112 protein-coding genes, 2 tRNA genes, 1 rRNA gene and 12 pseudogenes (2 of these 127 only partly in view) are annotated in these 114,908 nt (G+C 50.3%); 71 read left to right on the forward strand and 56 right to left on the reverse strand.

The window, feature by feature from the left end; all coding sequences use genetic code 11:
- Together ESM_RS01000000125420 and siiEA are read left to right on the forward strand one after the other, a co-directional pair.
- Positions 1-1,040 (forward strand): annotated as a pseudogene (locus ESM_RS01000000125420) (TolC family outer membrane protein); it begins 316 nt to the left of the window's first position.
- A 195-nt stretch (positions 1,041-1,235) separates the two neighbouring features.
- Positions 1,236-9,995 (forward strand): annotated as a pseudogene (gene siiEA, locus ESM_RS01000000125425) (BapA-related adhesin SiiEA); the annotation flags it as partial.
- Between the two features lie 29 nt (positions 9,996-10,024).
- Here the strand turns inward: siiEA and ESM_RS0120245 are convergent.
- From ESM_RS0120245 to ESM_RS0120265, 4 genes are all read right to left on the reverse strand, one after another.
- Complete coding sequence (locus ESM_RS0120245) at positions 10,025-11,494, reverse strand: retron St85 family RNA-directed DNA polymerase (protein ID WP_000393066.1); 1,470 nt, start codon at positions 11,492-11,494, stop codon at positions 10,025-10,027.
- Between the two features lies 1 nt (position 11,495).
- Positions 11,496-12,206: a hypothetical protein gene (locus ESM_RS0120250; RefSeq protein WP_010379987.1), complete on the reverse strand. Its 711-nt coding sequence runs from the start codon at positions 12,204-12,206 to the stop codon at positions 11,496-11,498.
- 154 nt (positions 12,207-12,360) lie between these two features.
- Entirely contained in the window at positions 12,361-13,527 is a 1,167-nt protein-coding gene (locus ESM_RS0120260) for a tyrosine-type recombinase/integrase (RefSeq protein WP_001218971.1), read from the reverse strand.
- A gap of 162 nt (positions 13,528-13,689) precedes the next feature.
- Positions 13,690-13,784 (reverse strand) — tRNA-Sec (locus ESM_RS0120265).
- Between the two features lie 292 nt (positions 13,785-14,076).
- Here ESM_RS0120265 and ESM_RS0120270 point away from each other — a divergent pair.
- A complete protein-coding gene (locus ESM_RS0120270; RefSeq protein WP_000834449.1) occupies positions 14,077-15,459 on the forward strand; it encodes a glycoside-pentoside-hexuronide family transporter in 1,383 nt (460 codons plus the stop codon).
- 9 nt (positions 15,460-15,468) lie between these two features.
- Complete coding sequence (gene yicI, locus ESM_RS0120275; protein ID WP_000702925.1) at positions 15,469-17,787, forward strand: alpha-xylosidase; 2,319 nt, start codon at positions 15,469-15,471, stop codon at positions 17,785-17,787.
- 51 nt (positions 17,788-17,838) lie between these two features.
- Here the strand turns inward: yicI and ESM_RS0120280 are convergent, their stop codons facing one another.
- A complete protein-coding gene (locus tag ESM_RS0120280) occupies positions 17,839-19,548 on the reverse strand; it encodes an AsmA family protein (RefSeq protein ID WP_010379991.1) in 1,710 nt (569 codons plus the stop codon).
- Between the two features lie 120 nt (positions 19,549-19,668).
- On the reverse strand, positions 19,669-21,060 hold the full coding sequence (xanP, locus tag ESM_RS0120285; RefSeq protein WP_001517446.1) for a xanthine/proton symporter XanP: 1,392 nt from the start codon (positions 21,058-21,060) through the stop codon (positions 19,669-19,671).
- A gap of 278 nt (positions 21,061-21,338) precedes the next feature.
- Here xanP and gltS point away from each other — a divergent pair, with 278 nt between their 5' ends.
- Complete coding sequence (gltS, locus tag ESM_RS0120290) at positions 21,339-22,544, forward strand: sodium/glutamate symporter (protein ID WP_000468834.1); 1,206 nt, start codon at positions 21,339-21,341, stop codon at positions 22,542-22,544.
- 33 nt (positions 22,545-22,577) lie between these two features.
- Here gltS and recG read toward each other — a convergent pair whose 3' ends face one another.
- From recG to gmk, 5 genes are read right to left on the reverse strand one after another with little or no spacing between them, the layout of a single operon-like run.
- Positions 22,578-24,659, reverse strand: coding sequence for an ATP-dependent DNA helicase RecG (recG, locus tag ESM_RS0120295; protein ID WP_000678465.1), 2,082 nt, complete (start codon positions 24,657-24,659; stop codon positions 22,578-22,580).
- Positions 24,660-24,664: 5 nt separating this feature from the next.
- Entirely contained in the window at positions 24,665-25,354 is a 690-nt protein-coding gene (gene trmH / locus ESM_RS0120300; protein ID WP_001070171.1) for a tRNA (guanosine(18)-2'-O)-methyltransferase TrmH, read from the reverse strand.
- A 6-nt stretch (positions 25,355-25,360) separates the two neighbouring features.
- The gene (spoT, locus tag ESM_RS0120305; protein ID WP_000280466.1) at positions 25,361-27,469 is read right to left on the reverse strand and encodes a bifunctional GTP diphosphokinase/guanosine-3',5'-bis pyrophosphate 3'-pyrophosphohydrolase; all 2,109 of its coding nucleotides are present in this window, start codon (positions 27,467-27,469) and stop codon (positions 25,361-25,363) included.
- A gap of 18 nt (positions 27,470-27,487) precedes the next feature.
- Positions 27,488-27,763 carry a DNA-directed RNA polymerase subunit omega gene (gene rpoZ / locus ESM_RS0120310; protein ID WP_000135058.1) on the reverse strand — a complete coding sequence of 92 codons (276 nt, stop codon included), beginning with the start codon at positions 27,761-27,763 and terminating at the stop codon, positions 27,488-27,490.
- A 54-nt stretch (positions 27,764-27,817) separates the two neighbouring features.
- A complete protein-coding gene (gene gmk, locus ESM_RS0120315; RefSeq protein WP_001517448.1) occupies positions 27,818-28,441 on the reverse strand; it encodes a guanylate kinase in 624 nt (207 codons plus the stop codon).
- A gap of 257 nt (positions 28,442-28,698) precedes the next feature.
- Here gmk and ligB point away from each other — a divergent pair, with 257 nt between their 5' ends.
- The gene (gene ligB / locus ESM_RS0120320) at positions 28,699-30,384 is read left to right on the forward strand and encodes an NAD-dependent DNA ligase LigB (protein WP_000870023.1); all 1,686 of its coding nucleotides are present in this window, start codon (positions 28,699-28,701) and stop codon (positions 30,382-30,384) included.
- On the opposite strand, the gene ESM_RS0120325 is transcribed toward ligB, so the two are convergent.
- Positions 30,381-30,998 (reverse strand): trimeric intracellular cation channel family protein, encoded by a 618-nt coding sequence (locus tag ESM_RS0120325; RefSeq protein ID WP_001517449.1) that lies wholly within the window; start codon positions 30,996-30,998, stop codon positions 30,381-30,383. The genes ligB and ESM_RS0120325 overlap by 4 nt on opposite strands.
- 222 nt (positions 30,999-31,220) lie before the next feature.
- Positions 31,221-31,520 (reverse strand): F1845 fimbrial adhesin operon transcriptional regulator DaaA, encoded by a 300-nt coding sequence (gene daaA / locus ESM_RS0120330; protein ID WP_001088798.1) that lies wholly within the window; start codon positions 31,518-31,520, stop codon positions 31,221-31,223.
- Positions 31,521-32,083: 563 nt separating this feature from the next.
- On the opposite strand from daaA, the gene ESM_RS0120340 reads away from it, so the two are divergent.
- Positions 32,084-32,290 carry a FaeA/PapI family transcriptional regulator gene (locus tag ESM_RS0120340; RefSeq protein ID WP_001036023.1) on the forward strand — a complete coding sequence of 69 codons (207 nt, stop codon included), beginning with the start codon at positions 32,084-32,086 and terminating at the stop codon, positions 32,288-32,290.
- A 174-nt stretch (positions 32,291-32,464) separates the two neighbouring features.
- Here the strand turns inward: ESM_RS0120340 and ESM_RS01000000125435 are convergent.
- The 6 genes and pseudogenes from ESM_RS01000000125435 to ESM_RS1000000127235 form a co-directional block, all read right to left on the reverse strand.
- Positions 32,465-32,740 (reverse strand): annotated as a pseudogene (locus tag ESM_RS01000000125435) (type II toxin-antitoxin system PemK/MazF family toxin); the annotation flags it as partial.
- Positions 32,741-32,828: 88 nt separating this feature from the next.
- Positions 32,829-33,107, reverse strand: coding sequence for a type II toxin-antitoxin system toxin YacB (gene yacB, locus ESM_RS0120350; protein WP_001384452.1), 279 nt, complete (start codon positions 33,105-33,107; stop codon positions 32,829-32,831).
- Positions 33,107-33,376 (reverse strand): type II toxin-antitoxin system antitoxin YacA, encoded by a 270-nt coding sequence (gene yacA, locus ESM_RS0120355; protein ID WP_000079926.1) that lies wholly within the window; start codon positions 33,374-33,376, stop codon positions 33,107-33,109. Before yacA ends, yacB begins: the two co-directional genes overlap by 1 nt.
- Before the next feature lie 912 nt (positions 33,377-34,288).
- Positions 34,289-35,146, reverse strand: coding sequence for an incFII family plasmid replication initiator RepA (gene repA, locus ESM_RS0120360; RefSeq protein ID WP_000130961.1), 858 nt, complete (start codon positions 35,144-35,146; stop codon positions 34,289-34,291).
- The gene (gene tap / locus ESM_RS01000000125445; RefSeq protein WP_001365705.1) at positions 35,139-35,213 is read right to left on the reverse strand and encodes a RepA leader peptide Tap; all 75 of its coding nucleotides are present in this window, start codon (positions 35,211-35,213) and stop codon (positions 35,139-35,141) included. Before tap ends, repA begins: the two co-directional genes overlap by 8 nt.
- A 40-nt stretch (positions 35,214-35,253) precedes the next feature.
- Positions 35,254-35,553: an adhesin biosynthesis transcription regulatory family protein gene (locus tag ESM_RS1000000127235; protein WP_010380008.1), complete on the reverse strand. Its 300-nt coding sequence runs from the start codon at positions 35,551-35,553 to the stop codon at positions 35,254-35,256.
- A 1,225-nt stretch (positions 35,554-36,778) separates the two neighbouring features.
- Between ESM_RS1000000127235 and ESM_RS0120370 the strand changes: the two genes are divergently transcribed.
- Entirely contained in the window at positions 36,779-37,696 is a 918-nt protein-coding gene (locus tag ESM_RS0120370) for a hypothetical protein (RefSeq protein ID WP_000789097.1), read from the forward strand.
- Between the two features lie 281 nt (positions 37,697-37,977).
- Here the strand turns inward: ESM_RS0120370 and ESM_RS0120375 are convergent.
- From ESM_RS0120375 to ESM_RS1000000127240, 3 pseudogenes are all read right to left on the reverse strand, one after another.
- Positions 37,978-38,754, reverse strand: a pseudogene (locus ESM_RS0120375) (Tn3 family transposase); the annotation flags it as partial.
- Positions 38,755-38,856 (reverse strand): annotated as a pseudogene (locus ESM_RS1000000129705) (hypothetical protein); the annotation flags it as partial. It abuts the pseudogene before it with no gap.
- Positions 38,853-39,118, reverse strand: a pseudogene (locus ESM_RS1000000127240) (helix-turn-helix transcriptional regulator). The pseudogenes ESM_RS1000000127240 and ESM_RS1000000129705, both read right to left, overlap by 4 nt.
- A 552-nt stretch (positions 39,119-39,670) precedes the next feature.
- Here ESM_RS1000000127240 and ESM_RS01000000125460 point away from each other — a divergent pair.
- Positions 39,671-39,964 (forward strand): annotated as a pseudogene (locus tag ESM_RS01000000125460) (hypothetical protein); the annotation flags it as partial.
- Here the strand turns inward: ESM_RS01000000125460 and ESM_RS1000000128855 are convergent.
- Positions 39,959-40,207 (reverse strand): annotated as a pseudogene (locus ESM_RS1000000128855) (hypothetical protein); the annotation flags it as partial. The pseudogenes ESM_RS01000000125460 and ESM_RS1000000128855 sit on opposite strands and share 6 nt — an antisense overlap.
- Between ESM_RS1000000128855 and ESM_RS0120390 the strand changes: the two are divergent.
- Positions 40,167-40,382, forward strand: coding sequence for a hypothetical protein (locus ESM_RS0120390; RefSeq protein ID WP_024257706.1), 216 nt, complete (start codon positions 40,167-40,169; stop codon positions 40,380-40,382). The pseudogene ESM_RS1000000128855 and the gene ESM_RS0120390 overlap by 41 nt on opposite strands.
- A gap of 49 nt (positions 40,383-40,431) precedes the next feature.
- Here ESM_RS0120390 and ESM_RS0120395 read toward each other — a convergent pair whose 3' ends face one another.
- The 5 genes and pseudogenes from ESM_RS0120395 to ESM_RS1000000129225 all read right to left on the reverse strand — a co-directional run.
- On the reverse strand, positions 40,432-40,734 hold the full coding sequence (locus ESM_RS0120395; protein ID WP_000228045.1) for a hypothetical protein: 303 nt from the start codon (positions 40,732-40,734) through the stop codon (positions 40,432-40,434).
- Positions 40,735-41,071: 337 nt separating this feature from the next.
- Positions 41,072-41,233 (reverse strand): annotated as a pseudogene (locus tag ESM_RS1000000129710) (RHS repeat-associated core domain-containing protein); the annotation flags it as partial.
- Positions 41,234-41,256: 23 nt separating this feature from the next.
- Positions 41,257-41,745, reverse strand: coding sequence for an SMI1/KNR4 family protein (locus tag ESM_RS0120405; protein ID WP_000997835.1), 489 nt, complete (start codon positions 41,743-41,745; stop codon positions 41,257-41,259).
- Between the two features lie 9 nt (positions 41,746-41,754).
- A complete protein-coding gene (locus tag ESM_RS1000000129220) occupies positions 41,755-42,159 on the reverse strand; it encodes a sugar-binding protein (RefSeq protein ID WP_029329887.1) in 405 nt (134 codons plus the stop codon).
- A pseudogene (locus tag ESM_RS1000000129225) lies at positions 42,138-42,297 on the reverse strand (RHS repeat-associated core domain-containing protein); the annotation flags it as partial. The gene ESM_RS1000000129220 and the pseudogene ESM_RS1000000129225, both read right to left, overlap by 22 nt.
- Positions 42,298-42,443: 146 nt before the next feature.
- Here ESM_RS1000000129225 and ESM_RS0120415 point away from each other — a divergent pair.
- From ESM_RS0120415 to bfr, 3 genes are all read left to right on the forward strand, one after another.
- Positions 42,444-43,985, forward strand: a 16S ribosomal RNA gene (locus ESM_RS0120415).
- 237 nt (positions 43,986-44,222) lie between these two features.
- Positions 44,223-44,417: a bacterioferritin-associated ferredoxin gene (gene bfd, locus ESM_RS0120420; RefSeq protein WP_000289090.1), complete on the forward strand. Its 195-nt coding sequence runs from the start codon at positions 44,223-44,225 to the stop codon at positions 44,415-44,417.
- A gap of 72 nt (positions 44,418-44,489) precedes the next feature.
- Positions 44,490-44,966, forward strand: coding sequence for a bacterioferritin (bfr, locus tag ESM_RS0120425; protein ID WP_000675514.1), 477 nt, complete (start codon positions 44,490-44,492; stop codon positions 44,964-44,966).
- Here bfr and ESM_RS0120430 read toward each other — a convergent pair.
- Entirely contained in the window at positions 44,963-45,430 is a 468-nt protein-coding gene (locus tag ESM_RS0120430) for a prepilin peptidase (protein ID WP_000340140.1), read from the reverse strand. The two genes, bfr and ESM_RS0120430, sit on opposite strands and share 4 nt — an antisense overlap.
- Before the next feature lie 378 nt (positions 45,431-45,808).
- Here ESM_RS0120430 and rpsJ point away from each other — a divergent pair, with 378 nt between their 5' ends.
- The 31 genes from rpsJ (at position 45,809) to arfA (ending at position 60,651) form a co-directional block, all read left to right on the forward strand.
- Positions 45,809-46,120, forward strand: coding sequence for a 30S ribosomal protein S10 (gene rpsJ / locus ESM_RS0120440; RefSeq protein WP_001181004.1), 312 nt, complete (start codon positions 45,809-45,811; stop codon positions 46,118-46,120).
- 32 nt (positions 46,121-46,152) lie between these two features.
- Complete coding sequence (gene rplC, locus ESM_RS0120445; RefSeq protein WP_000579833.1) at positions 46,153-46,782, forward strand: 50S ribosomal protein L3; 630 nt, start codon at positions 46,153-46,155, stop codon at positions 46,780-46,782.
- A 10-nt stretch (positions 46,783-46,792) separates the two neighbouring features.
- Complete coding sequence (gene rplD, locus ESM_RS0120450; protein ID WP_000424395.1) at positions 46,793-47,398, forward strand: 50S ribosomal protein L4; 606 nt, start codon at positions 46,793-46,795, stop codon at positions 47,396-47,398.
- Positions 47,395-47,697: a 50S ribosomal protein L23 gene (gene rplW, locus ESM_RS0120455; protein WP_000617544.1), complete on the forward strand. Its 303-nt coding sequence runs from the start codon at positions 47,395-47,397 to the stop codon at positions 47,695-47,697. Before rplD ends, rplW begins: the two co-directional genes overlap by 4 nt.
- A 17-nt stretch (positions 47,698-47,714) precedes the next feature.
- Positions 47,715-48,536 carry a 50S ribosomal protein L2 gene (gene rplB, locus ESM_RS0120460; RefSeq protein ID WP_000301864.1) on the forward strand — a complete coding sequence of 274 codons (822 nt, stop codon included), beginning with the start codon at positions 47,715-47,717 and terminating at the stop codon, positions 48,534-48,536.
- A 16-nt stretch (positions 48,537-48,552) separates the two neighbouring features.
- Positions 48,553-48,831 (forward strand): 30S ribosomal protein S19, encoded by a 279-nt coding sequence (rpsS, locus tag ESM_RS0120465; RefSeq protein ID WP_001138117.1) that lies wholly within the window; start codon positions 48,553-48,555, stop codon positions 48,829-48,831.
- A gap of 14 nt (positions 48,832-48,845) precedes the next feature.
- Positions 48,846-49,178, forward strand: coding sequence for a 50S ribosomal protein L22 (gene rplV, locus ESM_RS0120470; RefSeq protein ID WP_000447529.1), 333 nt, complete (start codon positions 48,846-48,848; stop codon positions 49,176-49,178).
- Between the two features lie 17 nt (positions 49,179-49,195).
- Positions 49,196-49,897, forward strand: coding sequence for a 30S ribosomal protein S3 (gene rpsC / locus ESM_RS0120475; RefSeq protein ID WP_000529945.1), 702 nt, complete (start codon positions 49,196-49,198; stop codon positions 49,895-49,897).
- Positions 49,898-49,909: 12 nt separating this feature from the next.
- Positions 49,910-50,320 (forward strand): 50S ribosomal protein L16, encoded by a 411-nt coding sequence (gene rplP, locus ESM_RS0120480; RefSeq protein WP_000941212.1) that lies wholly within the window; start codon positions 49,910-49,912, stop codon positions 50,318-50,320.
- Positions 50,320-50,511 (forward strand): 50S ribosomal protein L29, encoded by a 192-nt coding sequence (gene rpmC, locus ESM_RS0120485; protein WP_000644742.1) that lies wholly within the window; start codon positions 50,320-50,322, stop codon positions 50,509-50,511. The genes rplP and rpmC overlap by 1 nt, the downstream gene beginning before the upstream one ends.
- Positions 50,511-50,765 (forward strand): 30S ribosomal protein S17, encoded by a 255-nt coding sequence (gene rpsQ / locus ESM_RS0120490; protein ID WP_000130100.1) that lies wholly within the window; start codon positions 50,511-50,513, stop codon positions 50,763-50,765. The genes rpmC and rpsQ overlap by 1 nt, the downstream gene beginning before the upstream one ends.
- 164 nt (positions 50,766-50,929) lie before the next feature.
- Positions 50,930-51,301, forward strand: coding sequence for a 50S ribosomal protein L14 (rplN, locus tag ESM_RS0120495; protein WP_000613955.1), 372 nt, complete (start codon positions 50,930-50,932; stop codon positions 51,299-51,301).
- 10 nt (positions 51,302-51,311) lie between these two features.
- Positions 51,312-51,626 carry a 50S ribosomal protein L24 gene (gene rplX, locus ESM_RS0120500; RefSeq protein ID WP_000729185.1) on the forward strand — a complete coding sequence of 105 codons (315 nt, stop codon included), beginning with the start codon at positions 51,312-51,314 and terminating at the stop codon, positions 51,624-51,626.
- A gap of 14 nt (positions 51,627-51,640) precedes the next feature.
- Positions 51,641-52,180 (forward strand): 50S ribosomal protein L5, encoded by a 540-nt coding sequence (gene rplE / locus ESM_RS0120505; RefSeq protein ID WP_001096200.1) that lies wholly within the window; start codon positions 51,641-51,643, stop codon positions 52,178-52,180.
- A gap of 14 nt (positions 52,181-52,194) precedes the next feature.
- The gene (gene rpsN, locus ESM_RS0120510; protein WP_001118930.1) at positions 52,195-52,500 is read left to right on the forward strand and encodes a 30S ribosomal protein S14; all 306 of its coding nucleotides are present in this window, start codon (positions 52,195-52,197) and stop codon (positions 52,498-52,500) included.
- A gap of 33 nt (positions 52,501-52,533) precedes the next feature.
- A complete protein-coding gene (gene rpsH, locus ESM_RS0120515; RefSeq protein WP_000062611.1) occupies positions 52,534-52,926 on the forward strand; it encodes a 30S ribosomal protein S8 in 393 nt (130 codons plus the stop codon).
- A 12-nt stretch (positions 52,927-52,938) separates the two neighbouring features.
- On the forward strand, positions 52,939-53,472 hold the full coding sequence (rplF, locus tag ESM_RS0120520; RefSeq protein WP_000091945.1) for a 50S ribosomal protein L6: 534 nt from the start codon (positions 52,939-52,941) through the stop codon (positions 53,470-53,472).
- A 9-nt stretch (positions 53,473-53,481) separates the two neighbouring features.
- The gene (rplR, locus tag ESM_RS0120525; protein WP_000358960.1) at positions 53,482-53,835 is read left to right on the forward strand and encodes a 50S ribosomal protein L18; all 354 of its coding nucleotides are present in this window, start codon (positions 53,482-53,484) and stop codon (positions 53,833-53,835) included.
- A 14-nt stretch (positions 53,836-53,849) separates the two neighbouring features.
- Positions 53,850-54,353, forward strand: coding sequence for a 30S ribosomal protein S5 (rpsE, locus tag ESM_RS0120530; RefSeq protein WP_000940122.1), 504 nt, complete (start codon positions 53,850-53,852; stop codon positions 54,351-54,353).
- Positions 54,354-54,356: 3 nt separating this feature from the next.
- Positions 54,357-54,536 carry a 50S ribosomal protein L30 gene (gene rpmD / locus ESM_RS0120535; protein ID WP_001140433.1) on the forward strand — a complete coding sequence of 60 codons (180 nt, stop codon included), beginning with the start codon at positions 54,357-54,359 and terminating at the stop codon, positions 54,534-54,536.
- Positions 54,537-54,539: 3 nt separating this feature from the next.
- Positions 54,540-54,974: a 50S ribosomal protein L15 gene (rplO, locus tag ESM_RS0120540; protein WP_001238917.1), complete on the forward strand. Its 435-nt coding sequence runs from the start codon at positions 54,540-54,542 to the stop codon at positions 54,972-54,974.
- 7 nt (positions 54,975-54,981) lie between these two features.
- Positions 54,982-56,313, forward strand: a complete 1,332-nt coding sequence (gene secY / locus ESM_RS0120545) for a preprotein translocase subunit SecY (RefSeq protein ID WP_001118854.1) — start codon at positions 54,982-54,984, stop codon at positions 56,311-56,313.
- 31 nt (positions 56,314-56,344) lie between these two features.
- On the forward strand, positions 56,345-56,461 hold the full coding sequence (gene rpmJ / locus ESM_RS0120550) for a 50S ribosomal protein L36 (RefSeq protein WP_000868187.1): 117 nt from the start codon (positions 56,345-56,347) through the stop codon (positions 56,459-56,461).
- A 146-nt stretch (positions 56,462-56,607) separates the two neighbouring features.
- Entirely contained in the window at positions 56,608-56,964 is a 357-nt protein-coding gene (gene rpsM / locus ESM_RS0120555) for a 30S ribosomal protein S13 (RefSeq protein WP_000090775.1), read from the forward strand.
- A 16-nt stretch (positions 56,965-56,980) separates the two neighbouring features.
- Positions 56,981-57,370: a 30S ribosomal protein S11 gene (rpsK, locus tag ESM_RS0120560; protein WP_001029684.1), complete on the forward strand. Its 390-nt coding sequence runs from the start codon at positions 56,981-56,983 to the stop codon at positions 57,368-57,370.
- A gap of 33 nt (positions 57,371-57,403) precedes the next feature.
- The gene (gene rpsD / locus ESM_RS0120565; RefSeq protein WP_000135224.1) at positions 57,404-58,024 is read left to right on the forward strand and encodes a 30S ribosomal protein S4; all 621 of its coding nucleotides are present in this window, start codon (positions 57,404-57,406) and stop codon (positions 58,022-58,024) included.
- 25 nt (positions 58,025-58,049) lie between these two features.
- The gene (locus ESM_RS0120570; RefSeq protein ID WP_001162094.1) at positions 58,050-59,039 is read left to right on the forward strand and encodes a DNA-directed RNA polymerase subunit alpha; all 990 of its coding nucleotides are present in this window, start codon (positions 58,050-58,052) and stop codon (positions 59,037-59,039) included.
- Positions 59,040-59,079: 40 nt separating this feature from the next.
- A complete protein-coding gene (gene rplQ / locus ESM_RS0120575; RefSeq protein ID WP_001216372.1) occupies positions 59,080-59,466 on the forward strand; it encodes a 50S ribosomal protein L17 in 387 nt (128 codons plus the stop codon).
- Between the two features lie 106 nt (positions 59,467-59,572).
- Positions 59,573-59,941, forward strand: coding sequence for a DUF1992 domain-containing protein (locus ESM_RS0120580; RefSeq protein WP_000266523.1), 369 nt, complete (start codon positions 59,573-59,575; stop codon positions 59,939-59,941).
- Positions 59,942-59,951: 10 nt separating this feature from the next.
- On the forward strand, positions 59,952-60,377 hold the full coding sequence (gene zntR, locus ESM_RS0120585) for a Zn(2+)-responsive transcriptional regulator (protein ID WP_000285595.1): 426 nt from the start codon (positions 59,952-59,954) through the stop codon (positions 60,375-60,377).
- Between the two features lie 55 nt (positions 60,378-60,432).
- Positions 60,433-60,651, forward strand: a complete 219-nt coding sequence (arfA, locus tag ESM_RS0120590; protein WP_000092705.1) for an alternative ribosome-rescue factor ArfA — start codon at positions 60,433-60,435, stop codon at positions 60,649-60,651.
- Here the strand turns inward: arfA and mscL are convergent.
- The 5 genes from mscL to def form a co-directional block, all read right to left on the reverse strand.
- Positions 60,648-61,058: a large-conductance mechanosensitive channel protein MscL gene (gene mscL / locus ESM_RS0120595; RefSeq protein WP_000022446.1), complete on the reverse strand. Its 411-nt coding sequence runs from the start codon at positions 61,056-61,058 to the stop codon at positions 60,648-60,650. The genes arfA and mscL overlap by 4 nt on opposite strands.
- 129 nt (positions 61,059-61,187) lie before the next feature.
- Entirely contained in the window at positions 61,188-62,564 is a 1,377-nt protein-coding gene (gene trkA, locus ESM_RS0120600) for a Trk system potassium transporter TrkA (RefSeq protein ID WP_000691382.1), read from the reverse strand.
- A gap of 21 nt (positions 62,565-62,585) precedes the next feature.
- Positions 62,586-63,875 (reverse strand): 16S rRNA (cytosine(967)-C(5))-methyltransferase RsmB, encoded by a 1,290-nt coding sequence (gene rsmB, locus ESM_RS0120605; protein WP_000744787.1) that lies wholly within the window; start codon positions 63,873-63,875, stop codon positions 62,586-62,588.
- A gap of 51 nt (positions 63,876-63,926) precedes the next feature.
- Positions 63,927-64,874 carry a methionyl-tRNA formyltransferase gene (gene fmt / locus ESM_RS0120610; RefSeq protein ID WP_000004467.1) on the reverse strand — a complete coding sequence of 316 codons (948 nt, stop codon included), beginning with the start codon at positions 64,872-64,874 and terminating at the stop codon, positions 63,927-63,929.
- A 14-nt stretch (positions 64,875-64,888) separates the two neighbouring features.
- Positions 64,889-65,398: a peptide deformylase gene (gene def / locus ESM_RS0120615; RefSeq protein ID WP_000114984.1), complete on the reverse strand. Its 510-nt coding sequence runs from the start codon at positions 65,396-65,398 to the stop codon at positions 64,889-64,891.
- A 132-nt stretch (positions 65,399-65,530) separates the two neighbouring features.
- Here def and dprA point away from each other — a divergent pair, with 132 nt between their 5' ends.
- The 6 genes and pseudogenes from dprA to ESM_RS0120640 all read left to right on the forward strand — a co-directional run bounded on the left by dprA (position 65,531) and on the right by ESM_RS0120640 (position 69,323).
- Positions 65,531-66,655, forward strand: coding sequence for a DNA-protecting protein DprA (dprA, locus tag ESM_RS0120620; protein ID WP_000228572.1), 1,125 nt, complete (start codon positions 65,531-65,533; stop codon positions 66,653-66,655).
- A complete protein-coding gene (gene smg, locus ESM_RS0120625; RefSeq protein WP_000460672.1) occupies positions 66,627-67,100 on the forward strand; it encodes a DUF494 family protein Smg in 474 nt (157 codons plus the stop codon). The genes dprA and smg overlap by 29 nt, the downstream gene beginning before the upstream one ends.
- A gap of 28 nt (positions 67,101-67,128) precedes the next feature.
- A pseudogene (locus tag ESM_RS01000000125465) lies at positions 67,129-67,669 on the forward strand (topoisomerase DNA-binding C4 zinc finger domain-containing protein).
- A 4-nt stretch (positions 67,670-67,673) separates the two neighbouring features.
- Positions 67,674-68,246: an L-threonylcarbamoyladenylate synthase type 1 TsaC gene (gene tsaC / locus ESM_RS0120630; protein ID WP_001517198.1), complete on the forward strand. Its 573-nt coding sequence runs from the start codon at positions 67,674-67,676 to the stop codon at positions 68,244-68,246.
- Positions 68,247-68,250: 4 nt separating this feature from the next.
- Positions 68,251-69,069: a shikimate dehydrogenase gene (gene aroE / locus ESM_RS0120635; protein WP_001195450.1), complete on the forward strand. Its 819-nt coding sequence runs from the start codon at positions 68,251-68,253 to the stop codon at positions 69,067-69,069.
- Positions 69,066-69,323, forward strand: a complete 258-nt coding sequence (locus ESM_RS0120640; RefSeq protein WP_001070589.1) for a DUF1488 domain-containing protein — start codon at positions 69,066-69,068, stop codon at positions 69,321-69,323. Before aroE ends, ESM_RS0120640 begins: the two co-directional genes overlap by 4 nt.
- Here the strand turns inward: ESM_RS0120640 and ESM_RS0120645 are convergent.
- A complete protein-coding gene (locus ESM_RS0120645; RefSeq protein WP_001278230.1) occupies positions 69,299-69,853 on the reverse strand; it encodes a gamma carbonic anhydrase family protein in 555 nt (184 codons plus the stop codon). The genes ESM_RS0120640 and ESM_RS0120645 overlap by 25 nt on opposite strands.
- A 189-nt stretch (positions 69,854-70,042) precedes the next feature.
- On the opposite strand from ESM_RS0120645, the gene ESM_RS1000000128585 reads away from it, so the two are divergent.
- Positions 70,043-70,225 carry a hypothetical protein gene (locus tag ESM_RS1000000128585; protein WP_138922593.1) on the forward strand — a complete coding sequence of 61 codons (183 nt, stop codon included), beginning with the start codon at positions 70,043-70,045 and terminating at the stop codon, positions 70,223-70,225.
- Positions 70,226-70,543: 318 nt separating this feature from the next.
- On the opposite strand, the gene mnmH is transcribed toward ESM_RS1000000128585, so the two are convergent.
- A complete protein-coding gene (mnmH, locus tag ESM_RS0120650; RefSeq protein ID WP_001158163.1) occupies positions 70,544-71,638 on the reverse strand; it encodes a tRNA 2-selenouridine(34) synthase MnmH in 1,095 nt (364 codons plus the stop codon).
- A 68-nt stretch (positions 71,639-71,706) separates the two neighbouring features.
- Positions 71,707-72,633, reverse strand: coding sequence for an HTH-type transcriptional activator AllS (gene allS / locus ESM_RS0120655; protein WP_000460115.1), 927 nt, complete (start codon positions 72,631-72,633; stop codon positions 71,707-71,709).
- Between the two features lie 229 nt (positions 72,634-72,862).
- Between allS and allA the strand changes: the two genes are divergently transcribed.
- The 9 genes from allA (at position 72,863) to glxK (ending at position 83,472) form a co-directional block, all read left to right on the forward strand.
- A complete protein-coding gene (gene allA / locus ESM_RS0120660) occupies positions 72,863-73,345 on the forward strand; it encodes an ureidoglycolate lyase (RefSeq protein ID WP_000776381.1) in 483 nt (160 codons plus the stop codon).
- 77 nt (positions 73,346-73,422) lie between these two features.
- Positions 73,423-74,238, forward strand: coding sequence for an HTH-type transcriptional repressor AllR (gene allR, locus ESM_RS0120665; RefSeq protein WP_000141275.1), 816 nt, complete (start codon positions 73,423-73,425; stop codon positions 74,236-74,238).
- Positions 74,239-74,327: 89 nt separating this feature from the next.
- On the forward strand, positions 74,328-76,109 hold the full coding sequence (gene gcl, locus ESM_RS0120670) for a glyoxylate carboligase (RefSeq protein ID WP_001515920.1): 1,782 nt from the start codon (positions 74,328-74,330) through the stop codon (positions 76,107-76,109).
- 12 nt (positions 76,110-76,121) lie between these two features.
- Positions 76,122-76,898, forward strand: a complete 777-nt coding sequence (hyi, locus tag ESM_RS0120675; protein ID WP_000943579.1) for a hydroxypyruvate isomerase — start codon at positions 76,122-76,124, stop codon at positions 76,896-76,898.
- Between the two features lie 99 nt (positions 76,899-76,997).
- Positions 76,998-77,876 carry a 2-hydroxy-3-oxopropionate reductase gene (gene glxR / locus ESM_RS0120680; RefSeq protein WP_000765824.1) on the forward strand — a complete coding sequence of 293 codons (879 nt, stop codon included), beginning with the start codon at positions 76,998-77,000 and terminating at the stop codon, positions 77,874-77,876.
- Positions 77,877-78,072: 196 nt separating this feature from the next.
- On the forward strand, positions 78,073-79,527 hold the full coding sequence (locus ESM_RS0120685) for an allantoin transporter (RefSeq protein ID WP_000401079.1): 1,455 nt from the start codon (positions 78,073-78,075) through the stop codon (positions 79,525-79,527).
- 60 nt (positions 79,528-79,587) lie between these two features.
- A complete protein-coding gene (gene allB, locus ESM_RS0120690; protein ID WP_000006909.1) occupies positions 79,588-80,949 on the forward strand; it encodes an allantoinase AllB in 1,362 nt (453 codons plus the stop codon).
- A 54-nt stretch (positions 80,950-81,003) separates the two neighbouring features.
- Positions 81,004-82,305: a uracil/xanthine transporter gene (locus ESM_RS0120695; RefSeq protein ID WP_001515923.1), complete on the forward strand. Its 1,302-nt coding sequence runs from the start codon at positions 81,004-81,006 to the stop codon at positions 82,303-82,305.
- Positions 82,306-82,326: 21 nt separating this feature from the next.
- On the forward strand, positions 82,327-83,472 hold the full coding sequence (gene glxK / locus ESM_RS0120700) for a glycerate 3-kinase (RefSeq protein ID WP_000706339.1): 1,146 nt from the start codon (positions 82,327-82,329) through the stop codon (positions 83,470-83,472).
- A 221-nt stretch (positions 83,473-83,693) separates the two neighbouring features.
- Here glxK and allE read toward each other — a convergent pair whose 3' ends face one another.
- Genes allE through allD form a run of 3 tightly spaced genes read right to left on the reverse strand, consistent with a single transcriptional unit; the run spans position 83,694 to position 86,796 of the window.
- Positions 83,694-84,479 carry a (S)-ureidoglycine aminohydrolase gene (gene allE / locus ESM_RS0120710; RefSeq protein ID WP_000540973.1) on the reverse strand — a complete coding sequence of 262 codons (786 nt, stop codon included), beginning with the start codon at positions 84,477-84,479 and terminating at the stop codon, positions 83,694-83,696.
- A gap of 10 nt (positions 84,480-84,489) precedes the next feature.
- Positions 84,490-85,725 carry an allantoate deiminase gene (gene allC / locus ESM_RS0120715; protein WP_010380095.1) on the reverse strand — a complete coding sequence of 412 codons (1,236 nt, stop codon included), beginning with the start codon at positions 85,723-85,725 and terminating at the stop codon, positions 84,490-84,492.
- Positions 85,726-85,746: 21 nt separating this feature from the next.
- Positions 85,747-86,796 (reverse strand): ureidoglycolate dehydrogenase, encoded by a 1,050-nt coding sequence (gene allD / locus ESM_RS0120720; RefSeq protein WP_000703873.1) that lies wholly within the window; start codon positions 86,794-86,796, stop codon positions 85,747-85,749.
- Positions 86,797-87,112: 316 nt separating this feature from the next.
- Here allD and ESM_RS0120725 point away from each other — a divergent pair, with 316 nt between their 5' ends.
- From ESM_RS0120725 to ESM_RS0120740, 4 genes are read left to right on the forward strand one after another with little or no spacing between them, the layout of a single operon-like run.
- Positions 87,113-88,780, forward strand: coding sequence for an acyl-CoA synthetase FdrA (locus ESM_RS0120725; protein ID WP_000580898.1), 1,668 nt, complete (start codon positions 87,113-87,115; stop codon positions 88,778-88,780).
- A 9-nt stretch (positions 88,781-88,789) separates the two neighbouring features.
- On the forward strand, positions 88,790-90,049 hold the full coding sequence (locus ESM_RS0120730) for a DUF1116 domain-containing protein (protein ID WP_000495419.1): 1,260 nt from the start codon (positions 88,790-88,792) through the stop codon (positions 90,047-90,049).
- Positions 90,050-90,059: 10 nt separating this feature from the next.
- Positions 90,060-90,875 carry a DUF2877 domain-containing protein gene (locus ESM_RS0120735; RefSeq protein WP_001515929.1) on the forward strand — a complete coding sequence of 272 codons (816 nt, stop codon included), beginning with the start codon at positions 90,060-90,062 and terminating at the stop codon, positions 90,873-90,875.
- Entirely contained in the window at positions 90,872-91,771 is a 900-nt protein-coding gene (locus ESM_RS0120740; RefSeq protein WP_000855393.1) for a carbamate kinase, read from the forward strand. Before ESM_RS0120735 ends, ESM_RS0120740 begins: the two co-directional genes overlap by 4 nt.
- 413 nt (positions 91,772-92,184) lie before the next feature.
- Here ESM_RS0120740 and purK read toward each other — a convergent pair whose 3' ends face one another.
- From purK to ppiB, 5 genes are all read right to left on the reverse strand, one after another.
- Positions 92,185-93,252 (reverse strand): 5-(carboxyamino)imidazole ribonucleotide synthase, encoded by a 1,068-nt coding sequence (gene purK, locus ESM_RS0120745; protein WP_000815515.1) that lies wholly within the window; start codon positions 93,250-93,252, stop codon positions 92,185-92,187.
- Positions 93,249-93,758 (reverse strand): 5-(carboxyamino)imidazole ribonucleotide mutase, encoded by a 510-nt coding sequence (gene purE, locus ESM_RS0120750; RefSeq protein ID WP_001295318.1) that lies wholly within the window; start codon positions 93,756-93,758, stop codon positions 93,249-93,251. The genes purK and purE overlap by 4 nt, the downstream gene beginning before the upstream one ends.
- Before the next feature lie 95 nt (positions 93,759-93,853).
- The gene (locus tag ESM_RS0120755) at positions 93,854-94,183 is read right to left on the reverse strand and encodes a hypothetical protein (protein WP_001250482.1); all 330 of its coding nucleotides are present in this window, start codon (positions 94,181-94,183) and stop codon (positions 93,854-93,856) included.
- 111 nt (positions 94,184-94,294) lie between these two features.
- Positions 94,295-95,017 carry a UDP-2,3-diacylglucosamine diphosphatase gene (gene lpxH / locus ESM_RS0120760; protein ID WP_000212261.1) on the reverse strand — a complete coding sequence of 241 codons (723 nt, stop codon included), beginning with the start codon at positions 95,015-95,017 and terminating at the stop codon, positions 94,295-94,297.
- Positions 95,018-95,019: 2 nt separating this feature from the next.
- Positions 95,020-95,514, reverse strand: a complete 495-nt coding sequence (gene ppiB / locus ESM_RS0120765) for a peptidylprolyl isomerase B (RefSeq protein ID WP_000256002.1) — start codon at positions 95,512-95,514, stop codon at positions 95,020-95,022.
- Between the two features lie 173 nt (positions 95,515-95,687).
- On the opposite strand from ppiB, the gene cysS reads away from it, so the two are divergent.
- On the forward strand, positions 95,688-97,073 hold the full coding sequence (cysS, locus tag ESM_RS0120770; protein WP_000912352.1) for a cysteine--tRNA ligase: 1,386 nt from the start codon (positions 95,688-95,690) through the stop codon (positions 97,071-97,073).
- Positions 97,074-97,114: 41 nt separating this feature from the next.
- Here the strand turns inward: cysS and ESM_RS0120775 are convergent, their stop codons facing one another.
- The 4 genes from ESM_RS0120775 to ESM_RS1000000129450 all read right to left on the reverse strand — a co-directional run bounded on the left by ESM_RS0120775 (position 97,115) and on the right by ESM_RS1000000129450 (position 99,009).
- The gene (locus ESM_RS0120775) at positions 97,115-97,645 is read right to left on the reverse strand and encodes a metal-dependent hydrolase (RefSeq protein WP_001143525.1); all 531 of its coding nucleotides are present in this window, start codon (positions 97,643-97,645) and stop codon (positions 97,115-97,117) included.
- Positions 97,646-97,753: 108 nt separating this feature from the next.
- Positions 97,754-97,966 (reverse strand): ribosome-associated protein YbcJ, encoded by a 213-nt coding sequence (gene ybcJ / locus ESM_RS0120780; RefSeq protein ID WP_000190288.1) that lies wholly within the window; start codon positions 97,964-97,966, stop codon positions 97,754-97,756.
- Between the two features lies 1 nt (position 97,967).
- Positions 97,968-98,834, reverse strand: coding sequence for a bifunctional methylenetetrahydrofolate dehydrogenase/methenyltetrahydrofolate cyclohydrolase FolD (gene folD / locus ESM_RS0120785; protein ID WP_000729173.1), 867 nt, complete (start codon positions 98,832-98,834; stop codon positions 97,968-97,970).
- A 52-nt stretch (positions 98,835-98,886) separates the two neighbouring features.
- Positions 98,887-99,009: a hypothetical protein gene (locus ESM_RS1000000129450; protein WP_256734171.1), complete on the reverse strand. Its 123-nt coding sequence runs from the start codon at positions 99,007-99,009 to the stop codon at positions 98,887-98,889.
- Between the two features lie 95 nt (positions 99,010-99,104).
- On the opposite strand from ESM_RS1000000129450, the gene ESM_RS0120795 reads away from it, so the two are divergent.
- Positions 99,105-99,181: transfer RNA gene (locus ESM_RS0120795), tRNA-Arg, on the forward strand.
- Between the two features lie 15 nt (positions 99,182-99,196).
- Here ESM_RS0120795 and ESM_RS01000000125475 read toward each other — a convergent pair.
- Positions 99,197-99,366: pseudogene (locus ESM_RS01000000125475) on the reverse strand (integrase); the annotation flags it as partial.
- A gap of 93 nt (positions 99,367-99,459) precedes the next feature.
- Here ESM_RS01000000125475 and emrE point away from each other — a divergent pair.
- Positions 99,460-99,792 (forward strand): multidrug efflux SMR transporter EmrE, encoded by a 333-nt coding sequence (gene emrE, locus ESM_RS0120800; RefSeq protein WP_001070455.1) that lies wholly within the window; start codon positions 99,460-99,462, stop codon positions 99,790-99,792.
- Positions 99,793-100,145: 353 nt separating this feature from the next.
- Here emrE and ESM_RS0120805 read toward each other — a convergent pair whose 3' ends face one another.
- The 6 genes from ESM_RS0120805 to cusR all read right to left on the reverse strand — a co-directional run bounded on the left by ESM_RS0120805 (position 100,146) and on the right by cusR (position 109,832).
- Positions 100,146-100,823, reverse strand: a complete 678-nt coding sequence (locus ESM_RS0120805; protein WP_000987170.1) for a hypothetical protein — start codon at positions 100,821-100,823, stop codon at positions 100,146-100,148.
- Positions 100,824-101,479: 656 nt separating this feature from the next.
- Positions 101,480-102,370 carry a DUF4434 family protein gene (locus ESM_RS0120810; RefSeq protein WP_001224552.1) on the reverse strand — a complete coding sequence of 297 codons (891 nt, stop codon included), beginning with the start codon at positions 102,368-102,370 and terminating at the stop codon, positions 101,480-101,482.
- A complete protein-coding gene (nfrA, locus tag ESM_RS0120815; RefSeq protein WP_010380663.1) occupies positions 102,371-105,343 on the reverse strand; it encodes a bacteriophage adsorption protein NfrA in 2,973 nt (990 codons plus the stop codon).
- Positions 105,330-107,567: a cyclic di-3',5'-guanylate-activated glycosyltransferase NfrB gene (nfrB, locus tag ESM_RS0120820; RefSeq protein ID WP_000383933.1), complete on the reverse strand. Its 2,238-nt coding sequence runs from the start codon at positions 107,565-107,567 to the stop codon at positions 105,330-105,332. The genes nfrA and nfrB overlap by 14 nt, the downstream gene beginning before the upstream one ends.
- Positions 107,568-107,716: 149 nt before the next feature.
- Complete coding sequence (cusS, locus tag ESM_RS0120825; protein WP_001284605.1) at positions 107,717-109,159, reverse strand: Cu(+)/Ag(+) sensor histidine kinase CusS; 1,443 nt, start codon at positions 109,157-109,159, stop codon at positions 107,717-107,719.
- Positions 109,149-109,832: a copper response regulator transcription factor CusR gene (cusR, locus tag ESM_RS0120830; RefSeq protein ID WP_000770938.1), complete on the reverse strand. Its 684-nt coding sequence runs from the start codon at positions 109,830-109,832 to the stop codon at positions 109,149-109,151. The genes cusS and cusR overlap by 11 nt, the downstream gene beginning before the upstream one ends.
- Before the next feature lie 156 nt (positions 109,833-109,988).
- Here cusR and cusC point away from each other — a divergent pair, with 156 nt between their 5' ends.
- The 4 genes in view from cusC to cusA are tightly spaced (at most 24 nt apart) and all read left to right on the forward strand, a layout consistent with a single transcriptional unit that may run on beyond the window.
- Entirely contained in the window at positions 109,989-111,371 is a 1,383-nt protein-coding gene (gene cusC, locus ESM_RS0120840) for a Cu(+)/Ag(+) efflux RND transporter outer membrane channel CusC (RefSeq protein WP_000017580.1), read from the forward strand.
- A gap of 24 nt (positions 111,372-111,395) precedes the next feature.
- Complete coding sequence (gene cusF, locus ESM_RS0120845; protein ID WP_000753225.1) at positions 111,396-111,728, forward strand: Cu(+)/Ag(+) efflux RND transporter periplasmic metallochaperone CusF; 333 nt, start codon at positions 111,396-111,398, stop codon at positions 111,726-111,728.
- 15 nt (positions 111,729-111,743) lie between these two features.
- Positions 111,744-112,967 carry a Cu(+)/Ag(+) efflux RND transporter periplasmic adaptor subunit CusB gene (gene cusB / locus ESM_RS0120850; protein ID WP_000717152.1) on the forward strand — a complete coding sequence of 408 codons (1,224 nt, stop codon included), beginning with the start codon at positions 111,744-111,746 and terminating at the stop codon, positions 112,965-112,967.
- Between the two features lie 11 nt (positions 112,968-112,978).
- On the forward strand, positions 112,979-114,908 hold the 5' portion of the coding sequence (gene cusA, locus ESM_RS0120855) for a Cu(+)/Ag(+) efflux RND transporter permease subunit CusA (protein ID WP_000574009.1). The gene runs 1,208 nt beyond the window's last position; 1,930 of the gene's 3,138 nt are visible here — the first part of the coding sequence; the start codon lies at positions 112,979-112,981; the stop codon falls past the right edge of the window.

Consider the following 114,908-nt stretch of genomic DNA (forward strand, 5'->3'; position numbering starts at 1 on the left):
TGGATAACAACGTTTCTTATGGCATAACCCTGACGCAACTGGTGTATGACTTTGGTAAAACTAACAACAATATCAAACTGCAAACTGCCGCTCGTGATAGCTACCGCTTTAAATTAATGGCCACCCTGACCGATGTCGCAGAGAAAACGGCGACCGCCTATATGGAAGTTAGCCGTTATCAGGCTTTGTGTGACGCGGCGCAACGCAATATTCACTCGCTGGAAAATGTCTATAACATGGCGGCACTGCGCGCCAATGCCGGGCTGAACTCATCTTCTGATGAATTACAGGCCCAGACGCGTATTGCCGGAATGCGCTCGACGCTGGAGCAATATCAGGCACAGATGGCCAGCGCCAAAGCACAACTGGCGGTGCTGACCGGCGTACAGCCGGAGGCGATAGCCGCGCCGCCAGGCGAATTAGCCGAACAGCCAGTATCGCTAAAAAATATCGATTATCAGTCCATCCCACTGGTGCTGGCGGCAGAAAACTTACGCCAGTCGGCTCAGTACGGGGTAGAAAAAACCAAAGCGCAATACTGGCCCACGCTCAGTATTCAGGGGGGCAAAACGCGCTACTAGACCAGTGACCGTTCGTACTGGGACGACCAGTTACAGTTGAACGTCAATGCGCCGCTGTATCAGGGTGGCGCGGTTTCTGCTCAGGTGCAACAAGCCGAAGGGCAACAAAAAATCTCTGCCTCGCAGGTCGAACAGGCAAAACTGGATGTGCTGCAACGGGCGTCGGTGGCGTATGCCAACTGGACCGGTGCACGGGGTCGTGAAGAAGCAGGTTTAGCGCAATCCGAAAGCGCGCACAAAACGCGAGATGTGTACCAAAATGAATATAAATTAGGCAAACGCAGTCTGAATGATCTATTAACCGTCGAGCAAGATGTCTTTCAGGCGCAATCGGCTGAAATAAATGCCAATTATGATGGTTGGGTCGCAGCAGTTAATTATGCCGCTGCGGTTAATAACCTGATTCCATTAGCGGGAATTAAACAAGGCTTATACAACGACTTACCCGACTTGAAATAATCCTGCCATTATTAATAGTAGGGCTACATCGTTATTAAGTGATTTTACTCGTCATGCTTCAGGTTAGCATGAATTGCGGCTGCGTATCCTCTCGCTTGCCACCTTTCTGCAACTTGAATTATTTAGAGTAACCCTTTGTCTTATTAAGATAAATGGACTCGCTAAGGATGTGCGCCATTTATCAGGAATGCCATTATGAGCCTGATTATTGATGTTATTTCGCGTAAAACATCCGTCAAACAAACGCTGATTAATCCGGGCGACGTCACGGTTGTTATTTATGAGCCATCTGTGGTGCAGGTTCATGCTCAGGCATCTGCCGTCGCACGTTATGTTCGCGAAGGAAATGACCTGCTGATTTATATGCAGGATGGTACGGTTGTCCGCTGCAATGGCTATTTTTTGCAAGCGGCTAATTCAACTGAACAATCGGAGCTGGTCTTTGCCGATGGACAACAGCTTACACATGTCACTTTTGCTGATACTGCTGCGGGTGGTTTAGCCCCTGTGGAGCTGGTAGCCCATACTGCAGCCATTGAAAGTATTGCACCATTTCTTGATACCGTTGCTCAGACGAGCACCTTCCCGTGGGGATGGTTAGCGGGTGCAGCGGTAGGTGGCGGCGCGCTTGGCGCTTTGCTGGCAAGTGGTGGTGGTGATGATTCGAAAACTGAAGTGGTTAATAACCCACCGCCAGCCGAACCAGGCAATGCTACCCCGTCATTTTTAGTGACCGATAATCAGGGCGACCAGCGCGGCATTCTCGCTACCAATGACATCACCGATGACACCACGCCAACCTTTAGCGGCAGCGGACAGGCGGGGGCGACCATCCAGATCAAAGACAGCAACGGCAACACCATCGCCAGTACACAGGTAGACAGCAACGGGCACTGGAGCGTTTCTTTACCTACACAAAGTGCCGGTGAACATACCTGGTCAGTCGTGCAAATTGTCGGCAACACCATCACCGATGCCGGTTCGATAACGTTAACTATCGACAACAGTCAGGCCGCCGTACAGGTTGCCACCACCGCAGGCGATAACATTATTAACGCCAGCGAGCAGGCTGGCGGATTTACACTTTCTGGCAGCAGTAGCCATCTGGCACAGGGAACAGAACTCACCGTCACGCTTAACGGCAAAACTTACACGACTACCGTGGGGGCTAACGGCGCGTGGAGCGTGCAGGTGCCGACTGCCGATGCGCAGGCGTTAGCTGAAGGGAACCTGGCAGTACTGGTTAGTGGTAAAGATGCCACGGGCAATACGGTCACTGGTGCGCAACTATTAACAGTCGATACCCAGCCGCCGACGCTTGCCATCAATGCTATCGCTCAGGACAACATTGTCAGCGCCGCGGAACATAATGCCGCGCTGGTGTTAAGTGGTACATCGAATGCTGAAGCGGGACAAACCGTTACCCTGACAGTAAACGGTAAAAGCCATACAGCAATCGTCGGTAGCGACGGCACATGGCAGGTGACGCTGCCTGCCGCAGAAGTGCAGGCACTGACGGAGGGTAACTACGCCGTAAATGCCAGCGTCAGCGACCGGGCAGGAAACGCCACCAGCAACAGCGCAAATTTCACGGTAGACACCAGTGCGCCTGTGGTCAGCGTTAACACCGTTGCGGGTGACGATGTTCTTAACACCGCTGAACAGATTGTGGCACAGATTATTTCCGGGCGGGTCAGTGGGGCTTCACCTGGCGACACGGTCACCGTCAAATTAGGTGCCACGGTTCTGACCGGTGTGGTGCTGGCAGACGGCACCTGGAATGTCGCTCTGGATCCAGCGGTAACCCGCACGCTGGCGCGTGGGCCTAACGACCTTATTGTCACGGTTACCGATGCTGTCGGAAATACCGGTACAGCGACTCATAACATCACCCTGGCGGGCGTCGCGCCGCAGGTGGCGATAGATCCCATCAGCGGTGATAACGTACTGAATGCGCTGGAGTCTCAGCAGCCGCTAACGTTAAGCGGCACCAGCAATTTGCCCGATGGCGGCACGGTTAACGTGACGCTGAATAATGTCACTTATAGTGCGCAGGTTAACGGCGGCGTGTGGTCAGTGAGCGTGCCAGTAAGCGATGTCCTGAACCTGGCAAACACCAACTATATTGTTACCGCCAGCGCCACGGATGTGACCGGCAATACGGGAACCGCGCAAAGCAACTTACTGGTCGATACGGTGCTGCCGCAGGTGATTATCAACACCTTTGCGGGCGACAACGTGGTGAACAATGCCGAAGCGGCGGCAGATCAAACCCTGAGCGGGCGCGTAGTGGGCGCAGTGCAGGGCGATACTGTAACCATTGAGCTGGGTGGCAATACGTACACGGCGACGGTGGGGAGCAACCTCACCTGGAGTGTGAACGTTCCGGCGGCTGATTTACAGGCGCTGGGCGATGGCGCATTAACAATCAACGCCTCTGTGACGAACGGACACGGCAACACCGGTAATGGTGAACGTGATATCACCATCAGCGCCACGCTGCCGGGTCTGCGTATCAATACTATTTCCGGCGATGACGTTATTAACGCCCTCGAACAGCAGCAAGATCTGGTTATTTCTGGTAGCAGTAGTCATCTCCCCGCGGGCACCACCGTGACGGTAACGCTCGGCAACGAAACGTATCAAGGCGTGACCGATAGCAACGGCAACTGGCAGGTGGGCGTTCCGGCTGCGGACTTGCAGGCGCTCAGTGCAGGCACGGTCGTCGTGACGGCCAGTGCAACAGACCTGGCAGGTAACCCGGTCTCTATCGACCACAACGTGCTTGTTGATGCGGGTGAAGTGGCGATCGCTATCAACATCGTTTCCGGCGATGACATTATCAACGCCGCAGAAAAAGGCTCGCCGCTGACGCTGACTGGCACCACCCAGGGCGTCGAGGCCGGGCAAACTGTGGTGGTGAAATTCGCCGGGCAAACCCTGACGACCACAGTACAGAACGACGGTTCCTGGAGCCTGACCGTACCCGCCAGTACAGTCAGTAGCCTGTCAGATGGCGCAACGGAAATCACCGCAACTGTCACTAATACCAGCGGTAACACCGGCGACACCTCCCGCACGATTACCGTCGATAGCCAGGCTCCGGCCTTAAGCATCGATTCGCTGACCGCCGATAACATCATTAATGCCACTGAAAGCGGACAAGATTTGTCTATCACCGGCACCACCGACGCCCAGCCAGGGCAGACGGTAACGGTCACGCTGAATGGGCAGACCTATCAGGGCACCGTGCAGTCAGACGGCACCTGGAGTGTGACCGTTCCCGCCGCTAACGTTGACGCGCTGGCTGACGGCAACGCCACGGTCACTGCCAGCGTGAACGATGTCGCCGGTAACCCGACCAGCGTTTCACGCGTGGCACTGGTGGATGCCACGCCGCCGGTGGTGACCATTAATCCGGTGGCGACCGACAACGTCATCAACACGCCGGAACACACCCAGACGCAAATCATCAGCGGCACGGTCACTGGCGCACAGGCGGGCGATATCGTCACCGTGACGCTGAATAATGAGAATTACACCACGGTGGTGGATGCTTCCGGCAACTGGAGTCTGGGCGTTCCGGCCTCGGTGGTCAGTGGGCTGGCGGACGGCAGTTATCCTGTCAGCGTCTCGGTAACCGACAAAGCCGGAAACACGGGCAGCCAGTCACTGACCGTCACGGTCGATACCGCCGCGCCGGTGATTGGTATTAACACCATTGCTGGCGACGATGTGATTAACGCCAGCGAAAAAGGAGCCGATGTTCAAATTACCGGCACCAGCGATCAGCCTGTTAATACCGCCATCACCGTGACATTGAACGGGCAAAATTATACGGCGACGACCGACGCCTCCGGCAACTGGAGCGTGACGGTTCCGGCATCGGCGGTAACCGCATTAGGCCAGGCCAACTATACGGTGACAGCAGCGGTGACCAGCGGTATCGGCAATAGCGCCACCGCCAGCCATAACCTCCTGGTCGACAGCGCGCTGCCCGGCGTGACCATTAATCCGGTAGCAACCGACGATATCATTAACGCCGCCGAAGCGGGCGTAGCGCAAACCATCAGCGGGCAGGTGACTGGAGCTGCCGTTGGCGACACGGTAACCGTTACGCTGGGTGGCAATACCTACACCACCACCGTACAGCCTGGATTAAGCTGGAGCGTGAGCGTTCCGGCGGCGGATATCCAGGCGCTGGGTAATGGTGATTTGACGGTGAGCGCCTCAGTCACCAATGAAAACGGCAACACCGGCAGCGGTACGCGGGATATCACCGTTGACGCCAATCTGCCTGGTCTACGGGTCGATACGGTGGCGGGTGATGATGTGGTCAATATCATCGAACACGGGCAGGCGCTGGTCATCACCGGCAGCAGCTCGGGGCTGGCAGAAGGCACGCCGCTTACCGTCACGATTAATAATGTGGAATACACCACTGCGGTGCAGGCCGATGGTAGCTGGAGCGTGGGCGTCACGGCGGCGCAGGTTAGCGCCTGGCCTGCGGGGACGGTGACGGTTGCCGTGTCCGGGGAAAGTAGTGCCGGAAATCCGGTGAGCATCACTCATCCAGTGACGGTCGATCTCACTCCGGCGGCTATTTCTATCAACACCATCGCCACGGACGACGTGATTAATGCCGCAGAAAAAGGCGCTGATTTAACCCTTTCCGGCACCACCACTAACGTAGAAGCCGGACAAACGGTCACCGTGACCTTTGGCGGGAAAAATTACACTGCCAGCGTGGCGAGCGATGGTAGCTGGACTGCCACCGTACCCGCCGCTGATTTAGCGTCATTAACTGATGGTGCCGCCACCGCGCAGGCCAGCGTCAGCAACGTCAACGGCAATAGCGCCTCGGCGGTGCATAACTACAGCGTCGACAGCAGTGCGCCAACCATCATTATTAATACCGTTGCCAGCGACAATATCGTCAATGGCAGCGAAGCCGATGCGGGCGTGACGGTGAGCGGTAGCACCACCGCCGAAGCGGGGCAGATTGTTACGGTAACGCTCAATAGCCCAACCGTGCAGACGTATCAGGCAACGGTACAGGCCGATGGCACCTGGAGCATCAATATTCCGGCGGCAGATCTCGCAGCGTTGACGGATGGCAGCCATACCCTGACGGCGACGGTCAATGACAAAGCGGGCAACCCGGCGAGCACCACGCATAATCTGGCGGTGGATCTCACCGTTCCGGTACTTACCATCAACACCATTGCCGGCGATGACATTATTAACGCCGCCGAACACGGGCAGGCGCTGGTGATTTCTGGTTCCAGCACCGGTGGAGAAGCGGGGGATGTCGTCACCGTTACGCTAAACAGTAAAACCTACACCACGACGCTTGATGCCTCCGGCAACTGGAGCGTCGGCGTTCCGGCGGCGGACGTCACCGCGCTAGGCAGCGGTTCACAGACCGTAACGGCGAGCGTTACCGATGCGGCAGGCAACAGCGACAGCGAGACGCACACGGTTACCGTTAACCTTACCGCGCCGACTATTGGCATTAACACCATCGCCACCGATGACGTCATTAACGCCAGCGAAAAAGGCGCGGATCTGCAAATATCTGGCACCAGTAATCAGCCCGCAGGCACCACAATTACGCTGACGCTTAACGGGCAAAATTACACCGCGACGACAGACGCCGCAGGCAACTGGAGTACCACAGTGCCAGCCTCTGCTGTCGGCGCGCTGGGCGAAGCCAGCTACACGGTGACGGCGAACGTCACCGACAGCGCGGGTAACAGCAATTCCGCCAGTCATAATGTGCAGGTCAATACCGCGCTGCCTGGCGTCACCCTTAATCCGGTGGCGACCGACGATATTATTAACGCGGCGGAATCGGGTTCCGCCCAGACTATCAGCGGCCAGGTGACGGGCGCAGCGGCGGGCGATACCGTCACCGTAACGCTTGGCGGGAAAACCTATACCGCCACCGTGCAGGGCAATTTAAGCTGGAGCGTGGACGTTCCGGCAGCGGATATTCAGGCCATCGGTAATGGCGACCTGACGGTTAACGCCTCGGTGACCAACAGCGTGGGCAATACCGGCAGCGGTTCGCGAGATATTACTATCGACGCCAATTTGCCTGGTCTGCGCGTCGATACCGTGGCGGGCGATGATGTGGTCAATAGCATCGAGCACACTCAGGCGCTGGTGATAACCGGTAGCAGCAGCGGGCTGGCTGCGGGCGCGGCGCTGACGGTGGTGATTAACACGGTCACTTACGCTGCGACAGTATTAGCCGATGGCACGTGGAGCGTCGGTGTTCCGGCGGCAGATGTGGGCAACTGGCCTGCGGGGACGGTGAATATTACGGTTTCAGGCGCCAGTAGTGCCGGAAACCCGGTCACCATCACCCATCCGGTCACCGTCGATCTGGCGGCGGTGGCGATTTCCATTAACACCGTTTCCGGCGACGATGTGATTAACGCTGCTGAAAAAGGGGCAGATTTAACCCTTTCTGGCAGCACCTCCGGCGTGGAAGCGGGGCAAACCGTCACCGTCACCTTTGGCGGCAAAACTTATACCGCCACTGTAGCGGGCGATGGTAGCTGGACAACCAGCGTACCCGCCGCCGATCTCAACGCGTTACGCGACGGTGACGCTACGGTGCAGGCCAGCGTCAGCAACGTTAACGGCAACACGGCTTCGGCAACCCACGCCTACAGCGTCGATGCCACGGCACCCACGCTTTCCATCAATACCATTGCCACCGACGATATTCTTAACGCCGCTGAGGCGGGCAATCCGTTAACCATCAACGGCACCAGTAGCGCCGAAGCGGGTCAGACGGTAACCGTCACGCTTAATGGCGTCAGCTATATCGGCACCGTTCAGGCGGACGGAAGCTGGAGCGTCAGCGTACCGACAACAGATCTCAGCAATCTGACCGCCAGCCCGTACACCGTCAGCGCCTCGGTAAACGACAAGGCGGGTAACCCGGCGACCGCAATTCACGGTCTGGCGGTGGATCTCACTGTTCCGGTATTAACGATCAACACCGTCTCCGGCGATGACATTATTAACGCCTCCGAACACGGACAGGCGCTGGTGATCTCCGGTTCCAGCACCGGCGGGGAAGCGGGCGATGTCATCACCGTCACGTTAAACAGTAAAACCTACACCACGACGCTGGACGCTTCCGGCAACTGGAGCGTCGGCGTTCCGGCGGCAGATGTCACTGCGCTGGGCAGCGGTGCGCAAACCATCACCGCGACCATTACCGACGTGGCAGGCAACATCGATGACGCCAGCCGCACGGTTACCGTGAATCTGACCTCGCCAACCATTGGCATCAACACCATTGCTACGGATGACGTGATTAACGCCACGGAAAAAGGCGCGGATCTGCAAATCACCGGCACCAGTAATCAGCCAGCGGGCACTACGGTTACAGTGACGCTGAACGGGCAAAATTACACCGCCACCACAGATGCTTCCGGCAACTGGAGCACCACGGTGCCAGCTTCGGCGGTTAGCGCGCTGGGTGAAGCTAACTACACAGTAACCGCGAACGTCACAGACAGCGCGGGCAACACCAACTCCGCCAGCCATAGCGTGCTGGTCAACAGCGCCTTGCCTGCTGTCACCATTAACGCGGTGGCGACCGACGATATTATTAACGCTGCTGAATCCGGTAACGCGCAAACCATCAGCGGTCAGGTGACGGGCGCAGCGGCGGGAGATACTGTCACCGTCACGCTGGGCGGCAACACCTACACCGCCACGGTGCAGGCTAATTTAAGCTGGAATGTCAGCGTTCCGGCGGCAGATATTCAGGCCATCGGCAACGGCTCTCTCACCGTAAACGCCTCGGTGACTAACGGCGTCGGCAACACCGGCAGCGGTACGCGCGATATCACAATCGACGCCAATCTGCCTGGCTTACGGGTCGATACTGTGGCGGGCGACGATGTCATTAACAGCATTGAGCACAGTCAGGCACTGGTGGTAACCGGTAGCAGCACCGGGTTAACGGCAGGAACGGCGTTAACGGTCGTTATCAACAACGTCACTTATGGCGCGACGGTGTTAGCCGACGGCACATGGAACCTCGGTGTTCCGGCGGCGGATGTCAGCAACTGGCCTGCGGGTACGGTGGATATTACGGTAAGCGGCACCAACAGCGCCGGAACAACCTCCACCATTACCCATCCGGTCACCGTCGATCTGGCGGCGGTTGCCATCACCATTAACACCCTTTCCGGCGATGATGTGATCAACGCCGTCGAGAAAGGCGAAACGCTGGTGGTGAGCGGCAGCACCAGTGGCGTGGAAGCCGGGCAAACGGTGACCGTCACCTTTGGCGGCAAAAATTACACCACTACCGTGAAAGCCAACGGTAGCTGGACGGTGAACGTGTTACCTGCCGATCTCGCTGCGTTGCCGGACGGCGCGGGCAACGTGCAGGTGAGCGTCAGCAACATTAACGGCAACAGCGCCCAGGCGGATCGCGCGTACAGCGTCGATGCCACCGCGCCGCTTGTGACCATCAACACCATCGCTGGCGACGATATTCTCAACGTAAGCGAAGCTGGCGCGGGGATAACCATCAGCGGCACCACCACGGCGCAGGCCGGACAGACGCTGACCGTTACGCTGAATAACAACACTTACCAGACCACCGTTCAGGCGGATGGCACCTGGAGCGTGAACGTTCCGGCAACGGACTTAAGCGGATTAACCGCCAGCAGCTATACCGTGACTGCGACGGTGAGCGACAAAGCGGGTAACCCGGCAAGTGCCGACCATGCGCTGGCGGTGGACGTTACCGCACCTGATCTCACCATTAACACCGTTGCGGGCGATGACATCATCAACGCTATCGAACACGGGCAGGCGCTGGTCGTCAGCGGAACCAGCACGGGCGCGGCGGCGGGCGATGTGGTCACGGTTAACCTGAACGGTAAAAACTACACCACCACGCTGGACGCCTCCGGTAAACTCTTTTTTAAGTGTTTGCAGTAAAGTTAGAATATCTTTATATTTTTTTCATTAAAATGAAAGCCATAGGGTTCAAAAGATTTTAGATAATTTAAATACCCTCTTAGTTTGTTAATCGTTAATTGACTGTTATCCTGTTCTTTAAGAGCATGATCAAATGCTGAGCGAATTTTCTTTCTGTAAGTTCTAGTTGGCCTTACCGCCTCATTAACGAGAATCCCAGTGACAACTTGACGGCTATTATATGAAGATATTCGCTTTTTTTCTTTATTTAATTTAAATCCATGTGATAGTAATTTATCCTCAGCAATACTTATAAGTATCTCTAAGTTTTCTTTTTTATCACTACTGATGGATATATCATCAGAGTAACGAGTATATATACTATCAAGAGTTAAGGCTTGAAAACTCATTTCTTCGTCAAATTCGAAAAGTACTGCATTTGATATTATAGGGCTTGTAGGTGCACCTTGTGGAAGTGCATCATTATATGTAACTATACCAGAAATAGTGTTGATAACATGCTCCGGTATGTTATTTTTATAAAAACAATCCTTGACCATCTTTTTATTAATCGAACCAAAGTAATCCGAAATATCTATATTTGCGACAAACTTTTTTCTTACATGATTAATTGCATTATCTTTTATACTTACACCACTTCTGTATGAATAACAGGAAGAGTGTATTTTTAAACGGTTTAACAGATGATCTTTTAACCAATACTGTAAGGTTTTAATGAATTTCCGGGGAGCAAGGATGGGTCTAAAACCACCGGATTTTTTTTGTAAATTAAATGTGCGATAGTATCTTTGGGGAGATTTTATCATTGCAGTTATCAACCCTGGAGATATGCCAATACAAGAGGCAATAGCAGTTACTCCATCACTATTAAAAAAAACTTCGTCGAGTTTATTAAATGAATAGTAATTTAAAGAAAAACCTAATCGGCCAATAGAGTGGTGTGGCGAGCTTTTCGTTGTGGGTGGTGTGCTGGCCTCATTACTGGACATCGAACCAATATTTAATTGCTCGTAGATCCGCACCCAAGCCTGTCTTGGGCTGCTGGGCAGGGTCCCTGCAGCCCAAGACAGGCTTGGGTGCGGAACCTCTTTTGAATTGTGCCTTAACTGTAAAGACGGCGAACCACCGCCCATATTCTCTGTATCAGTTGAGGCCAGCACTCTTAATTTACTAGCAGAGTGGCAGTTGTCAAGCATAAATAGTCTAATTTTATCACGAAGCTTTTTCAGCGATGGAGTTAGTCGTTCATTTCCTTTAGGCGTTAACGAATAAAGGTTGTTACGCTTCGATACTTGATGTATATATCCATGTTGATCAAGTAATTCAAAATAATGAATCATTTTCTCAACTTCAGGTAATAAACCATTATCATTTAAAGTAGATGCAAGGTAATTTAAAACCTCATTTGGAGATGCGGGCTGAATAACGGATAGCCCCCAAACAATTAATTTATAATTAGTAGATTCTTCCATATTAATATCCTAATAAACCACCTTTTCGCTGAATTATTTTTTTGTTTTCTATCCTAGAAATTACAGATTTTAACCCATCATCATCTAGTGAGTTTAAAGAATATAACTTGCAGTTATTATCATCACAGTATTGAAAAGTTCCATTAGATAAAAAAATATCGCTATTTTTTAAGGTGTCGCTAGATATTATTATTATATCTGTACTATCGATTTTTGTAGATACTTTAAAGTAACTTATTAATGTTAGTTGTGATAATGTGACTTCATCTAATGCAAAAATTATCACAGTATCACATTTGACGGTTTTTATAAATTCCAACTCCGCAAGATGTGGATATGTTATTTGAGTTTTAGGTAGGACTGTTTTTCCTCCGCCCTCATAAACTTTAGCACCCATCCTATCTAATTTTTGTTTTATTTCTTCTATGACTTTTAAAGTTGCTTCATCATCAATTTCTTTGTTAGGATAACAAAGTAATATGTTATACTCTGCAGATACAAATTCTTCTTTTAAAGAGCTTCTTATCTCATCAATTAGAGAGTTTTTTATTGCATTTGTATCAATGTGAGGACTATTGGCATTAACAATGACTTGCGTGATAATTGTCGTATTGTTCTTACCCACGACAGTAGACTTTATGTTTTGATCAACATTTTGAGATTTATTATTTTCCATCATCTTGTTTAATATTTGTTGTGTTACCCCATCCAAAATTAAAAACCTTAGCGATCTTTTGGGTGCCGGTTTTTATTTTTTTTCTAAATATTAATGCTGTGATGGCTAATACTATAAGTGATATGGCATAAACGCCAATACCAGAGAAAACCCATTCTGCATTACTATGTAGCCACGTCATGTTTAGCTCTCAGTTCATTAATTTATCAGAATACCACTGTAGCATTATTCGCCTATTTTTCAAGTATATAGCATGATTATATGTGCCTCGAATAGTATTTTTATCTACATGGGCTAGCTGTATCTCAATCCATGCACTATCAAACCCTTGCTCGTGCAGAATTGTCGACATTGTATGCCTAAAACCGTGACCTGTAGCACGTCCTTTATAACCAAGTAACTCAATCACTTGCGATACGCTTTCTTTCGAGATCGGTTTGCTGCGGTTGTTCCTACCGGCAAAAATGTAAGGATAATTTCCGGTAATAGGTTTGAGCTGTTTAAAAAGGTCAACTACCTGAGTCGATAAAGGAACAATGTGCGGCCTACGCATTTTCATACGTTCTGCTGGTATCTCCCATATACCTTTTTCGAGGTCTACTTCTTTCCACGTAGCAAAGCGCATCTCCTGCGTTCTTACACCAGTTAGCATAACTATCTTCGTAGCATTTTTGGTGATGATGCTACCGGTATACGCTTCGAGATCCCGAATAAAATGAGGTAATTCTTCGGCAGATAGAAATGGATGATGTTTTGGCTTAGGAACGGCCAGAGCGATGGCTAAATCAGGAGCAGGATTGTATTCCGCGCGACCAGTTATGATTGCGTAACGATAAACCTCACCGCATCTCTGACGTACCTTACGTGTTTTCTCTAGTGCTCCACGTTTCTCTATTCGTCGCAATACTTCAAGTAGTTCTAATGGTTTGATTTCACTGATATGGCGTTTACCAATGAACGGGAACACATCTTGCTCAAAAGTCTTAATGATTTCTTCTCGATAGGCCACAGTCCAGCGGTCAGCTTTGTTGGTATGCCATTCTCGACATATTGCTTCGAAAGAATTTTCTGTTGATAACTTTTGGGCGAGTCTTAAAGCTTTGCGTTCCTCTACCGGGTCAATGCCATTAGCAACCTGCTTACGGGCGATATCACGCTTTTCACGTGCTTCTGCGAGGCTTACTAAATCGTAGCTGCCAAATGACATTAACCGCGCTTTCCCTGCAAACCGGAAACGGAAACGCCAGCCTTTCGAGCCATCGGGATTGATAAGCAATGACAGACCTTGTCCATCGTTCAATGTGTATGGTTTGTCTTGTGGTTTTGCACGTTTGATCTGTATATCGGTTAGAGCCATGTGTATAACTGAAAACTACGTATAAAAAATCTATACACATTACTATACATATTTTTCGCGGATTCAGGGAGATGATCTCGGACTATTACGGATAAGCTGATTATTCATCGCATTGAATATAAAGGATTTTATGGAGTGTCTCGGAACTGGCTGGATGAGGTTTGGCGGAAGATCACAGGAGTCGAACCTGCCCGGGACCGCTGGCGGCCCCAACTGGATTTGAAGTCCAGCCGCCTCACCGGAGACGACGATCTTCCGCGCCTCGATTGCTACATGGAGGCGGGGCGCATTATAGCTACTTCCTTGAGTTTCTACATCCCCTGGTTCATTTTTTTCCGGGCAATATGCGCAAAGCTTTATCTCTAACCCATTATAATTAACATAAATATCATATATTCCAATGATATATGGGTAAGTTTATCGCTACCACGATCACATAAAACAAGAATCATAAATTAATAACCAGATATCGGAATATTCACTCTGGCAGGGATGGTTTACAAAACTCTTTATCGGTCTCAGCACCCCCATAGCATCAAGGAAAAGCAGATGAAGAGTGAAGTGTTGTCCGTTAAAGAGAAAATTGGTTATGGCATGGGAGATGCCGCCAGCCACATTATCTTCGATAACGTAATGTTATATATGATGTTCTTTTACACCGATATTTTTGGTATTCCTGCCGGATTTGTCGGAACCATGTTTTTGGTCGCTCGTGCACTGGATGCGATTTCCGATCCTTGCATGGGGTTGCTGGCCGATCGAACGCGCTCTCGCTGGGGTAAATTTCGACCGTGGGTACTGTTTGGCGCACTGCCATTTGGTGTGGTCTGTGTACTGGCATATAGCACGCCAGATCTCAGTATGAACGGTAAAATGATCTATGCAGCAATTACTTATACCCTACTTACCTTACTTTATACCGTCGTCAATATCCCTTACTGCGCATTGGGTGGTGTAATTACCAATGACCCGACTCAGCGTATCTCGCTGCAATCCTGGCGTTTTGTGCTGGCGACCGCGGGAGGCATGCTCTCCACTGTGCTGATGATGCCGCTGGTTAATTTAATTGGTGGTGATAATAAACCACTCGGTTTCCAGGGCGGCATCGCGGTGCTTTCCGTGGTGGCATTTATGATGCTGGCTTTCTGTTTCTTCACCACTAAAGAACGCGTTGAAGCGCCACCTACGACGACGCCTATGCGGGAAGATTTACGTGATATCTGGCAAAACGACCAGTGGCGTATTGTCGGTATTCTCACCATTTTTAATATTCTGGCGGTGTGTGTACGTGGTGGGGCGATGATGTATTACGTCACGTGGATTCTGGGTACGCCGGAAGTGTTTGTCGCTTTTCTCACTACTTATTGCGTGGGTAACCTGATTGGTTCCGCACTGGCAAAACCACTGACCGACTGGAAATGTAAAGTCTCTGTCTTCTGGTGGACGAACGCCCTGCTGGCCGTGATTAGCCTCGCGATGTTCTTCGTTCCCATGCAGGCCAGCATCACCATGTTTGTCTTCATCTTCGTGATTGGTGTGTTGCATCAACTGGTGACACCTATCCAGTGGGTAATGATGTCCGATACCGTTGACTACGGCGAGTGGTGTAATGGTAAACGACTCACCGGGATCAGTTTTGCTGGCACGCTGTTTGTGCTCAAACTGGGGTTGGCCTTCGGAGGCGCACTTATCGGATGGATGCTGGCTTACGGTGGATATGATGCAGCAGAAAAAGCGCAGAACAGCGCCACAATTAGCATCATTATCGCGCTATTCACGATTGTTCCGGCGATCTGTTATTTGCTGAGCGCGATTGTCGCTAAACGCTACTACTCTCTCACAACGCACAATCTGAAAACCGTTATGGAACAGTTGGCTCAGGGCAAACGCCGTTGCCAGCAGCAATTCACCTCTCAAGAAGTGCAGAACTAAGGAACGGCAATGAAAATTAGCGACGGAAACTGGTTGATTCAACCTGGCCTCAATTTGATTCACCCGCTTCAGGTGTTCGAGGTTGAACAGCAGGGTAATGAAATGGTGATCTATGCTGCCCCCCGTGATGTGCGTGAACGTACCTGGCAGCTTGACACGCCTTTATTTACGCTGCGTTTTTTCTCCCCACAGGAAGGTATTGTCGGTGTACGGATTGAGCATTTTCAGGGGGCGCTGGATAACGGCCCTCATTATCCGCTCAATATTTTGCAGGACGCGAATGTCACAATCGAAAACACAGAAAGTTACGCTGAGTTTAAAAGTGGCAACTTAAGCGCGCGTGTCAGTAAAGGTGAGTTCTGGTCACTGGATTTTCTGCGTAATGGCGAACGTATTACCGGTAGCCAGGTGAAAAATAATGGCTATGTGCAGGACACTAATAATCAACGAAATTATATGTTTGAGCGGCTGGATCTTGGCGTCGGTGAAACGGTTTACGGGCTGGGAGAGCGTTTTACTGCCCTGGTGCGCAATGGTCAGACGGTAGAAACCTGGAACCGGGATGGCGGCACAAGTACTGAACAGGCGTATAAAAATATCCCGTTCTACATGACTAACCGTGGTTATGGTGTACTGGTCAATCATCCCCAATGCGTCTCTTTTGAAGTGGGATCGGAGAAAGTCTCCAAAGTGCAGTTCAGCGTGGAGAGTGAATACCTCGAATACTTTGTTATCGACGGCCCGACGCCGAAAGCGGTACTTGATCGTTATACTCGTTTTACCGGCCGTCCGGCGCTGCCGCCCGCGTGGTCCTTCGGTCTGTGGTTAACCACTTCATTTACCACTAACTACGACGAAGCGACGGTTAACAGTTTTATCGACGGTATGGCGGAACGCAATCTGCCGCTGCATGTTTTCCACTTTGACTGTTTCTGGATGAAAGCCTTCCAATGGTGCGATTTTGAGTGGGATCCGCTGACCTTTCCGGACCCGGAAGGCATGATCCGCCGCCTGAAAGCAAAAGGGCTGAAAATCTGCGTCTGGATTAACCCCTATATTGGGCAGAAATCTCCAGTCTTTAAGGAGTTACAAGAGAAAGGCTATTTACTCAAACGCCCGGACGGCTCGCTATGGCAATGGGATAAATGGCAGCCAGGGCTGGCGATTTATGACTTTACTAATCCGGATGCCTGCAAATGGTACGCCGATAAACTGAAAGGTCTGATCGCGATGGGTGTCGATTGTTTTAAGACCGACTTTGGCGAACGTATTCCAACAGACGTTCAGTGGTTTAACGGTTGTGATCCACAGAAAATGCATAACCATTATGCATACATCTACAACGAACTGGTGTGGAACGTGCTCAAGGAAACCGTCGGAGAGGAAGAAGCAGTCTTGTTTGCCCGCTCGGCTTCCGTAGGTGCGCAGAAATTTCCGGTGCACTGGGGCGGTGATTGCTACGCCAATTACGAATCAATGGCGGAAAGCCTGCGCGGAGGTTTGTCTATTGGCCTTTCTGGTTTTGGCTTCTGGAGCCACGATATCGGCGGCTTTGAGAATACCGCTCCGGCGCACGTTTACAAACGCTGGTGCGCGTTTGGTTTGCTCTCCAGCCATAGCCGTTTACATGGCAGCAAATCTTATCGTGTGCCGTGGGCCTACGATGATGAGTCCTGTGACGTGGTGCGCTTCTTCACGCAACTGAAATGCCGCATGATGCCGTATCTTTATCGTGAAGCTGCTCGTGCGAACGCGCTGGGTACGCCGATGATGCGCGCAATGGTGATGGAGTTTCCGGACGATCCGGCCTGTGATTACCTTGATCGCCAATACATGTTGGGCGGCAGCGTGATGGTCGTGCCGGTGTTCACTGAAGCTGGCGATGTGCAATTCTACTTGCCTGAAGGTCGCTGGACGCACCTGTGGCATAACGATGAAATAGACGGCAGCCGCTGGCATAAACAACAACACGGCTTTCAGAGTCTGCCGGTATATGTGCGTGATAACACCCTACTGGGGCTGGGCAACAATGAACAACGCCCCGATTATGCGTGGCACGAAGGCACGGCTTTCCAGCTCTTTAATCTGCAAGACGGGCGTGAAGCCGTCTGCGAAGTCCCAGCCGCTGATGGTTCGGTGATCTTCACCCTGAAAGCGGCACGTACTGGCAACATCATTACTGTGACTGGTACGGGAGAAGCGAAGAACTGGACGCTGTGCTTGCGCAATATCGCTAAAGTAAATGGTCTGCAAGGCGGTTCGCAGGCTGAAAGTGAGTTGGGTGTGGTGGTGACCCCGCAAGGGAATGAGCTGACAATTACGCTGTAATTTGTTGAAGAAATACCGGGTACGTCTGTGTCGTACCCGGCGAGATTGATTTTACTGTACCGGCTCCGTCGATGTAACTTCACCACTGGAAACCACGCCAGCATTCATGGTTTGGGTCACTTGTTGTTTTTCAGCATTTACGGCGTGGAGCAGTCCGTTAACCGTGGGTTTTAGCGGTGCATCGGCCTCAATATCGCCGCTGGCAGTGAGCTGAATATTGCCATCGCCCGTAATCGGTAACTCTGGCCATCCCCACTGTTGCAGAATATTCACCGGCACACCGCGTCCGTTCAGGCTGATATGAGTCTGGCGCTGCGGCGTTTGTGAGACGCTGGCAGTGGCTTCCAGAATGCCTTTCTCGGTAAACGCGCTAAGTTCGCTGATATTCACCGTGCTGCTGTTGGCGGTTAGCGCCAGCGACGGGCGGCGCACATCAACACGATTGAATGTTGCAGCGGCAGCATTCAGATTTGCCGTGCCACTCCAGACGCCCCACTTATGATCGGCTACCAGTGTCAGATTCGCGCCGTAGCCATCCAGCGCTGTGAGCTGCCACGGGAAGGCTGGGTCAATATCAATGATTAGATTGCGGCTGGCGCTGAATCTCTTCAGTTGCAGAGTGTTTAACCAGGCGGGAGTTTGCTGCATCCACAACTGTTGCCAGTTTTTAGGTAAGGTATATTCCAGTCCAACAATCGCTGCATCGTCGAGGATCAGCGTTTTTCCATCGCGCTGCCAGTTTCCTGACGTTCTGACCATCCCCCCTTCCCAGCGGCTGGTGAACTGGCGCAGTGCTACGCCTTGCGGGGAAAATTCCGCGTTTATAATCGGGTCAAATAAATGCAGCGAACCATAAATAAACTCGCTGGCGTTCATTGACAGCTTGCCTTCCTGTGTCTGCCAGTCATCTTTAATAAAGGTCATATTGCGCAAGCTGAGATCGAGATCGGTCACCGCCCAGTCCGGGCCTTGCAAGCGGGCGTCGATCACTTCCAGGCGGCCAATCTGCAATGACGGGACAGAGCGCAAGGGCGCAAAGAAGTCGGTGAGCGATTTTTCGCTTTGCAGACGGATATCCGCCAGGCGCAGATTTTCCACCTGCCAGCTACCGTCGGCGTTACGCTGCGCATTTCCGGTTAATGTCCCGCGGGCGATGTCGGCACCCAGATTAGTCAGTGTGACGCGATCGTTATCAATATTCCCTTCAATCAACACATTGGTGGCAGGAACATCATTGAGCGACAGAGAGCCAGCACTGAACTGAATTTGTGCTTTTGAGCCTAGTACTTTACCGGCTTCCGGCGACCACGGAACGACGCCGCCATTGACTCGCTGTGCGCTAAGATTCCACTCGCTATTGGGACTGTTAAATGCCATATCACGCAGTTGCAAACGATCCGCTTTAAACGGTAGCGGCGCGGTCTGGTCGGTGAGATTCAGCGTCCCGTTTTCCAGCAGGATAGTATCGACATGCCGTGGCTCGCTCAGTTGCCGACTACTTAGCGCGATATCGACACTTTTTGCAACCAGAGTGGCGGGTTGACCATCACGACCGAATGTGACGTTCTCCAGCAAGATATGAGACGGCGCGGAAAAACGGTGATCCATCGCCCCGAAGGCCAGATGATAGTCGCTATTCTCGGAAATCCATGCGCTGATATGCTCTGCTCCCCAGCGGGTTTGCAGAAGGAAATAGAGGCCAACTATCGCCACTAACAGCGTGATGAAAATGTAGAGAAGCAGCTTCCCAATAAATTTCATGGTCTTCCATCCCGTGAAATGCACATAAGGGAGTTATGCACGATTTACGCGCATTCCTCAAGGCAGGAATGGAGAAAGAGAGTGGTTACGGCGGTAAAGAATTTTACCGCCGCGAGTAAATTACTGCTTTTCTGGCGGGAAAATCAGATTCAGTACAATGGCAGTGATACCGCCAGCGGCAATCCCGGAGGAGAGCAGATTTTTCAGCCAGTCAGGGGCAAACTGCAAAATCAGTGGCTGCTGAGAAACACCCAGACCGACCGCCAGCGACAGGGCAATAATCAGAATCGCCCGACGGTTCAGTGGCTCACGAGAAACGATACGCACACCGGATGCGGCGATAGTACCAAACATCACCAGCGTAGCGCCGCCCAGAACAGGTTCGGGAATGTGTTGGACAAAACCGCTCACCGCAGGGAACAGACCCAGCACGATCAACATCAGCGCCACGACAAAACCGACATAACGGCTGGCAACACCGGTCAATTGGATCACACCGTTGTTCTGCCCGAAGCAGGAGTTCGGGAAGGTGTTAAACACCGCCGACACAAACGAGTTCAGGCCGTTTGCCAGCACGCCGCCTTTCAGACGTTTCATGTACAGTGGGCCAGAAACCGGTTGTTCGGAAACGTCGGAGGTGGCTGTGATATCGCCAATAGTTTCCAGTGAGGTGATCATAAAGACCAGCATCAGTGGTAGCAGCAGGCTCCATTCAATACCAAGTCCGTAATAGAGCGGCGTTGGCACCATAATCAGCTCTTGCGTCATCGGCTCGTTGCTTTCTGGCAACATGTCCATAAACCACGCCAGTGCATATCCTGCCGCCATTGCAATCACCAGCGAGGCTACGCGTAAGTAGGGGTTACGTTGGCGATTAAGCAGGATGATTAAAGCTAAGACCACGCCCGCCAGTAGCAGATTTTTCGGTGCACCAAAGGTGTTATCGCTCATGGCCGCATAACCGCCACCAATGGATGTTAGCCCAACCTGAATCAGTGACAGGCCAATAATCATCACCACGACGCCGGAAACCAGCGGCGTAATAATGCGGCGCGCCAGATGCAGAACGCGGGAGATAACCATTTCGGTGCAGCTTGCCAGCATCAGTGTGCCGAACAGAGCCGCCATCATCGTAGGAACATCGGCACCACCGGTCTTCAGCGCTGTTCCGCCCATAATCAGCGGAGCAACGAAGTTAAAGCTGGTGCCCTGAATAGACAACAAACCGGAGCCAACCGGACCCCAGGCTTTAATTTGAATAATTGATGCCACACCAGAGGCAAACAGCGACATACTAATAATGTGTTGCGTGTCCTGTGCTGGTAAACCCAGCGCCTGGCAGATTAACAATGCTGGCGTGATTACCGCGACAAACATCGCCAGCAGGTGCTGACAGGCGGCAAACAGAGTTTGAGCAAGCGGCGGACGATCTTCAAGACGGTAAATCAGTTCGCTGTTTTGAGTCTGCGCAACCGGTTGCGCATTTTCTGACTCGAAGGTGGAAACAGACATCGAAAACAATCCCGTGGTAGCAAAGCGGGCATTTTAGCTGACCGAAAGGCAAAAGCAAACGTTTGCCAATCATTCTTCTAAATATTTAAATGCGATAAATGCACTTTTTTATATAACTTTTGGTTGTTTTCTGCTTAAAATCCATGCCATTTTTTTATTTTCAGCTAAGAATTCGAACCGGGAAAGCATGACTCGATACTCGTCATATTTCGTCTTACTATGATTGCGCGATGAAGTATGACGAGTATGAAGAGTGGTGCGGATACAAAGGAGTAACTATGTTTCATCTCGATACTTTAGCAACGCTTGTTGCCGCAACGCTGACGTTGCTGCTCGGGCGCAAGTTGGTCCATTCCGTCTCCTTTCTGAAAAAATACACCATACCAGAACCGGTTGCCGGAGGGTTGTTGGTGGCACTGGCTCTGCTGGTGTTGAAAAAAAGCATGGGCTGGGAAGTTAATTTTGATATGTCCTTGCGCGATCCATTAATGCTGGCTTTCTTCGCCACCATTGGCCTGAACGCCAATATTGCCAGCCTGCGTGCCGGTGGACGCGTAGTGGGGATTTTCCTCATTGTGGTTGTTGGTCTGTTGGTGATGCAAAATGCCATCGGCATTGGCATGGCTAGCCTGTTAGGGCTTGATCCGCTGATGGGGCTGTTGGCGGGGTCTATTACGCTTTCTGGCGGTCACGGGACCGGCGCAGCGTGGAGTAAATTGTTCATTGAACGTTATGGCTTCACCAACGCGACGGAAGTGGCGATGGCCTGTGCGACGTTTGGTCTGGTTCTGGGTGGGCTGATTGGCGGCCCGGTGGCGCGTTACCTGGTGAAACACTCCACCACGCCGAACGGCATACCTGATGACCAGGAAGTCCCCACCGCATTTGAAAAGCCCGACGTAGGGCGCATGATCACCTCGCTGGTACTGATTGAAACTATCGCGCTGATTGCTATCTGTCTGACGGTAGGGAAAATCGTTGCGCAACTTTTGGCTGGCACTGCTTTTGAATTGCCAACCTTTGTTTGCGTGCTGTTTGTGGGCGTGATTCTGAGCAACGGCTTGTCAATGTTGGGCTTTTACCGCGTCTTTGAGCGCGCGGTATCCGTACTTGGTAACGTAAGCCTGTCGCTGTTCCTGGCGATGGCGTTGATGGGGCTGAAACTGTGGGAGCTGGCTTCGCTGGCGTTGCCGATGCTGGCGATTCTGGTCGCGCAAACCATCTTCATGGCGTTGTACGCTATCTTTGTCACCTGGCGCATGATGGGGAAAAACTACGATGCGGCGGTGCTGGCCGCGGGGCACTGTGGTTTTGGCCTTGGTGCAACGCCCACGGCAATCGCCAACATGCAGGCGATCACCGAACGCTTTGGCCCGTCGCACATGGCCTTCCTGGTGGTGCCGATGGTCGGTGCGTTCTTTATCGATATCGTCAATGCCCTGGTGATTAAGCTCTACCTGATGTTGCCGATTTTTGCGGGTTAACTGATGAAGCGGCGGTGCAAATGCCGCCGCTTTTTACGCATTCGAATAGCGTTCCGTCTCCGGCATCCAGCGTTCTATCAGGGCTTTTGCCTGCTGGGGATAACGTTCGTGAATATGGCATGCCAGGCGCTGAACTTCCGGGATCATGGCCTGATCGCGCAGCAAATCAGCCACTTTAAACTCTGCATTGCCTGTCTGGCGCGTGCCCAGCAGTTCACCAGGGCCGCGAATCTCTAAATCTTTTTGCGCAATCACAAATCCGTCGTTGCTGTCGCGTAGCACTTGCAGGCGGACTTGCGCCGTTTTGGAGAGTGGTGTTTTGTAAAGCAGAACACAGTGAGAAGCCACCGCGCCACGACCTACGCGCCCGCGCAACTGGTGTAACTGCGCCAGACCCAGACGCTCCGGATTTTCGATAATCATCAGACTGGCGTTAGGCACATCAACGCCGACTTCAATAACAGTCGTCGCAACCAGCAGGTGTAGCTCGCCTTGTTTAAACGACGCCATTACCGCTTGCTTTTCGGCAGGTTTCATCCGCCCATGAACCAGACCGACGTTCAGTTCCGGCAGCGCCAGTTTTAACTCTTCCCACGTTGCTTCGGCTGCCTGCGCTTCCAGTAATTCCGATTCTTCAATCAATGTACAAACCCAGTACGCCTGACGGCCTTCCGTTATGCAGGCGTGGCGCACGCGGTCGATAATGTCGTTACGACGCGTATCCGGGATCGCCACTGTCGTCACTGGGGTACGTCCTGGCGGCAGTTCATCAATGACCGAGGTATCGAGATCGGCATACGCGGTCATCGCCAGAGTGCGGGGAATTGGCGTGGCGGTCATGATCAACTGATGAGGATGAAAGCCCTGCTGCTGGCCTTTCTCCCATAACGCCAGACGCTGATGCACGCCAAAACGATGCTGTTCGTCGATAATCACTAGCGCCAGGCCGTTAAACTGCACCTGTTCCTGGAAGATGGCGTGAGTGCCAACAATCATCTGCACCTGACCGCTGGCGATGGCTTCCTGTTGTGCCAGCCGCGCTTTACCTTTTTGCTTACCGGCGAGCCAGCCCACTTCGATACCGAGCGGTGCAAACCAGTTGCGGAAATTATTGGCGTGCTGTTCGGCAAGCAATTCGGTTGGTGCCATCAGTGCCACTTGTTTGCCGTGAGCGATAGCACGCAGCGCAGCGAGAGCGGCAACCAGTGTTTTACCGGAACCTACATCGCCCTGTACCAGACGCATCATTGGCACATCCAGCGCCATATCGCGCTCAATCTCCGCCACCACACGCGCCTGCGCGCCCGTTGGCTTGAACGGTAAGGCAGCGAGCAGTTTGTCCTTCAGCGCGTCACTGGCGCTAAGCGGCTGAGCATGAAAACGTTGGGCACCGGCGCGTAACGCTAACATGCTGAGGTTGTGCGCCAGCAGCTCTTCCAGAATAAGACGACGCTGTGCCGGATGCCGCCCGGTTTCCAGATCGCTGAGCTGTAGTGTTGGCGGTGGACGATGCAGGGTGCGCAAGGCTTCCGGCAGCGTCATCATTCCTTGTGACAGTTCCGGCGGCAGCAGTTCTTCAATGGCGCAGGTGTCGAGCAGATCCAGCGCCTGATCGGTCAGTTTGCGCAGCGTTGCCTGTTTTACACCTTCCGTTGTTGGGTAAACCGGGGTGAGGGTTTCCTGTAACTCTGGAGTACTGAGATCGCCCTGTACGCGGTATTCCGGGTGGATCATCTCCGCACCATATTTACCGCGCTTTGCTTCGCCATAGGCCAATACGCGTCGACCTGTCGCCAGGCTATTTTTCATCGCGGCGTTAAAGTTGAAAAAGCGCATGGTGAGAATGCCGGAACCGTCGCTAATCTGACAGGTCATCATCCGGCGACCGCCGAAGGAGATATTGCAGTTCAGTACTTCGCCTTCCACCGTGGCATAAATGCCCGGCAACAGCTCACCTATGGGATAGAGATGGGTGCGATCTTCATAGCGCAGGGGAAGGTGTAACAGTAAATCCTGCACGGTATGCAGGTTGATTTTCGCCAGTTTGTTACTTTGCGCCGCGCCAACGCCCGTTAGGGAACTGAGCGGGACAGCATCTAACAGGCGACCTTTCATAGCGCTTACCCTGCGGCCTGCATGGTAGCCCACCACTCAGCATCGGCTTCAATCTCGCCTTGTTGATTGACGTGGGGGTAGGGCAGGCCTTTGCGTTTCGCGACTTTAGCCAGCACCGGATAGCCACCTTCAAACAGCAGGCGTTGTTGCTCTGCTTCCGGCAACATACTGTTTTCACGCAGATACATACCCGCGTTTTGCCGCTGACGCTGGGCTTCGTAAAGAATAAGTGCGGAGGCGACGGAGACATTAAGCGACTGCACCATGCCGATCATCGGAATGATGATGTCCTGATCTGCCAGTTCTAATGCTTCCTGCGTGATGCCCGTTTTTTCCTGTCCCATTAAAATACAGGTCGGGCGGGTGTAATCGATTTCGCGAAAATCGACGGCTTTATCAGAAAGGTGGGTTGCCAGAATCTGCATACCCTGACCTTTCAGGTGGGCGACTGCATCGCCAATGGTGCGGTGTGTTTTCACCTGTACCCAACTGTTACTACCAGCAGCAGCCGAAGCCATGGTGCGCATCCGGCTACCAGGCCAGACAGCGTGAACTTCGTGTACGCCAACGGCATCTGCGGTACGAATGATCGCAGAAACGTTATGGGGTTTGTGAACCTGTTCCATGCAGACGGTCAGGTCAGGCTGCCGCCTGGCGAGCATTTCGCAGATGCGTGCATAACGTGTTGGGTTCATAAAACATTAATTTCTGTTTCGGGTGACTTTAATTACGTCTGGCATCACGCGGATTTTGCGCATGATATTTGCCAGATGTACGCGGTCACGTGCGGTCAGACGAATAAAGGCACTGTAGACGCGACCATCTTTCTCTTCTGTATTCAGACTTTGAATATTGGAATTAGTGGTGTTGATCGCCGCTGTCAGGTTTGCCAGTGCGCCCTGATGGTTGAACATCTCAACTTTTATTTCGGTGATGAACTCCTGCGCCGTCTCTTTATCCCATTCCACAGCCATAAACTTCTCTGGCTCTTTCTGATAGCCACGGATGTTACGGCAGGATTCATGGTGGATCACCAGACCCTTACCAGGGCTGACGTGGGCGATAATCGGGTCGCCAGGAATTGGGCGGCAGCATTTCGCAAAGGTGATCAGCACGCCATCGGCACCTTTGATCGGCAGATGCCCGTGACTTTGGGTCGCTGGTGGAATAGAGGCGTCACCATGTTGCAGATTTTTCGCGACCACCACGCTCATTGCGTTACCAAGGCCAATTTCAGCCAGCAGATCGTCAAGCGTTGCCAGCTTCATGCGGTCCAGTTCGCGCTGGATATTCTCCTGCGGAATTTCATTCAGCTTGCGGCTGCCACCTAATGCATGGTTGAGCAGACGGCGACCGAGGCTTACGGAATCATCACGCTTGAGGTTTTTCAGCAACTGGCGAATTTTGGCGCGCGCTTTCGAGCTGACGACAAAGTTCAGCCATGCGGCATTCGGGCGAGCGCCCGGTGCGGTAATGATTTCAACGGTTTGACCACTGGAGAGCGGCTGCGATAGCGGGTACGGCTGACGGTCGACGCGTGCGCCCACGCAGGCGTGACCGATATCGGTATGCACTGCGTATGCGAAGTCGACAGGTGTGGCACCGGCAGGCAACTCGACAATGCGCCCTTCCGGTGTGAAAACGTAAATCTCATCCGGGAAGAGATCGGATTTAACGCTCTCGATAAATTCGAACGAACTGCCGGCGCTTTGCTGCAGCTCCAACAGGCTCTGCATCCAACGCTGGGCGCGGATTTGTGCAGTAGTGCTGGTTTCGCCGTGCTCTTTATACGCCCAGTGCGCGGCAACACCCATCTCCGCCATCTGGTCCATATCTTCGGTACGAATCTGGACTTCAACCGGAACGCCGTGCGGGCCAATCATTGAGGTGTGTAAAGACTGATAGCCGTTCGCTTTTGGGATGGCGATGTAGTCTTTCACGCGCCCCGGACGCGGCTTGTACAGGCTGTGCATCTGACCGAGCACGCGATAACAGGTATCGGCATCATGGACGATTACGCGAAAAGCATAGATGTCCATGATCGAGTGAAAACGCTGCTCTTTGAGCACCATTTTGCAGTAAATCGAATAAAGATGTTTCTCGCGACCACTGACACGGCATGGTATTCCCGCTTCCTGCAAACGCCCTTCGATTTCAGAGAGGATTTTTTGGATCATCTCTTTACGGTTGCCGCGTGCAGCTTTCACCACTTCTTTAATCACGCGGTAGCGGTTGGGGTACAGCGCTTCAAAACCCAGCTCTTCGAGTTCGGTTTTAATGTGGTGGATACCTAAACGGTGTGCCAGCGGACTGTATATTTCAAGGGTTTCACGGGCGATGCGGCGACGTTTGTCCGGGCGGAGTGAGCCCAGCGTGCGCATGTTGTGGGTACGGTCTGCGAGTTTGATGAGAATGACGCGGATATCTTGCACCATCGCCATAATCATCTTGCGAAAGTTTTCGGCCTGCGCCTCTTTCTTATCGCGGAACTTGAGTTTATCAAGTTTTGACACCCCCTCTACCAGTTCGGCTACGCTTTTGCCAAAAAGCTGTTCCATGTCCTGGTAGGTGGCGGGAGTATCTTCAATCACGTCATGAAGTAGCGCCGCCATCAGCGTTTCATAGTCGAGTTTCATCTCGGCCAGAATGCAGGCAACCGCTACCGGGTGCGTGATATAGGGTTCACCGCTTGAACGTGTTTGCCCCTCGTGAGCATCACGTGCAACGAGATACGCCTGCCGCAGACGCTTAATTTGGTCTTCCGGCAGGTAGTTTTGAATCAGTTGATTCAGGCTTTCAAACAGATACAAGGGCGACCCGCTTTGTGATTAACGACGACCTTCAGCAATAGCGGTAACGGCTTGTAATTCAGCGGCTTCCTGCTCTTGCTGTTCCTGGCGTTCGCGAACGTCGAGGATCTGGTTGTTGATCAGACCTTCTTCGATTTCGCGCAGCGCGATTACTGTAGTTTTATCGTTTTCTTCCGGTACTAGCGGATCCTTTCCGCCTACCTGCATCTGACGAGCGCGACGCGCGGCGACCAGTACCAGGTCAAAACGGTTACCAATTTTCTCTACAGCGTCCTGAACAGTTACGCGTGCCATACTTAAAAAGCTCCACAGGTGAAGAAATGACTGGGCATGATACTGAAAGAAGGTTCAGTCTGCCAACAATTTGCTGATTAAAGCGTCATGACGTTGCTTTTGGCGACTCATGCGCAAGCGTTCGGCGCGAATAATGGTCTTCAAATCGGTCAATGCGGTATCGAAGTCATCATTCACAATCAAATAATCATATTCGGCGTAATGGCTCATTTCTGCAACTGCTTGCGCCATACGCTTTGCAATGACCTCTTCGCTGTCCTGACCGCGACCGCGTAGACGGCGGTCCAGCTCGATTTTGGACGGCGGTAAAATAAAGATACTACGCGCATGCGGCATCTTCTGGCGAATTTGCTGCGCACCCTGCCAGTCGATATCAAGAAAAACATCCACACCGCTTGCCAGTACTTGCTCAATGGCCTCGCGCGAAGTGCCGTAGTAATTACCGAACACTTCCGCGTGCTCAAGGAATGCATCTCTGCTAATCATTTCTTTAAATTCATCATGATTAACAAAAAAGTAATGCTCACCGTGTACTTCACCAGGACGCGGTGCGCGCGTGGTGTGTGAAACAGAAACCTGGGTGTCATACAACGGTTGGGTTTTTAATAAAGCCTGAATCAGGCTGGATTTACCCGCGCCACTGGGGGCAGAAACAATATAAAGCGTGCCTTGAGCCATGAGTATCTTTCGTATGTGATTAGCGAAATAAAGCCTACATACGAGCTTATTATACACGGCGTGGCCATGTGACGTAGCCCTTGCTCACACTTTTTGCGCAAAGTTGTTGCGTTTTGCGTAGCTGTTTCCGCTATTCCCTGTCATTTACTGCAATCAGGACGATTCTCTGGAAGCATCATCGCACACTTCAGTTTTGCCTCTCGGCTTTGCATTCACCTCGTTGTATACCTGCCAGCCTGACAACAGCGGAGGTGACGATGAAAGTATGGATTGCAGTGTTAATGAGTGTTTTATGCTGGCAATCATCGGCGCAGGGAGTCTGCCCAGTCTGGTCGCCAGCCAGAGCGCATGAAGAAATTTCCCGCCTGCAACAGCAAATAAAACAGTGGGATGAGGATTACTGGAAAAAGGGAAAAAGTGCTGTTGAAGACGGCGTTTATGATCAACTCAGCGCCCGCCTTGCACAGTGGCAACGTTGTTTTGGTGAAGAGACAACTCGTGAAGCCATGATACTGCCTTTAATTGGAACCGTAATGCATCCAGTTGCTCATACTGGAGTGCGTAAGCTGGCGGATAAAAATGCATTGAGCCTTTGGATGCGTGAACGCAGCGATCTTTGGGTGCAGCCAAAAGTTGATGGTGTCGCGGTAACTCTGGTCTATCGTGACGGAAAACTGATTAAGGCGATCAGCCGTGGCAATGGCCTGAAAGGTGAAGACTGGACGCAGAAAGTGCGCTCGATTCCTTCTGTACCGCAATCCGTCAGCGAACCTTTAGCCAATAGCACACTGCAAGGAGAAATATTTCTCCGGAGCGAAGGCCATATCCAGCAGCAAATGGGCGGAATGAATGCGCGTGCAAAAGTTGCAGGTATGTTGATGCGCCAGGACAATAACGACACGCTAAATTCGCTGGGCGTTTTTATCTGGGCGTGGCCGGATGGACCGCAGTTAATGGCCGAGCGATTGCAGCAGCTTGCAAGCGCGGGATTTAGTCTGACGCAAGCGTACACTCACACGGTGAAAAATGCTGATGAGGTTGAGCGAGCACGTAATGAGTGGTGGAAAGCGAAATTGCCCTTCGTCACCGATGGCGTGGTTGTGCGAGCGGCTAAGGAACCCGAATCCCGCCATTGGCTACCGGGGCAGGCGGACTGGCTGGTGGCGTGGAAATATCAACCTGTGGCACAGGTTGCTGAAGTGAGTTCGATTCAGTTTGCAGTGGGCAAAAGCGGAAAAATATCGGTGGTGGCGTCACTCGCACCAGTCATGCTGGATGATAAAAAAGTTCAGCGGGTGAATATTGGTTCCGTCAGACGCTGGCAGGAGTGGGACATAGCGCCTGGCGATCAAATCCTCATAAGTCTTGCCGGTCAGGGTATTCCACGTATTGATGATGTGGTGTGGCGGACTGCGGAACGCAGAAAGCCGACACCGCCAGAAAACCGCTTTAACTCGTTGACCTGTTACTTTGCTTCTGATGTTTGTCTGGAGCAATTCATATCACGCTTAGTCTGGTTGGGGTCAAAACAGGTTTTGGGGCTGGATGGCATTGGCGAAGCTGGCTGGCGCGCACTGCATCAGACGCATCGCTTTGAGCATATCTTTTCCTGGCTTTCATTAACGCCAGAGCAATTACAGAACACGCCAGGGATAGCGAAAAGTAAAAGCGGGCAGTTATGGCATCAGTTTAATCTGGCTCGTAAGCAGCCTTTTACCCGCTGGGTGATGGCAATGGGAATACCGTTAACCCGGGGGGCGCTTAATGCCGGTGATGAACGGTCCTGGACGCAACTTTTGCAGAGAAGTGAACAACATTGGCAGCATCTGCCGGGAACCGGATCTCGTCGCGCCAGCCAGATTATTGAATGGAAGAATAATGTGCAAATCAAGACGCTAGGTAGCTGGTTGGCTACCCAGCAGATCGCAGGTTTTGTACCTTAATGACCTTCGTGGCTGTAATAAAAAACGGGTAATCCCAGTTTAAGACGCAGTGCCAGCAAGCGAGCAAAAAAGCCAAACACCAGGGTGGAGATAATCACCACATCATGGTTGGAAACATAGTGTTGCAGTGCGATATACAGCACGGCGGAAGCAAATGAAACCCCGGCATACAGTTCTTTCTGAAAGACCAGCGGGATGCGTTTACAGAACATATCGCGCAAAACACCGCCAAATACGCCGGTTGTCACCGCAGCGACAACGGCAATGACCGGGCCGTGGCCCATATCCAGCGCGACCTGTGCGCCAATGATAGAAAAGACCACCAGTCCGAGCGCATCTAACACCAGAAAGACTTTGCGCAGGTAAGGCATTACGGGAGCAACAATAGTGGTGAGTACCGCGGCGGTGGCGACGATAATCACATATTCCGGATGTTTGACCCAGCCGAGCGGATAGTGGCCCAAAAGTATATCCCGTACTGAACCGCCGCCGATTGCAGTGGCGGTCGCAATAATAATTACGCCAAATGTATCCATGCGCCGCCGTCCGGCCGCCAGCGCTCCCGTCATGGCTTCGGCAGTAATGCCAACCAAATACAAAATGTGTAACAGCATGGTTCTCTCCCTAAAAATCTGTCTGGCAGGGTAGCGATTTGTACGCATCGTCACGATTGAGATTTTTTAAGGTGAGAGGTTATTGATAATATTTAGTTATGTGAAATTGGTGTTTTCTGTAGTTTTAATGCGTTTCTCTTAGATTGTCAGAAGAAAAATGCATTAGAAATATTAGGGCGTGTTTTAAAGTAAATAAGAAGTCTTAAATTTTTCATGCAACTGTTATCCCGTATATGGAATACCGGATTCTGATATATAAAAAGGAACCAGCCTGTTTACCGCCTGATGGGTACGCTGAATACGCCCGAGAGCACCAGAGAAATATCCCTGAGAAACCTCATGTCGTTCACAGGCCTCCCTTCGGGTATAACCCAGAACCAGAAAATCCCTCAGCGCATTAAGAACCTTTTCACTGTGAACCGGAGATATTTCAGCTAATAACCAGAACTGGCTCTCTGACATTTTTCCGGGCGACAAAGTACGCCCGTGCTTCTTGCTCAGATACAGGTCACTGCTGTTCATTTACATCTATTCCAGAAACATAACCAGACAAAAAGACGACATAAATCCGGATAGCAAAAATGCATTCACATTGTTGCCGCCCTGCTTTCTGCAGAAAGCCTATCACGGTGTTTTATTCCGAAAAATATTAATTTCACGATCTTTATAACCACTTAACATACATTAAATAGAATTAAATAAGCAATATCGACAACTAACCAAGATAATGCGCTAACAAACAACATGATGACAGATAAAAAGATCGTTATATGCACGAAATCCAAAATTGCATTCCATATTAACTTTTTACGTAATTTTGGATTTCAATCAAAAAACGAATCTGAATTTTCATGAAAAAGATGAAATCAAAACCACAAGGAAACATTAAACTGCAGAATCAAATGAAAAACGGAAAAAAAAGAAAACATGCCCAATTGCTGGCCACTCAATAAAGCTACAAGCCGTCAAAACAAAGGGCAATCATTACTAATAATCAATAACAAAGAGATAAAGATGGAGGGTGGAATTCAGCGTCAGTGTGAATGCATAATAAGAAAAATTACAGTTAAGAATGTTAACAGGAAATGAATAAAAAGCAGATACTGGATTTTCTTCAGGAAATAAAGACACCATGCAGAACGACTGATATTGCCACGCGTTTTGAAATGAGTGCTTATCAGGCCCGTCATTACCTTATATGCCTTGAAAAAGAGGGAAAAATCAGTCGTACCCCTCTTCGTCGTGGTGCCCGTACTTTATGGGGAATAGCAAGGGAAACGAGAAAGCTTTAATAAAAGATCATGCATTGTTTCTGCATAAAGTGAAAACATCAGTTGCCCCATGGCATAACCACTGAACGTAAAGGCTGTACGAAACGATCTGACCGTCCGATAACCGTTTGACTTACTTCCGTACATCCCCTTGCGTAGAATGTACAGAATTGCACGTTTTCTTATGGTTGTCCCTCACCCCCATGTGAGGGTCAGAATAGTGGACAGGCGACCAAGAACTTCGCTCATGATAGTTTCCGGGACCCGTTCAAGTCGTTTGCCGCCCCGGGCTTTCATATCGATTGTCCGGGGTTGGTCGCAACGCACAACACCGGTGGTACGTATGCCGGCACCATCCAGCGACACCGCAAAGCCGGCAGTGCGGGCAAAATTGCCTCCGCTGGTTACGGGCACAACAACAGGCAGGCGGGTCACGCGATTAAAGGCCGCTGATGTAACACTGCTCTTTGGCAATCGCCTGTGCTCGTTTGGTAGCCAGCTCATCATTATTCATGGTTCTTGCATCTCCGTCAGACGTTTTTATATCCGGACAGCCCCTCTATGGCCACTTCTGTGCAGTATGCAATACACGCAGGATATACACTTTTCCCCACTGGCTGTCGACCTCATAAACCAGAACAAAATGAGGGTGAATAACCAGTTCCCGGGTACCTTCCACACGACCGTTGCGGCCTTTATACGGCTGCCCGGCCAGGCTGCTGGCTGAATAACCAATCCGTTCGTCCAGTTCAATGGCGGCCATCAGGTTCTGCTCCGCAATGTACTCACGAATGCGCTTTCTGTCCTGGCTGGCCAGCATGGTCCAGAATATCTCCATCATTTACCGGCAACCTTCCTGCTCATTTCATCCCGCCATGCAGCAGCAGAAGATTCGACCATGTCATGGGGAAGCACATCGCCGCACTCGAGTTGCTGACGTCCTGCCGCAACCTGGTCACGGAACCAGGTATTATGCTGCCGTTCAACGGTCTGGCGCATAAAATCCCGGATTAACTGAGAGCCATTACGGTCCATGCTTTTTGCAGCGGCCATAAAAGCATCTTTCAGTTCCGCGTCGATTCTTAAACTCATATTAACCTGTGCCATTTATCACCTCGTCATTACTACGTATATACACAGTATATAACGATTCAGATATCGTCACCAGAATATGCCGCGCCAGCGGCATGGAAGGCGGCACTCAGTTGTTGCATATGATACCGGAGTAAAACCGCCGAAGCCCGGCGTAAGCCGGTACGGACTGATAGATTTCACCTTACCCATCCCCAGCCCTGCTAAGCCATACCCGCTTTCAGCCATGAAATAGTTTTTGTGCGCGGTCGGAGTGGTCCCGACAAGGGTTTACCCGCAGTCGGGGCGTATCTCCGCGTTAGCGGGCCGTCAGGACCGCTTACGAGCGTGTACTCAATACTTCCAGCCAGAAGACTGACAGCGATGATAATGTAGTTACAACATTCATAATTAAAAGCGACTCTGTTCCGGCCCTTTGGGCCGGGGCGGGGCCGCTTTTCAGTTATGAGGGGGGGCTTTGTGGTTTCAGTTCTGCGCTGGACCGGGGTTTTTCCGGGGGCTGTTTTTGCATGTTGTAACTAAATTGACTCCGGTCGGGGCCCGCCGCTTGCGGTGGGAGGTGCATATCTGTCTGTCCACAGGACAGACACTGAATAGGTTTTCTTTTTAAATGAATGTAATTAGGTAGTTTAAAGGAGATATAAACTGGTGTTTAAAAGATACATTGCACCCTGTAAGGCTGTCGGCTGGCGCTTTATGACATGAACGGTTGTAACCTTATGGTGAAATCCCTTGCAGTTTAATGTGGATAAGCAAAATTCCCCGTCTGTGGGAGGTGTTTTGCATCAAAAACAGGGGGAACCGGATGCACCTGAAGGTGGATGATGAGATTGTTTTTTGTATGCAGTGCTGCTTTTTTGTTCGCTGACAAGCTTCAGGCGTGCGAATGCCTCCGGCGCGGGCCGGATTATTCTGAGGAGGTCACTTTCAGGGGGAAGCTGTGGCCAGCCGGCTGTAATTACGGTTACGTGACAGAATCATGCGCTCCTTCACACGACGCTCCACTTCGCGTTTTACCGTCTCACCATTAGCAGTAAAGCGCCCTTCCGAGATTTCACGCGTCAGCTGCCGTTTCACCAGGGTGACGATATCCTGACGTTCCCTGTTCGCATCACGACGCGCACGGGCACGTTTTATTCCACGGGACTTAAGCTCTGTCTGGTAACTGCGGAAACGCTCACGCACAAAACGCCAGGCTTTCGCTATCAGCTCATCCATACCCAGGGTATCCAGCCCCTGCTTTTTGCGCTGTTTGTTTTCCCATTCAACACGACTGCGGCGCGCAGCTGCCACTGCATCCTCAGACACATCAAGGGCAGCAAACAGAGCCGGTGTGAACGTGATGTCGGTCGGAATGTAGCACCCGATAAGCGGGTCATATTCCGTCTGGTAGGTAATCAGTCCCAGCTCTGACAGGAACGTCAGGGCCCGGGTGGCACGGGTGATGGAGAGTTTTCCTGCACCGGACTCTGTCGCCAGTCCGCACTCAATGGCCAGTGTGGTGATGGAACACTGGACGCGGTTGGCCAGCGGGTCATAGTGGAAACACAGCCCCTGCAGCAGCGCATCAATAGCCCGTCGACGCAGCACCGGTGGCATGCGCCGACGCAGACCACGGGAACGGGCATGCGCCACATGAATGGCGAAATCAAAACGGGAGGTGAAGCCCACCGCCTTTTCCATCAGTTTTTCGCAGAACTTCAGCGTTCCGGCACCTTCACGGGGAGTGAACACCGGATTCGGGTTCTTTACCTGGCGGTAATACGTTTGTTGAAGATCAGTCACACCATCCTGCACTTACAATGCGCAGAAGGAGTGAGCACAGAAAGAAGTCTTGAACTTTTCCGGGCATATAACTATACTCCCCGCATAGTAAATTTTTCATGCTGCTGTTATTCCATACAGGAAGCACCAGTTTCTGATATATAAAAAGGCGCAAGTCTACTTACTGTCATACTAACCCGCTGAAAACGCCCCAATGCACCAGAGAAATAACCCTGAGAAACCTCATGTCGTTCACAAGCCTCTTTTCGGGTATAACCCAGAACCAGAAAATCTCTCAGTGCGTTAATAACTTTCTCACTGTGAACCGGAGATATTTCAACCAATAACCAAAAATGGTGTTCTGACATTTTTCCGGGTAGTAATGCACAACCTCGCCCCTTAGTCAGATACAGGTAATTATCATTCATATCTGTCTCCGCTAAGAATATCATGAACAAATAAATTTAGATCTAATGGATATATTCTATCTAATAAACTCAAAAAACATTAATTAATTCTTATATCACCTTATTACTGCCATGCCGTTTTATGAAAATACTAACATAGCGTTTTATACTAAAAAACAGCAAAACGATCAATACGATTAAAAATAACACATCACACAAAATAAAAAACCAAAAAACACGTAAAATTCAAAATAAAAAACCAATACGCAAAAGAAAAATAGATAAAATAATCAATATTGCCACAAAATCAAACACCGAATGACAACCTATATTTTTGTATGTTTTTAGATTTCAATCAAAAAACAGATCACACATGTTCACAAAAAAGATGAAAAAGCATGAAAAGCTATAAATTAAAGATAGGCAGTCAGGAGAGAGTCAATAATAATTAAGGGTAAAAAATTATATTTTTTTCTGAAAAAATAAAGCACATTATGTATTACCGTGAACTTCTAAATTACTACCTTTCTGGTTGAAAGATTAACTAATATATGTTGCAGATGTAAAAAACATTAATATTTGTATGTTATTTTTGCACAAATTCTGAACGCCCCCAAAAAATGCACCATACTCATAAATAAAATAATTAACATAAAAACAAGCGGGGCACACACAGTATATTCATAAAGCCTCAAATCATCACACGAAATAACATTAATTATTTTTATGGCTTTACCAAAAATAACATTTTTCTTTTTATAAAGAAATCGGATGATATATGCAAACTTTACGAAAATAAATACCATAGTGTTGAATGGTCTATAATAAATCTGATAAGATCGTATAACTTTACCAAAACCTATATTTCTAATGACGATTATGCACCTAATTGATTTATTGACAATCGAGTACAGATTAGATAATTATCTGGAGGATGCTCATACACAACATAGTGATAACACATTATTATCAATAAGTTATTAGTGACGCCTATAAATCAACGACTCATTCCGATACTTGTTATGTACACTTATATAGTTATCAGATAATAGGATATGACTAAGAAGATGGATAATTCGAAATCGCATTAATAACTTATATATGTTTTCATAGCTTAACTAAAACTGTGAGGTATTAATTGGAACGTAAATATAGAGATGATCTTCTCGAAAAAGATGGACGGACTTTTTCTGCCTTAATGAACAATTCCAGTATATTCAAAGGTAGCAATCAGGACTGGACAAGGATGAAAAATATTGAAAAATTTCAGGACAGTATTGCAGGACTTCCTTATGAAGATAGGAGCATTTTTGAGAGTTTATATGATGAAGGCTATTTTTTAACAGAAATTGGTGAATTTGAATTGCCACGGATTAATGAACCTGACGTTTACCCGACTATCCAGGATTTTGTTGATAAATTTTTAAATGATATATTCCCATATATAGATGGTTACTGTATAAATAAAATTAAAGCTGCTATAAAACACGCTAATAAATTAAAAGAAGATGGATTCAGTACACCATATCAAATATCATGGATGACTGACAATGCCATGAAACATTTTGTTAACCTTAGCAAGGTTAACAATTTGATGATTACACTTGCTAATTCATCCAGTTATTATCCTTCCTCAGATAGTCCATTTCTCAGAATGGATACAATATTACAAGCAATCTGCCGTATAGGAAATGGTTTTACCCAAAATCCTCAATCATATTCTAAACTTGGTGAAGAAGAATTAAGATCAATAATTTCTGTATCACTACGTTCTATTGCTGGTATTGATGTTACTGATGAGGCAGTTAATCGAGCTGGAAAAGTTGATATTCGTATTTATGATAATAAAAGTGATAAAGTCAGACTAATTACAGAATGCAAGATATGGACCGGAGAAAGCGCTGTACTGCCGGCAATTAATCAACTTCTTAGCTATATAACGTCTGATAACTCTCATGCGTGTTTAATTTTCTTTGTAAGAAATAAAGATTTTTCTAATGTGCTGAATACAGCAGAACGAGCAATCTCATCACATATTAATTATGTATGTAAGATTGATAGCCCCAACAATCAATGGATAGAATATAGATTTAAGAAAATCGATGATAAATACCAATATCTTAATATGAATATACTATTTTTCCACATTCCTGATATAAAGTAATTTTTTACCTGTTCAAGAATGGAGTTATGATTACTGTATCATGATGAGGGATGATATTTTACACCATATCGTATTTTAAGATCTGATTCCGCGATAGACAAATTACAGACTATGCTGGGAACAAATAAGTTTGTTCCCAGTATCATTCATAGTATCTGCGAATATTTAAAGAAAATTAAATTAGCTCTTTATTAATATTTTCCAATTGTATACTTGTTTTTATGAATATTAAACAATGAGTTCCTTAGGGGGTCCGCTTGGAAAACGGAAAATATCCCACGCTAAGACTGTTTTTTGTACGATTCGATATCGACATTGCGTAATGGTCGGTACTTCCCTGTACCCAGCTTAAGATTATTACGCCAGACATAATCCCCATTAAGATTGATATGCTCCCAGCCCAACGGCGAAAGGTGAGAGAGCAGTTGGTCATTAATCGGGAGCTTTTTTCGTTTCAGGGATTCAATGGCTCTTTCTATGTATACCGTGTTCCATAACGCGATTGCCGCTGTCAGTAACGTCAGACCACTGGCCCGGTAACTCTGATTCTCCAGCCCCCTGTCCCTGATTTCACCCAGCCGGTGCATAAAAACCGCTCGCGCAAGAGCATTACGGGCTTCTCCTTTATTCAGCCCAGCTTGTACACGTCGTCGCAAACCAGGATCTCGAAACCAGTCCAGCATAAACAGTGTCCGTTCGATTCGACCAATTTCTCTCAGCGCTTTGGCCAGTCCATTCTGTTTTGGGTAACTGGCTAACTTTTTCATCATCAGCGATGCAGTGACTGTCCCCTGTTTAATCGAAGCTGCCAGGCGTAATACCTCACCCCAGTACGTTTCAATATCTTTGAGATTCAGGCTGGTTGTTGATATGACGGACTGAAGCCCTGGATATCGCTCAGCCTTTCCGTGAATAAACAGTCGCTTATCATGAAGATCCCTGATCCTCGGCGCAAAAGCAAATCCCAGCAAATGCATTAGTGCAAAAACATGCTCTGTGAAACCTGCGGTATCGGTGTAATGTTCGGTAATTTCCAGATCACTTTCATGATACAACAGGCGCCCGGCTGCCGATTTTGCGGCAGCGGAAAAACTATATCCGCAAATGCCGGAAAAAGGCAAGCCAGAAAAAGGGAGTTTTTGCAGAGCGGGCATCATCATGCGTCGTACCCCCGTTTGCGTCCGGCAATGCGCCCGGCCATCCATGCGGTGACTTCAGAGTGCAGCCAGGCCACATTTTTACCGCCAAGACTCACCTGCGGCGGAAATTCCCCCTTACGGATGAGTTCGTAGATGGTCGAGCGTGACAGGCCGCACAGGTGCATCACTTCCGGCAGACGTAAAAAACGCTCCTGGTGATGTCCGGCAGCGGCATCAGTGGCGTCACAGGGGCGGGAGACGGGGAAGAAAAAACAGCTTGCATCGGGCTACCTCGTTAATGTCCATACAGCACCGGATAAGTCCGTCCGGCTTCGGGTAGCGCTTTATTTTGTGAATATTTTCAGCAGACGCAACAGGGGGGATTTGTTCCGGCAGTCTTACAATGCTTGTGTATTTTTTGTTCATCTCCACTTAAAGTCATTTAAAGCCACTTAAAGCAATTCGTAATTTTTATAGTGAAATACAAATCGTTTTTTCTTATTCATTCCCGGCGAATTAATAAAAACAAACAGTAATAAACAGCACAAAAAGCCCATCAACGGGTGAACAGTGGTGAACAGACGGTGAACAGTCATTACTGCGATTGTTCACCCTTTAACTTACTGTATTACTTATCTTTTTTCTTATGGTGAACAGAGGTGAACAGTAAAATATAAAAAAACAAACAGTAAGCCGGTTTTTCCTGCGACCTTTTCCTGGCTTGCCGGTCTGAGGATGAGTCTCCTGTGTCAGGGCTGGCACATCTGCAATGCGTCGTGTTGTTGTCCGGTGTACGTCACAATTTTCTTAACCTGAAGTGACGAGGAGCCGGAAAATGTCTGACAACACCATCCCTGAATATCTGCAACCCGCACTGACACAACTGGAAAAGGCCAGAGCCGCCCACCTTGAGAACGCCCGACTGATGGATGAGACCGTCACGGCCATTGAACGGGCAGAGCAGGAAAAAAATGCGCTGGCGCAGGCCGACGGAAATGACGCTGATGACTGGCGCACAGCCTTTCGTGCAGCCGGTGGTGTCCTGAGCGACGAGCTGAAACAGCGCCACATTGAGCGCGTGGCACGCCGGGAGCTGGTACAGGAATATGACAATCTGGCCGTGGTCATACGCAAAACGCACCGTGTCCGCCTGCATGTGGTGCAGCCGTTCCCCCGCCTCCGTGGGAGTGAGCGTCACCTCCGTTATCTGGTCAAGACGGTTGTAGCTGAAGCTCCGTGTACTGTGCTGCGTGTCACTGCGCAACAGGCGGCCCAGCGCATCACGCTCCTGCCGCTCATTACGCACCCCGTCTTCTGTACCCTGCGTCTGGATGATGACCGGATACCCGCTCGCATTCAGCACAAAATGTCTGAGAGAAGCGGGATTTGAGATCGGCACGGGCGTTACCGTGAAGATCCCGGAAGGATGCCTGATCCTGCTTGCGGATAACAACGAAGTACAGGAACTGCGCAGGGAACTTAATCAGGTTAAACAGGCAGTTAAGGGGATGCGTGACGGGATGTTTAGTGTGCTGAACGAGAGTTAAATAATAAAAAGCCGGGAAGATTTAAAATCTTCCCGGCTTTCTTTATCATCTAAAAAGGTAATAATCCTCTAATAGGAGAAAATTTTGCAATATCAACCCCTTGTAATTTAAAGTAATTAAAAGCATCTTCTATATTGGAAAACGCACTAATTTCTTCAGTTGCATAATCTTCGAACACTTCCATTTTATTTTCTGGTATTTTGAAAAAATAGGTATTGTATTTTTCATCCTGTTTTTTAATGGCATATTGGAAAAAATAATTTTCACCATTTATTTCCTTTATCTCATCAAAACCTCTAACCTTACCATTCTCTATAGCAACAATTAATCTTTCAATAGATAAATCAACCATCTATATCTATCCTCACCATTGTCCCATCAGAACGTTTAATATTTATATGAGGCAAAGAACCATGCCCTGTGCCTTTAGGGTCATCATGACCATATACACGACCAGTATTAGAATCAATAGGGTAATCTTTCCTATAACGGACAGTACCATCTCTTTTCTTAAATTGTTCCATCTTATGTTTTTTTCTAATACCGGCGGCATCCTGCGAACCGATCCCTCTTACTTTTTGAGCATCAGGAAAGGCCTCCATCAATAAATCATGGGCTTCCTGTTTTGATTTAACTGTGACAACGGTTCCTTGAGGCCCCTCTCGCAAAGATTTCGCGTTTTTGGAACATGCAGTCAGTCCCAGCGGATCGATCCAGCTTAACGGATTCGGCGCATAAGCATATAAGTTTAACCCGCCCCTTAATCCTATCGGATCCTGGCTGATAAACCGCCCACACTCCGGCGCATAATATCTGAACAGATTATAGTGCAGCCCCGTCTCTTCATCATAAGACCATAACAATTTTAACTTAATTAATCATAAGCATCGCCGTAATTTTCATCTTTCCAATAAATATATTGACCACCTGAGCTATATAATTTATGCAATAATTCTGTAAAACTCATTGCAATAATTGGACAACTACCTACAACGCCATGTATCTCATAATTGCTATCATAACAGCGTCCATTTCTTTCTGTAGAAAAATCAATGGATAAATAATCGTTATTATCGGTCCTACAAATTAAGTACCATGAAGATGATATATCATCCTCACATGGCTCACCAACTATAAATTTATTGGCCTGTAATATTTCATTATTTTTCAAAATAGTGAAGGAAATTTCCTGTTCTTCAGAGCAGAACAATTTTATTCCATTACATATTTTGTAAAAACGAATAACATCATCAGGATATTTTAAATAATCATATGGTAACAAAGGTAAATTACCATCTGGTGGAATAACTTCACATCTGTTATCACTTTTTATCAAGTCAAGTAATTCATCAATGTCATTCATATTACCACCTTAAAAAATAACAGTATCAAACTTCCCAGAGTATATAAACTGGTTCAATGCCCGGTAATATGCTTCCCTACTGGCAACAGGAACATTTGCGGCATCAAACATTCGTTCAGTAAGATCTTTCATTTCTCTGCTACTTACTGTTGTCCAATCCACTTTCCCACCAACTCTTCTTCCGGTTTTCTGCTCTAACCAATCTCTATATACTTTTTTTGTTGCAGCATGATTAGTCTCGGATAATGCAATTGTTGGTGACTTTGAAGGATATTTCCCTCCATAAGATGGCACATTCTTAGACATCCAAATATCAAGCACACCATGATGGTTTTCTAAAGAGGAATTAATTGGTCGATAAGGAACAACATCAAACTCTTTAACTTCACCGCACTTAAGTCCAAGGGGATCTATCCACCCCAGCGGATTCGGCGCATACTGATAGAGGTTTATTCCGCCAAGCAGCCCTATCGGATCCTGACTGATAAACCTTCCACACTCCGGCGCATAATATCTGAACAGATTGTAATGCAGCCCCGTTTCTTCGTCAAAGCTGCTCTTTAACAATTTATCAGACAATCTGTGTGGGCACTCGAAGATACGGATTCTTAACGTCGCAAGACGCTAAATGAATACCAAGTCTCAAGAGTGAACACGTAATTCATTACGAAGTTTAATTCTTTGAGCATCAAACTTTTAAATTGAAGAGTTTGATCATGGCTCAGATTGAACGCTGGCGGCAGGCCTAACACATGCAAGTCGAACGGTAACAGAAAGAAGCTTGCTTCTTTGCTGACGAGTGGCGGACGGGTGAGTAATGTCTGGGAAACTGCCCGATGGAGGGGGATAACTACTGGAAACGGTAGCTAATACCGCATAATGTCGCAAGACCAAAGAGGGGGACCTTCGGGCCTCTTGCCATCGGATGTGCCCAGATGGGATTAGCTAGTAGGCGGGGTAACGGCCCACCTAGGCGACGATCTCTAGCTGGTCTGAGAGGATGACCAGCCACACTGGAACTGAGACACGGTCCAGACTCCTACGGGAGGCAGCAGTGGGGAATATTGCACAATGGGCGCAAGCCTGATGCAGCCATGCCGCGTGTATGAAGAAGGCCTTCGGGTTGTAAAGTACTTTCAGCGGGGAGGAAGGGAGTAAAGTTAATACCTTTGCTCATTGACGTTACCCGCAGAAGAAGCACCGGCTAACTCCGTGCCAGCAGCCGCGGTAATACGGAGGGTGCAAGCGTTAATCGGAATTACTGGGCGTAAAGCGCACGCAGGCGGTTTGTTAAGTCAGATGTGAAATCCCCGGGCTCAACCTGGGAACTGCATCTGATACTGGCAAGCTTGAGTCTCGTAGAGGGGGGTAGAATTCCAGGTGTAGCGGTGAAATGCGTAGAGATCTGGAGGAATACCGGTGGCGAAGGCGGCCCCCTGGACGAAGACTGACGCTCAGGTGCGAAAGCGTGGGGAGCAAACAGGATTAGATACCCTGGTAGTCCACGCCGTAAACGATGTCGACTTGGAGGTTGTGCCCTTGAGGCGTGGCTTCCGGAGCTAACGCGTTAAGTCGACCGCCTGGGGAGTACGGCCGCAAGGTTAAAACTCAAATGAATTGACGGGGGCCCGCACAAGCGGTGGAGCATGTGGTTTAATTCGATGCAACGCGAAGAACCTTACCTGGTCTTGACATCCACAGAACATTCCAGAGATGGGATGGTGCCTTCGGGAACTGTGAGACAGGTGCTGCATGGCTGTCGTCAGCTCGTGTTGTGAAATGTTGGGTTAAGTCCCGCAACGAGCGCAACCCTTATCCTTTGTTGCCAGCGGTCCGGCCGGGAACTCAAAGGAGACTGCCAGTGATAAACTGGAGGAAGGTGGGGATGACGTCAAGTCATCATGGCCCTTACGACCAGGGCTACACACGTGCTACAATGGCGCATACAAAGAGAAGCGACCTCGCGAGAGCAAGCGGACCTCATAAAGTGCGTCGTAGTCCGGATTGGAGTCTGCAACTCGACTCCATGAAGTCGGAATCGCTAGTAATCGTGGATCAGAATGCCACGGTGAATACGTTCCCGGGCCTTGTACACACCGCCCGTCACACCATGGGAGTGGGTTGCAAAAGAAGTAGGTAGCTTAACCTTCGGGAGGGCGCTTACCACTTTGTGATTCATGACTGGGGTGAAGTCGTAACAAGGTAACCGTAGGGGAACCTGCGGTTGGATCACCTCCTTACCTTAAAGAAGCGTTCTTTGAAGTGCTCACACAGATTGTCTGATAGAAAGTGAAAAACTCGTTAATTAGTTTTGAATTGAAAAGGGCGCTTCGGCGCCCTTTTTGCTGCCCGTAATTTATTCTGGAAATATTTAGTCGTAATTCTTGCTCGCTGTACCGTGGTGCAAATAAAATTGTGCTATTGTAATCATAACTATTCTCATTTACACTTTGCGCAGAATTTGAACGGGAGTAATCATGTACGTTTGTTTGTGTAATGGTGTAAGTGACAAAAAAATTCGTCAGGCGGTACGTCAATTTCATCCTCAGTCTTTTCAACAATTACGTAAGTTTATTCCTGTGGGAAATCAATGTGGTAAGTGCATTCGCGCCGCACGCGAAGTGATGCAGGATGAGTTGATGCAGATGCCCGAATTTAAAGAGATTGCCTGAAGCCCACGCTTATTTTTTGACATCCCGCTAGCCCCATCTACGCTCTAATAGTGGAAGCGGAGGGACTATAAAATGAAAGGTGATGTTAAAATCATAAATTATCTCAATAAACTATTGGGAAATGAGCTTGTCGCAATCAATCAGTATTTTCTTCATGCCCGGATGTTTAAAAACTGGGGCCTGATGCGCCTTAATGACGTCGAATACCATGAATCCATCGATGAGATGAAACACGCTGATAAATATATCGAGCGTATTTTATTCTTAGAAGGAATCCCCAATTTACAGGATCTGGGTAAGCTGGGAATAGGTGAAGATGTCGAAGAGATGCTGCAGTCCGACCTGCGTTTAGAGTTGGAAGGGGCAAAGGATCTTCGTGAGGCCATCGCCTACGCCGACAATGTCCGTGACTATGTCAGCCGCGATATGATGATCGAAATTCTTGCTGATGAAGAAGGCCATATTGACTGGCTAGAAACTGAACTTGATCTCATTGATAAAATAGGCCTACAGAATTACCTGCAATCACAAATTAAAGTTAATGATTAACTGCCCGTTAGCAGACTATCCCAGCCTACAACGAAACCCGCAGCCGCCAGAAATGGTCCGAAAGGCAGCGGGTTTTTTAATGATGCTTTTCCCCTCATGAGCACACCAATAACAACTGCTCCGCAGGCGAATGACGCAGCAAGAAAAACCAGCCGTGGCAGAAATGCCCATGTATGCCAGGCTCCGAGGGCTGCGAGAAACTTCACATCGCCATAGCCTAATCCTTCTTTATGGCGCAGTATGCGATAACCCCAGTAGATAATGGCGAATGCACCGTAACCGATAATGGCCCCCCATAACGCATCGGCTAAACCGCCAGGGTGACAAATTTGATAAAAAAGAAGCCCGGACCAGAGTAATGGGCAGGTAAACCTGTCAGGCAGCAAGCCATGTTTTGCATCATAGAAAAAAAGCAGGGACGATAAGCAAATGTATAAAATCAGAAAAGGAAAGGTGGCATCCATAAAGCATCCTCTGTAAATGGAGTATCACCTTCGAATAAGTCCAGATAATCAGCAACAAAGAATTGCCGACTTTGTTAACCTGGTTCCGGCGAAAAATTCTCTCTTCACAACCTTACATATTTGGTGGAATGTAGTTCGCAATATGCTCACTACGATTAATTTCTACGCGATGCTTGCGTCAGGCTCAGATTTACGTATAATGCGCGGGCTTGTCGTAGTTGACAGCAGGTTCAATCTGAACCTCAGTTAGCTGATTTTGGCTACCTAACAATGCTCCCAATCGGGGAGCTACGTAAGAACGGTTACACTCTCCCATCAATCGTAATGGGTCTGAGGAGTAATCATTTTCGTTTATAAAATAATTGGAGCTCTGGTCTCATGCAGAACCAAAGAATCCGTATCCGCCTGAAAGCGTTTGATCATCGTCTGATCGATCAAGCAACCGCGGAAATCGTCGAGACTGCCAAGCGCACTGGTGCGCAGGTCCGTGGTCCGATCCCGCTGCCGACACGCAAAGAGCGCTTCACTGTTCTGATCTCTCCGCACGTCAACAAAGACGCGCGTGATCAGTACGAAATCCGTACTCACTTGCGTCTGGTTGACATCGTTGAGCCAACCGAGAAAACCGTTGATGCTCTGATGCGTCTGGATCTGGCTGCCGGTGTAGACGTGCAGATCAGCCTGGGTTAATCAGGTCATTGAGCGATTGAGAGGTTGAAACAATGATTGGTTTAGTCGGTAAAAAAGTGGGTATGACCCGTATCTTCACAGAAGACGGCGTTTCTATCCCAGTAACCGTAATCGAAGTTGAAGCAAACCGCGTTACTCAGGTTAAAGACCTGGCTAACGATGGCTACCGTGCTATTCAGGTAACCACCGGTGCTAAAAAAGCTAACCGTGTGACCAAGCCTGAAGCTGGCCACTTTGCTAAAGCTGGCGTAGAAGCTGGCCGTGGTCTGTGGGAATTCCGCCTGGCTGAAGGCGAAGAGTTCACTGTAGGTCAGAGCATTAGCGTTGAACTGTTTGCTGACGTTAAAAAAGTTGACGTAACTGGCACCTCTAAAGGTAAAGGTTTCGCAGGTACCGTTAAGCGCTGGAACTTCCGTACCCAGGATGCTACTCACGGTAACTCCTTGTCTCACCGCGTACCGGGTTCTATCGGTCAGAACCAGACTCCGGGCAAAGTGTTCAAAGGCAAGAAAATGGCAGGTCAGATGGGTAACGAACGTGTAACCGTTCAGAGCCTTGACGTAGTACGCGTTGACGCTGAGCGCAACCTGCTGCTGGTGAAAGGTGCTGTCCCGGGTGCAACCGGTAGCGACCTGATCGTTAAACCAGCTGTGAAGGCGTAAGGAGATAGCAATGGAATTAGTATTGAAAGACGCGCAGAGCGCGCTGACTGTTTCCGAAACTACCTTCGGTCGTGATTTCAACGAAGCGCTGGTTCACCAGGTTGTTGTTGCTTATGCAGCCGGTGCTCGTCAGGGTACTCGTGCTCAGAAGACTCGTGCTGAAGTAACTGGTTCCGGTAAAAAACCGTGGCGCCAGAAAGGCACCGGCCGTGCGCGTTCTGGTTCTATCAAGAGCCCGATTTGGCGTTCTGGTGGCGTGACCTTCGCTGCTCGTCCGCAGGACCACAGTCAAAAAGTTAACAAGAAGATGTACCGCGGCGCGCTGAAAAGCATCCTGTCCGAACTGGTACGTCAGGATCGTCTGATCGTTGTCGAGAAGTTCTCTGTAGAAGCACCGAAAACTAAGCTGCTGGCACAGAAACTGAAAGACATGGCTCTGGAAGATGTGCTGATCATCACCGGTGAGCTGGACGAGAACCTGTTCCTGGCTGCGCGCAACCTGCACAAGGTTGACGTACGCGATGCAACTGGTATCGACCCGGTTAGCCTGATCGCCTTCGACAAAGTCGTAATGACTGCTGATGCTGTTAAGCAAGTTGAGGAGATGCTGGCATGATTCGTGAAGAACGTCTGCTGAAGGTGCTGCGTGCACCGCACGTTTCTGAAAAAGCGTCTACTGCGATGGAAAAATCTAACACCATCGTGCTCAAAGTTGCTAAAGACGCGACCAAAGCAGAAATCAAAGCTGCTGTGCAGAAACTGTTTGAAGTCGAAGTCGAAGTCGTTAACACCCTGGTTGTTAAAGGGAAAGTTAAACGTCACGGACAGCGTATCGGTCGTCGTAGCGACTGGAAAAAAGCTTACGTCACCCTGAAAGAAGGCCAGAACCTGGACTTCGTTGGCGGCGCTGAGTAAGTCGGAGGAGTAATACAATGGCAGTTGTTAAATGTAAACCGACATCTCCGGGTCGTCGCCACGTTGTTAAAGTGGTTAACCCTGAGCTGCACAAGGGCAAACCTTTTGCTCCGTTGCTGGAAAAAAACAGCAAATCCGGTGGTCGTAACAACAATGGCCGTATCACCACTCGTCATATCGGTGGTGGCCACAAGCAGGCTTACCGTATTGTTGACTTCAAACGCAACAAAGACGGTATTCCGGCAGTTGTTGAACGTCTTGAGTACGATCCGAACCGTTCCGCGAACATCGCGCTGGTTCTGTACAAAGACGGTGAGCGCCGTTACATCCTGGCCCCTAAAGGCCTGAAAGCTGGCGACCAGATTCAGTCTGGCGTTGATGCTGCAATCAAACCAGGCAACACTCTGCCGATGCGCAACATCCCGGTTGGTTCTACTGTTCACAACGTAGAAATGAAACCAGGTAAAGGCGGTCAGCTGGCACGTTCCGCTGGTACTTACGTTCAGATCGTTGCTCGCGACGGTGCTTATGTCACCCTGCGTCTGCGTTCTGGTGAAATGCGTAAAGTAGAAGCAGACTGCCGCGCTACTCTGGGCGAAGTTGGCAATGCTGAGCATATGCTGCGCGTTCTGGGTAAAGCAGGTGCTGCACGCTGGCGTGGTGTTCGTCCTACCGTTCGCGGTACGGCGATGAACCCGGTAGACCACCCACATGGTGGTGGTGAAGGTCGTAACTTTGGTAAGCACCCGGTAACTCCGTGGGGCGTTCAGACCAAAGGTAAGAAGACCCGCAGCAACAAGCGTACTGATAAATTTATCGTACGTCGCCGTAGCAAATAATTTTAGAGGATAAGCCATGCCACGTTCTCTCAAGAAAGGTCCTTTTATTGACCTGCACTTGCTGAAGAAGGTAGAGAAAGCGGTGGAAAGCGGAGACAAGAAGCCCCTGCGCACTTGGTCCCGTCGTTCAACGATCTTTCCTAACATGATCGGTTTGACCATCGCTGTCCATAATGGTCGTCAGCACGTTCCGGTATTTGTAACCGACGAAATGGTTGGTCACAAACTGGGTGAATTCGCACCGACTCGTACTTATCGCGGCCATGCTGCTGATAAAAAAGCGAAAAAGAAATAAGGTAGGAGGAAGAGATGGAAACTATCGCTAAACATCGCCATGCTCGTTCTTCTGCTCAGAAGGTTCGCCTTGTTGCTGACCTGATTCGCGGTAAGAAAGTGTCGCAGGCTCTGGATATTCTGACCTACACCAACAAGAAAGCGGCTGTACTGGTCAAGAAAGTTCTGGAATCTGCCATTGCTAACGCTGAACACAACGATGGCGCTGACATTGACGATCTGAAAGTTACGAAAATTTTCGTAGACGAAGGCCCGAGCATGAAGCGCATTATGCCGCGTGCAAAAGGTCGTGCAGATCGCATCCTGAAGCGCACCAGCCACATCACTGTGGTTGTGTCCGATCGCTGAGACTCTGGAGACTAGCAATGGGTCAGAAAGTACATCCTAATGGTATTCGCCTGGGTATTGTAAAACCATGGAACTCTACCTGGTTTGCGAACACCAAAGAATTCGCTGACAACCTGGACAGCGATTTTAAAGTACGTCAGTACCTGACTAAGGAACTGGCTAAAGCGTCCGTATCTCGTATCGTTATCGAGCGTCCGGCTAAGAGCATCCGTGTAACCATTCACACTGCTCGCCCGGGTATCGTTATCGGTAAGAAAGGTGAAGACGTAGAAAAACTGCGTAAGGTCGTAGCGGACATCGCTGGCGTTCCTGCACAGATCAACATCGCCGAAGTTCGTAAGCCTGAACTGGACGCAAAACTGGTTGCTGACAGCATCACTTCTCAGCTGGAACGTCGCGTTATGTTCCGTCGTGCTATGAAGCGTGCTGTACAGAACGCAATGCGTCTGGGCGCTAAAGGTATCAAAGTTGAAGTTAGCGGCCGTCTGGGCGGCGCGGAAATCGCACGTACCGAATGGTACCGCGAAGGTCGCGTACCGCTGCACACTCTGCGTGCTGACATCGACTACAACACCTCCGAAGCGCACACCACTTACGGTGTAATCGGCGTTAAAGTGTGGATCTTCAAAGGCGAGATCCTGGGTGGTATGGCTGCTGTTGAACAACCGGAAAAACCGGCTGCTCAGCCTAAAAAGCAGCAGCGTAAAGGCCGTAAATAAGGAGCGTCGCTGATGTTACAACCAAAGCGTACAAAATTCCGTAAAATGCACAAAGGCCGTAACCGCGGTCTGGCGCAGGGTACGGATGTTAGCTTCGGCAGCTTCGGTCTGAAAGCTGTTGGCCGTGGTCGTCTGACTGCACGTCAGATCGAAGCAGCACGTCGTGCTATGACCCGTGCAGTTAAGCGTCAAGGTAAGATCTGGATCCGTGTGTTCCCGGACAAACCGATCACTGAAAAGCCGCTGGCAGTGCGTATGGGTAAAGGTAAAGGTAACGTGGAGTATTGGGTTGCCTTGATTCAGCCGGGTAAAGTCCTGTATGAAATGGACGGTGTTCCGGAAGAGCTGGCCCGTGAAGCATTCAAGCTGGCAGCAGCGAAACTGCCGATTAAAACCACCTTTGTAACTAAGACGGTGATGTAATGAAAGCAAAAGAGCTGCGTGAGAAGAGCGTTGAAGAGCTGAACACCGAGCTGCTGAACCTGCTGCGTGAGCAGTTCAACCTGCGTATGCAGGCTGCAAGTGGCCAGCTGCAACAGTCTCACCTGTTGAAGCAAGTGCGTCGCGATGTCGCACGCGTTAAGACTTTACTGACTGAGAAGGCGGGTGCGTAATGACCGATAAAATCCGTACTCTGCAAGGTCGCGTTGTTAGCGACAAAATGGAGAAATCCATTGTTGTTGCTATCGAACGTTTTGTGAAACACCCGATCTACGGTAAATTCATCAAGCGTACGACCAAACTGCACGTACATGACGAGAACAACGAATGCGGTATCGGTGACGTGGTTGAAATCCGCGAATGCCGTCCGCTGTCCAAGACCAAATCCTGGACGCTGGTTCGCGTTGTAGAGAAAGCGGTTCTGTAATACAGTACACTTTCTCGATACGAATAAACGGCTCAGCGATGAGCCGTTTATTTTTTCTACCCTTATCGTTGAAGCGGTGTTATAATGCCGCGCCCTCGATATGGGGCTTTTTAACGGCCTGATTTTCGGGTCTCAGTAGTAGTTGACATTAGCGGAGCACTAAAATGATCCAAGAACAGACTATGCTGAACGTCGCCGACAACTCCGGTGCACGTCGCGTAATGTGTATCAAGGTTCTGGGTGGCTCGCACCGTCGCTACGCAGGCGTAGGCGACATCATCAAGATCACCATCAAAGAAGCAATTCCGCGTGGTAAGGTCAAAAAAGGTGATGTGCTGAAGGCGGTAGTGGTGCGCACCAAGAAGGGTGTTCGTCGCCCGGACGGTTCTGTCATTCGCTTCGATGGTAATGCTTGTGTTCTTCTGAACAACAACAGCGAGCAGCCTATCGGTACGCGTATTTTTGGGCCGGTAACTCGTGAGCTTCGTAGTGAGAAGTTCATGAAAATTATCTCTCTGGCACCAGAAGTACTCTAAGGAGCGAATCATGGCAGCGAAGATCCGTCGTGATGACGAAGTTATCGTGTTAACCGGTAAAGATAAAGGTAAGCGCGGTAAAGTTAAGAATGTCCTGTCTTCCGGCAAGGTCATTGTTGAAGGTATCAACCTGGTTAAGAAACACCAGAAGCCAGTTCCGGCTCTGAACCAACCGGGTGGCATCGTTGAGAAAGAAGCCGCTATTCAGGTTTCCAACGTAGCAATCTTCAATGCGGCAACCGGCAAGGCTGACCGTGTAGGCTTTAGATTCGAAGACGGTAAAAAAGTCCGTTTCTTCAAGTCTAACAGCGAAACTATCAAGTAATTTGGAGTAGTACGATGGCGAAACTGCATGATTACTACAAAGACGAAGTAGTTAAAAAACTCATGACTGAGTTTAACTACAATTCTGTCATGCAAGTCCCTCGGGTCGAGAAGATCACCCTGAACATGGGTGTTGGTGAAGCGATCGCTGACAAAAAACTGCTGGATAACGCAGCAGCAGACCTGGCAGCAATCTCCGGTCAAAAACCGCTGATCACCAAAGCACGCAAATCTGTTGCAGGCTTCAAAATCCGTCAGGGCTATCCGATCGGCTGTAAAGTAACTCTGCGTGGCGAACGCATGTGGGAGTTCTTTGAGCGCCTGATCACTATTGCTGTACCGCGTATCCGTGACTTCCGTGGCTTGTCCGCTAAGTCTTTCGACGGTCGTGGTAACTACAGCATGGGTGTCCGTGAGCAGATCATCTTCCCAGAAATCGACTATGATAAAGTCGACCGCGTTCGTGGTTTGGATATTACCATTACCACTACTGCGAAATCTGACGAAGAAGGCCGTGCTCTGCTGGCTGCCTTTGACTTCCCGTTCCGCAAGTAAGGTAGGGTTACTAAATGGCTAAGCAATCAATGAAAGCACGCGAAGTAAAACGCGTAGCTTTAGCTGATAAATACTTCGCGAAACGCGCTGAACTGAAAGCGATCATCTCTGATGTGAACGCTTCCGACGAAGATCGTTGGAATGCTGTTCTCAAGCTGCAGACTCTGCCGCGTGATTCCAGCCCGTCTCGTCAGCGTAACCGCTGCCGTCAAACAGGTCGTCCGCATGGTTTCCTGCGGAAGTTCGGGTTGAGCCGTATTAAGGTCCGTGAAGCCGCTATGCGCGGTGAAATCCCGGGTCTGAAAAAGGCTAGCTGGTAATTGTCACCAATTGAATCACGGGAGTAAAGACAGATGAGCATGCAAGATCCGATCGCGGATATGCTGACCCGTATCCGTAACGGTCAGGCCGCGAACAAAGCTGCGGTCACCATGCCTTCCTCCAAGCTGAAAGTGGCAATCGCCAACGTGCTGAAGGAAGAAGGTTTTATTGAAGATTTTAAAGTTGAAGGCGACACCAAGCCTGAACTGGAACTGACTCTTAAGTATTTCCAGGGCAAAGCTGTTGTAGAAAGCATTCAGCGTGTCAGCCGCCCAGGTCTGCGCATCTATAAACGTAAAGATGAGCTGCCGAAAGTTATGGCGGGTCTGGGTATCGCAGTTGTTTCTACCTCTAAAGGTGTTATGACTGATCGTGCAGCGCGCCAGGCTGGTCTTGGTGGCGAAATTATCTGCTACGTAGCCTAATCGGAGGAAAAAATGTCTCGTGTTGCTAAAGCACCGGTCGTTGTTCCTGCCGGCGTTGATGTAAAAATCAACGGTCAGGTTATTACGATCAAAGGTAAAAACGGCGAGCTGACTCGTACTCTCAACGATGCTGTTGAAGTTAAACATGCAGATAATACCCTGACCTTCGGTCCGCGTGATGGTTACGCAGACGGTTGGGCACAGGCTGGCACTGCGCGTGCCCTGCTGAACTCAATGGTTATCGGTGTTACCGAAGGCTTCACTAAGAAGCTGCAGCTGGTTGGTGTAGGTTATCGTGCAGCGGTTAAAGGCAATGTGATTAACCTGTCTCTGGGTTTCTCTCATCCTGTTGACCATCAGCTGCCTGCGGGTATCACTGCTGAATGTCCGACTCAGACTGAAATCGTGCTGAAAGGCGCTGATAAGCAGGTGATCGGCCAGGTTGCAGCGGATCTGCGCGCCTACCGTCGTCCTGAGCCTTATAAAGGCAAGGGTGTTCGTTACGCCGACGAAGTCGTGCGTACCAAAGAGGCTAAGAAGAAGTAAGGTAACACTATGGATAAGAAATCTGCTCGTATCCGTCGTGCGACCCGCGCACGCCGCAAGCTCCAGGAGCTGGGCGCAACTCGCCTGGTGGTACATCGTACCCCGCGTCACATTTACGCACAGGTAATTGCACCGAACGGTTCTGAAGTTCTGGTAGCTGCTTCTACTGTAGAAAAAGCTATCGCTGAACAACTGAAGTACACCGGTAACAAAGACGCGGCTGCAGCTGTGGGTAAGGCTGTCGCTGAACGCGCTCTGGAAAAAGGCATCAAAGATGTATCCTTTGACCGTTCCGGGTTCCAATATCATGGTCGTGTCCAGGCACTGGCAGATGCTGCCCGTGAAGCTGGCCTTCAGTTCTAAGGTAGAGGTGTAAGATGGCTCACATCGAAAAACAAGCTGGCGAACTGCAGGAAAAGCTGATCGCGGTAAACCGCGTATCTAAAACCGTTAAAGGTGGTCGTATTTTCTCCTTCACAGCTCTGACTGTAGTAGGCGATGGTAACGGTCGCGTTGGTTTTGGTTACGGTAAAGCGCGTGAAGTTCCAGCAGCGATCCAGAAAGCGATGGAAAAAGCCCGTCGCAATATGATTAACGTCGCGCTGAATAACGGCACTCTGCAGCACCCTGTTAAAGGTGTTCATACGGGTTCTCGCGTATTCATGCAGCCGGCTTCCGAAGGTACTGGTATCATTGCCGGTGGTGCAATGCGCGCCGTTCTGGAAGTCGCTGGAGTTCATAACGTTCTGGCTAAAGCATATGGTTCTACCAACCCGATCAACGTGGTTCGTGCAACTATTGATGGCCTGGAAAATATGAGTTCTCCAGAAATGGTCGCTGCCAAGCGTGGTAAATCCGTTGAAGAAATTCTGGGGAAATAAACCATGGCAAAGACTATTAAAATTACTCAAACCCGCAGTGCAATCGGTCGTCTGCCGAAACACAAGGCAACGCTGCTTGGCCTGGGTCTGCGTCGTATTGGTCACACCGTAGAGCGCGAGGATACTCCTGCTATTCGCGGTATGATCAACGCGGTTTCCTTCATGGTTAAAGTTGAGGAGTAAGAGATGCGTTTAAATACTCTGTCTCCGGCCGAAGGCTCCAAAAAGGCGGGTAAACGCCTGGGTCGTGGTATCGGTTCTGGCCTCGGTAAAACCGGTGGTCGTGGTCACAAAGGTCAGAAGTCTCGTTCTGGCGGTGGCGTACGTCGCGGTTTTGAGGGTGGTCAGATGCCTCTGTACCGTCGTCTGCCGAAATTCGGCTTCACTTCTCGTAAAGCAGCGATTACAGCCGAAGTTCGTCTGTCTGACCTGGCTAAAGTAGAAGGCGGTGTTGTAGACCTGAATACGCTGAAAGCGGCTAACATTATCGGTATCCAGATCGAGTTCGCGAAAGTGATCCTGGCTGGTGAAGTTACAACTCCGGTAACTGTTCGTGGCCTGCGTGTTACTAAAGGCGCTCGTGCTGCTATCGAAGCTGCTGGCGGTAAAATCGAGGAATAAGTAGCAGATGGCTAAACAACCGGGATTAGATTTTCAAAGTGCCAAAGGTGGCTTAGGCGAGCTGAAACGCAGACTGCTGTTTGTTATCGGTGCGCTGATTGTGTTCCGTATTGGCTCTTTCATTCCGATCCCTGGTATTGATGCCGCTGTACTTGCCAAACTGCTTGAGCAACAGCGAGGCACCATCATTGAAATGTTCAACATGTTCTCTGGTGGTGCTCTCAGCCGTGCTTCTATCTTTGCTCTGGGTATTATGCCGTACATTTCGGCATCAATTATTATCCAGTTGCTGACGGTGGTCCATCCAGCGCTGGCAGAAATTAAGAAAGAAGGGGAGTCTGGTCGTCGTAAGATCAGCCAGTACACCCGCTACGGTACTCTGGTGCTGGCAATATTTCAGTCGATCGGTATTGCTACCGGTCTTCCGAATATGCCTGGTATGCAAGGCCTGGTTATGAATCCGGGCTTTGCATTCTACTTCACCGCTGTTGTAAGTCTGGTCACAGGAACAATGTTCCTGATGTGGTTGGGTGAACAGATTACTGAACGTGGTATCGGCAACGGTATCTCAATCATTATCTTCGCCGGTATTGTCGCGGGACTCCCGCCAGCCATTGCCCATACTATCGAGCAAGCGCGTCAAGGCGACCTGCACTTCCTCGTGTTGCTGTTGGTTGCAGTATTAGTATTTGCAGTGACGTTCTTTGTTGTATTTGTTGAGCGTGGCCAACGCCGCATTGTGGTAAACTACGCGAAACGTCAGCAGGGTCGTCGTGTCTATGCTGCACAGAGCACACATTTACCGCTGAAAGTGAATATGGCGGGGGTAATCCCGGCAATCTTCGCTTCCAGTATTATTCTGTTCCCGGCAACCATTGCGTCATGGTTCGGGGGCGGTACTGGTTGGAACTGGCTGACAACAATTTCGCTGTATTTGCAGCCTGGGCAACCGCTTTATGTGTTACTCTATGCGTCTGCAATCATCTTCTTCTGTTTCTTCTACACGGCGTTGGTTTTCAACCCGCGTGAAACAGCAGATAACCTGAAGAAGTCCGGTGCATTTGTACCAGGAATTCGTCCGGGAGAGCAAACGGCGAAGTATATCGATAAAGTAATGACCCGCCTGACCCTGGTTGGTGCGCTGTACATTACCTTTATCTGCCTGATCCCGGAGTTCATGCGTGATGCAATGAAAGTACCGTTCTACTTCGGTGGAACATCACTGCTTATCGTTGTTGTCGTGATTATGGACTTTATGGCTCAAGTGCAAACTCTGATGATGTCCAGTCAGTATGAGTCTGCATTGAAGAAGGCGAACCTGAAAGGCTACGGCCGTTAATTGGGCGCCCGAGAAGTTACGGAGAGTAAAAATGAAAGTTCGTGCTTCCGTCAAGAAATTATGCCGTAACTGCAAAATCGTTAAGCGTGATGGTGTCATCCGTGTGATTTGCAGTGCCGAGCCGAAGCATAAACAGCGCCAAGGCTGATTTATTCGCATATTTTTCTTGCAAAGTTGGGTTGAGCTGGCTAGATTAGCCAGCCAATCTTTTGTATGTCTGTGCGTTTCCATTTGAGTATCCTGAAAACGGGCTTTTCAGCATGGAACGTACATATTAAATAGTAGGAGTGCATAGTGGCCCGTATAGCAGGCATTAACATTCCTGATCATAAGCATGCCGTAATCGCATTAACTTCGATTTATGGCGTCGGCAAGACCCGTTCCAAAGCCATCCTGGCTGCAGCGGGTATCGCTGAAGATGTTAAGATCAGTGAGCTGTCTGAAGGACAAATCGACACGCTGCGTGACGAAGTTGCCAAATTTGTCGTTGAAGGTGATCTGCGCCGTGAAATCAGCATGAGCATCAAGCGCCTGATGGATCTTGGTTGCTATCGCGGTTTGCGTCATCGTCGTGGTCTCCCGGTTCGCGGTCAGCGTACCAAGACCAACGCACGTACCCGTAAGGGTCCGCGCAAACCGATCAAGAAATAATCGGGGTGATTGAATAATGGCAAAGGCACCAATTCGTGCACGTAAACGTGTAAGAAAACAAGTCTCTGACGGCGTGGCTCATATCCATGCTTCTTTCAACAACACCATCGTGACTATCACTGATCGTCAGGGTAACGCGTTGGGTTGGGCAACTGCCGGTGGTTCCGGTTTCCGTGGTTCTCGCAAATCCACTCCGTTTGCAGCTCAGGTTGCAGCAGAGCGTTGCGCTGACGCCGTGAAAGAATACGGCATCAAGAATCTGGAAGTTATGGTTAAAGGTCCGGGTCCAGGCCGCGAATCTACTATTCGTGCTCTGAACGCCGCAGGTTTCCGCATCACTAACATTACTGATGTGACTCCGATCCCTCATAACGGTTGTCGTCCGCCGAAAAAACGTCGCGTATAACGCTTCGTTTTCCAGGTTTGTTGGAGAAAGAAAATGGCAAGATATTTGGGTCCTAAGCTCAAGCTGAGCCGTCGTGAGGGCACCGACTTATTCCTTAAGTCTGGCGTTCGCGCGATCGATACCAAGTGTAAAATTGAACAAGCTCCTGGCCAGCACGGTGCGCGTAAACCGCGTCTGTCTGACTATGGTGTGCAGTTGCGTGAAAAGCAAAAAGTTCGCCGTATCTATGGTGTGCTGGAGCGTCAGTTCCGTAACTACTATAAAGAAGCAGCACGTCTGAAAGGCAACACCGGTGAAAACCTGTTGGCTCTGCTGGAAGGTCGTCTGGACAACGTTGTATACCGTATGGGCTTCGGTGCCACTCGTGCAGAAGCACGTCAGCTGGTTAGCCACAAAGCAATTATGGTAAACGGTCGTGTTGTTAACATCGCTTCTTATCAGGTTAGTCCGAATGACGTTGTAAGCATTCGTGAGAAAGCGAAGAAGCAGTCTCGCGTGAAAGCCGCTCTGGAGCTGGCTGAGCAGCGTGAAAAGCCAACCTGGCTGGAAGTTGATGCTGGCAAGATGGAAGGTACGTTTAAGCGTAAGCCGGAGCGTTCTGATCTGTCTGCGGACATTAACGAACACCTGATCGTCGAGCTTTACTCCAAGTAAAGCTTAGTACCAAAGAGAGGACACAATGCAGGGTTCTGTGACAGAGTTTCTAAAACCGCGCCTGGTTGATATCGAGCAAGTGAGTTCGACGCACGCCAAGGTGACCCTTGAGCCTTTAGAGCGTGGCTTTGGCCATACTCTGGGTAACGCACTGCGCCGTATTCTGCTCTCATCGATGCCGGGTTGCGCGGTGACCGAGGTTGAGATTGATGGTGTACTACATGAGTACAGCACCAAAGAAGGCGTTCAGGAAGATATCCTGGAAATCCTGCTCAACCTGAAAGGGCTGGCGGTGAGAGTTCAGGGCAAAGATGAAGTTATTCTTACCTTGAATAAATCTGGCATTGGCCCTGTGACTGCAGCCGATATCACCCACGACGGTGATGTCGAAATCGTCAAGCCGCAGCACGTGATCTGCCACCTGACCGATGAGAACGCGTCTATTAGCATGCGTATCAAAGTTCAGCGCGGTCGTGGTTATGTGCCGGCTTCTACCCGAATTCATTCGGAAGAAGATGAGCGCCCAATCGGCCGTCTGCTGGTCGACGCATGCTACAGCCCTGTAGAGCGTATTGCCTACAATGTTGAAGCAGCGCGTGTAGAACAGCGTACCGACCTGGACAAGCTGGTCATCGAAATGGAAACCAACGGCACAATCGATCCTGAAGAGGCGATTCGTCGTGCGGCAACCATTCTGGCTGAACAACTGGAAGCTTTCGTTGACTTACGTGATGTACGTCAGCCGGAAGTGAAAGAAGAGAAACCAGAGTTCGATCCGATCCTGCTGCGCCCTGTTGACGATCTGGAATTGACTGTCCGCTCTGCTAACTGCCTTAAAGCAGAAGCTATCCACTATATCGGTGATCTGGTACAGCGTACCGAGGTTGAGCTTCTTAAAACGCCTAACCTTGGTAAAAAATCTCTTACTGAGATTAAAGACGTGCTGGCTTCCCGTGGACTGTCTCTGGGCATGCGCCTGGAAAACTGGCCACCGGCAAGCATCGCTGACGAGTAACCGGATCACAGGTTAAGGTTTTACTGAGAAGGATAAGGTCATGCGCCATCGTAAGAGTGGTCGTCAACTGAACCGCAACAGCAGCCATCGCCAGGCTATGTTCCGCAATATGGCAGGTTCACTGGTTCGTCATGAAATCATCAAGACGACTCTGCCTAAAGCGAAAGAGCTGCGCCGCGTAGTTGAGCCGCTGATTACTCTTGCCAAGACTGATAGCGTAGCTAATCGTCGTCTGGCATTCGCCCGTACTCGTGATAACGAGATCGTGGCAAAACTGTTTAACGAGCTGGGCCCGCGTTTCGCGAGCCGCGCCGGTGGTTACACTCGCATTCTGAAGTGTGGCTTCCGTGCAGGCGACAACGCGCCGATGGCATACATCGAGCTGGTTGATCGTTCTGAATCGAAAGCAGAAGCTGCTGCAGAGTAATCTGAAGCAACGTAAAAAAACCCGCCCCGGCGGGTTTTTTTATACCCGTCGCATCCCCACTTATCTACAATAGCTGTACTCTTTTTGTTCATCCCCTGGAGTATTTATGTGGTTACTTGACCAGTGGGCAGAGCGCCATATATCAGAAGCGCAAGCGAAAGGTGAGTTTGATAACCTACCAGGTAGCGGCGAACCATTGATACTGGATGATGATTCCCATGTGCCACCGGAATTACGTGCGGGGTATCGCTTGTTGAAGAATGCCGGTTGTTTACCGCCAGAACTTGAGCAGCGGAGGGAAGCAATTCAGCTTCTGGATATTCTTAAAAGCATTCGTCAGGACGATCCACAATATCAGGAAGTTAGCCGCAGGTTATCTTTGCTAGAGTTAAAACTGCGACAAGCAGGTTTGAGCACAGAATTTTTACATGGCGAATATGCAGGTAAGCTTCTGAATAAAATTAATGACAACTGAGAGAGCGTTTATGTATCGCATTGGTGAGCTGGCAAAATTGGCGGAAGTGACGCCTGACACTATTCGTTATTATGAAAAGCAGCAGATGATGGATCATGAAGTACGTACCGAAGGTGGTTTTCGTCTTTATACCGAAAGCGATCTCCGACGTTTGAAGTTTATTCGGCATGCCAGACAGCTCGGTTTTAGTCTTGAGTCGATCCGTGAGTTGTTGTCGATCCGTATCGATCCTGAACATCATACCTGCCAGGAATCAAAAGGCATTGTGCAGGAAAGACTACAGGAAGTGGAAGCACGAATAGCTGAGTTGCAGAGTATGCAACGTTCACTGCAACGACTTAATGATGCCTGTTGCGGAACAGCCCATAGCAGCGTTTATTGCTCAATTCTCGAAGCTCTTGAGCAAGGTGCAAGTGGTGTGAAAACAGGCTGTTGATTTATTGCACTGGCAGGATTACACTCGCGCGGTTAAATAACCAACAGGAGTTTTTATGAGTCGATATCAGCATACTAAAGGGCAGATAAAGGATAATGCGATTGAAGCATTACTGCATGATCCCTTGTTCAGACAACGAGTTGAGAAAAATAAGAAAGGGAAAGGAAGTTACATGCGTAAAGGCAAACAGGGTAACCGGAATAACTGGGAGGCCAGTGGCAAGAAAGTAAATCACTTTTTTACCACTGGCCTTCTGCTTTCAGGCATTTGTTAAGAGCGGTTATTTTGCTCTTTCAACAAATCGCGAATCTCTGTCAGTAACACTTCTTCTTTAGTTGGTGCTGGTGCCGCTGCCGGTTCTTCTTTTTTACGATTCAGTTTGTTGATTAGCTTAATCGCCATAAAGATGGCAAAGGCAACAATCAGAAAATCAAATACGTTTTGAATGAAGACACCGTAATGCATGACAACAGCGGGCACATCCCCCTGCGCATCGCGTAACGTGACAGCAAACTGTTTAAAGTCGATCCCACCAATTAACAAACCTAGCGGCGGCATGATGATATCGGCAACCAGTGAAGAGACAATCTTACCGAAGGCCGCACCGATAATGACACCCACAGCCAAATCCACCACATTCCCGCGCATCGCAAATTCGCGAAATTCTTTAATAATGCTCATCTTATTCTCCCTATGAAGCTGACATTTATAAGTCTAACAAATGTTAAGCCATTTTCCTGTCAGGAATGAATTTAATTAAACCTTGAAAAACAAAAGGAAATAATAAGGCGCCACAAGACGCCTCATGAATTACAAGAAGAAAGGGCTTGGCTGGAAGAGGCGTTCAACGTCGGTAATAAACTTTTTATCTGTCAGGAACATAATCACGTGATCGCCTTGCTCAATGCGCAAATTATCATTGGCTATCATGACATCATTTCCACGAACCACAGCACCGATAATTGTTCCCGGCGGCAGTTTAATTTCATCTATAACCCTACCGACAACACGAGAAGTACTTTCATCCCCGTGAGCAACGGCTTCAATAGCTTCAGCTACACCGCGGCGTAATGAGGAAACACCAACGATATCTGCTTTTCGTACGTGACTGAGTAGCGCAGAAATGGTTGCCTGTTGCGGTGAAATCGCAATATCGATCACGCTTCCTTGAACCAGATCCACATAAGCGCGACGCTGGATCAACACCATTACCTTTTTCGCACCCATGCGTTTAGCAAGCATGGCCGACATGATATTGGCCTCGTCATCGTTGGTGACGGCGATGAACAGATCAACTTGATCAATATGTTCTTCGGCCAACAGTTCTTGATCTGATGCATCACCAAAAAAGACGATCGTATTTTGCAATTTTTCTGCCAGCTCGGCGGCACGTTGCTGATTACGTTCGATGAGTTTGACGCTGTAATCTTTTTCCAGTCGACGCGCCAACCCGGCACCGATATTACCGCCACCAACCAACATAATGCGTTTATACGGTTTTTCCAGGCGCTGTAATTCACTCATCACTGCGCGGATATGTTGCGAAGCGGCAATAAAGAACACTTCATCGCCAGCTTCAACGATGGTTGATCCTTGTGGACGAATGGGGCGATCGTGACGGAAGATGGCCGCTACACGGGTATCGATATGTGGCATATGCTCGCGCATGGTCGAAAGCGCATTACCAATCAGCGGGCCGCCATAATAGGCTTTGACTACTGCCAGGCTGACTTTGCCTTCTGCGAAGTTCACCACCTGTAATGCGCCGGGATATTCAATCAGCCGGTAAATATTATCGATAACCAACTGCTCTGGTGCTATCAGATGATCAATTGGTACAGCGTCTGAATGAAAGAGCTTATCGGCATCCCGGACGTAATCTGGTGAACGGATGCGAGCGATACGGTTAGGGGTGTTGAAAAGCGAGTAGGCTACCTGACAGGCAACCATATTGGTTTCATCTGAACTGGTTACTGCAACCAGCATATCGGCGTCATCGGCACCGGCCTCTCGCAAGACCCGTGGGTGAGAGCCATGACCCTGAACGACTCGCAGGTCAAATTTATCCTGCAAGGTCCGCAGACGCTCACCATTGGTATCGACAACGGTAATATCGTTATTTTCGCCTACCAGGTTTTCCGCCAGCGTGCCACCAACCTGGCCGGCACCCAGAATGATAATTTTCATCAGTCGCGACCCGTTATCTCATCACTTTTTAATTAGCTTAGCGTAAAAGAAGCCGTCACCTTCTTCGGCGTCGGGCAGATTTTGTTTACCCGGTTGCTCTGGTGTTCCTGTTTCGCAAAGCATTGCATCTTCAGTGCGTTGCAGGAAGGCTTTAATCTGTTGGCTATTCTCTTCCGGTAACACCGAACAGGTGGCATAAACTAGCGTTCCACCTGATTTTAGATGCGGCCAGACGGCATCGAGGATTTCTGCCTGTAACTGAGCCAGTTCGGCAATATCGCGATCGCGACGCAGCCATTTTATATCCGGATGGCGACGAATCACACCGGTAGCGGAACAAGGTGCATCTAATAAAATGCGATCGAACTGTTGGCTACCACACCATTGTGCAGGATAGCGACCATCACCTTGTTTCACGGTTGCCTTCATACCGAGACGTTTTAAATTGTCGTAAACGCGAGAGAGGCGCTGTTCGTCAATATCAACCGCCAGAACTTGCGCTTCTGGTGCCACCTCAAGGATATGCGTTGTTTTACCGCCGGGGGCGGCGCAGAGGTCTAAAATATTCTCACCGTTTTGTGGATCCAGATAAGTTACGCAACCTTGCGCCGATGCATCCTGAACGGTGATCCATCCTTCTTCAAAACCGGGTAGTGCATGAACAGGCGTGGGTGTTTCCAGGCGTACTGCATCCAGGTAAACCGCATGTGGGAAGCCGTTCATGCCAGCTTCTTCCAGAAGTGCAATCCAGCTATCGCGGGAATGATGTGTACGGTTAACGCGTAGCCACATTGGCGGGCGTTGGTTATTGGCTTCGACGATGGATTGCCACTGCTCTGGATATGCTTTTTGCAGACGTTTTAATAGCCAGGATGGATGCAGATAGCGCGCATCACTGGCATTAAACTCAGCTAATAACTCATCTTGCTGACGTTGGAACTGGCGTAACACTCCATTAATCAACCCCTTAAGTTGTGGACGCTTAATTGCGACTGCGCCTTCAACCGTTTCGGCCAACGCGGCATGAGGTGGAATACGGGTATAAAGCAGTTGATACAAACCAACCATAATCAGGTAATGCACGGTCCGCTGTTTGCCAGTCATCGGACGGGCCATTAACTTATTAATCAGCCAGTCTAACTGTGAGAGCGTACGCAGTACGCCAAAACACAACTCCTGCAGAAGTGCTTTATCTTTATCAGAAACTTTTTGCTGGAGCGGTGGCAGAATGTTGCTTAATGATTGCCCTTGCTCAACGACTTGTTCAACGGCCTGGGCCGCCATGCTACGTAAATTACGTTGTTTTTTCATAAGTATAAAAATAAAAATGCCCGGCAATACCGGGCTTAGAAGAGTGGACTATCAGGCCAGACGGTTGCCCGGAACAAACCATTCCCGACGAGAATTCAGGAGGTCTTGTGCGCTCATCGCTTTCTTACCCGCAGGTTGTAACGAGAGCAGGTTCAGGATTCCATCACCGGTTGCAACCTGGATACCTTGTTTGTTGGCTTCAAGGATCGTTCCTGGCGCAGCTTTGGTCGCCGTATCAATGACCGACGCTTTCCAGACCTTAACAGGCTGGTCTTCAATTTCCAGCCAGCTCATCGGCCAGGGATTGAAAGCACGAATGCAGCGTTCAAGCTGCGCTGCTGAAAGCGACCAGTCAATACGCGCTTCTTCTTTACTCAACTTTTCGGCGTAAGTGACAAGTGTTTCGTCCTGAACCTCCGGTTTTGCCGTGCCGTCTGCCAGTTGTTTCAGCGTGGCGATAAGCCCTTGTGGACCAAGCCCTGCCAGTTTGTCATACAACGTACCACTAGTATCTTCTGTGGTAATCGGGCAGGAGAGCTTATAGAGCATGTCGCCAGTGTCTAAACCGACATCCATTTGCATAATCGTTACGCCGGTTTCTGCATCGCCCGCCCACAGCGAGCGTTGAATCGGGGCGGCACCGCGCCAGCGTGGCAGCAACGAACCATGAACATTGATGCAACCTAAACGCGGCATCTCCAGCACGGCTTTGGGCAGAATCAGACCATAGGCAACGACAACCATGACATCAGCCTGCAGATCAGCGACCAGTTGCTGGTTTTCTTGTGGACGCAGGGAGACGGGCTGAAAAACGGGTAGACCTTTTTCTTCAGCCAGAACTTTGACCGGGCTGGGCATTAGTTTTTTACCGCGTCCTGCCGGTCGGTCTGGTTGGGTGAATACGCCAACGACGTTATGGCCAGAAGACAACAGCGCGTCGAGATGACGCGCTGCAAAGTCAGGTGTACCCGCAAAAATAATACGTAGTGATTCTGACACGTTAGTTCTTATCCTTAAGCCCGGGCTTTCAGACGATCCAGTTTTTCAACTTTCTGACGAATACGTTGTTGTTTCAGCGGTGACAGATAATCCATAAACAGTTTGCCAACCAGGTGATCCATCTCGTGCTGAATACAGATTGCCAACAGACCGTCTGCTTCCAGTTCGAATGGTTTACCGTCGCGGTCCAGGGCGCGAATTTTAACTTTCTCTGCGCGCGGTACTAAAGCTCGTTGTTCAGGGATCGACAGGCAACCTTCTTCAATGCCTGTTTCGCCGCTTTTTTCTAAAAGCTCCGGATTGATTAATACCAACCGTTCGTCGCGGTTTTCCGAAACATCAATAACAATGATACGTTGGTGGATATCAACCTGGGTTGCTGCCAGGCCAATACCTTCCTCTGCGTACATCGTCTCGAACATATCATCGACGATACGCTGAATTTCTGCATTCACTTCTTCTACCGGTTTAGCAACTTTGCGAAGCCGCTCGTCCGGAATATGTAACACTTGCAAAACTGACATAAATCTCCAGAGATGTGTTCAGGAGTTAGAAAGATTATTTCTTCTATTCTAGACAAATCCCCCTCTGATTGACAGCATCACTGACCAATCGCAAAGATTGCTAAGGCTGCTTATGGCAAGGGGATGATAAGGATGGTCGACACAGAAATTTGGCTGCGTCTGATGAGTGTGAGTACCTTGTACGGCGATGATATGGTTCGTATTGCTCACTGGTTGGTAGAACAGCCGCATATTGATGCTGTTGTATTGCAGCAAACAGGACTTTCATTGCGGCAGGCACAACGCTTTCTTTCATTTTCGCAGAAGAGTATCGAAAGTTCACGCCGTTGGCTGGAACAACCAAACCATCATTTAATCCCTGCGGACAGCGAATTTTATCCTCCTCAACTTCTTGCGACGACAGATTACCCCGGCGCACTGTTTGTTGCTGGAGAGTTGCACGCGTTGCAATCATTTCAGCTTGCCGTAGTGGGGAGTCGGGCACATTCATGGTATGGCGAACGCTGGGGGCGGCTGTTTTGCGAGTCGCTGGCGGTGCGAGGTGTAACAATTACCAGCGGGTTGGCGCGTGGAATTGATGGAGTGGCGCATAAAGCGGCATTGCAGGTGAATGGCGTCAGTATTGCTGTACTGGGGAATGGACTCAATACCATTCATCCTCGTCGCCATGCCCGACTGGCTACCAGTCTGCTTGAACATGGCGGCGCTCTCGTCTCGGAATTTCCTCTCGATGTTCCACCTCTTGCTTATAATTTTCCGCGAAGAAATCGCATTATAAGTGGTCTAAGTAAAGGGGTACTGGTGGTGGAAGCGGCTTTGCGCAGTGGTTCACTGGTGACTGCGCGTTGTGCGCTTGAGCAGGGGCGTGAAGTTTTTGCCTTACCCGGTCCATTAGGTAGCCCCGGTAGTGAAGGGCCCCATTGGCTCATTAAACAAGGTGCGATTCTTGTGACGGAACCGGAAGAAATTCTGGAAAATTTGCAATATGGATTGCACTGGTTGCCAGATGCTCCTGAAAATTCATTTTATTCACCAGATCACGAAGATGTGGCATTGCCATTTCCTGAGCTCCTGGCTAACGTAGGAGATGAGGTAACACCTGTTGACGTCGTCGCTGAACGTGCCGGCCAACCTGTGCCAGAGGTAGTTACTCAACTACTCGAACTGGAGTTAGCAGGGTGGATCGCAGCAGTACCCGGCGGCTATGTCCGATTGAGGAGGGCATGCCATGTTCGACGTACTAATGTATTTGTTTGAAACCTATATTCACACTGAAGCCGAGTTACGTGTGGATCAAGACAAACTTGAACAGGATCTTACCGACGCAGGATTCGATCGAGAAGATATCTACAATGCCCTGCTTTGGCTGGAAAAGCTTGCGGATTATCAGGAAGGATTGGCAGAGCCGATGCAACTGGCCTCTGATCCTCTTTCCATGCGTATTTACACCCCGGAAGAGTGTGAAAGACTGGATGCCAGTTGCCGTGGGTTCCTGCTTTTCCTCGAGCAGATTCAGGTGCTCAACCTTGAAACTCGTGAAATGGTGATAGAGCGAGTGCTCGCGCTGGATACCGCGGAGTTCGACCTGGAAGATCTGAAATGGGTGATCCTGATGGTGTTGTTCAACATTCCGGGCTGCGAAAATGCGTACCAGCAAATGGAAGAATTACTCTTTGAGGTGAATGAAGGTATGCTGCATTAATCATTTCTTTAATTCAGCATAAGTTGTTATGGCAAAATCAGCACTGTTCACGGTGCGTAATAATGAGTCCTGTCCAAAGTGTGGGGCTGAATTGGTTATTCGATCCGGGAAACATGGGCCGTTTCTCGGGTGTTCACAGTATCCGGCATGTGACTATGTCCGTCCCCTGAAATCATCTGCGGACGGCCATGTTGTCAAAGTTCTGGAGGGGCAGGTTTGCCCTGTATGTGACGCAAACCTTGTGTTACGTCAGGGGCGCTTCGGTATGTTTATTGGTTGCAGTAACTACCCTGAATGCGAACATACCGAAATTATCGATAAACCGGACGAAACGACAATTACATGCCCTCAATGTCGGACGGGCCATCTGGTCCAGCGCCGCTCTCGTTATGGTAAAACGTTTCACTCCTGCGATCGCTACCCGGTGTCAATTTGCTATTAACTTCAAACCTATAGCCGGTGAGTGTCCTGAGTGTCACTATCCGCTACTCATCGAAAAGAAAACCGCGCAGGGTGTAAAACATTTCTGTGCCAGTAAACAATGTGGAAAGCCGGTTTCGGCGGAATAATAACGTGAATAATAACCTGCAAGAAGATGCTATCGCGACTGCGGTAGATGTCCTCAATGAAGAACGAGTCATCGCTTACCCAACGGAAGCCGTTTTCGGTGTCGGGTGTGATCCTGATAGTGAAACAGCAGTAATGCGACTGTTGGAGTTAAAACAGCGTCCGGTTGATAAGGGGCTGATTTTAATCGCGGCAAGTTACGAGCAGCTCAAACCTTATATTGATGACAGCATGCTGACGGACGCGCAGCGTGAAACCATTTTTTCTCGCTGGCCAGGTCCTGTCACCTTTGTCTTTCCCGCGTCTGCGGCAACGCCGCGCTGGTTGACAGGGTGCTTTGATTCGCTTGCTGTCCGAGTCACCGACCATCCGTTGGTGGTTGCTTTGTGCGAGGCTTATGGTAAACCGCTGGTTTCTACCAGTGCCAACTTGAGTGGGTTGCCGCCCTGTCGAACAGTAGAAGAAGTTCGCAGACAATTTGGTGCGGAGTTCCCGATTGTGCCAGGTGAAACGGGCGGTCGTTTAAATCCTTCAGAAATTCGCGATGCCCTGACGGGTGAACTGTTTCGACAGGGGTAACATGATGCAAACCTATGCTGTTTTTGGTAATCCGATAGCCCACAGCAAATCACCATTCATTCATCAGCAATTTGCACAGCAACTGAATATTGAACATCCCTATGGACGCGTACTGGCGCCAATCAATGATTTCATCAACACATTGAATGCTTTCTTTAGTGCTGGTGGTAAAGGTGCGAATGTGACGGTGCCTTTTAAAGAAGAAGCTTTTGCCAGAGCAGATGAACTTACTGAGCGGGCGGCGTTGGCTGGAGCGGTTAATACACTCAAGCGGTTAGAAGATGGACGCCTGCTGGGTGACAATACTGATGGCGTAGGTTTGTTAAGCGATCTGGAACGCCTGTCTTTTATCCGCCCCGGCTTGCGTATTTTGCTCATTGGCGCTGGTGGGGCATCTCGGGGTGTATTACTGCCACTTCTTTCTCTGGATTGTGCGGTGACAATCACTAACCGAACGGTTTCTCGCGCGGAAGAGTTGGCTAAATTATTTGCGCATACTGGTAGTGTTCAGGCCTTGAGCATGGACGAACTGGAGGGGCACGAGTTCGATCTCATTATTAATGCGACATCCAGTGGTATTAGTGGCGATGTTCCGGCGATTCCGGAATCACTCATTCATCCAGGAATTAGTTGTTATGACATGTTCTACCAGAAAGGGAAAACGCCTTTTCTGGTATGGTGTGAGCAGCACGGTTCAAAGCGTAATGCTGATGGTTTAGGAATGCTGGTGGCGCAGGCAGCGCATGCTTTCCTTCTTTGGCATGGTGTTCTGCCCGACGTGGAACCGGTCATTAAACAATTGCAACAGGAGCTGTCCGCGTGAATCAGGCAATCCAGTTTCCAGACAGGGAAGAGTGGAGCGAGAGTAAAAAATGCGTATGTTTTCCTGCTATTGTGAATGGTATGCAATTGACTTGTGCGATTACTGGTGAGAGTCTGGCGCATCGTTTTGCCGGAGATACGCCAGAACATTGGTTAGCGAATTTTCGTCAACATCGCTGGGATCTGGAAGAAGAAGCTGAAAGCTTGATTCAGGATCAAGGCGAAGATGATCAAGGTTGGGTTTGGTTACCCTGATCCAGATACTCGTCTTTCCATTTCACGTAGTTATTAGCTGAATAGCGTAACGCAGATTTTTCTTCATCAGTTAACGGGCGGATCTGTTTGACGGGGCTACCGAGATACAGATATCCGCTCTCCAGGCGTTTATTTTGTGGGACCAGACTACCCGCTCCAACCATCACATCATCTTCTATTACAGCGCCATCAAGTAAAATTGAGCCCATCCCAACCAGTACACGATTCCCAATGGTGCATCCATGAAGCATGACTTTATGCCCAACTGTAACATCATCCCCCACGATCAATGGATTACCTTGAGGATTGGCCGTCGATTTATGGGTCACGTGTAGGACACTGCCATCTTGTATATTCGTTCGGGTGCCAATCTGAACATAATTCACATCACCACGAATCACGACGAGCGGCCAGATCCCCACATCATCAGCCAGACGAACATCACCAATAACCACACTACTGCTGTCGATCATGACTCGTTGACCGATTTGTGGAAAAAGATCCCGGTATGGGCGTAGAGCGTCAGACATACTTACCTCAGCGAAAAATGATTTAACTATGACTTTGGGTGCTTTATTAGCCTTAAGCAAGTGTTTTGCTATGTAAAAATGCGCCATTTTGCATGCGAATGCAGCAAAAAGGCTGAAAAAACAACAAACAGAAAAAAAGATCAAAAAAGTACTTGTGCAAAAAAATGGGATCCCTATAATGCGCCTCCGTTGAGACGACAACGTGAAACACTTCACAAGATGGTCGGAACGACACGAAGCACTTGTGCCGCATCCGGTAGCCGTGCGCTGATGCTCGATGCGACGCTTTGCGCGTCTTATCAGGCCTACGGTCTACGGGCAAAATGTAGGCTGGGTGAGGCGCTTGTGCTGCATCCGGTAGCTGTGCACTGATGCTCGATGCGACGCTTTGCGCGTCTTATCAGGCCTACGGTCTACGGGCAAAATGTAGGCCGGATAAGGCGCTTGTGCTGCATCCGGTAGCCGTGCACTGATGCCTGATGCGACGCTTTGCGCGTCTTATCAGGCCTACGGTCTACGGGCGAAATGTAGGCCGGGTGAGGCACTTGTGGCGCATCCGGTAGCTGTGCGCTGATGCTCGATGCGACGCTTTGCGCGTCTTATCAGGCCTACGGTCTACGGGCGAAATGTAGGCCGGATAAGGCGTTTACGCCGCATCCGGCATGAACAACGCGCACAGAATGCCGCCCATCACTGCGCCTTCACCCACTCCATCACTTCCGCCCACTCACCGCGAAAGACAACTTTTTCCGCTTTTTTCTCAAGCTGATAGCGATACATCGGGTCGTAATACTCTTCAAGCAGCGGCACCAGCCAGGCCATATGACCGTCGGTGCTGCCGGTTGCGAGTTGCGTTGTCAGCGCCGCATCCAGCCGTGCCGCCAGTTCGTTATAGCGCTGTAATCCCAGCCGACGCTTAATTGCTGAAAGCCCATGATGCAGGTACTCGCAATACTCTTGCCAGCCCTGTTCTTCACCATATGCATGGGTAAAATCATGATGCATACGCAGGAAATACTCTTCGTTCAGGCGTTCAAGACGGATCTCAAACGGGTCTTCCACCACCGCAATCGCCGCCTGGGTCATTCGCTCGCGCAGACATTCCGGAAGGTGATTTGAACCAATCATCCGGCTTTCATCTTCCAGCACCCACAGGTGCAGATCCTGACGGGCGTCGGTTTTTAGCATTTCGGCGGCCAGCAGGTTTTCAAAACTCGCCTGGCTAAGTTGTGGTTGTAACGTGCGACCAAAAGCAGAACCACGATGGCGCGCCAGCCCTTCCAGATCAACACCGTTCGGTTGCTGTTGCACTAACAGCGTTTTGCCGCTGCCGGTACAACCGCCAATCAGCACTATCGGTTTTTTTGACAGTTCAATGGTCGCCTGAATCGCGGTCTGGCGCAGTGCCTTATAACCGCCTTCCACCAGCGGATAATCAATCCCTGCGTCATGCAGCCAGCGTTGCACAATATGTGAACGTTGACCGCCGCGGGCACAGCAGAGAATACCTTGTGGATTTTGCAGGCACGCTGCCCGCCAGGCGTCCATGCGATGCTGACGAATTTCACCCGCCACCAGTTTATGCCCCAACGCCAGCGCCGCCTCTGATCCTTGCTGTTTATAGCAGGTGCCAACGGCGGCGCGTTCATCGTTATTCATTAACGGCAGGTTGATAGCGGCGGGCATTGCGCCTTGCTCAAACTCGATGGGGGCACGAACATCAATAATGGGCGTATCAGCAATCAGCAGGGCACGATAGTCCTGTTCCGTGTATCTCTCTTGCATAGTAAAAAGTGAACCTCAAATCAGCTTGCGCGCTATTTTACGCGCCAACGCGCAAGGAAACTTGATTTTTAACTACGTGGGTTGCCGAAAATTTCTAAAAAACCGCTGATTTCCGGCCTGCGCTGGGTAAACAAGGTCACAATATCTTCCACCGCTTTGCCGCTGCCAAACTTGCGCCATGCCAGACTTAATGGCGAAGGAGGGCGCATCGTCGGGATGACCCGGCTGACCAGTTGTTGATTATCAATCATCGACTGGCAAAGTGATTTTGGCAAAAAACCAATGCCAACGCCCGCCAGATGGGCGGCGATTTTCGTTTCCATATCAGGAACAATAATTTCCTTTTGTCCCGGCAAACGCCAGGCGACGCGTTTGGTTAAGGTTCGGGCGCTGTCTTCAATATTGACCGCCGGAAAGCGCCGTAACTGCGCTTCTGTTAGCGGCTCTTCAACGTTCGCCAGCGGATGATCCGCCGCGATAACAAAGCGCCATTGCACCGAACCTAAAGGATCAAGGCTAAAAGTATTTGCCAGTGCTTCGGTCCCCGTGACGCCGATAGCCAGGGAAAAGCCTTCGTACAATAGCGAATCCCAGACACCCATATAGATTTGTCGGGAGATGTGAAACTGGGTAAAGGGATAACGTTCATTCAGCCACGCCAGCAGTTGGGCGACGGCCTGGGGGTTGTAGAGCAGGTTGTTGATGACGATATTCACCTGGCGTTCCACGCCATCATTCACCTGTTGCAGCTCGCTGGGCATACTTTCCAGCCAGCTCAGCCAGTCTCTGGCCTGACAAAGCAGATGCTCGCCTGCCGCTGTCAACGTCACGCTGCGAGTCGTGCGGAAAAACAACGCCACCCCGGTATTCTCTTCCAGAAGTTTAATGCGATAACTGATAGTCGCCGTGGTTTTACATAATCGTTCAGCCGCTTTTGAAAAACTTCCTGTTTCAGCAACAGCAATAAAAGTTCGCAAGGTTTCTGGATCAAACATCTTCAGGTATCCCATTTTAAATCAGCAAGTTGCATGATTTTCTTGTCCTTTGATTTACCTGTATTTTCACATGATAACCCTGCATGATTTGTGGACTAAATCTGGTTTTGGAAAAATATTCCAACTTTTGTATTGATGTTGTTCTCTTAAGGTTTTAGATTGCCTGTTATTGAAACCTGGCTGACCGGTCGGCGGTGGTTGAACGGAATTATGTTACAAGGACAAAAAGATGAAACTTCAGGTATTACCGTTAAGTCAGGAAGCCTTCAGTGCTTATGGCGACGTTATCGAAACGCAGCAACGGGATTTTTTCCATATAAACAATGGACTGGTGGAGCGTTATCACGATTTGGCGCTCGTTGAGATTCTTGAGCAAGACCGGACGCTTATCAGCATTAACCGCGCGCAACCGGCGAATCTGCCGCTGACCATCCACGAACTCGAACGCCATCCGTTGGGCACCCAGGCATTTATTCCGTTGAAAGGGGAAGCGTTTGTGGTGGTCGTGGCGTCAGGTGATGAAACCCCAGATCTGTCAACGCTGCGGGCGTTTATCACCAACGGTGAGCAGGGGGTGAATTACCATCGTAATGTCTGGCACCATCCGCTTTTCGCCTGGCAGCAGGTTACCGATTTTCTGACCATCGATCGCGGCGGCAGTGACAACTGTGATGTCGAAAGTATTCCTGAACAGGAACTCTGTTTTGCGTGACGCCTGGAACCGACTTGCATAAGATAAACTAATTGTTCATTGTTTATGCTCACTTGTAGGTCGGAGTTAACGTAGGTATGACGGAAGTTAGACGGCGCGGCAGGCCAGGACAGGCAGAGCCTGTGGCACAGAAGGGCGCACAGGCGTTAGAACGGGGAATTGCGATCCTGCAATATCTGGAAAAAAGTGGGGGAAGTTCATCGGTTAGCGATATTTCTCTCAATCTGGATTTGCCGCTCTCAACGACCTTTCGCTTGCTGAAGGTTTTACAGGCAGCGGATTTTGTCTATCAGGACAGTCAGTTAGGCTGGTGGCATATAGGATTAGGTGTCTTTAACGTCGGCGCGGCGTATATCCATAACCGCGATGTCCTCTCCGTTGCCGGGCCGTTTATGCGCCGCCTGATGTTGCTTTCCGGCGAGACGGTCAATGTCGCAATTCGTAACGGCAATGAAGCGGTTTTAATTGGTCAGTTAGAGTGTAAATCGATGGTCAGGATGTGCGCGCCGCTGGGCAGTCGTCTGCCGTTACATGCTTCCGGCGCAGGCAAGGCGCTGCTTTATCCGCTGGCGGAAGAGGAGCTGATGAGCATCATCCTGCAAACCGGTTTGCAGCAGTTTACGCCAACGACGCTTGTGGATATGCCCACCTTGCTGAAGGACCTGGAACAAGCGCGTGAACTGGGCTATACCGTAGATAAAGAAGAGCATGTTGTAGGCCTGAATTGCATAGCTTCAGCAATTTACGACGATGTAGGTAGTGTTGTTGCCGCTATCTCTATCTCCGGGCCTTCATCACGACTGACAGAAGATCGTTTTGTCAGCCAGGGTGAGCTGGTCAGAGACACCGCCCGCGATATTAGTACGGCGTTGGGACTGAAAGCACATCCATAGTGTCTGTCGCATCCCGCTCTGCGGAGCGGGTTTTTTTGACAAAAAATGAAAGTTGGAAAATTTTTCCAATTAATAGAAGTAGGAATAAAATGGCAAAAATGAGAGCCGTTGACGCGGCAATGTATGTGCTGGAGAAAGAAGGTATCACCACCGCCTTCGGCGTTCCGGGAGCAGCAATCAACCCTTTCTATTCAGCGATGCGTAAGCACGGCGGTATTCGTCACATCCTGGCGCGTCACGTAGAAGGTGCGTCGCACATGGCGGAAGGCTATACCCGCGCAACGGCAGGGAATATCGGCGTTTGTTTGGGGACTTCCGGGCCTGCGGGCACGGACATGATCACCGCGCTCTATTCTGCTTCTGCTGATTCCATTCCTATTTTGTGCATTACCGGTCAGGCTCCGCGCGCTCGTCTGCATAAAGAAGATTTCCAGGCGGTGGATATCGAAGCTATCGCCAAACCGGTCAGTAAAATGGCGGTTACTGTACGTGAAGCGGCGCTGGTGCCTCGTGTGCTGCAACAGGCATTTCACCTGATGCGTTCTGGTCGTCCGGGGCCGGTACTGGTGGATTTACCGTTCGACGTTCAGGTTGCGGAAATCGAGTTTGATCCTGACATGTACGAACCTCTGCCGGCCTACAAACCTGCTGCCAGCCGTATGCAGATCGAAAAAGCGGTAGAAATGTTAATTCAGGCCGAACGTCCGGTGATTGTTGCCGGGGGCGGGGTAATCAACGCCGATGCCGCGGCGCTGTTACAACAGTTTGCTGAACTGACCAGTGTTCCGGTGATCCCAACGCTGATGGGCTGGGGCTGTATTCCGGACGATCACGAACTGATGGCCGGGATGGTGGGGCTGCAAACCGCGCATCGCTACGGTAACGCAACGTTGCTGGCGTCCGACATGGTGTTTGGTATTGGTAACCGTTTTGCCAACCGTCATACCGGTTCGGTAGAGAAATACACCGAAGGGCGCAAAATCGTCCACATCGATATTGAGCCGACACAAATTGGCCGCGTGCTGTGTCCGGATCTGGGTATTGTCTCTGACGCTAAAGCGGCGCTGATGCTGCTGGTTGAAGTGGCGCAGGAGATGCAAAAAGCCGGGCGTCTGCCTTGTCGTAAAGAGTGGGTTGCAGAGTGCCAGCAGCGCAAACGCACTCTGCTGCGCAAAACCCACTTCGACAACGTGCCGGTGAAACCGCAGCGCGTGTATGAAGAGATGAACAAAGCCTTTGGACGCGATGTTTGCTATGTCACCACTATTGGTCTGTCGCAAATTGCCGCTGCACAAATGCTGCATGTCTTTAAAGACCGTCACTGGATCAACTGTGGTCAGGCAGGCCCGCTGGGCTGGACCATTCCGGCGGCGCTGGGCGTGTGTGCGGCTGATCCAGAGCGTAATGTGGTGGCGATTTCCGGTGACTTCGACTTCCAGTTCCTGATTGAAGAGTTAGCCGTTGGCGCACAGTTCAACATTCCGTACATCCATGTGCTGGTCAATAACGCCTATCTCGGTCTGATTCGCCAGTCGCAGCGTGCATTTGATATGGATTACTGCGTACAGCTCGCGTTCGAAAATATTAACTCCAGTGATGTGAACGGTTATGGCGTTGACCACGTGAAAGTAGCGGAAGGTTTAGGTTGTAAAGCCATTCGCGTCTTCAAACCGGAAGATATTGCTCCGGCCTTTGAACAGGCGAAAGCCTTAATGAATCAGTACCGTGTTCCGGTGGTAGTGGAAATTATGCTGGAGCGTGTGACTAATATTTCGATGGGCAGTGAACTGGATAACGTCATGGAATTTGAAGATATTGCGGATAACGCAGTGGACGCACCGACGGAAACCTGTTTCATGCACTATGAATAAGGGAGATAAATAATGTTACGTTTCTCTGCTAATTTATCGATGTTATTTGGCGAATATGATTTTCTCAGCCGTTTTGAGAAAGCCGCTCAGTGTGGTTTTCGCGGTGTTGAATTTATGTTTCCTTATGACTACGACATTGAAGAATTAAAACAGGTACTGGCGAGTAATAAACTTGAACATACGCTGCATAATTTACCGGCGGGTGACTGGGCGGCAGGCGAGCGGGGTATTGCCTGTATTCCAGGGCGTGAAGAAGAGTTTCGTGATGGCGTAGCAGCAGCGATTCGTTATGCCCGTGCGCTGGGTAATAAAAAAGTTAACTGTCTGGTCGGGAAAACACCAGCAGGCTTCAGCAGTGAACAGATTCACGCAACGCTTGTGGAAAATCTGCGTTATGCCGCGAATATGCTGATGAAAGAAGATATTTTATTATTGATTGAGCCAATCAACCATTTCGATATTCCTGGTTTTCATCTCACCGGAACTCAGCAGGCACTGAAACTGATTGAAGATGTTGGCTGCTGCAATGTAAAAATCCAGTATGACATTTATCATATGCAACGGATGGAAGGTGAATTAACCAATACCATAACCCAATGGGCCGATAAAATTGGTCATCTGCAAATCGCTGATAATCCACATCGCGGCGAACCAGGAACCGGAGAAATTAATTACGATTATCTCTTTACGGTAATTGAAAATTCTGACTACAACGGTTGGGTTGGGTGTGAATATAAACCCCAAACCACTACGGAAGCCGGTTTACGCTGGATGGAACCGTACCGTTAAAACGTAACGCTGTTCAGACAATGCTTTTTTAGGCCGCAACATCGGCAGGGGATCGTGTTGTCTGAATTCAGGAATGGCGACATTTAAAAGAGGTTAATTATGAAACTGGGATTTATTGGCTTAGGCATTATGGGCACCCCGATGGCCATTAATCTGGCGCGTGCCGGTCATCAATTACATGTCACAACCATTGGACCGGTTGCTGATGAATTACTGTCACTCGGTGCCGTTAATGTCGAAACCGCGCGCCAGGTAACGGACGCTGTCGACATCATTTTTATTATGGTGCCGGATACGCCGCACGTTGAAGAGGTTCTGTTTGGTGACAATGGCTGTACTAAAGCTGCGCTGAAGGGCAAAACCATTGTTGATATGAGTTCTATTTCACCGATTGAAACTAAACGTTTTGCTCGTCAGGTAAATGAACTGGGTGGTGATTATCTCGATGCGCCCGTTTCCGGCGGTGAAATTGGCGCGCGTGAAGGGACGTTGTCGATTATGGTTGGCGGTGACGAAGCGGTATTTGAACGCGTGAAACCGCTGTTTGAACTGCTCGGTAAAAATATCACCCTCGTGGGCGGTAACGGCGACGGTCAAACCTGCAAAGTGGCGAACCAGATTATCGTGGCGCTCAATATTGAAGCGGTTTCTGAAGCCCTGTTGTTTGCTTCGAAAGCCGGTGCTGATCCTGTGCGTGTGCGTCAGGCGTTGATGGGTGGCTTTGCCTCCTCGCGCATTCTGGAAGTTCACGGAGAGCGTATGATTAAACGCACCTTTAATCCGGGCTTCAAAATCGCTCTGCACCAGAAAGATCTCAACCTGGCGCTACAAAGTGCGAAAGCGCTGGCGCTGAATCTGCCAAACACCGCGACCTGCCAGGAATTATTTAATACCTGTGCAGCAAACGGCGGCAGCCAGTTGGATCACTCTGCGTTAGTGCAGGCGCTGGAATTAATGGCGAATCATAAACTGGCCTGATAAATGAGCATCATGGCTGATGAAGCTACGATGCCCGCAATAAATAATGGCCGATATCAAATAATTGATTCGGCCTGCAGTAAAAAAGAAAGCAGCCAACGATGTTGCTTCAGTATTAAATCTATTTTTTATTTTATTAGTTCCTCATAGCTAGATTAAAACAGCGTTATTCAATACGTGAAATTAAGAGGGATTTATGGAACATCAGAGAAAACTATTCCAGCAACGTGGCTATAGCGAAGATCTATTACCGAAAACGCAAAACCAGCGGACCTGGAAAACATTTAACTATTTTACCTTATGGATGGGGTCGGTACATAACGTTCCCAACTACGTAATGGTAGGTGGCTTTTTTATTCTCGGCTTGTCTACCTTTAGTATTATGCTGGCAATTATCCTTAGTGCCTTTTTTATTGCAGCGGTAATGGTATTAAACGGTGCGGCGGGCAGTAAATACGGCGTACCATTTGCCATGATCCTGCGTGCTTCTTACGGTGTACGTGGCGCACTGTTTCCCGGATTATTAAGAGGTGGTATTGCCGCTATCATGTGGTTTGGCCTGCAATGCTACGCGGGGTCACTGGCCTGCTTGATCCTGATTGGCAAAATCTGGCCGGGGTTTTTAACTCTCGGTGGTGATTTCACTCTGTTAGGACTTTCTCTACCCGGCCTGATTACCTTCTTGTTTTTTTGGCTGGTTAACGTTGGAATTGGCTTCGGTGGCGGCAAAGTTTTAAATAAATTCACCGCCATTCTTAACCCGTGCATCTATATCGTTTTCGGTGGCATGGCGATTTGGGCGATTTCGTTGGTTGGGATCGGTCCAATCCTCGACTACATCCCCAGTGGTGTACAGAAAGCAGAAAACAGTGGTTTCCTGTTCCTGGTGGTGATAAACGCGGTGGTTGCGGTCTGGGCAGCACCGGCGGTAAGCGCATCCGACTTTACGCAAAACGCCCACTCGTTTCGTGAGCAGGCGCTGGGGCAAACGCTGGGTCTGGTCGTGGCCTATATTCTGTTTGCGGTTGCTGGGGTAAGTATTATTGCCGGAGCCAGTATTCATTACGGCGCTGATACCTGGAACGTGCTGGATATTGTTCAACGTTGGGACAGCCTGTTCGCCTCATTCTTTGCGGTACTGGTTATTCTGATGACGACCATTTCGACTAACGCCACCGGTAATATTATTCCGGCCGGTTATCAGATTGCTGCTATTGCACCGACGAAACTGACCTATAAAAACGGCGTACTGATTGCCAGTATTATCAGCCTGCTGATCTGCCCGTGGAAATTAATGGAAAATCAGGACAGTATTTATCTGTTCCTCGATATTATCGGCGGAATGCTGGGGCCGGTAATTGGTGTGATGATGGCTCACTATTTCGTGGTCATGCGTGGGCAAATTAATCTTGATGAATTGTATACCGCATCCGGTGATTTTAAATACTACGATAACGGCTTTAACCTTACCGCGTTCTCAGTAACTCTGGTGGCGGTTATTTTATCTCTCGGCGGTAAATTTATTCCGCTCATGGAACCATTATCTCGAATTTCATGGTTTGTCGGCGTTATCGTCGCCTTTGCGGCTTACGCTTTATTAAAAAAACGCACAGCAATAGAAAAAACAGGAGAACAAAAAGTCACAGGTTAATTAATCCCGATATTGAACATTGAGTTAAAAAACCAATCTGTATTTTACAAGGAGTTTGTTATGTCTTTTGATTTAATTATTAAAAACGGCACTGTCATTTTAGAAAATGAAGCTCGCGTTGTAGATATCGCCGTTAAAGGCGGAAAAATTGCCGCTATCGGTCAGGAGCTGGGCGATGCAAAAGAAATTATGGATGCGTCTGGTCTGGTGGTCTCTCCGGGCATGGTTGATGCGCACACCCATATTTCTGAGCCAGGTCGCAGCCACTGGGAAGGTTATGAAACCGGCACTCGCGCAGCGGCAAAAGGCGGTATTACCACCATGATCGAAATGCCGCTCAACCAGTTGCCAGCTACCGTTGACCGCGCTTCTATTGAACTGAAGTTTGATGCCGCTAAAGGCAAGCTGACTATCGATGCGGCACAACTCGGTGGCCTGGTGTCTTACAACATCGACCGTCTGCATGAGCTGGATGAAGTGGGCGTTGTCGGCTTCAAATGCTTCGTCGCAACCTGTGGCGATCGCGGTATCGACAATGACTTCCGTGACGTCAATGACTGGCAGTTCTTCAAAGGCGCGCAGAAGCTGGGCGAACTGGGTCAGCCGGTGCTGGTGCACTGCGAAAACGCGCTGATCTGTGACGAACTGGGCGAAGAAGCGAAGCGTGAAGGCCGCGTAACCGCGCATGACTATGTCGCTTCGCGCCCGGTATTTACGGAAGTGGAAGCGATTCGCCGCGTACTGTATCTGGCAAAAGTTGCCGGTTGCCGTCTGCACGTTTGCCACATCAGCAGCCCGGAAGGTGTTGAAGAAGTGACTCGTGCGCGTCAGGAAGGTCAGGACGTTACCTGTGAATCCTGCCCGCATTACTTTGTGCTGGATACCGATCAGTTTGAAGAAATAGGCACTCTGGCGAAGTGTTCACCGCCGATCCGCGATTTGGAAAACCAGAACGGCATGTGGGAAAAACTGTTCAACGGTGAAATCGACTGCCTGGTTTCTGACCACTCTCCATGCCCTCCTGAAATGAAAGCCGGTAACATCATGAAAGCATGGGGCGGTATCGCTGGTCTGCAAAGCTGCATGGACGTGATGTTCGATGAAGCGGTACAGAAACGTGGTATGTCTCTGGCCATGTTCGGCAAATTAATGGCCACCAATGCGGCGGATATTTTCGGTTTGCAGCAAAAAGGTCGTATCGCCCCAGGAAAAGATGCCGACTTCGTCTTCATTCAGCCGAATAGCAGCTATGTTCTTACCAATGACGATTTGGAATATCGCCACAAAGTCAGCCCGTATGTTGGCCGTACCATTGGCGCGCGTATCACGAAAACCATCTTACGTGGTGATGTGATTTACGACATCGAACAGGGCTTCCCTGTTGCGCCTAAAGGTCAATTTATCCTTAAACATCAGCAGTAATCTGGCCCCTGCAATGCCCGCCGCGTGCGGGCATTCTCCGGTTAAGGTGTGTTTATGTTCAATTTTGTAGTCAGCCGCGAAAGCCTGTTATCAGGGTTTCAGTGGTTTTTCTTTATTTTTTGCAACACCGTTGTGGTTCCTCCTACGTTGCTTTCGGCTTTTCAGTTGCCGCAAAGTAGCCTGCTTACGCTCACCCAATATGCTTTTCTCTCTACCGCGCTGGCCTGCTTTGCTCAGGCATTCTGCGGTCATCGTCGCGCAATTATGGAAGGGCCGGGGGGCCTGTGGTGGGGAACCATCCTCACCATCACCCTCGGAGAAGCGTCGCGCGGTACACCGATCAACGATATCGCCACCAGTCTGGCGGTGGGAATTGCGCTCTCCGGCGTACTGACAATAATGATTGGTGTTAGTGGCTTAGGTCATCGCCTGGCGCGGTTATTTACCCCGACGGTGATGGTGCTGTTTATGCTGATGCTTGGCGCACAACTGACCAGCATCTTTTTTAAAGGTATGCTCGGGCTGCCGTTTGGCATAGCCGATCCTGATTTTAAAATTCAGTTACCGCCGTTCGCGCTCTCGGTGGCGGTAATGTGTCTGGTGCTGGCGATGATTATCTTTCTGCCGCAACGTTTTGCCCGTTACGGCTTGCTGGTCGGCACGATAACCGGGTGGTTGTTATGGCATTTTTGCTTTTCGTCCTCGCATTCGCTTTCCGGTGAGTTGCACTGGCAGTGGTTCCCGCTCGGCAGTGGTGGCACGTTGTCACCGGGAATTATTCTGACGGCGGTGATTACCGGTCTGGTTAATATCAGTAATACCTACGGTGCGATTCGCGGTACAGATGTTTTTTATCCGCAACAGGGCGCGGGGAATGCGCGTTATCGTCGCAGCTTTGTGGTGACCGGATTTATGACCCTGATAACCGTACCGTTGTCGGTAATTCCATTCTCGCCGTTTGTTTCATCAATTGGTTTATTAACCCAGACCGGCGATTACTCGCGACGCTCGTTTATTTATGGCAGCGTTATTTGTCTGCTGGTGGCGCTGATTCCTGCACTTACACGACTGTTCTGTAGTATTCCATTACCGGTGAGTAGCGCGGTTATGCTGGTTTCTTATCTACCGCTGCTCTTTTCTGCTCTGGTATTTAGCCAGCAAATAACTTTTACCGCTCGCAATATTTATCGCCTCGCATTGCCGTTATTTGTCGGCATATTTTTAATGGCATTACCGCCTGTGTATCTGCAAGATCTTCCATTAACGCTTCGTCCTCTACTCAGTAACGGCCTACTGGTCGGAATTTTACTGGCTGTTCTTATGGATAATCTAATTCCGTGGGAACGCATCGAATAATTTGTTGAAAAAGGATTAATAATGAAAATTGTCATTGCGCCAGACTCTTTTAAAGAGAGCTTAAGTGCAGAAAAATGTTGTCAGGCAATTAAAGCTGGATTTTCGACCCTCTTTCCCGATGCGCACTATATCTGTTTGCCGATAGCGGATGGTGGAGAGGGGACGGTTGATGCGATGGTTGCTGCGACGGGCGGCAAAATCGTGACGCATGAAGTCTGTGGACCGATGGGCGAAAAAGTGAATGCTTTTTATGGCATTACTGGGGATGGGAAAACGGCGGTGATCGAGATGGCGGCGGCAAGTGGCCTGATGCTGGTCGCACCTGAAAAGCGTAATCCGCTACTGGCGTCAAGTTATGGCACCGGTGAGTTAATTCGCCATGCGCTTGATAACAGCATTAGTCATATTATTCTCGGCATTGGCGGCAGCGCGACGGTAGACGGCGGCATGGGCATGGCGCAGGCACTCGGTGTGCGTTTTCTCGATGCTGATGGTCTGGTGCTGGCGGCAAATGGCGGTAATTTAGCCCGTGTGGCAAGCATTGAGATAGAGGAGCGCGATCCGCGTCTGGTGAGCTGCCATATCGAAGTCGCGTGCGATGTCGATAACCCGCTGGTAGGGGCACGCGGTGCGGCTACGGTGTTTGGCCCACAAAAGGGGGCAACGCCGGAAATGGTCGAAGAGCTGGAACAGGGGCTGCAAAATTACGCCCGTGTTTTACAACAGCAAACTGAAATTAACGTCTGCCAGATGGCAGGTGGCGGCGCAGCGGGCGGAATGGGCATTGCGGCGGCAGTGTTTCTCAATGCGGATATCAAACCGGGTATTGATATTGTGTTAAATGCGGTCAATCTTGCGCAGGCGGTGCAAGGTGCGGCGCTGGTGATCACCGGTGAGGGGCGCATTGACTCACAAACGGCAGGCGGTAAAGCGCCGCTGGGTGTGGCGTCAGTGGCGAAGAAATTAAATGTCCCGGTGATTGGGATTGCTGGCGTATTGGGTGATGGCGTGGAAGTGGTGCATCAATATGGTATCGACGCTGTTTTCAGTATACTGCCGCGGCTGGCACCTTTAGCCGAAGTGCTCGCCAGTGGTGAAACCAATCTCTTTAACAGCGCGCGGAATATTGCCTGTGCCATTAAAATAGGTCAGGGAATTAAACTCTGATTCTTACCTTAATAAAGTGGATGCGGTTCATATCGCATCCGTTCAGATTACTGACAACGTGCGTGTTGTGTATGCCGGTTCCGTCCTGGAAATCGCGAAAATTATCATGTAGGCCTGATAAGTGAAGCGCATCAGGTAATGTTGCGAAAAAAAAGCCACGGTATAAACCGTGGCGAAATCCAACATAGCTAAAATAAAAATCTCAGCGAGAGTGGTATTAATTAAATCTCAACGTCGCGGTTGCAATCTTTCGAATAAATATAACTAAACGCTTCACCGCGCCCTACGCCATAACCGGCTTGCAAGGAATATGCGCCCATAAAGATGTAATCGCCTTTTTTCACTGGGATCCAGTTATTGTCGAGGTTATAAACCCCCTGACCGGAAAGAATATAGGCACCGTGTTCCTGAACGTGGGTTTCGATATAACCGTGGCTGGCACCTGGCGCAAAAGAGAGGATATGCATGTTCATATCAAAGCCTAACTCTTTTGGCAGGAAGTCCAGCAGGATCACATCGTCCATACCTTCATAGTGAATACGTTCCAGTTCATTTGCATTGCCAGAAACCAGCCACGGCGCATGGCCTTCTACCGGAATATAACGGCGCTTATATAAGAAGATTTGGCTGTCTTCGGTCTGGGAATTAACAAACGTCATTAAGGAACCTGGCGGGCAATACAGATACCCACCTTCGCTTAAGTCAAATTTTTTCCCTTCAGCTTCGGCAGTGATATTTCCAGAAATCACATACAGGAAAGTTTCTATCCCATCGCCGCCGAAACCCTGCTGATTACCGCCGTTTTGATGCAGCGTGACCAGATAATCGACAAACGTAGCGCCCAGCTTTGGTGTAGACAGGATCGTCGAGTCACAATTTTCAAAGCCCGGAATAATATTTTTCACCAGGCCGTCTGGGGTTAACAGTGCGAAATTACCGTGTTTCACAATCGCGCGGTTAGCCAGTAAATCATCGCGGTAACCCGTGACGTTATTTAAATATCCCATTTATGACTCCTTATTTCTGCCAGGCAAGTTGATAAAGCATGAGTGCCAACGTTTTGACCCCTTCGGCAAGGTCGTTAATATTGGTGCGTTCCGCCGGGTTATGGCTGATCCCGTTAATGCTGGGAATGAAAATCATGCAGGTCGGCACGCGAGGCGCGAAAATTTGCGCGTCGTGTCCGGCACCGCTGTGCATTACCCGATAGTTCAGGGCTTCCTTCTTGCACAGCTCCGTCAGGGTGGCGACCAGTTCTTTGTTCATTGGCACGGGTTCTTCATCCATCCATAAATCGATATCAATACCGATATCCATTTCATCGCAAATCGCCCGCATGTCGTTTTCTAACCGTTGGGTGAAATCACGCAACACGGCGGCGTCAGTATGGCGACAATCAATAGTGAAAGTGGTTTTCCCCGGCACCACATTCACCGTATTCGGGCGCGGCTCCACCTTGCCAAAGGTGAGCACCAGCGGATCGCCCATCTTTTTCGCTTTTTCAACCGCTTGATTGCAAATGCGACTGAACGCGTAGACCGTATCACGACGATAGCCCATCGGCGTGGTGCCTGCATGGTTTGATTCGCCGTTCAGCGTCACCGTGTAGCGACGTTGCCCGACAATTGCATTCACGATGCCAATTGATTGACCATTACTTTCCAGCACACAACCTTGTTCAATATGCAGTTCGACAAAGGCTTTGATGTCCTCGCGTGGTGGTAGCGGCGCGTTCGGCAGGGCAAATCCGCAGGCGAGCATCGCATCAAGGAAGCTGTTGCCTTTGGCATCACAGATATTCCGCACATCGTCAGGATTCGCCAGACCGAAAATGTTTTTACTGCCCCAGAAGACATATGGGAAGCGGCTGCCTTCTTCTTCTGCCATCGCCACCACTTCGACTGTACGCAGCGGCGCGCCGTATTGCGTTTTCAGCCAGTCAATTGCCAGCCACGCCGCCAGTGCGCCGAATTGCCCGTCAAGGTTACCGCCGTTAACAACGGTATCGATATGCGAACCGCTCAGAACCACTTCCTGTGGGTATTCGGTGCCGCTCAGGCGGCCGTATAAATTCCCCACTTTGTCGAAATGTGTTTCCAGCCCGCTGACGGCCATTCTTTTTTTGAATTGTTGCTGGGTTTCCAGCCATTCCGGCGAATAAAGTAAACGGGTCATTCCACCCGTTGGGTCTGCGCCAAAAGAGGAAAGCCAGGGCAGCGTTTCTTCTATGGCCTGGCGAAAATGTGTGATCATAGGAAAGTCCTGTCTCAATTATTATTGTGCAAAGGGATTTTTCGTTTCATATGACGTGTTATAAAGCGCGTCGGAAATTAAATACTGGTAAATATCATCAACAATCTCGATACCTTCGACGGCGGCTTTGCGTTGTTTAATATCTTGATCCTGTCCGGGATAATAAACCTGGCTAAAACCGGGCGCGGGGGTAATGGCATTTAATTCGCACATGGTCTGGCTAAGATGTTGTCGGAATAATTCGCTGGAGGAGAAAAAGTCAGGATTAATTACCAGATGTAATTGCCCCAAATTACGTCCGGCGTGTAAATCGTCATACATTGAACTGACCTGACGCCCGAACGGTAAACCGAGTAACACGCCTGAAAGCAGATCAATCATCATCATCAGGCCATAACCTTTCGGTCCGGCAGCGGGCAGCAGGGCGTTAACCGAGAATGGATCGGCTGTTGGTGCTCCGTTTTTATCGACCGCCCAGGTATCCGGAATAGACATATTGCGCGAGCGCGCGTCGAGTACTTTCCCCCATGCCTGTACGGTAGTCGCCATATCAAAGGTAAGGATCTCGTCACTTTCTCCCGGCGCGGCAAAGGCCAGCGGGTTAGTACCGTAGTAAATTTCCGCCCCGCCAAATGGCACCACCATGGGATCGGACTGACACATCGAAATGCCAATTAATCCGGCGTGAGCTGCCTGCTGCACAAAATAAGAGATTGCACCGCTGTGCCCCATCCGGCTAATGCCGACCACGGCAACGCCATTTTGTTGGGCGGTTTTGATGGCATGTTCCATAGCCATTTTTGCGGCAACCTGCCCGGCGGCGTTGTCGGCATGTAAAATTGCCGAGCACGGCCCTGTCTCCTCAAGACGGAATGCCGGTTCGCGGTTAGTGCCGCCTTTTGAAATGCGTTCTGCGTAGTATTCCACGCGTACCGCGCCATGAGAGTGGATCCCTCTGGCATCGGCGTAAACCAATACTTCAGCAACGGTTGCAGCGTGCTCACGTTTTAACCCAGCCAGGCAGAGTTTATTCTCAATTAGCTGGTGGAGTGTTTCCCGACTGATTTTCATCTGTCTTCCTTTTTAACGACGGTGTGAAGCATGACTGCAATTAACATACAGGGAAAATATCTGGATTATGTGATCCAGACAGGCAAAAAAATATAGTTAGAATTTATTTGATAATCCGCCTGTTTTTAATCTGATTTTTAAAATTACGTCGCTTGTTAAAAAATAACACGTAATGCTCTGGCGGTTATTTGATTTATTTTACTAATAATCTCTGTGTGATGTTTATCACCTTATTTACCATCGGCCGACGATACCGTAGTTGACACATTAATACTGCTCGTGCAATTGCCATGGGTGCAATTTTTAAGGAGTTGTTATGATCCACGCCTTTATTAAAAAAGGGTGTTTTCAGGATTCGGTCAGTTTAATGATTATTTCACGAAAACTCAGCGAATCAGAAAATGTTGATGATGTTTCCGTAATGATGGGTACGCCCGCTAATAAAGCGTTATTAGAGACTACAGGTTTCTGGCATGACGATTTTAATAACGCTACGCCGAACGATATTTGCGTGGCAATTCGTAGCGAAGCGGCGGATGCGGGGATCGCGCAGGCGATTATGCAGCAGCTTGAAGAGGCGTTAAAGCAACTGGCGCAGGGGACGGTCAGCAGCGAGGCGTTAACGCAGGTGCGCCGCTGGGATAGCGCCTGTCAGAAATTACCCGACGCTAATCTGGCGCTGATTTCAGTGGCGGGTGAGTACGCGGCGGAACTGGCTAATCAGGCGCTGGATCGCAACCTCAACGTGATGATGTTCTCCGATAACGTCACGCTGGAAGACGAAATCCAACTCAAAACTCATGCGCGGGAAAAAGGCTTGCTGGTGATGGGGCCGGATTGCGGTACGTCGATGATTGCCTCTACGCCGCTGGCTTTCGCTAATGTGATGCCGGAAGGCAATATTGGTGTCATTGGCGCTTCTGGTACAGGGATCCAGGAATTGTGCTCGCAGATTGCGCTGGCAGGGGAGGGGATCTCCCACGCAATTGGTCTGGGCGGGCGCGATCTCAGCCGTGAAGTGGGCGGCATCAGTGCGCTGACGGCGCTGGAAATGCTCAGTGCAGACGAGAAAAGCGAAGTGCTGGCGTTTGTCTCAAAACCGCCAGCCGAAGCCGTGCGCCTGAAAATTGTTAATGCCATGAAAGTAACCGGCAAACCGACGGTGGCGCTGTTTTTAGGTTATACCCCGACGGCGACTCGTGACGAGAATGTGTGGTTTGCCTCCTCGCTGGATGATGCCGCGCGTCTGGCTTGCCTGCTTTCACGCGTTACAGCGCGACGTAACGCGATAGCTCCGGCCAGCAGTGGATTTATTTGCGGCTTGTATACCGGCGGTACGCTGGCAGCCGAAGCGGCGGGATTACTCGCCGGACATCTGGGCGTGCCAGCCGACGATGCCCATCATCACGGCATGATGCTGGACGCTGATGGTCACCAGATCCTCGATCTGGGCGATGATTTCTACACCGTCGGGCGTCCCCATCCGATGATCGACCCGACGTTACGTAATCTGTTGATTGCCGATCTCGGTGCTAAACCACAAGTGCGTGTATTGCTACTCGATGTGGTGATTGGTTTTGGTGCGACTGCCGATCCTGCCGCATCGCTGGTAAGCGCATGGCAACAAGCCTGTGACGCCCGTCCAGATAGTCAACCTCTGTATGCCATTGCCACGGTGACGGGTACTGAACGTGACCCGCAATGCCGTTCGCAACAAATTGCCACACTGGAAGATGCGGGGATCGCGGTGGTCAGTTCACTGCCAGAAGCCACGTTGCTGGCGGCGGCGCTGATTCATCCGCTTTCGCCAGCCACGCATAAATACACTCCATCATTACTGAAAAACGTCGCTGTGATTAACGCCGGGTTACGCAGTTTTGCGCTGGATCTTCAAAGTGCCAGCAAACCGGTAGTGCATTACCAATGGGTGCCAGTCGCTGGCGGCAATAAAAAACTGGCTCGTTTATTAGAACGTTTGCAATAAGGGGTTCCCATGTTTACATCAGTGGCGCAAGCCAATACTGCGGTTATCGAACAAATTCGTCGCGCTCGTCCACACTGGCTGGATGTGCAACCGGCTTCTTCACTCATTAGCGCGTTAAATCAGGGTAAAACACTGCTTCACGCCGGGCCACCGATGCGCTGGCAGGAGATGACCGGGCCAATGAAAGGAGCGTGCGTGGGCGCATGTCTGTTTGAAGGCTGGGCAAAAGATGAAGCGCAGGCTTTGGCGATGCTGGAGCAGGGGGAAGTGAACTTCATTCCTTGCCACCATGTGAATGCTGTCGGGCCAATGGGCGGTATTACCTCTGCCAGTATGCCGATGCTGGTGGTTGAGAATGTGACCGACGGTAACCGGGCGTATTGCAACCTCAACGAAGGTATCGGCAAAGTGATGCGTTTCGGTGCCTATGGCGAAGATGTTCTGACTCGCCATCGCTGGATGCGCGATGTGTTGATGCCAGTATTAAGCGCCGCGCTGGGGCGCATGGAGCATGGTATCGATCTCACCGCGATGATGGCGCAGGGCATTACGATGGGCGATGAGTTCCATCAACGCAACATTGCTTCCTCAGCACTGTTGATGCGTGCGCTGGCACCGCAAATCGCCCGTCTCGATCACGATAAACAGCAAATCGCGGAGGTGATGGACTTCCTTAGCGTGACCGATCAGTTCTTCCTCAATCTCGCGATGGCCTATTGCAAGGCGGCGATGGATGCAGGCGCGATGATCCGCGCGGGCAGCATCGTTACGGCAATGACCCGCAACGGCAATATGTTTGGGATTCGGGTAAGCGGTCTGGGCGATCGCTGGTTTACTGCGCCAGTTAACACTCCACAAGGTCTGTTTTTCTCCGGCTTCTCGCAGGAGCAGGCGAATCCGGATATGGGCGATAGCGCGATTACCGAAACCTTTGGTATCGGTGGAGCGGCAATGATCGCCGCCCCAGGCGTAACGCGCTTTGTCGGTGCGGGTGGCGTGGAGGCTGCAAGAACGGTATCTGAAGAGATGGCGGAAATCTTCCTTGAACGCAATATGCAGTTGCCGATCCCCGGCTGGGATTTCCAGGGCGCATGTCTGGGGCTGGATATTCGTCGCGTTGTGGAAACCGGCATTACGCCGCTCATCAATACTGGTATCGCCCATAAAGAAGCGGGGATCGGGCAGATTGGGGCAGGCACTGTACGGGCACCGCTGGCCTGCTTTGAACAGGCGCTGGAAGCCCTGGCTGAAAGTATGGGTATTGGTTGAGGAACGCGCGATGACGATCATCCATCCTCTGCTTGCCAGTCGTAGCGCACCAGACTATCGCCAGTCCTGGCGGTTAGCGGGCGTCTGGCGGCGGGCGATTAATCTGCTGACGGAAAGCGGCGAACTGTTAACGCTGCATCGTCAGGGAAGTGGTTTCGGCCCCGGAGGATGGGTGCTTCGCCGCGCGCAATTCGATGCGTTATGCGGTGGATTACGTGGCAATGAACGACCGCAAGTTGTGGCTCAAGGGATTTGCCTCGGGCGTTTTACGGTTAAACAGCCACAGCGTTATTGTTTGCTACGTATTACGCCGCCTGCGCATCCTCAACCGCTTGCCGCTGCATGGATGCAACGCGCGGAGGAAACCGGGCTTTTTGGGCCACTGGTGTTGGCGCTAAGCGATCCGCTACCTGCTGAATTGCGCCAGTTTCGTCACTGTTTTCAGACCGCACTCAATGGCGTTAAGACCGACTGGCGGCACTGGCTGGGCAAAGGTCCGGGATTAACGCCAAGTCATGATGACACGCTGAGCGGAATGCTGCTGGCGGCCTGGTATTATGGCGCTTTAGATGCGCGCTCCGGTCGCCCGTTTTTTGCCTGTTCCGACAATCTTCAACGCGTTACCACGGCGGTGAGCGTTAGTTATTTGCGTTACGCCGCCCAAGGCTATTTCGCCTCGCCACTCCTGCACTTTGTTCATGCTCTGAGTTGCCCGAAACGTATCGAAGCAGCGATTGATTCGCTGTTGGCGCTGGGGCATACGTCAGGGGCAGATACGCTGCTGGGGTTCTGGCTTGGTCAACAATTATTACAAGGAACACCATGAAAACACTGGTTGTAGCTCTTGGGGGCAACGCCTTACTCCAGCGCGGTGAGGCGCTGACGGCAGAAAATCAATATCGCAATATTGCCAGTGCTGTACCCGCGCTGGCACGTCTGGCGCGTTCTTATCGGCTGGCGATTGTTCACGGCAACGGGCCGCAGGTGGGGCTACTGGCGTTACAGAATCTGGCGTGGAAAGAGGTGGAACCGTATCCGCTGGATGTGCTGGTGGCGGAAAGCCAGGGGATGATTGGCTATATGCTGGCGCAGAGTTTGAGCGCACAGCCGCAGATGCCACCGGTGACGACGGTGCTGACGCGCATTGAAGTTTCACCTGATGATCCGGCATTTTCGCAGCCAGAGAAGTTTATCGGTCCGGTTTATCAGCCGGAAGAGCAAGAGTCGCTGGAAACGGCATATGGCTGGCAGATGAAACGCGACGGTAAATACTTGCGCCGGGTGGTGGCATCTCCACAACCGCGTAAAATTCTCGACAGCGAAGCCATTGAGTTGTTGCTCAAAGAGGGGCATGTGGTGATTTGTAGTGGCGGCGGCGGTGTTCCGGTGACGGATGACGGAGCTGGGAGTGAAGCGGTGATTGATAAAGATCTCGCCGCTGCGTTGCTCGCCAGGCAGATTAATGCCGATGGGCTGGTGATCCTCACCGATGCTGATGCGGTATATGAAAACTGGGGAACGCCACAGCAACGCGCCATTCGCCATGCCACACCGGATGAGTTAGCGCCATTTGCCAAAGCCGATGGTTCGATGGGGCCGAAGGTGACGGCGGTGAGTGGTTATGTCAGAAGCCGTGGTAAACCCGCGTGGATTGGTGCGTTATCGCGAATTGAAGAGACGCTGGCGGGCGAGGCGGGAACCTGTATTTCGTTGTCGTCGTAGGCATTTGTGCCTGATGCGATGCTTGACGCATCTTATCAGGCCTACAATTGGTGCCGGATCGGTAGGCCGGATAAGGCGTTCCCGCCGCATCCGGCAATTGGCGCACGATGCCTGACGCGATGCTGGCGCATCTTATCAGGCCTACAATTGGTGCCGGATCGGTAGGCCGGATAAGGCGTTCCCGCCGCATCCGGCAATTGGCGCACGATGCCTGCTGCGATGCCGGCGCATCTTATCAGGCCTACAATTGGTGCCGGATCGGTAGGCCGGATAAGGCGTTCCCGCAGCATCCGGCAATTGGCGCACGATACCTGCTGCGATGCCGGCGCATCTTATCAGGCCTACAATTGGTGCCGGATCGGTAGGCCGGATAAGGCGTTCCCGCCGCATCCGGCAAGAATATGAGCACCAGGTTAACTGAACTTACTCTGCGCCCAAATCACGCCGCTGGCATACTCCGGCGGCAGCAGTGGGATTAATGCTTCCAGCGTCGCGGTCAGACGCGATGTGTCGCTGTCGGTCAAATTCAGATGCCCCACTTTACGACCTGGGCGTACTTCTTTGTCGTACCAGTGCAGATGCACCAGCGGCAGTTTCAGCCAGTCATAGTTCACATCGCTACCAATCAGGTTGATCATCACCGACGGGCTATTAACCACCGGTTGCGGTAACGGCAGATCGGTAATCGCCCGCAGGTGCAGCTCAAACTGGCTGATGCTGGCACCGTTTTGCGTCCAGTGACCGCTGTTATGCACACGCGGAGCCAGTTCGTTGATCAACAGACCTTGCGGGGTGACAAAACACTCCATCGCCATCACACCGACATAACCCAGTTCCTGCATAATCGCTGACAGCATTTCTTCGGCCTGCGCCTGCTGCGGTGCATTGGCCTGCGGGAAAGCCACGCTGGTGCGTAAAATACCGTCCTGATGCAGGTTGTGCGTCAGCGGATAAAACACTGTGCTGCCATCAAAGCCGCGCGCGCCAACCAGTGACACTTCGCCAGAGAAGTTAATGCCCTGCTCGACAATACATTCGCCGTAGCATTCAGCCGGTAACTGTTCGGTTTCATCGGCGCGTAAACGCCATTGACCGCGACCGTCATAGCCACCAATACGACGCTTAACAATCGCCAGCTCACCTAAACGATCAAACACCGCAGGCCACTCGCTGCGATCGGCAAGTAACTGCCACGGCGCGGTCGGTAGGTGAAGTTTGTCGAAAAGCTGCTTCTGAGTCAGGCGATCGGCAATAATCGGGAATACATCGCGGTTCACAAAGGCCGGATGGCGCGCCAGCTCGCGAGTTAATGCGGTTTCTGGCCAGCGTTCGATCTCAGCGGTAATCACGCTTTGTTGAAAAGGCACCGCCGCCGGTTCAGCGTCCAGCCCGACCGGCCAGACAGCAATGCCTAACGGTTCGCCTGCCTGGCGCAACATACGGCCTAACTGCCCGTTACCGAGGACGCAAACCTGTTTCATGCCGCACCTCGCGGGTCCGGGTTTTCCAGTACTTCGTCGGTCTGGGCTTTGCGCCAGTCATTCAGACGCTGGTGCAGTTCTTTATCATGAGTAGCAAGAATTTGTGCTGCCAGTAACGCCGCGTTTGCCGCGCCCGCTTTACCAATCGCCAGCGTACCCACCGGAATGCCGCGCGGCATTTGCACGATGGAGTAGAGGCTATCGACACCGCTCAGTGCGGCGCTCTGTACTGGTACGCCCAGCACCGGCACCAGCGTTTTTGCGGCAATCATGCCTGGCAGGTGCGCTGCGCCGCCAGCGCCCGCAATAATCACCTGATAACCGTTCTCTTCGGCGCTTTCAGCGAAGCTGAACAGTTTATCAGGGGTGCGGTGAGCAGATACCACTTCTACGTGGTGCGGGACATTCAGGATTTCGAAGATTTCGGCGGCGAACTGCATGGTAGCCCAGTCGCTTTTGGACCCCATCACGATGGCGACACGCGCCGGATTATTGCGGGAAGACATGCGTCTTAAAACTCCTGTGGTGCACAACTCTCGGCTTTAGAGGGCACAGAGAATAGCACGGAAAGAGAGCAAGGAAAACGGTTGCGTAGGCGGGATTAACCGTCATTTGTTGAGTTTTTAATCTGATCTGCGTGTTGATTATGCGCTCTGGATGAACTGGCAAAGAATGCCCATATCAGCACAATGCTCCACGGAAAAAAGCAAATACCGACAATCAATACAAATCTTTCGACAAAACGTTGGTTATGGGGGCGGGTGAGTACTAAGTAAATGAGCCAGAAATAGACTATCCACGAAATGACCGCTGCAACTACCAGTGACAATACGCCAAAATAGAAGCCGACAAGGCCAAACCAGCTAATACACAGAGGCGCTCCTGCCGTAAGGGCGATGCCAGAAATCAAAAATCCGTTGCAGCGTCGCATAATAATATTCCCTGTTGTTATTTCACTCAGGGACTTATTACCTTGCTGACTCAGAAAAAGATATACAGGTTGCGGTAGTCTGGCGCTTTTTCAGAATCTGTTCATTCGCGGTCAGAAAGGAAAATGGATTAGCTCAACGTCATCTGCCGTGACTTTCACCATCGAACCTTCGGTATGCCAGGCTCCCAGCACGACGCGGAAAGCAGGTTGCGCATTGGCGATGAGTTCATGCACCGCCGGGCGATGCGTATGCCCGTGGATCAGCCATTGCACCTGATGCTTTTCCATCGCACTGACCACCGCGTTTTGGTTAACGTCCATGATCGCCAGCGATTTACTGCTGTTGGCTTCTTTACTGTTTGCGCGCATTCGCGCAGCAATACGTTTACGTAAAAATAGCGGCAGGGCGAGGAATAGCGTTTGCAACCAGGGCTTGTGGACTTTGGCGCGAAAAGCCTGATAACCGACGTCATCGGTGCACAGCGTGTCGCCATGCATAATCAGCACCCGACGACCATAAAGTTCGAGCACTTTTTCTTCTGGCAATAACGTCATACCGCTTTCACGGGCAAAGCGTTTGCCGAGCAGAAAATCACGGTTGCCATGAATGAAATAACAGGGAACGCCGGAGTCGGATACCGCTTTGATCGCCGCCGCCATCTGGCGATGAAACGGGCTGGGATCATCGTCGCCAATCCATGCTTCAAACAGATCGCCAAGAATATACAGCGCGTCGGCCTTGCGGGCTTCTCCCGCTAAAAAACGCAGAAAACCGGCGGTGATCGCCGGTTCTTCCACGCAGAGATGAAGATCTGCAATAAAGAGTGTCGCCACGATTACTCGCTAACGGTCACGCTTTCAATGATAACGTCTTCTTTTGGCACGTCCTGGTGCATACCGCTACGACCGGTTGCGACACCTTTAATTTTGTCGACTACGTCCATGCCTTCAACCACTTCGGCAAATACGCAGTAACCCCAACCTTGCAGGCTCTCGCCGGAGAAGTTCAGGAAGTCGTTATCAACCACGTTGATGAAGAACTGGGCAGTTGCAGAGTGCGGAGCCTGAGTACGAGCCATTGCCAGCGTACCACGGGTGTTTTTCAGACCGTTGTTGGCTTCGTTTTTGATTGGCTCTTTGGTGGCTTTTTGTTTCATGCCCGGTTCAAAACCGCCGCCCTGAATCATAAAGCCGTTGATAACACGGTGGAAAATGGTGTTGTTGTAAAAACCTTCGCGGCAGTAGTCCAGGAAGTTTTTAACTGTTTCAGGTGCTTTATCGTCAAAAGTTTTGATGACAATATCGCCGTGATTGGTGTGGAAAGTAACCATTTTTGCATCCTGTTCCGTTTGATTGGTGCTTCAACCCGGTTCGGGTCATATATAGGGTGGTGTTATAGCATAACCGCACGATCGGATCATCTCGCAATGTATGCTGATTCGCGCGGGAAATATGGGTATTATACGCAACTCAATTACCCACACATGTCTAAACGGAATCTTCGATGCTAAAAATCTTCAATACTCTGACACGCCAAAAAGAGGAATTTAAGCCTATTCACGCCGGGGAAGTCGGCATGTACGTGTGTGGAATCACCGTTTACGATCTCTGTCATATTGGTCATGGGCGTACTTTTGTCGCCTTTGACGTAGTTGCGCGTTACCTGCGTTTCCTCGGTTATAAGCTGAAGTATGTGCGCAACATTACCGATATCGACGACAAAATCATCAAACGCGCCAATGAAAACGGCGAAAGCTTTGTGGCACTGGTGGATCGCATGATCGCTGAAATGCACAAAGATTTCGATGCTTTGAATATCCTGCGCCCGGACATGGAGCCGCGTGCAACGCACCATATCGCAGAAATTATTGAACTCACTGAACAACTGATTGCTAAAGGTCACGCCTATGTGGCGGACAACGGCGACGTGATGTTCGACGTACCGACCGATCCAACTTACGGCGTGCTCTCGCGTCAGGATCTCGACCAGTTGCAGGCAGGCGCGCGCGTTGACGTGGTCGATGACAAACGCAACCCGATGGACTTCGTGCTGTGGAAGATGTCGAAAGAGGGCGAACCGAGCTGGCCTTCTCCGTGGGGCGCGGGTCGTCCTGGCTGGCACATTGAATGTTCGGCAATGAACTGCAAACAGTTGGGTAATCACTTTGATATCCACGGCGGCGGTTCTGACCTGATGTTCCCGCACCACGAGAACGAAATTGCCCAGTCCACCTGTGCGCACGATGGTCAATACGTCAACTACTGGATGCACTCCGGCATGGTGATGGTTGACCGCGAGAAGATGTCCAAATCGCTGGGTAACTTCTTCACCGTGCGCGATGTGCTGAAATACTACGACGCCGAAACCGTGCGTTACTTCCTGATGTCGGGTCACTATCGCAGCCAGTTGAACTACAGTGAAGAGAACCTGAAACAGGCGCGTGCGGCGCTGGAACGTCTCTACACTGCGCTGCGTGGCACAGACAAAACCGTTGCTCCTGCGGGTGGCGAAGCGTTTGAAGCGCGCTTTATCGAGGCGATGAATGACGACTTCAACACGCCGGAAGCCTATTCCGTGTTGTTTGATATGGCGCGTGAAGTGAACCGTCTGAAAGCAGAAGATATGGCAGCGGCGAACGCAATGGCGTCTCACCTGCGTAAACTCTCTGCCGTGCTGGGTCTGCTGGAGCAAGAACCGGAGGCGTTCCTGCAAAGCGGCGCACAGGCAGACGACAGCGAAGTGGCTGAGATTGAAGCGTTAATTCAACAGCGTCTGGATGCTCGTAAAGCCAAAGACTGGGCGGCAGCGGATGCGGCGCGTGACCGTCTTAACGAGATGGGGATCGTGCTGGAAGATGGTCCGCAAGGAACCACCTGGCGTCGTAAGTAACACCCTCACTCTTATCCTCTCCCGCAAGGGAGAGGATACGCTCAGCGCAATTTACGCCTGCTCCACCACAATATTCCCATCACTATTATTCCTGGTAGCCATACCCACATTAGCTCTGAAATAATCACCTGATGCCCATATGGCGTGGTGTAACGCGATAACGCAAACGGCGCGACTTTAATCACCTGCCAGGGGGCGAAAAATCGTTCCTCTGACCACGGCCACAACCAGCCAACACCTTTGCCGCCAGTGGTTACCGAATCCAGCAAGCTGTGTGATAGCAGCGATACGGTTAAAAATAGCCAGCAGCGAATCAGCCCCGTCCTGAACCATCGATGCCCAATAAGCACGCATAACAGCGGGACAACAAACGCAAATACCAGCGAATGAGTAAAACCGCGATGGCCAAAAACATTGCCGTAGGCAACGCCAAATTTAAACGACAATACGTCGGCGTCTGGCAGCATCGCCAGGACGATTCCGGCAAATAACAGACGCGGCGGGATGATTTTCGACCCCAACCCTAAACCAATACAAAGGGGGACGGCGGCGTGGGTAATAACGGTTGGCATGATGATTGCTTCGGCAAAATGTTGATGCTAACAGCATGAATGAAAGCAACGAAGAGGGCAAAGGTCTGAAAAGAGAATCGGCCTGCATACAGGCAGGCCGGAATGGGGTCAGGCAACAACCTGTACGCTGTGACCTGCAAAACTCACTGTCTGACCGGCGACGATTTTGCAACGTTTGCGCGTTTCAACTGCGCCGTCGACTTTCACCTGGCCTTCAGCAATCGCGATTTTCGCCTGCGCGCCGCTTTCGCTCCAGCCTTCCAGTTTCAGCAAGTCGCACAGCTCAACGTGCGGATGTTTACCTAAAGAAAATGTCGCCATGTTACTCACCCTGTGGATCATGATATTCAACGCACGCCTGTAGCGTGTTTTCAATCAGCGTGGCAACCGTCATTGGGCCAACGCCGCCAGGAACAGGCGTAATGTATGAGGCGCGCTTAGCCGCTTCTTCAAACACGACGTCGCCCACAACTTTGCCATTTTCCAGACGGTTGATACCGACATCAATCACAATAGCGCCTTCTTTGATCCAGTCACCGGGAATAAAGCCTGGCTTGCCGACGGCGACGATCAACAAATCGGCGTTTTCCACATGATGACGCAGATTTTTGGTGAAGCGGTGAGTCACGGTGGTGGTGCAACCTGCCAGTAGCAGTTCCATGCTCATCGGGCGACCGACGATATTCGATGCACCAATCACCACAGCATTAAGGCCAAAGGTATCAATGTTGTAACGCTCAAGCAGCGTGACGATACCGCGCGGGGTGCAAGGACGCAGGCGCGGCGCACGCTGGCACAGACGACCAACGTTATAAGGATGGAAACCGTCTACGTCTTTGTCCGGGTGAATACGTTCCAGTACTTTGACGTAGTCAATTCCCGCCGGAAGCGGCAACTGCACCAGAATACCATCGATGGTATTGTCGGCATTCAGCGCATCGATAAGCTCAAGCAGTTCTGCTTCGCTGGTGGTTTCAGGAAGGTCATAGGAGCGGGAGACGAACCCGACTTCTTCGCAAGCTTTGCGTTTGCTTGCGACATAAATTTGCGATGCAGGGTTGCTGCCGACCAGCACAACGGCCAGTCCTGGCGCCCGCAGTCCGGCCGCAACGCGTGCCTGAACTTTTTGAGCAACTTCAGAGCGCACCTGCTGCGCAATCGTTTTACCGTCAATAATCTTTGCTGCCATCAGAGAGAGGATTCCATCTGTTACGTAGGTCGAAGGGGATGCGTCTATTTTGTCAGAAGCGTAGCGCGCTGTCAGTTTTCGTTTTCTGAAAAGTAAAACCTTCTGTACCAGGCAGATTAACGCCGATAATGATAACCGCCGTTGGTTTGCCGTCGTAGTGAGATAAATCAGACACGACCGTACACTTGTTCAGCAACCAGTTCAAAAGCCATTGACTCAGCAAGGGTTGACCGTATAATTCACGCGATTACAGCACATCGTGGTATCAATGCGCCCTTAGCTCAGTTGGATAGAGCAACGACCTTCTAAGTCGTGGGCCGCAGGTTCGAATCCTGCAGGGCGCGCCATTACAATTCAACCAGTTACACCTTCTTTACCACCTTCATAATTTCAGAGTGGACGTATTTGGGGCATTATTACCAAAAATATCGTCTATTTTCCTCGCGTGCTCTGTCAAATGATTAGACGTAAGGTGAGCATATCTACGCACCATTTCTATGGATCCCCATCCGCCCATTCCCTGAAGCACTGATGAAGAGCATCAATGAATGCACCAGGGGGAACCAGTGAGTTAAGTTCGAACTGTAGTACAATTCTCTCCGGTATTAACAGGAATGAATATGCTATGAACCCTTATATTTATCTTGGTGGTGCAATACTTGCAGAGGTTATTGGTACAACCTTAATGAAGTTTTCAGAGGGTTTTACACGGTTATGGCCCTCTGTTGGTACAATTATTTGTTACTGTACATCATTCTGGTTATTAGCTCAGACGCTGGCTTATATTCCTACAGGGATTGCTTATGCTATCTGGTCAGGAGTCGGTATCGTCCTGATTAGTTTACTGTCCTGGGGATTTTTCGGCCAACGGCTGGATCTTCCAGCCATTATAGGCATGATGTTGATTTGTGCCGGAGTGTTGGTAATTAACTTATTGTCACGAAGCGCACCGCATTAAAAATAGTTTCGTTCGAGTTTAATGAAATACGTCAGCTCGTATGTTTATACGGGCTGCTTTTTTATACTGCGGGTAAATGTTTTTTTGCAAGTGGAGCAGGGGATTACCATATTTGTGTTTTGAATAGCAATAACAAAGTTGTAGGCAAGAAATACTGTCGGCATTTTGTGATTAAATGGTTTATAGCAATATAACAAGAAACTCTTAAGTCTGTTTGTTTTTTAAACTTCATCCACATCGTGGATAAATATGAGAGCCACCCGCTGAACGGGTGGTTTTACGTAAGTTAAATTTTATAATTTCAGTGAATGTTTACGCTACAATAATACAAATGATAGTGGACAAAAACACAATCAGGCGATGGATTCACCGTAGGATGCAACTGCCTGAGCGGTGAAACCCACGCTCAATTCCTGTCTGACCCCATCATTTTTAAGCCAATAATAAATATTATCTTCTTTATTAAAAGCGTAAATTCTACAAATGCCCGCACATTCACTATTTGTGTTCCATCCACTATTAGCTACATCGCCCCATTCCTGGTAAAGTCCTGCGTTAACTTCTCGCTTAATAATATGCCCTGAATCATGATCATTATAATCGTAACTATCGATATCCTGCGCTTCGGGAAATTCTCCGTTCATTTTTTTAACCCACGGTAAAATATCTTTAACTGAATCATAAGTTTCAATGCTGTATTTGAAAAAACGCTTCACGGTAAAAATATAAATACCGGCAGATTTGTTCGTTGATTTATCAGTAGCGAAAATGGCAAAAATATTCCCGATGCACTTTTCGTCAACGTCAGGAAAAGTTACTGTGCCATCCTGACTGATCGCCAGAACATTATTGTCTGCATCAGTGCTACAGCTCCATTTTACCTTGTCATTATTAACCGGGTCATTATCAATGACCATCTTAAAGGTGGCACCTGGAAACAAGCAGTTAGGGAAATGGTAACCATTCGTCATATCATTTTTAATATCATAGATATGGTTGTCAACTAAAACGCCTGTAATTTTACTCATCATTGACTCTCTTTGTTTATTAAATAAAAGGTTTTATTCCTGTGTAAAGGAATATGCTGATATTAATGCGCTTGATGAATAATTGTTCTTATTTAAAAGTTATATAGTGGTATAAATATGATTATATAATCCCTCTGAGTAGTGGTTACGCCGCTTATTTGTGTTATGTACGGGAATATCTGGAAAGTGCCAAATCGTCGCAAGCGTAATCCTGAGCGAAGCATTGCAAGATCTGATGGCAACTATCATGTGGTGACAAATGGTAAAGCGGGTAATGATGTTTATTGTGAATATAATGGTGTAACCGCTGATAAGAATATTTGATTGGAGGGCAGATAATTAAAAGATAACGTATGAAAGAATGTGCTTTGAAGTTTCATGACAAACAGCAGTTTAAAACCTTCCGGTTATCTATTGACCGGTAGGAGAATGAAGACCTCCAGAACAAACAGTTAGTCGATGAAATTAGTTTCACCTATATTCTTCCTTTAACGCCTCCTCTTTCGCAAATTACACTATCACTTTTTGATCGCGGTTTGGTTAAATAATTGAAAACGTCAGACGCATAAAATGCGTTGAAAACTGAGAATTAATACAGACAGGATTCTGATCAGGCAAGTGAAAAGGAAGGGAGCAAGCAAAGTTGCTCCCTTAAACAATTAATACTCGAGGATGCCACGCGCGACGGGCAAATAGCGCAGAGAGAAATAGAGTGCGTCTTTGCCACAGGCGGAATGTTTTGCTAGTAGCGAGGCGATCTCCGCATTCGGTTTTGGTTTAGCTGCAAACGTTTTACCTTTGCCCGCGACAAACAACTCATAAACAATGCCGCTGGCGGGTGAGGCAGTTTGGCAATCTGCGCTGGCTTGCAGATAACGGTCACGCTGTTCGGCGGTGAGTTTATCAACGCCGCCGCCATCCTGTACCCAGACATTAACGCCTGTCGCTCTAACTTGTTCCAGCAGTTGCCGATAGCCATCGGGCGACATATTGCCAGCGAAAAAGCTACTGATATAAACCGGTTTTGCTGAAACATTGCTAATCAGTCGCTGCGTATTGTTTAACCATTTTAGTAAAGGTTGTCGGGCGGCTTCACTGCGCCAGTTCAGATCGTCAATTTCCGCACTGATGTACCAGCCATCCGGCGTTACGCCAGGCGTGGCACGCCATAATCTGGCTTGCTGGAGATCGGCGGCCAGCAGGCGATTAAGGTAGCTTTCCAGCGCTGCAGATGACTGCTTCTGATGCAGAAAAAATTCCGGATCGGCGTTCAGACCAACAATCAGCTTCAGACCAGCCTGTTGCGCTGCCGCGGCACGCTTAAACAATAACGCGCGCTGTTCTGGCTGGGTGAATGCATCGCCATAACGAGTCCATTGCAGAATCAGGGTGTCGAAGCCCTGGAGACGCAACTGACTCATCAGTCCCTGCCACTGGGCGTCGGTGACCTGACTGTCACGGTTTTGCGGTTGCCAGATAATACCTTTCATTGCAAAGGAAAAAGGGCTGACCAGGAGCAGTGTCAGCAATACGAAAATGAACTTACGCATTTACCAGTGCACTCCAATGGTGAGAAACGCGTTGTTGCGCTCCCCGCTACGTTGATTAATCACCTTAAAGGTATGCTGATATTCGACGCCGAGACTGACTTTGTGCGGCCAGGCATCGTAATGCGTCTCGCCGGTCCAGATATTCCAGCGCACGCCGACGCCACCAAGCTGTGCGCCCTGAGTGCCTTTATCACGATAGCCGTTATCCTGTACGTGAGCGTAAGGTTCGATTGTCTGCCCGTTCGCGACTTTCTGATGCCAGCTCACACGGTAATCAGCCGTCCACGCCTGAATATCCTGGCGGACATATTGCGCCGCATCGAGATACAGGTTTTGGGCAAACCAGCCTGAACCGTTCGGGTGCCACTCATCGCTGTATTTACCGCCGTTAAAGAACGAGGCGCTGGCACGCAGCATGGTGTCGGAGGTGCCATTTTGCCCATTCAGCGGGAACTGCTGTTCAACGGCAAGGAAAAAGATCTGATCGCGCAGCGGCTTCCAGCGCAGGCCGGTGCCGGACATCGGATTTTTCACCGGCATCACCACACCGTTTTCTCCGGTATCGGCAAACACACGGCTGTAAACCGAAAGCAGGTCGCCTTCCAGCAGTATATTGCGCCCGATGCGGTATTCGGCTTCCAGTTGTCCGTAGCTACGATAGCTTTTACCTGGCGCAGCGCCACCGACGTTATTGCTAGCTGAACTCATCGCGCCGGAACGCAAGCCAATGGAGGAATCGAAACTGAACGTCCAGCGGCGACCAACGTCCTCATGCAGACGACGGAAATTGAAGCGTTGCTGATTTTGTTCCGGTGTCAGCGGTGTAATCAGCGCCTGGTTATCAATGTCATCAATCACCAGCCGGGCGTAGTGTTGCGTCGCAGGCATATCATCCAGACGCTGATTCACGTAAGCCAGTTGTCTGATGAGTGCCGGATCGTCCGGTAGCCCTTTATGCGCCTGTTCCAGCATCTCCCGCGACTGCGCGATATCGCCGCTATCCCACAAGGCGTAACCGAGCGCCGCCTGGGTATTGCTGTTATTCGGTTCCAGTTCCAGAGCGGCGCGCAAATCGCTCACTGCCGCTGAGACATTATGACGTTGCCGATAAATCGTCGCCCGCGCAACGTAAGCGTTAGCTGAAGGCGCAATGTTAATTGATCGAGTGAGATCGTTCAGTGCAAGTTCTGGCTGAGCAGGAATATAACGTTGTGCATGTAGCCACCAATACTGAGCATTGTTGCCCAGCCCGCGTTGTTCTGCCTGCTGAAGCCAGCGATCGCGAGCCGTGCCATTTCCAGCCGCCTGGGCGGTATTGGCGGCAGCGAGCAGATCTTCCTTGCTCATGTCGTGAAGACTGATTTTCTGCCAGGCCGCCAGTGCGGTGGCGTAGTCTTCAACCTGATACGCCTGATAGGCCACCGCGCGATGTTGCCACGCGTTCGGTTGCCGTTTTTCTGCCTGAAGCCATGCATACAACGCCACACCAGGTAGCGTCTCCCGATAACACTTCGCCAGACGGTTCCAGGCGGCTGCATCGTAAGTCGGTGACATATCGCCCAGTAAACGGACGATTGCCGGGCAATTGTCAGCAATACCCGGCAACTGGCTTTGCCACTGGCGTTGCGCCGCCAGCGGCAACGGTTTCGATAAAATCGCCACTTTCGCTGGCGTTGCCAGGTAAGGATGACTTTCCAACAGAGACGCCAGCCGCGTCATTAACGTATGGCTGGCGCTTGCATCGCCCTGGAAAGGGTAGCGTTGCAGTAACAAATCGGCAGCTTCACGTGACTGTCCGTTCTGCATCAGTTGCCAGGTCAGTTGATCCAAGCGCGTAAGATTTGCTGGTTCTCGCTGATACAGCAACCGCGCCAGACGTAGTGCTTCAACTCTGTTGTGGGTTGCCACACTGACGGCATAACGCTCTTCAAGCATTTCATTGGCGGGGAGGGTGGCGAGCAGTTTTTGCGCCGCGTCGTACTGACCCTCTTTTAACAGCTCCGGAAGCGTTGCGCCAATAACGTACTGGCGGTTATCGGCAAACTGTACCGTGTAATTCGCCAACGCTTGCACCGGAGTGTCACTGTATTTTGATAACAGATAGAGCCAGCTTTTCTCTTGTAAGTCCGTAGTGAACAGAGGTTTGTTTTCAGCGAGATAACGCTGGAGGCGTGCTTTTTCGCCACGATAAGCCAGTGCGGTCGCGTAAGTAATATACGACTGTGGATCGGTGAAGATCCCCACTGATTGCAGCGCCAGGATCCGATCATCCAGATGCCCGGCAAGAAGCACGTCAAACCACTGACGGCGCTCTGCTGCGCTTAATGTATTCTGCTGGCGTGCTTCATTGTATAGCGTATCCGCCTGGGACCATTGTTTCAGGTAGATTGCGCGTTGCAGCAGATCGGTACGTAACGTTTTTCCTTCCGGCGATGCGGCAAACGTCGCATCGTTCAGTTGCGCTTTGGCAACAGATAACTGTGCCAGCCGCAGCGCATTCTGCCCAACTTCACTGCGGCAACGCAGAGTCGGCGTAGCATCGCACGCTTTTTGCTGTGCCAACAGCTCCTCGACGGTATTCACTGTTTTGACTTCCACAGGAATTGCCGCAAGGCTACGTTGAAGCCGGGCATCGCCGGGAGTTCGTTTAAGCTGATCCTCAAGCAATAGCCGCGCGCGGTCATCATGACCAAAATGGCGATAGGCTTCTGCCAGATATAAAGTCAGCGGAATATTATCCGGCACCTGCTGATGAATATATTCAAATTCACGGATGGCGGTTGCTTCGTCGTTATTTTTCTGTGCTTTCAGCGCCTTATCGAGGCGGGGATAAATAACAAAATGGCGATAGTCGCTAAGCCCCAGCTCTTTGGCGCTGGTGCCAATATTGTCTGCGAGTGCGCCAGTACTCAATAAAGACGTCAGCAGTAAACCAGACCATCCGATGATGCGATTAAGGTTATTTTCCTTCATTTTCGGACTCCAGTTGCGCAACCTGTTCTGTGGTTAAACCTGCTTTGAGTAATAGAGATTGCATCGAAACTTGTAATTCGCGTTGAATTGTCAGTACGCGATCCAGCGTTTCCTGGCTGATGACACCTTCAGTAACCAAAAATTTGCCGAGCGGCAGAGAGCTGCGTTCATGACGCAGTAGCAGCACATTAATCGCTGAACGATTAATATGGCCGAGTGTGGTCAGTATTTCGGCAAACAGGAACTGATGCGGCACATATTGCTGCCAAATATCGCTGGCCTGTTGTTCCGTGAGCCACTGATGCTGAACCGCATTGTACAACATTGCCCGCGGATCGTGACCGCGGCGGCGTGCATACCAGTGGCGTAATCCGGTGACAATTTGCCCGCGCAGAACAATGACGTAGCGCACTTTACGTCCAACCTTGCGCGTCAGTGCCGCCAGTGACACCGGATCAATGCCGTCTTCACTACCGACAATTAACTCATCATTTTCCAGACGCAGCGGCAGCACCGCATAATGCAGTGCTACGGAAGCCGGCATTTCGGCAATCAGCGAGGAAGGGATCTGCCAGGCATCGATCGATTCCCACGCCACACCGTTTTGCTCCGCCAGTGCCTGCGCCAGTTGCTCTGCGCTGATCAACCCTTGCATCAGCATCGAACCGCCGAGACGCAGACCTTCGACGCGATTACGCAGTGCTGTATCGAGTTGTTCTTCGGTGATGACCTGATTTTCCAACAAAATTTGACCTAACGGGCGCAACGAACGGGTATCGCCAGTCACGCTGGGGAAATCGTGCGTCGTTTTATCCCATGCTACGCGACGCGGATCGCCATGTTGAAGCACCTGTTTCAACGCGCGCCAGTTAGCCATAAAGTTAATCAGGTTGCCCCAGAATAGCCGCAGGACGGATAGCAGGCCCTGCGTCAGGCCGTAGTAACCGGTGACAAAAATCACCCGCTGCACAATACGGTTAACCATCAAGCCAAAGTTTAGCCATAGCAGGGTCATTAACCATGCGCTGCCGCTGAAAATAGAAAGAAAATGCCAGGCATCAGGCCATAAACTTTCATACGCCAGTAACAGCAAAAGTTGGATCATCACCAGCATCGCGAGGAAACTAACAAAGTTGCTGATTGCCCCTTTGCGGTCACGCCAGAGAAAGTAGTTGAGTGTCAGGCTGGAAGTCCATTTATGGGTTTTAAATCCCTGGAAAACAATGCCGATGATCCAGCGAGACTTTTGCCGCACTGCGGTGGAAAAGGTATCGGGGAAATATTCGCGCACGCAGATCATGTTTGACGTCCGCGCGTGCTGTAAAAATTTACGCTGCTCGCGTTCTTTAGCTTCGTCCACCACCGGAAAACGGACAAAAATCTCCGTCATTCCTTTCTCTTTCAGGCGGAAACCAATGTCGTAATCTTCGGTGAGACTTTGCACGTCAAAAGCAATGCCGTCACCGTCAGCCAACAGCGCGGTCACGGCGCGGCGGCTGAAACAGGTGCCAACACCTGCGCTGGGCACCTGTCCGGCGAGGGCTTCACGCACCGGAACATCTTTGCCATGCAGTTCGGAAAACTCATCGATATAGGTCATGCTGGTGAAGTGCGTCCATTCGCGTTCGAACGGATACACCGGGATCTGAATCAGATCCTTACGCTCGACAAGGTAGTTGAACAGACGCAGTTCCATTGGCGAAATCACATCTTCGGCGTCATGCAGAATAAAACCCGCAAAGGCGAAATTGGCGCTTCGCTCAAACTGGGTGATGGCGTCCAGCACATTGTTCAGACAATCTGCTTTGCTGGTGGGGCCAGGACGTGCGCAGACCACCTTATGCACGTTCGGGAAGCGAGCACACACTTCGTCAACATCACGCTGAGTATCGGGGTCGTTCGGGTAAGTGCCGACAAAGATATGATAGTTTTCATAGTCGAGCGTGGTTGCCGCCAGCTCGGCCATATTGCCGATGACGCCAGTTTCATTCCACGCCGGAACCATAATCGCTAACGGTTTTTCATCTGGTTTGTACAGTTCGCGGTAACTCATTCGTGGGTAGCGCCGATAAACACTCAACTTGCGCTTAATGCGACGAACCCAGTAGACGACATCAATGAAAAAATCGTCCAGTCCGCTGATGAACATTATGACCGCTAACGTTATCGCGATTACTTTTAAGCCATAAAGCCAGGTAGCAAAAACATCAAGAAGCCAGTCCACGCCAAAACCTTACATTAACGCTGCTTATGTTTAGGGTGGCGTATATTAAGGTTTTTTATGAATTGTGACAGCTTTTTACCATTAATAGGTATGACTATTGCGGCACGTTATTTTTACACTGGTGATAAAAGTTGCTGTTTGCTGAATGATTAAGCGGGTAATGAGATCACAAACCTTGTCCCACGCGCATCTGACGTTACCGCAACCGTGCCTTTATGCGCGACAACAATCGATTTCACAATCGCCAGGCCAATGCCGCTACCTTCACCTTTTCGTTGGCGGGAGGGGTCAACGCGGTAGAAGCGGTCGAACAATCGCGGTAAGTGTTCGGGCGGAATGGGCGTACCGGGGTTTTCGACGGTAACCTGTACCTGGCGATCGGTAGTCTGGCAACGCACTACAATTGCCTCTCCGGGCGGCGTATAACGCAGGGCGTTAGAAAGCAGGTTGCTTAACGCCCGACGCAACATCAGCGGATCGCCCGCGACCTGACACTTGTCGCCAACAAATCGCAGTTCCACGCCGCGATCTTCCGCTAACGCCTCGAAAAAATCGAAAACTTTGCTGACTTCATCTGCCAGGTTGAGCATTTTCTTTTCCGGGATTAGCTGGTTGTTATCGGCCTGGGCGAGAAACAGCATATCGCTGACCATTTTCGCCATTCGCGTCAACTCTTCCAGATTAGAGTAGAGCACATCTTCCAGTTCCTTCTGGCTGCGCGACTGGCTCAGGGCAATTTCCGTTTGCGTCACCAGATTCGTAATTGGCGTGCGAATTTCGTGGGCGATATCTGCCGAGAAGTTGGACTGGCGGGTAAAGACATCTTCAATACGTTCAATCATATGATTAAACGACAGCACCAGTTGCTCCAGCTCAATCGGCACGGTCTGCGGGTCCAGGCGAACGTCGAGATCTTTCGAAGTGATATTCTGGATCTGGCGGCTGACGCTGCGGATCGGCGCGTGACCTTTATGTACCGCCAGCAGCACGATAAAGACGATCAGGATGCTGATGATCGATGCAGTCATTACAAGTTTATTCATCAAATCATTTATGTAATGAAGATGAAAATCGATCGACAGCGCAATGTAGAGCGTATAAGCCGGTTTGCCGTCCACCAGCGGGCCAACCGACAAGTTAATCATCCGCCAGTTGCTGTGTTCCCTATGCCCGTGACCGTGGCCTGGCATCATAATCGTCGGGCCGGAGAGGAGATACACCTCACCACCACGTGCGTCTTTATCGGGTATGGCATCGCGTGCAAACTCGCGGATATCCGGCGCGCCTGGGGAGTGATATACCGTTTTACCGTGGCTATCTGCCAGGGAAATCAAGACGTTGGAATAACCACTGACGATATCTTCCAGCGTCATTAAGCGTCGGGCTTGTGTCTCGTCAGGGTGATTAAGTACCCGTTCAAGGGTGGTGCTAATCTCTTTTAAATCATTAATATCCTGCTCAGCAAAATGGACTTTTACCGAGTGGATCATGATCCATGCAAAGGCGAAAAATGCCGCGATGGTGGCAAGGCTGATAAAAAAGGTCAGGCGGGTTGCCAGCGAAAACGGGCGCTGAAATGGCTTATTGGCCATCCGGCACCTCAAGCATGTAACCCACGCCACGCACGGTTTGAATCAGCTTTGGCTCAAAATCATTGTCGATTTTGCCGCGCAGTCGCTTCACCGCCACATCAATGGCGTTGGTGTCGCTGTCAAAATTCATGTCCCATACCTGTGAAGCGATAAGCGAGCGGGGCAGTACTTCGCCCTGATGACGGAGGAAAAACTCCAGCAGGGTAAATTCTTTACTGGTCAAAGTGATACGCGTGCCGCTACGGGTGACTTTGCGGCTGACAAGATCGACCATCAGGTCGGCAACCTGAAACTGGCTTTCGATAATCACCGCCGCTCCGCGCCGCAGTAAGGTGCGCACCCGCGCCAGCAGTTCAGCAAAAGCGAATGGCTTCACCAGATAATCATCCGCTCCCAGCTCCAGCCCCTTGACGCGATGTTCAATCGTACCCAGCGCGCTGAGCAGCAGAATCGGCATCCCTTTGTTGGCAGAACGCAACATGCGCACGATATCCCAGCCGTTCACGTCTGGCAGCATAATATCGAGGATTATCAGGTCGTAATCTCCAGTCATCGCCAGATGGTAGCCGTTAAGTCCGTTATCGGCCAAATCGACCACAAAACCGGCTTCGGTTAACCCTTTGGTCAGATATTCGCCGGTTTTCTTTTCATCTTCGACAATCAACAGTTTCATGTTTCCTCCGCATACTGCCCGGCCAATTCTAGAGGAGCGCGATCAGATGGCAATCGCTTATTGGCAAAATGACAATTTTGTCATTTTCCTGTCACCGGAAAATCAGAGCCTGGCGGGTAAAGTTGGCGGCATAAAATCACCAGAAATTATGCGCCTATGTCTCATTGTAAACTCCTGACACTTTGTGTGGCCCTCGCGCTAAGTGGTTGCTCACTGGCACCGGATTATCAGCGCCCGGCAATGCCCGTGCCGCAGCAGTTTTCGTTAAGTCAGAACAGCCTGATCAACCCGGTCGATAATTACCAGAGTGCGGGCTGGCGCACCTTTTTTGTTGATAATCAGGTGAAGACGCTGATTAGCGAGGCGCTGGCGAATAACCGGGATTTGCGTATGGCGGCGCTAAAAGTGCAGGAGGCGCGGGCGCAATATCGACTGACCGATGCCGATCGCTACCCGCAACTCAACGGCGAGGGTAGCGGCAACTGGAGCGGTAATCTTAAAGGCAATACCGCCACGACACGGGAGTTCTCGACTGGCCTTAACACCAGTTTTGACCTCGATTTTTTCGGTCGCTTAAAGAACATGAGCGAAGCCGAGCGACAAAATTATTTAGCTACTGAGGAAGCCCGGCGCGCGGTGCATATTCTGCTGGTTTCGAATGTCGCGCAAAGCTATTACAACCAGCAACTGGCTTATGCGCAATTGCAAATAGCCGAAGAAACGCTGCGTAATTATCAACAGTCATATGCGTTTGTCGAAAAACAACTGTTAACCGGTAGCAGCAATGTTCTGGCGCTGGAACAGGCTCGTGGGGTGATTGAAAGTACCCGTAGCGATATTGCTAAACGTCAGGGGGAACTGGCGCAGGCGAATAATGCGTTGCAACTGTTATTGGGACGCTACGGCAAGCTGCCGCAAGCGCAGGCAGCAAACAGCGACAGCTTGCAAAGCGTTAAATTACCGGCGGGTTTGTCATCGCAAATCTTATTGCAACGCCCGGATATTATGGAAGCCGAACATGCATTAATGGCGGCCAATGCCAATATTGGTGCTGCACGCGCGGCATTTTTTCCGTCTATAAGCCTGACCAGCGGAATATCAACCGCCAGCAGCGATCTGTCGTCATTATTTAACGCCAGCAGCGGGATGTGGAATTTTATCCCCAAAATTGAGATCCCCATTTTTAATGCCGGACGTAACCAGGCCAATCTGGATATCGCTGAAATTCGCCAGCAGCAGTCGGTGGTGAATTATGAACAGAAAATCCAGAACGCCTTTAAAGAAGTGGCCGATGCGCTGGCGTTACGCCAAAGCCTGAATGATCAAATCAGCGCTCAGCAGCGTTATCTGGCGTCGTTGCAAATTACCCTGCAACGGGCGCGGACGTTATATCAGCACGGCGCGGTAAGTTATCTGGAAGTGCTGGATGCCGAACGTTCTTTATTTGCTACCCGACAAACCTTACTCGACCTGAATTATGCCCGTCAGGTTAACGAAGTTTCCTTATATACCGCTCTGGGTGGCGGTTGGCAGCAATAATTTTTTAACTCCAGGAGATATAAAATGAAAAAGACACTGCAAGTCGCAATGTTCAGTCTGTTTACCGTTATTGGCTTTAATGCGCAGGCTAACGAACATCATCATGAAACTATGAGCGAAGCACAACCGCAGGTAATTAGCGCCACCGGTGTGGTAAAAGGTGTTGATCTGGAAAGCAAAAAAATCACCATCCATCACGATCCGATTGCTGCCGTGAACTGGCCGGAGATGACCATGCGTTTTACCATCACCCCGCAGACGAAAATGAGCGAAATTAAAACCGGTGACAAAGTGGCGTTTAATTTTGTCCAGCAGGGCAACCTTTCTTTATTACAGGATATTAAAATCAGCCAGTAACCCAGGTTTAATGAAATGAAAAAAATCGCGCTTATTATCGGCAGCATGATCGCGGGCGGTATTATTTCCGCGGCAGGTTTTACCTGGTTTTCCCAGGCGGAACAGCCAGCAGAAAAAACACCAACCGCAGAACGTAAAATTTTATTCTGGTATGACCCGATGTATCCCAATACGCGGTTCGATAAACCGGGTAAATCACCGTTTATGGATATGGATCTGGTGCCGAAATATGCCGATGAAGAGAATTCTGCGTCTGGTGTGCGTATTGACCCGACCCAGACGCAGAATCTGGGGGTGAAAACGGCCACCGTCACGCGCGGGTCGTTGACGTTTGCCCAGAGTTTCCCGGCAAACGTCAGTTACAACGAGTATCAGTTTGCTATTGTGCAGGCCCGCGCCGCCGGGTTTATCGACAAGGTTTATCCGCTTACCGTGGGCGATAAAGTGAAAAAGGGCGTGCCGCTTCTCGAGCTGACTATTCCCGACTGGGTGGAAGCGCAGAGTGAGTATTTACTGCTACGTGAAACCGGCGGTACGGCGACCCAGATCGAAGGCATTCTTGAGCGGCTGCGACTGGCGGGAATGCCGGAGGCCGATATTCGCCGCTTGATCGCCACGCAAAAAATCCAGACTCGCTTTACGCTCAAAGCGCCCATTGATGGCGTGATCACCGCGTTTGATCTGCGCGCGGGAATGAATATCGCCAAAGATAACGTGGTAGCGAAAATTCAGGGTATGAACCCGGTGTGGGTCACTGCCGCGATCCCGGAGTCCATCGCCTGGCTGGTGAAAGATGCCTCGCAGTTTACGCTCACCGTTCCGGCGCGACCCGATAAAACGCTCACCATTCGCAAATGGACGCTGCTACCCGGCGTGGATGCCGCGACCCGCACGCTGCAACTGCGTCTGGAAGTCGACAACGCCGAAGAGGCGCTAAAACCGGGAATGAACGCCTGGTTGCAACTCAATACCGCCAGCGAACCGATGCTGCTGATTCCGTCACAGGCGCTGATCGACACCGGCAGCGAACAGCGGGTGATTACCGTTGATGCCGACGGGCGTTTTGTTCCGAAACGCGTTTCCGTTTTCCAGGCATCACAAGGTATCACCGCGCTACGCTCTGGTCTGGCGGAAGGTGAAAAGGTGGTTTCCAGCGGGCTGTTTCTGATTGATTCCGAAGCCAATATTTCTGGTGCGCTGGAGCGGATGCGCTCTGAAAGCGCTACCCATGCGCATTGAGGGAATAACCAATGATTGAATGGATTATTCGTCGCTCGGTGGCGAACCGTTTTCTGGTGCTGATGGGTGCATTGTTTCTGAGTATCTGGGGCACCTGGACCATTATTAACACGCCAGTGGATGCACTGCCGGATCTCTCCGATGTGCAGGTGATTATTAAAACCAGTTACCCCGGTCAGGCACCACAAATCGTTGAAAATCAGGTCACTTATCCGCTAACCACTACCATGCTGTCGGTGCCGGGCGCGAAGACAGTGCGCGGTTTCTCGCAGTTTGGCGACTCTTATGTGTATGTCATTTTCGAAGATGGCACCGATCCGTACTGGGCGCGCTCGCGGGTGCTGGAGTACCTCAACCAGGTGCAGGGTAAGCTGCCTGCGGGTGTCAGTGCCGAGTTGGGGCCAGATGCCACGGGCGTTGGCTGGATTTATGAATACGCGCTGGTGGATCGCAGCGGGAAGCACGATCTGGCTGATTTACGCTCATTGCAGGACTGGTTTCTTAAATATGAGCTAAAAACCATCCCCAATGTTGCGGAAGTGGCATCGGTGGGCGGTGTGGTAAAAGAGTATCAGGTAGTTATCGATCCTCAGCGCCTGGCGCAATATGGCATCAGTCTCGCAGAAGTGAAAAGTGCGCTGGATGCCTCAAACCAGGAAGCAGGCGGTTCGTCGATTGAACTGGCGGAAGCAGAGTATATGGTACGTGCCAGTGGCTATCTGCAAACGCTCGACGACTTTAATCACATCGTTTTAAAAGCCAGTGAAAATGGTGTTCCCGTTTATCTGCGTGATGTAGCGAAGGTTCAGGTTGGGCCGGAAATGCGCCGGGGTATTGCGGAGCTGAACGGCGAAGGCGAAGTGGCGGGTGGGGTCGTTATCCTGCGCTCCGGCAAAAACGCCCGTGAAGTTATTGCCGCCGTGAAGGACAAACTGGAAGCGCTGAAAAGCAGCCTGCCGGAAGGCGTGGAGATAGTTACAACATACGATCGCAGCCAGCTTATTGACCGCGCCATCGACAATCTCAGCGGCAAGCTGCTGGAAGAGTTTATTGTGGTGGCGGTAGTCTGTGCGCTGTTCCTCTGGCATGTGCGCTCGGCGCTGGTGGCGATTATTTCGTTGCCGCTGGGGTTGTGTATTGCTTTTATTGTCATGCACTTTCAGGGGCTGAACGCCAATATTATGTCGCTGGGCGGTATTGCGATTGCCGTCGGGGCGATGGTCGATGCTGCTATCGTCATGATCGAGAATGCCCATAAACGGTTGGAAGAGTGGCAGCATCAGCATCCTGACGCCCCGCTGGATAATAAAACACGCTGGCAGGTGATCACCGATGCTTCTGTTGAAGTAGGGCCAGCGCTGTTTATCAGTTTGCTGATTATTACGTTGTCGTTTATCCCGATCTTCACCCTTGAAGGACAGGAAGGGCGTTTGTTTGGTCCACTGGCGTTCACTAAAACCTATGCGATGGCGGGGGCTGCGCTGCTGGCGATCGTGGTGATCCCGATCCTGATGGGTTACTGGATCCGTGGCAAAATTCCGCCAGAAAGTAGTAATCCGCTCAACCGCTTTTTGATTCGGATTTACCATCCGCTGTTGCTGAAAGTATTGCACTGGCCAAAAACCACACTGCTGGTGGCGGCGCTTTCGGTGCTGACGGTAATCTGGCCGCTCAATAAAGTTGGCGGCGAATTTTTACCGCAGATCAATGAAGGGGACTTGCTGTATATGCCTTCGACGCTACCGGGGATTTCCGCGGCGGAAGCGGCGAGTATGCTGCAAAAAACTGACAAGCTGATCATGAGCGTGCCGGAAGTGGCGCGGGTATTTGGCAAGACCGGGAAAGCGGAAACGGCAACTGATTCTGCTCCGCTGGAGATGGTAGAAACGACCATTCAACTTAAGCCGCAGGATCAGTGGCGGCCAGGTATGACGATGGACA

Origin of the sequence: Escherichia sp. TW09308 (assembly GCF_000208565.1) — a bacterium.
GTDB lineage: Bacteria > Pseudomonadota > Gammaproteobacteria > Enterobacterales > Enterobacteriaceae > Escherichia > Escherichia marmotae.

Bases quoted from the DNA above. Each gene is read 5' to 3' on its own strand.
- ESM_RS0120245 (WP_000393066.1), bottom strand. From the start codon at position 11,494: ATGGAAGAATCTACTAATTATAAATTAATTGTTTGGGGGCTATCCGTT.
- ESM_RS0120260 (WP_001218971.1), bottom strand. From the start codon at position 13,527: ATGGCTCTAACCGATATACAGATCAAACGTGCAAAACCACAAGACAAA.
- ESM_RS0120270 (WP_000834449.1), top strand. From the start codon at position 14,077: ATGAAGAGTGAAGTGTTGTCCGTTAAAGAGAAAATTGGTTATGGCATG.
- yicI (WP_000702925.1), top strand. From the start codon at position 15,469: ATGAAAATTAGCGACGGAAACTGGTTGATTCAACCTGGCCTCAATTTG.
- ESM_RS0120280 (WP_010379991.1), bottom strand. From the start codon at position 19,548: ATGAAATTTATTGGGAAGCTGCTTCTCTACATTTTCATCACGCTGTTA.
- xanP (WP_001517446.1), bottom strand. From the start codon at position 21,060: ATGTCTGTTTCCACCTTCGAGTCAGAAAATGCGCAACCGGTTGCGCAG.
- gltS (WP_000468834.1), top strand. From the start codon at position 21,339: ATGTTTCATCTCGATACTTTAGCAACGCTTGTTGCCGCAACGCTGACG.
- recG (WP_000678465.1), bottom strand. From the start codon at position 24,659: ATGAAAGGTCGCCTGTTAGATGCTGTCCCGCTCAGTTCCCTAACGGGC.
- trmH (WP_001070171.1), bottom strand. From the start codon at position 25,354: ATGAACCCAACACGTTATGCACGCATCTGCGAAATGCTCGCCAGGCGG.
- rpoZ (WP_000135058.1), bottom strand. From the start codon at position 27,763: ATGGCACGCGTAACTGTTCAGGACGCTGTAGAGAAAATTGGTAACCGT.
- gmk (WP_001517448.1), bottom strand. From the start codon at position 28,441: ATGGCTCAAGGCACGCTTTATATTGTTTCTGCCCCCAGTGGCGCGGGT.
- ligB (WP_000870023.1), top strand. From the start codon at position 28,699: ATGAAAGTATGGATTGCAGTGTTAATGAGTGTTTTATGCTGGCAATCA.
- ESM_RS0120325 (WP_001517449.1), bottom strand. From the start codon at position 30,998: ATGCTGTTACACATTTTGTATTTGGTTGGCATTACTGCCGAAGCCATG.
- daaA (WP_001088798.1), bottom strand. From the start codon at position 31,520: ATGAACAGCAGTGACCTGTATCTGAGCAAGAAGCACGGGCGTACTTTG.
- ESM_RS0120340 (WP_001036023.1), top strand. From the start codon at position 32,084: ATGAATAAAAAGCAGATACTGGATTTTCTTCAGGAAATAAAGACACCA.
- yacB (WP_001384452.1), bottom strand. From the start codon at position 33,107: ATGGAGATATTCTGGACCATGCTGGCCAGCCAGGACAGAAAGCGCATT.
- yacA (WP_000079926.1), bottom strand. From the start codon at position 33,376: ATGGCACAGGTTAATATGAGTTTAAGAATCGACGCGGAACTGAAAGAT.
- ESM_RS1000000127235 (WP_010380008.1), bottom strand. From the start codon at position 35,553: ATGAATGATAATTACCTGTATCTGACTAAGGGGCGAGGTTGTGCATTA.
- ESM_RS0120370 (WP_000789097.1), top strand. From the start codon at position 36,779: ATGAAAAATATTGAAAAATTTCAGGACAGTATTGCAGGACTTCCTTAT.
- ESM_RS0120390 (WP_024257706.1), top strand. From the start codon at position 40,167: ATGATGACCGGATACCCGCTCGCATTCAGCACAAAATGTCTGAGAGAA.
- ESM_RS0120395 (WP_000228045.1), bottom strand. From the start codon at position 40,734: ATGGTTGATTTATCTATTGAAAGATTAATTGTTGCTATAGAGAATGGT.
- ESM_RS0120405 (WP_000997835.1), bottom strand. From the start codon at position 41,745: ATGAATGACATTGATGAATTACTTGACTTGATAAAAAGTGATAACAGA.
- bfd (WP_000289090.1), top strand. From the start codon at position 44,223: ATGTACGTTTGTTTGTGTAATGGTGTAAGTGACAAAAAAATTCGTCAG.
- bfr (WP_000675514.1), top strand. From the start codon at position 44,490: ATGAAAGGTGATGTTAAAATCATAAATTATCTCAATAAACTATTGGGA.
- ESM_RS0120430 (WP_000340140.1), bottom strand. From the start codon at position 45,430: ATGGATGCCACCTTTCCTTTTCTGATTTTATACATTTGCTTATCGTCC.
- rpsJ (WP_001181004.1), top strand. From the start codon at position 45,809: ATGCAGAACCAAAGAATCCGTATCCGCCTGAAAGCGTTTGATCATCGT.
- rplC (WP_000579833.1), top strand. From the start codon at position 46,153: ATGATTGGTTTAGTCGGTAAAAAAGTGGGTATGACCCGTATCTTCACA.
- rplD (WP_000424395.1), top strand. From the start codon at position 46,793: ATGGAATTAGTATTGAAAGACGCGCAGAGCGCGCTGACTGTTTCCGAA.
- rplW (WP_000617544.1), top strand. From the start codon at position 47,395: ATGATTCGTGAAGAACGTCTGCTGAAGGTGCTGCGTGCACCGCACGTT.
- rplB (WP_000301864.1), top strand. From the start codon at position 47,715: ATGGCAGTTGTTAAATGTAAACCGACATCTCCGGGTCGTCGCCACGTT.
- rpsS (WP_001138117.1), top strand. From the start codon at position 48,553: ATGCCACGTTCTCTCAAGAAAGGTCCTTTTATTGACCTGCACTTGCTG.
- rplV (WP_000447529.1), top strand. From the start codon at position 48,846: ATGGAAACTATCGCTAAACATCGCCATGCTCGTTCTTCTGCTCAGAAG.
- rpsC (WP_000529945.1), top strand. From the start codon at position 49,196: ATGGGTCAGAAAGTACATCCTAATGGTATTCGCCTGGGTATTGTAAAA.
- rplP (WP_000941212.1), top strand. From the start codon at position 49,910: ATGTTACAACCAAAGCGTACAAAATTCCGTAAAATGCACAAAGGCCGT.
- rpmC (WP_000644742.1), top strand. From the start codon at position 50,320: ATGAAAGCAAAAGAGCTGCGTGAGAAGAGCGTTGAAGAGCTGAACACC.
- rpsQ (WP_000130100.1), top strand. From the start codon at position 50,511: ATGACCGATAAAATCCGTACTCTGCAAGGTCGCGTTGTTAGCGACAAA.
- rplN (WP_000613955.1), top strand. From the start codon at position 50,930: ATGATCCAAGAACAGACTATGCTGAACGTCGCCGACAACTCCGGTGCA.
- rplX (WP_000729185.1), top strand. From the start codon at position 51,312: ATGGCAGCGAAGATCCGTCGTGATGACGAAGTTATCGTGTTAACCGGT.
- rplE (WP_001096200.1), top strand. From the start codon at position 51,641: ATGGCGAAACTGCATGATTACTACAAAGACGAAGTAGTTAAAAAACTC.
- rpsN (WP_001118930.1), top strand. From the start codon at position 52,195: ATGGCTAAGCAATCAATGAAAGCACGCGAAGTAAAACGCGTAGCTTTA.
- rpsH (WP_000062611.1), top strand. From the start codon at position 52,534: ATGAGCATGCAAGATCCGATCGCGGATATGCTGACCCGTATCCGTAAC.
- rplF (WP_000091945.1), top strand. From the start codon at position 52,939: ATGTCTCGTGTTGCTAAAGCACCGGTCGTTGTTCCTGCCGGCGTTGAT.
- rplR (WP_000358960.1), top strand. From the start codon at position 53,482: ATGGATAAGAAATCTGCTCGTATCCGTCGTGCGACCCGCGCACGCCGC.
- rpsE (WP_000940122.1), top strand. From the start codon at position 53,850: ATGGCTCACATCGAAAAACAAGCTGGCGAACTGCAGGAAAAGCTGATC.
- rpmD (WP_001140433.1), top strand. From the start codon at position 54,357: ATGGCAAAGACTATTAAAATTACTCAAACCCGCAGTGCAATCGGTCGT.
- rplO (WP_001238917.1), top strand. From the start codon at position 54,540: ATGCGTTTAAATACTCTGTCTCCGGCCGAAGGCTCCAAAAAGGCGGGT.
- secY (WP_001118854.1), top strand. From the start codon at position 54,982: ATGGCTAAACAACCGGGATTAGATTTTCAAAGTGCCAAAGGTGGCTTA.
- rpmJ (WP_000868187.1), top strand. From the start codon at position 56,345: ATGAAAGTTCGTGCTTCCGTCAAGAAATTATGCCGTAACTGCAAAATC.
- rpsK (WP_001029684.1), top strand. From the start codon at position 56,981: ATGGCAAAGGCACCAATTCGTGCACGTAAACGTGTAAGAAAACAAGTC.
- rpsD (WP_000135224.1), top strand. From the start codon at position 57,404: ATGGCAAGATATTTGGGTCCTAAGCTCAAGCTGAGCCGTCGTGAGGGC.
- ESM_RS0120570 (WP_001162094.1), top strand. From the start codon at position 58,050: ATGCAGGGTTCTGTGACAGAGTTTCTAAAACCGCGCCTGGTTGATATC.
- rplQ (WP_001216372.1), top strand. From the start codon at position 59,080: ATGCGCCATCGTAAGAGTGGTCGTCAACTGAACCGCAACAGCAGCCAT.
- ESM_RS0120580 (WP_000266523.1), top strand. From the start codon at position 59,573: ATGTGGTTACTTGACCAGTGGGCAGAGCGCCATATATCAGAAGCGCAA.
- zntR (WP_000285595.1), top strand. From the start codon at position 59,952: ATGTATCGCATTGGTGAGCTGGCAAAATTGGCGGAAGTGACGCCTGAC.
- arfA (WP_000092705.1), top strand. From the start codon at position 60,433: ATGAGTCGATATCAGCATACTAAAGGGCAGATAAAGGATAATGCGATT.
- mscL (WP_000022446.1), bottom strand. From the start codon at position 61,058: ATGAGCATTATTAAAGAATTTCGCGAATTTGCGATGCGCGGGAATGTG.
- trkA (WP_000691382.1), bottom strand. From the start codon at position 62,564: ATGAAAATTATCATTCTGGGTGCCGGCCAGGTTGGTGGCACGCTGGCG.
- rsmB (WP_000744787.1), bottom strand. From the start codon at position 63,875: ATGAAAAAACAACGTAATTTACGTAGCATGGCGGCCCAGGCCGTTGAA.
- def (WP_000114984.1), bottom strand. From the start codon at position 65,398: ATGTCAGTTTTGCAAGTGTTACATATTCCGGACGAGCGGCTTCGCAAA.
- dprA (WP_000228572.1), top strand. From the start codon at position 65,531: ATGGTCGACACAGAAATTTGGCTGCGTCTGATGAGTGTGAGTACCTTG.
- smg (WP_000460672.1), top strand. From the start codon at position 66,627: ATGTTCGACGTACTAATGTATTTGTTTGAAACCTATATTCACACTGAA.
- aroE (WP_001195450.1), top strand. From the start codon at position 68,251: ATGCAAACCTATGCTGTTTTTGGTAATCCGATAGCCCACAGCAAATCA.
- ESM_RS0120645 (WP_001278230.1), bottom strand. From the start codon at position 69,853: ATGTCTGACGCTCTACGCCCATACCGGGATCTTTTTCCACAAATCGGT.
- mnmH (WP_001158163.1), bottom strand. From the start codon at position 71,638: ATGCAAGAGAGATACACGGAACAGGACTATCGTGCCCTGCTGATTGCT.
- allS (WP_000460115.1), bottom strand. From the start codon at position 72,633: ATGTTTGATCCAGAAACCTTGCGAACTTTTATTGCTGTTGCTGAAACA.
- allA (WP_000776381.1), top strand. From the start codon at position 72,863: ATGAAACTTCAGGTATTACCGTTAAGTCAGGAAGCCTTCAGTGCTTAT.
- allR (WP_000141275.1), top strand. From the start codon at position 73,423: ATGACGGAAGTTAGACGGCGCGGCAGGCCAGGACAGGCAGAGCCTGTG.
- gcl (WP_001515920.1), top strand. From the start codon at position 74,328: ATGGCAAAAATGAGAGCCGTTGACGCGGCAATGTATGTGCTGGAGAAA.
- hyi (WP_000943579.1), top strand. From the start codon at position 76,122: ATGTTACGTTTCTCTGCTAATTTATCGATGTTATTTGGCGAATATGAT.
- glxR (WP_000765824.1), top strand. From the start codon at position 76,998: ATGAAACTGGGATTTATTGGCTTAGGCATTATGGGCACCCCGATGGCC.
- ESM_RS0120685 (WP_000401079.1), top strand. From the start codon at position 78,073: ATGGAACATCAGAGAAAACTATTCCAGCAACGTGGCTATAGCGAAGAT.
- allB (WP_000006909.1), top strand. From the start codon at position 79,588: ATGTCTTTTGATTTAATTATTAAAAACGGCACTGTCATTTTAGAAAAT.
- ESM_RS0120695 (WP_001515923.1), top strand. From the start codon at position 81,004: ATGTTCAATTTTGTAGTCAGCCGCGAAAGCCTGTTATCAGGGTTTCAG.
- glxK (WP_000706339.1), top strand. From the start codon at position 82,327: ATGAAAATTGTCATTGCGCCAGACTCTTTTAAAGAGAGCTTAAGTGCA.
- allE (WP_000540973.1), bottom strand. From the start codon at position 84,479: ATGGGATATTTAAATAACGTCACGGGTTACCGCGATGATTTACTGGCT.
- allC (WP_010380095.1), bottom strand. From the start codon at position 85,725: ATGATCACACATTTTCGCCAGGCCATAGAAGAAACGCTGCCCTGGCTT.
- allD (WP_000703873.1), bottom strand. From the start codon at position 86,796: ATGAAAATCAGTCGGGAAACACTCCACCAGCTAATTGAGAATAAACTC.
- ESM_RS0120725 (WP_000580898.1), top strand. From the start codon at position 87,113: ATGATCCACGCCTTTATTAAAAAAGGGTGTTTTCAGGATTCGGTCAGT.
- ESM_RS0120730 (WP_000495419.1), top strand. From the start codon at position 88,790: ATGTTTACATCAGTGGCGCAAGCCAATACTGCGGTTATCGAACAAATT.
- ESM_RS0120735 (WP_001515929.1), top strand. From the start codon at position 90,060: ATGACGATCATCCATCCTCTGCTTGCCAGTCGTAGCGCACCAGACTAT.
- ESM_RS0120740 (WP_000855393.1), top strand. From the start codon at position 90,872: ATGAAAACACTGGTTGTAGCTCTTGGGGGCAACGCCTTACTCCAGCGC.
- purK (WP_000815515.1), bottom strand. From the start codon at position 93,252: ATGAAACAGGTTTGCGTCCTCGGTAACGGGCAGTTAGGCCGTATGTTG.
- purE (WP_001295318.1), bottom strand. From the start codon at position 93,758: ATGTCTTCCCGCAATAATCCGGCGCGTGTCGCCATCGTGATGGGGTCC.
- ESM_RS0120755 (WP_001250482.1), bottom strand. From the start codon at position 94,183: ATGCGACGCTGCAACGGATTTTTGATTTCTGGCATCGCCCTTACGGCA.
- ppiB (WP_000256002.1), bottom strand. From the start codon at position 95,514: ATGGTTACTTTCCACACCAATCACGGCGATATTGTCATCAAAACTTTT.
- cysS (WP_000912352.1), top strand. From the start codon at position 95,688: ATGCTAAAAATCTTCAATACTCTGACACGCCAAAAAGAGGAATTTAAG.
- ESM_RS0120775 (WP_001143525.1), bottom strand. From the start codon at position 97,645: ATGCCAACCGTTATTACCCACGCCGCCGTCCCCCTTTGTATTGGTTTA.
- ybcJ (WP_000190288.1), bottom strand. From the start codon at position 97,966: ATGGCGACATTTTCTTTAGGTAAACATCCGCACGTTGAGCTGTGCGAC.
- folD (WP_000729173.1), bottom strand. From the start codon at position 98,834: ATGGCAGCAAAGATTATTGACGGTAAAACGATTGCGCAGCAGGTGCGC.
- emrE (WP_001070455.1), top strand. From the start codon at position 99,460: ATGAACCCTTATATTTATCTTGGTGGTGCAATACTTGCAGAGGTTATT.
- ESM_RS0120805 (WP_000987170.1), bottom strand. From the start codon at position 100,823: ATGATGAGTAAAATTACAGGCGTTTTAGTTGACAACCATATCTATGAT.
- ESM_RS0120810 (WP_001224552.1), bottom strand. From the start codon at position 102,370: ATGCGTAAGTTCATTTTCGTATTGCTGACACTGCTCCTGGTCAGCCCT.
- nfrA (WP_010380663.1), bottom strand. From the start codon at position 105,343: ATGAAGGAAAATAACCTTAATCGCATCATCGGATGGTCTGGTTTACTG.
- cusS (WP_001284605.1), bottom strand. From the start codon at position 109,159: ATGGCCAATAAGCCATTTCAGCGCCCGTTTTCGCTGGCAACCCGCCTG.
- cusR (WP_000770938.1), bottom strand. From the start codon at position 109,832: ATGAAACTGTTGATTGTCGAAGATGAAAAGAAAACCGGCGAATATCTG.
- cusC (WP_000017580.1), top strand. From the start codon at position 109,989: ATGTCTCATTGTAAACTCCTGACACTTTGTGTGGCCCTCGCGCTAAGT.
- cusF (WP_000753225.1), top strand. From the start codon at position 111,396: ATGAAAAAGACACTGCAAGTCGCAATGTTCAGTCTGTTTACCGTTATT.
- cusB (WP_000717152.1), top strand. From the start codon at position 111,744: ATGAAAAAAATCGCGCTTATTATCGGCAGCATGATCGCGGGCGGTATT.